106 protein-coding genes and 1 pseudogene (2 of these 107 running past the window's edge) are annotated in these 111666 nt (G+C 73.1%); 47 read left to right on the forward strand and 60 right to left on the reverse strand.

Annotation, left to right across the window (positions count from 1 at the left end; translation table 11 throughout):
* Positions 1-783: the 3' portion of an SPFH domain-containing protein gene (locus tag NI25_RS34620; RefSeq protein ID WP_030398960.1), read on the forward strand. It extends 243 nt beyond the left edge of the window; 783 of the gene's 1026 nt are visible here — the last part of the coding sequence; the start codon falls outside the window, past its left edge; it ends in the stop codon at positions 781-783.
* 4 nt (positions 784-787) lie between these two features.
* Here the strand turns inward: NI25_RS34620 and NI25_RS34625 are convergent, their stop codons facing one another.
* Complete coding sequence (locus NI25_RS34625) at positions 788-1720, reverse strand: DUF3152 domain-containing protein (RefSeq protein WP_078884926.1); 933 nt, start codon at positions 1718-1720, stop codon at positions 788-790.
* Positions 1721-1833: 113 nt separating this feature from the next.
* On the opposite strand from NI25_RS34625, the gene NI25_RS34630 reads away from it, so the two are divergent.
* The 5 genes from NI25_RS34630 to NI25_RS34650 all read left to right on the forward strand — a co-directional run bounded on the left by NI25_RS34630 (position 1834) and on the right by NI25_RS34650 (position 7050).
* On the forward strand, positions 1834-2523 hold the full coding sequence (locus tag NI25_RS34630; RefSeq protein WP_061446250.1) for a response regulator transcription factor: 690 nt from the start codon (positions 1834-1836) through the stop codon (positions 2521-2523).
* Between the two features lie 11 nt (positions 2524-2534).
* Positions 2535-4145 (forward strand): sensor histidine kinase, encoded by a 1611-nt coding sequence (locus NI25_RS34635; protein WP_233520804.1) that lies wholly within the window; start codon positions 2535-2537, stop codon positions 4143-4145.
* A complete protein-coding gene (locus NI25_RS34640; RefSeq protein WP_233520805.1) occupies positions 4142-4855 on the forward strand; it encodes a hypothetical protein in 714 nt (237 codons plus the stop codon). The genes NI25_RS34635 and NI25_RS34640 overlap by 4 nt, the downstream gene beginning before the upstream one ends.
* Positions 4856-4921: 66 nt before the next feature.
* The gene (gene ctaD / locus NI25_RS34645) at positions 4922-6643 is read left to right on the forward strand and encodes a cytochrome c oxidase subunit I (RefSeq protein WP_061446251.1); all 1722 of its coding nucleotides are present in this window, start codon (positions 4922-4924) and stop codon (positions 6641-6643) included.
* On the forward strand, positions 6640-7050 hold the full coding sequence (locus NI25_RS34650; protein WP_061446252.1) for a cytochrome c oxidase subunit 4: 411 nt from the start codon (positions 6640-6642) through the stop codon (positions 7048-7050). Before ctaD ends, NI25_RS34650 begins: the two co-directional genes overlap by 4 nt.
* On the opposite strand, the gene NI25_RS34655 is transcribed toward NI25_RS34650, so the two are convergent.
* The 4 genes from NI25_RS34655 to NI25_RS34670 are packed head-to-tail and all read right to left on the reverse strand — an operon-like array spanning position 7026 to position 9929.
* On the reverse strand, positions 7026-8696 hold the full coding sequence (locus tag NI25_RS34655; RefSeq protein WP_061447224.1) for a cytochrome b: 1671 nt from the start codon (positions 8694-8696) through the stop codon (positions 7026-7028). The two genes, NI25_RS34650 and NI25_RS34655, sit on opposite strands and share 25 nt — an antisense overlap.
* A gap of 47 nt (positions 8697-8743) precedes the next feature.
* Positions 8744-9094, reverse strand: coding sequence for a hypothetical protein (locus tag NI25_RS34660; protein WP_061446253.1), 351 nt, complete (start codon positions 9092-9094; stop codon positions 8744-8746).
* A 36-nt stretch (positions 9095-9130) separates the two neighbouring features.
* Positions 9131-9487 (reverse strand): DUF6479 family protein, encoded by a 357-nt coding sequence (locus NI25_RS34665; protein ID WP_061446254.1) that lies wholly within the window; start codon positions 9485-9487, stop codon positions 9131-9133.
* A gap of 37 nt (positions 9488-9524) precedes the next feature.
* Positions 9525-9929, reverse strand: coding sequence for a ChaB family protein (locus NI25_RS34670; protein ID WP_061446255.1), 405 nt, complete (start codon positions 9927-9929; stop codon positions 9525-9527).
* A gap of 155 nt (positions 9930-10084) precedes the next feature.
* On the opposite strand from NI25_RS34670, the gene NI25_RS34675 reads away from it, so the two are divergent.
* From NI25_RS34675 to NI25_RS34695, 5 genes are all read left to right on the forward strand, one after another.
* On the forward strand, positions 10085-10462 hold the full coding sequence (locus NI25_RS34675; RefSeq protein ID WP_061446256.1) for a four-helix bundle copper-binding protein: 378 nt from the start codon (positions 10085-10087) through the stop codon (positions 10460-10462).
* A gap of 39 nt (positions 10463-10501) precedes the next feature.
* The gene (locus NI25_RS34680) at positions 10502-11404 is read left to right on the forward strand and encodes an oxygenase MpaB family protein (protein ID WP_061446257.1); all 903 of its coding nucleotides are present in this window, start codon (positions 10502-10504) and stop codon (positions 11402-11404) included.
* A gap of 20 nt (positions 11405-11424) precedes the next feature.
* Positions 11425-13770: a serine/threonine-protein kinase gene (locus NI25_RS34685; RefSeq protein ID WP_061446258.1), complete on the forward strand. Its 2346-nt coding sequence runs from the start codon at positions 11425-11427 to the stop codon at positions 13768-13770.
* Positions 13771-13861: 91 nt separating this feature from the next.
* Positions 13862-15442 (forward strand): phytoene desaturase family protein, encoded by a 1581-nt coding sequence (locus NI25_RS34690; RefSeq protein ID WP_199561070.1) that lies wholly within the window; start codon positions 13862-13864, stop codon positions 15440-15442.
* A gap of 88 nt (positions 15443-15530) precedes the next feature.
* On the forward strand, positions 15531-15722 hold the full coding sequence (locus NI25_RS34695; RefSeq protein ID WP_061446259.1) for a DUF2795 domain-containing protein: 192 nt from the start codon (positions 15531-15533) through the stop codon (positions 15720-15722).
* Positions 15723-15752: 30 nt separating this feature from the next.
* Here the strand turns inward: NI25_RS34695 and NI25_RS34700 are convergent, their stop codons facing one another.
* A complete protein-coding gene (locus NI25_RS34700; RefSeq protein WP_061446260.1) occupies positions 15753-17528 on the reverse strand; it encodes a serine hydrolase domain-containing protein in 1776 nt (591 codons plus the stop codon).
* Between the two features lie 173 nt (positions 17529-17701).
* Between NI25_RS34700 and NI25_RS34705 the strand changes: the two genes are divergently transcribed.
* The 5 genes from NI25_RS34705 (at position 17702) to NI25_RS34725 (ending at position 21858) form a co-directional block, all read left to right on the forward strand.
* Positions 17702-19201: an acyl-CoA synthetase gene (locus tag NI25_RS34705; protein ID WP_061446261.1), complete on the forward strand. Its 1500-nt coding sequence runs from the start codon at positions 17702-17704 to the stop codon at positions 19199-19201.
* A gap of 76 nt (positions 19202-19277) precedes the next feature.
* Positions 19278-19520: a DUF397 domain-containing protein gene (locus NI25_RS34710; protein WP_061446262.1), complete on the forward strand. Its 243-nt coding sequence runs from the start codon at positions 19278-19280 to the stop codon at positions 19518-19520.
* Positions 19521-19615: 95 nt separating this feature from the next.
* A complete protein-coding gene (locus NI25_RS34715) occupies positions 19616-20518 on the forward strand; it encodes a universal stress protein (protein WP_061446263.1) in 903 nt (300 codons plus the stop codon).
* A gap of 182 nt (positions 20519-20700) precedes the next feature.
* On the forward strand, positions 20701-21303 hold the full coding sequence (locus NI25_RS34720; RefSeq protein ID WP_199561071.1) for a CGNR zinc finger domain-containing protein: 603 nt from the start codon (positions 20701-20703) through the stop codon (positions 21301-21303).
* Positions 21304-21360: 57 nt separating this feature from the next.
* Positions 21361-21858: a hypothetical protein gene (locus NI25_RS34725; RefSeq protein ID WP_007389815.1), complete on the forward strand. Its 498-nt coding sequence runs from the start codon at positions 21361-21363 to the stop codon at positions 21856-21858.
* Between the two features lie 9 nt (positions 21859-21867).
* Here NI25_RS34725 and NI25_RS34730 read toward each other — a convergent pair whose 3' ends face one another.
* Complete coding sequence (locus tag NI25_RS34730; protein WP_107071954.1) at positions 21868-23793, reverse strand: N-acetylmuramoyl-L-alanine amidase; 1926 nt, start codon at positions 23791-23793, stop codon at positions 21868-21870.
* Between the two features lie 306 nt (positions 23794-24099).
* Positions 24100-25242 (reverse strand): aminoglycoside phosphotransferase family protein, encoded by a 1143-nt coding sequence (locus NI25_RS34735; RefSeq protein ID WP_061446266.1) that lies wholly within the window; start codon positions 25240-25242, stop codon positions 24100-24102.
* Between the two features lie 292 nt (positions 25243-25534).
* Here NI25_RS34735 and NI25_RS34740 point away from each other — a divergent pair, with 292 nt between their 5' ends.
* Complete coding sequence (locus NI25_RS34740; protein ID WP_061446267.1) at positions 25535-27043, forward strand: hypothetical protein; 1509 nt, start codon at positions 25535-25537, stop codon at positions 27041-27043.
* Here NI25_RS34740 and NI25_RS34745 read toward each other — a convergent pair.
* The 4 genes from NI25_RS34745 to NI25_RS34760 form a co-directional block, all read right to left on the reverse strand.
* Positions 27040-28335 carry a PAS domain-containing protein gene (locus tag NI25_RS34745; protein WP_061446268.1) on the reverse strand — a complete coding sequence of 432 codons (1296 nt, stop codon included), beginning with the start codon at positions 28333-28335 and terminating at the stop codon, positions 27040-27042. The two genes, NI25_RS34740 and NI25_RS34745, sit on opposite strands and share 4 nt — an antisense overlap.
* A gap of 272 nt (positions 28336-28607) precedes the next feature.
* Entirely contained in the window at positions 28608-29627 is a 1020-nt protein-coding gene (locus tag NI25_RS34750; protein WP_061446269.1) for a Gfo/Idh/MocA family protein, read from the reverse strand.
* 119 nt (positions 29628-29746) lie between these two features.
* Positions 29747-30841 (reverse strand): hypothetical protein, encoded by a 1095-nt coding sequence (locus tag NI25_RS34755; RefSeq protein WP_061446270.1) that lies wholly within the window; start codon positions 30839-30841, stop codon positions 29747-29749.
* Between the two features lie 52 nt (positions 30842-30893).
* Complete coding sequence (locus NI25_RS34760) at positions 30894-32543, reverse strand: alpha/beta hydrolase (protein ID WP_061446271.1); 1650 nt, start codon at positions 32541-32543, stop codon at positions 30894-30896.
* Positions 32544-32776: 233 nt separating this feature from the next.
* Here NI25_RS34760 and NI25_RS34765 point away from each other — a divergent pair, with 233 nt between their 5' ends.
* Positions 32777-33505 carry a chaplin gene (locus NI25_RS34765; protein WP_107071955.1) on the forward strand — a complete coding sequence of 243 codons (729 nt, stop codon included), beginning with the start codon at positions 32777-32779 and terminating at the stop codon, positions 33503-33505.
* Positions 33506-33547: 42 nt separating this feature from the next.
* Here the strand turns inward: NI25_RS34765 and NI25_RS34770 are convergent, their stop codons facing one another.
* Entirely contained in the window at positions 33548-34033 is a 486-nt protein-coding gene (locus NI25_RS34770; protein ID WP_061446273.1) for a nucleoside deaminase, read from the reverse strand.
* Between the two features lie 141 nt (positions 34034-34174).
* On the opposite strand from NI25_RS34770, the gene NI25_RS34775 reads away from it, so the two are divergent.
* Complete coding sequence (locus tag NI25_RS34775; protein ID WP_061446274.1) at positions 34175-35134, forward strand: NAD-dependent epimerase/dehydratase family protein; 960 nt, start codon at positions 34175-34177, stop codon at positions 35132-35134.
* A 3-nt stretch (positions 35135-35137) separates the two neighbouring features.
* Here NI25_RS34775 and NI25_RS34780 read toward each other — a convergent pair whose 3' ends face one another.
* Positions 35138-35419, reverse strand: coding sequence for a GlsB/YeaQ/YmgE family stress response membrane protein (locus NI25_RS34780; protein WP_061447226.1), 282 nt, complete (start codon positions 35417-35419; stop codon positions 35138-35140).
* A gap of 213 nt (positions 35420-35632) precedes the next feature.
* Entirely contained in the window at positions 35633-36076 is a 444-nt protein-coding gene (locus NI25_RS34785; RefSeq protein WP_061446275.1) for an SPW repeat protein, read from the reverse strand.
* A gap of 213 nt (positions 36077-36289) precedes the next feature.
* Between NI25_RS34785 and NI25_RS40850 the strand changes: the two genes are divergently transcribed.
* The 6 genes from NI25_RS40850 (at position 36290) to NI25_RS34810 (ending at position 40896) form a co-directional block, all read left to right on the forward strand.
* The gene (locus tag NI25_RS40850; protein WP_350891961.1) at positions 36290-36373 is read left to right on the forward strand and encodes a putative leader peptide; all 84 of its coding nucleotides are present in this window, start codon (positions 36290-36292) and stop codon (positions 36371-36373) included.
* Between the two features lie 209 nt (positions 36374-36582).
* Positions 36583-37161, forward strand: a complete 579-nt coding sequence (ssuE, locus tag NI25_RS34790) for an NADPH-dependent FMN reductase (RefSeq protein WP_061446276.1) — start codon at positions 36583-36585, stop codon at positions 37159-37161.
* 216 nt (positions 37162-37377) lie between these two features.
* Positions 37378-38271 carry a glycoside hydrolase family 19 protein gene (locus tag NI25_RS34795; protein ID WP_061446277.1) on the forward strand — a complete coding sequence of 298 codons (894 nt, stop codon included), beginning with the start codon at positions 37378-37380 and terminating at the stop codon, positions 38269-38271.
* 28 nt (positions 38272-38299) lie between these two features.
* Positions 38300-39199, forward strand: coding sequence for an aldo/keto reductase (locus tag NI25_RS34800; protein WP_061446278.1), 900 nt, complete (start codon positions 38300-38302; stop codon positions 39197-39199).
* Between the two features lie 161 nt (positions 39200-39360).
* On the forward strand, positions 39361-39756 hold the full coding sequence (locus NI25_RS34805; RefSeq protein ID WP_061446279.1) for a VOC family protein: 396 nt from the start codon (positions 39361-39363) through the stop codon (positions 39754-39756).
* A 60-nt stretch (positions 39757-39816) separates the two neighbouring features.
* Entirely contained in the window at positions 39817-40896 is a 1080-nt protein-coding gene (locus NI25_RS34810; RefSeq protein ID WP_061446280.1) for an adenosine deaminase, read from the forward strand.
* On the opposite strand, the gene NI25_RS34815 is transcribed toward NI25_RS34810, so the two are convergent.
* The gene (locus NI25_RS34815; protein ID WP_061446281.1) at positions 40878-41393 is read right to left on the reverse strand and encodes a mycothiol transferase; all 516 of its coding nucleotides are present in this window, start codon (positions 41391-41393) and stop codon (positions 40878-40880) included. The genes NI25_RS34810 and NI25_RS34815 overlap by 19 nt on opposite strands.
* Before the next feature lie 40 nt (positions 41394-41433).
* A complete protein-coding gene (locus NI25_RS34820; RefSeq protein WP_061446282.1) occupies positions 41434-42318 on the reverse strand; it encodes a LysR family transcriptional regulator in 885 nt (294 codons plus the stop codon).
* A 135-nt stretch (positions 42319-42453) separates the two neighbouring features.
* Between NI25_RS34820 and mgrA the strand changes: the two genes are divergently transcribed.
* On the forward strand, positions 42454-43446 hold the full coding sequence (gene mgrA / locus NI25_RS34825; RefSeq protein WP_061446283.1) for an L-glyceraldehyde 3-phosphate reductase: 993 nt from the start codon (positions 42454-42456) through the stop codon (positions 43444-43446).
* 87 nt (positions 43447-43533) lie between these two features.
* Here mgrA and NI25_RS34830 read toward each other — a convergent pair whose 3' ends face one another.
* Complete coding sequence (locus tag NI25_RS34830) at positions 43534-43914, reverse strand: nuclear transport factor 2 family protein (protein ID WP_061446284.1); 381 nt, start codon at positions 43912-43914, stop codon at positions 43534-43536.
* A gap of 321 nt (positions 43915-44235) precedes the next feature.
* Between NI25_RS34830 and NI25_RS34835 the strand changes: the two genes are divergently transcribed.
* Positions 44236-44646 carry a hypothetical protein gene (locus NI25_RS34835; RefSeq protein WP_061446285.1) on the forward strand — a complete coding sequence of 137 codons (411 nt, stop codon included), beginning with the start codon at positions 44236-44238 and terminating at the stop codon, positions 44644-44646.
* A 26-nt stretch (positions 44647-44672) separates the two neighbouring features.
* On the opposite strand, the gene NI25_RS34840 is transcribed toward NI25_RS34835, so the two are convergent.
* The 3 genes from NI25_RS34840 to NI25_RS34850 all read right to left on the reverse strand — a co-directional run bounded on the left by NI25_RS34840 (position 44673) and on the right by NI25_RS34850 (position 47117).
* Positions 44673-45947, reverse strand: a complete 1275-nt coding sequence (locus NI25_RS34840) for a streptophobe family protein (RefSeq protein ID WP_233520806.1) — start codon at positions 45945-45947, stop codon at positions 44673-44675.
* 169 nt (positions 45948-46116) lie between these two features.
* The gene (locus tag NI25_RS34845) at positions 46117-46536 is read right to left on the reverse strand and encodes a hypothetical protein (RefSeq protein WP_061446286.1); all 420 of its coding nucleotides are present in this window, start codon (positions 46534-46536) and stop codon (positions 46117-46119) included.
* On the reverse strand, positions 46533-47117 hold the full coding sequence (locus NI25_RS34850) for a PRC-barrel domain-containing protein (RefSeq protein ID WP_061446287.1): 585 nt from the start codon (positions 47115-47117) through the stop codon (positions 46533-46535). Before NI25_RS34850 ends, NI25_RS34845 begins: the two co-directional genes overlap by 4 nt.
* A 167-nt stretch (positions 47118-47284) precedes the next feature.
* On the opposite strand from NI25_RS34850, the gene NI25_RS34855 reads away from it, so the two are divergent.
* The gene (locus tag NI25_RS34855; protein ID WP_061446288.1) at positions 47285-47740 is read left to right on the forward strand and encodes an ATP-binding protein; all 456 of its coding nucleotides are present in this window, start codon (positions 47285-47287) and stop codon (positions 47738-47740) included.
* A gap of 36 nt (positions 47741-47776) precedes the next feature.
* On the opposite strand, the gene NI25_RS34860 is transcribed toward NI25_RS34855, so the two are convergent.
* Complete coding sequence (locus NI25_RS34860) at positions 47777-48664, reverse strand: RNA polymerase sigma factor SigF (RefSeq protein WP_061446289.1); 888 nt, start codon at positions 48662-48664, stop codon at positions 47777-47779.
* 255 nt (positions 48665-48919) lie between these two features.
* Here NI25_RS34860 and NI25_RS34865 point away from each other — a divergent pair, with 255 nt between their 5' ends.
* Positions 48920-49354 carry a helix-turn-helix domain-containing protein gene (locus tag NI25_RS34865; protein WP_061446290.1) on the forward strand — a complete coding sequence of 145 codons (435 nt, stop codon included), beginning with the start codon at positions 48920-48922 and terminating at the stop codon, positions 49352-49354.
* Between the two features lie 59 nt (positions 49355-49413).
* Here NI25_RS34865 and NI25_RS34870 read toward each other — a convergent pair whose 3' ends face one another.
* Together NI25_RS34870 and NI25_RS34875 are read right to left on the reverse strand one after the other, a co-directional pair.
* Entirely contained in the window at positions 49414-50016 is a 603-nt protein-coding gene (locus tag NI25_RS34870; protein WP_061446291.1) for a ClpP family protease, read from the reverse strand.
* Between the two features lies 1 nt (position 50017).
* Positions 50018-50671 carry an ATP-dependent Clp protease proteolytic subunit gene (locus tag NI25_RS34875; RefSeq protein ID WP_061446292.1) on the reverse strand — a complete coding sequence of 218 codons (654 nt, stop codon included), beginning with the start codon at positions 50669-50671 and terminating at the stop codon, positions 50018-50020.
* A gap of 214 nt (positions 50672-50885) precedes the next feature.
* On the opposite strand from NI25_RS34875, the gene NI25_RS34880 reads away from it, so the two are divergent.
* From NI25_RS34880 to NI25_RS34900, 5 genes are all read left to right on the forward strand, one after another.
* A complete protein-coding gene (locus NI25_RS34880) occupies positions 50886-51368 on the forward strand; it encodes a VOC family protein (protein ID WP_061446293.1) in 483 nt (160 codons plus the stop codon).
* A 50-nt stretch (positions 51369-51418) separates the two neighbouring features.
* Positions 51419-52216 carry a VOC family protein gene (locus NI25_RS34885; protein WP_061446294.1) on the forward strand — a complete coding sequence of 266 codons (798 nt, stop codon included), beginning with the start codon at positions 51419-51421 and terminating at the stop codon, positions 52214-52216.
* 31 nt (positions 52217-52247) lie between these two features.
* Positions 52248-52946, forward strand: a complete 699-nt coding sequence (locus NI25_RS34890; protein ID WP_061446295.1) for a ribonuclease H family protein — start codon at positions 52248-52250, stop codon at positions 52944-52946.
* Positions 52947-53043: 97 nt separating this feature from the next.
* Complete coding sequence (locus NI25_RS34895) at positions 53044-54306, forward strand: FAD-dependent monooxygenase (protein WP_404050225.1); 1263 nt, start codon at positions 53044-53046, stop codon at positions 54304-54306.
* Positions 54307-54318: 12 nt separating this feature from the next.
* Positions 54319-55302 carry an aldo/keto reductase gene (locus NI25_RS34900; RefSeq protein ID WP_061446297.1) on the forward strand — a complete coding sequence of 328 codons (984 nt, stop codon included), beginning with the start codon at positions 54319-54321 and terminating at the stop codon, positions 55300-55302.
* Positions 55303-55329: 27 nt separating this feature from the next.
* On the opposite strand, the gene NI25_RS34905 is transcribed toward NI25_RS34900, so the two are convergent.
* A complete protein-coding gene (locus NI25_RS34905) occupies positions 55330-55674 on the reverse strand; it encodes a hypothetical protein (protein WP_061446298.1) in 345 nt (114 codons plus the stop codon).
* A gap of 237 nt (positions 55675-55911) precedes the next feature.
* On the opposite strand from NI25_RS34905, the gene NI25_RS34910 reads away from it, so the two are divergent.
* Positions 55912-56337: a DUF6328 family protein gene (locus NI25_RS34910; RefSeq protein ID WP_228953097.1), complete on the forward strand. Its 426-nt coding sequence runs from the start codon at positions 55912-55914 to the stop codon at positions 56335-56337.
* Positions 56338-56370: 33 nt separating this feature from the next.
* On the opposite strand, the gene NI25_RS34915 is transcribed toward NI25_RS34910, so the two are convergent.
* The 9 genes and pseudogenes from NI25_RS34915 to NI25_RS34955 form a co-directional block, all read right to left on the reverse strand.
* Positions 56371-56799 (reverse strand): SsgA family sporulation/cell division regulator, encoded by a 429-nt coding sequence (locus tag NI25_RS34915; RefSeq protein ID WP_061446300.1) that lies wholly within the window; start codon positions 56797-56799, stop codon positions 56371-56373.
* Between the two features lie 106 nt (positions 56800-56905).
* Entirely contained in the window at positions 56906-57883 is a 978-nt protein-coding gene (locus NI25_RS34920; RefSeq protein WP_061446301.1) for an LLM class F420-dependent oxidoreductase, read from the reverse strand.
* A gap of 58 nt (positions 57884-57941) precedes the next feature.
* Entirely contained in the window at positions 57942-59558 is a 1617-nt protein-coding gene (locus NI25_RS34925) for a serine/threonine-protein kinase (protein ID WP_061446302.1), read from the reverse strand.
* Positions 59559-59696: 138 nt separating this feature from the next.
* Complete coding sequence (locus tag NI25_RS34930) at positions 59697-60656, reverse strand: threonine/serine dehydratase (RefSeq protein WP_061446303.1); 960 nt, start codon at positions 60654-60656, stop codon at positions 59697-59699.
* A gap of 94 nt (positions 60657-60750) precedes the next feature.
* The gene (locus NI25_RS34935; RefSeq protein WP_061446304.1) at positions 60751-61428 is read right to left on the reverse strand and encodes an AIM24 family protein; all 678 of its coding nucleotides are present in this window, start codon (positions 61426-61428) and stop codon (positions 60751-60753) included.
* Between the two features lie 53 nt (positions 61429-61481).
* The gene (locus tag NI25_RS34940; protein WP_061446305.1) at positions 61482-64445 is read right to left on the reverse strand and encodes an ATP-binding protein; all 2964 of its coding nucleotides are present in this window, start codon (positions 64443-64445) and stop codon (positions 61482-61484) included.
* A gap of 53 nt (positions 64446-64498) precedes the next feature.
* A complete protein-coding gene (locus tag NI25_RS34945; RefSeq protein WP_061446306.1) occupies positions 64499-64852 on the reverse strand; it encodes a UBP-type zinc finger domain-containing protein in 354 nt (117 codons plus the stop codon).
* Positions 64849-66399 carry an ATP-binding protein gene (locus NI25_RS34950; protein WP_420710816.1) on the reverse strand — a complete coding sequence of 517 codons (1551 nt, stop codon included), beginning with the start codon at positions 66397-66399 and terminating at the stop codon, positions 64849-64851. The genes NI25_RS34945 and NI25_RS34950 overlap by 4 nt, the downstream gene beginning before the upstream one ends.
* A gap of 11 nt (positions 66400-66410) precedes the next feature.
* A pseudogene (locus NI25_RS34955) lies at positions 66411-68086 on the reverse strand (FAD-dependent oxidoreductase).
* A gap of 206 nt (positions 68087-68292) precedes the next feature.
* Here NI25_RS34955 and NI25_RS34960 point away from each other — a divergent pair.
* On the forward strand, positions 68293-69165 hold the full coding sequence (locus NI25_RS34960; RefSeq protein ID WP_061446307.1) for a universal stress protein: 873 nt from the start codon (positions 68293-68295) through the stop codon (positions 69163-69165).
* A 21-nt stretch (positions 69166-69186) separates the two neighbouring features.
* Here the strand turns inward: NI25_RS34960 and NI25_RS34965 are convergent, their stop codons facing one another.
* The 3 genes from NI25_RS34965 to NI25_RS34975 all read right to left on the reverse strand — a co-directional run bounded on the left by NI25_RS34965 (position 69187) and on the right by NI25_RS34975 (position 71881).
* A complete protein-coding gene (locus NI25_RS34965; RefSeq protein ID WP_061446308.1) occupies positions 69187-70419 on the reverse strand; it encodes a DUF4032 domain-containing protein in 1233 nt (410 codons plus the stop codon).
* Between the two features lie 9 nt (positions 70420-70428).
* Complete coding sequence (locus NI25_RS34970) at positions 70429-71175, reverse strand: MBL fold metallo-hydrolase (protein WP_061446309.1); 747 nt, start codon at positions 71173-71175, stop codon at positions 70429-70431.
* A gap of 76 nt (positions 71176-71251) precedes the next feature.
* Entirely contained in the window at positions 71252-71881 is a 630-nt protein-coding gene (locus tag NI25_RS34975) for an alpha-ketoglutarate-dependent dioxygenase AlkB (protein ID WP_061446310.1), read from the reverse strand.
* A 154-nt stretch (positions 71882-72035) separates the two neighbouring features.
* Between NI25_RS34975 and NI25_RS34980 the strand changes: the two genes are divergently transcribed.
* Both NI25_RS34980 and NI25_RS34985 read left to right on the forward strand, forming a co-directional pair.
* On the forward strand, positions 72036-72659 hold the full coding sequence (locus tag NI25_RS34980; RefSeq protein ID WP_061446311.1) for a TetR/AcrR family transcriptional regulator: 624 nt from the start codon (positions 72036-72038) through the stop codon (positions 72657-72659).
* 38 nt (positions 72660-72697) lie between these two features.
* Positions 72698-74371, forward strand: coding sequence for an FAD-binding dehydrogenase (locus tag NI25_RS34985; protein ID WP_061446312.1), 1674 nt, complete (start codon positions 72698-72700; stop codon positions 74369-74371).
* A gap of 37 nt (positions 74372-74408) precedes the next feature.
* Here the strand turns inward: NI25_RS34985 and NI25_RS34990 are convergent, their stop codons facing one another.
* The 3 genes from NI25_RS34990 to NI25_RS35000 all read right to left on the reverse strand — a co-directional run bounded on the left by NI25_RS34990 (position 74409) and on the right by NI25_RS35000 (position 76087).
* Positions 74409-74762, reverse strand: a complete 354-nt coding sequence (locus NI25_RS34990) for a DUF488 domain-containing protein (RefSeq protein WP_061446313.1) — start codon at positions 74760-74762, stop codon at positions 74409-74411.
* Between the two features lie 60 nt (positions 74763-74822).
* A complete protein-coding gene (locus tag NI25_RS34995) occupies positions 74823-75074 on the reverse strand; it encodes a WhiB family transcriptional regulator (protein ID WP_061446314.1) in 252 nt (83 codons plus the stop codon).
* Positions 75075-75187: 113 nt separating this feature from the next.
* Entirely contained in the window at positions 75188-76087 is a 900-nt protein-coding gene (locus NI25_RS35000) for a LysR family transcriptional regulator ArgP (RefSeq protein ID WP_061446315.1), read from the reverse strand.
* Between the two features lie 69 nt (positions 76088-76156).
* Between NI25_RS35000 and NI25_RS35005 the strand changes: the two genes are divergently transcribed.
* Both NI25_RS35005 and NI25_RS35010 read left to right on the forward strand, forming a co-directional pair.
* The gene (locus NI25_RS35005) at positions 76157-76771 is read left to right on the forward strand and encodes a LysE/ArgO family amino acid transporter (RefSeq protein WP_061446316.1); all 615 of its coding nucleotides are present in this window, start codon (positions 76157-76159) and stop codon (positions 76769-76771) included.
* Positions 76772-76872: 101 nt separating this feature from the next.
* The gene (locus NI25_RS35010) at positions 76873-78183 is read left to right on the forward strand and encodes an MFS transporter (RefSeq protein WP_228952674.1); all 1311 of its coding nucleotides are present in this window, start codon (positions 76873-76875) and stop codon (positions 78181-78183) included.
* A 7-nt stretch (positions 78184-78190) separates the two neighbouring features.
* Here NI25_RS35010 and NI25_RS35015 read toward each other — a convergent pair whose 3' ends face one another.
* The 3 genes from NI25_RS35015 to NI25_RS35025 form a co-directional block, all read right to left on the reverse strand.
* Positions 78191-78646: a cyclic nucleotide-binding domain-containing protein gene (locus NI25_RS35015; RefSeq protein ID WP_061446318.1), complete on the reverse strand. Its 456-nt coding sequence runs from the start codon at positions 78644-78646 to the stop codon at positions 78191-78193.
* Between the two features lie 331 nt (positions 78647-78977).
* Positions 78978-80456 carry an aminotransferase class I/II-fold pyridoxal phosphate-dependent enzyme gene (locus tag NI25_RS35020; RefSeq protein WP_061446319.1) on the reverse strand — a complete coding sequence of 493 codons (1479 nt, stop codon included), beginning with the start codon at positions 80454-80456 and terminating at the stop codon, positions 78978-78980.
* A gap of 28 nt (positions 80457-80484) precedes the next feature.
* On the reverse strand, positions 80485-80721 hold the full coding sequence (locus NI25_RS35025; RefSeq protein ID WP_061446320.1) for a hypothetical protein: 237 nt from the start codon (positions 80719-80721) through the stop codon (positions 80485-80487).
* Between the two features lie 153 nt (positions 80722-80874).
* On the opposite strand from NI25_RS35025, the gene NI25_RS35030 reads away from it, so the two are divergent.
* The 4 genes from NI25_RS35030 to NI25_RS35045 all read left to right on the forward strand — a co-directional run bounded on the left by NI25_RS35030 (position 80875) and on the right by NI25_RS35045 (position 83385).
* Positions 80875-81324: an ATP-binding protein gene (locus tag NI25_RS35030; RefSeq protein WP_061446321.1), complete on the forward strand. Its 450-nt coding sequence runs from the start codon at positions 80875-80877 to the stop codon at positions 81322-81324.
* Between the two features lie 184 nt (positions 81325-81508).
* A complete protein-coding gene (locus NI25_RS35035) occupies positions 81509-82378 on the forward strand; it encodes a SigB/SigF/SigG family RNA polymerase sigma factor (RefSeq protein ID WP_061446322.1) in 870 nt (289 codons plus the stop codon).
* Between the two features lie 52 nt (positions 82379-82430).
* Positions 82431-82676, forward strand: coding sequence for a DUF5133 domain-containing protein (locus NI25_RS35040; protein WP_061446323.1), 246 nt, complete (start codon positions 82431-82433; stop codon positions 82674-82676).
* Between the two features lie 274 nt (positions 82677-82950).
* A complete protein-coding gene (locus tag NI25_RS35045; protein WP_061446324.1) occupies positions 82951-83385 on the forward strand; it encodes a hypothetical protein in 435 nt (144 codons plus the stop codon).
* Positions 83386-83408: 23 nt separating this feature from the next.
* Here the strand turns inward: NI25_RS35045 and NI25_RS35050 are convergent, their stop codons facing one another.
* From NI25_RS35050 to NI25_RS35095, 10 genes are all read right to left on the reverse strand, one after another.
* Positions 83409-85655 (reverse strand): FUSC family protein, encoded by a 2247-nt coding sequence (locus NI25_RS35050; RefSeq protein WP_061447228.1) that lies wholly within the window; start codon positions 85653-85655, stop codon positions 83409-83411.
* 133 nt (positions 85656-85788) lie between these two features.
* Entirely contained in the window at positions 85789-87165 is a 1377-nt protein-coding gene (locus NI25_RS35055; protein WP_061446325.1) for an NAD(P)/FAD-dependent oxidoreductase, read from the reverse strand.
* A 220-nt stretch (positions 87166-87385) separates the two neighbouring features.
* A complete protein-coding gene (locus NI25_RS35060) occupies positions 87386-89119 on the reverse strand; it encodes a PP2C family protein-serine/threonine phosphatase (protein ID WP_061446326.1) in 1734 nt (577 codons plus the stop codon).
* Complete coding sequence (locus NI25_RS35065; protein ID WP_061446327.1) at positions 89116-90180, reverse strand: ATP-binding SpoIIE family protein phosphatase; 1065 nt, start codon at positions 90178-90180, stop codon at positions 89116-89118. The genes NI25_RS35060 and NI25_RS35065 overlap by 4 nt, the downstream gene beginning before the upstream one ends.
* Positions 90180-90620: an anti-sigma regulatory factor gene (locus NI25_RS35070; protein ID WP_061446328.1), complete on the reverse strand. Its 441-nt coding sequence runs from the start codon at positions 90618-90620 to the stop codon at positions 90180-90182. The genes NI25_RS35065 and NI25_RS35070 overlap by 1 nt, the downstream gene beginning before the upstream one ends.
* Positions 90620-91051 carry an STAS domain-containing protein gene (locus NI25_RS35075; protein ID WP_061446329.1) on the reverse strand — a complete coding sequence of 144 codons (432 nt, stop codon included), beginning with the start codon at positions 91049-91051 and terminating at the stop codon, positions 90620-90622. The genes NI25_RS35070 and NI25_RS35075 overlap by 1 nt, the downstream gene beginning before the upstream one ends.
* Complete coding sequence (locus NI25_RS35080) at positions 91048-91947, reverse strand: STAS domain-containing protein (RefSeq protein ID WP_061446330.1); 900 nt, start codon at positions 91945-91947, stop codon at positions 91048-91050. The genes NI25_RS35075 and NI25_RS35080 overlap by 4 nt, the downstream gene beginning before the upstream one ends.
* A gap of 157 nt (positions 91948-92104) precedes the next feature.
* The gene (locus NI25_RS35085) at positions 92105-92497 is read right to left on the reverse strand and encodes an STAS domain-containing protein (RefSeq protein ID WP_061446331.1); all 393 of its coding nucleotides are present in this window, start codon (positions 92495-92497) and stop codon (positions 92105-92107) included.
* Positions 92498-92615: 118 nt separating this feature from the next.
* Positions 92616-95081, reverse strand: a complete 2466-nt coding sequence (locus NI25_RS35090) for a SpoIIE family protein phosphatase (protein ID WP_061446332.1) — start codon at positions 95079-95081, stop codon at positions 92616-92618.
* Positions 95078-99073 carry a HAMP domain-containing protein gene (locus NI25_RS35095; RefSeq protein ID WP_061446333.1) on the reverse strand — a complete coding sequence of 1332 codons (3996 nt, stop codon included), beginning with the start codon at positions 99071-99073 and terminating at the stop codon, positions 95078-95080. Before NI25_RS35095 ends, NI25_RS35090 begins: the two co-directional genes overlap by 4 nt.
* A 398-nt stretch (positions 99074-99471) precedes the next feature.
* On the opposite strand from NI25_RS35095, the gene NI25_RS35100 reads away from it, so the two are divergent.
* Both NI25_RS35100 and NI25_RS35105 read left to right on the forward strand, forming a co-directional pair.
* Positions 99472-99843: a PRC-barrel domain-containing protein gene (locus NI25_RS35100; protein WP_061447229.1), complete on the forward strand. Its 372-nt coding sequence runs from the start codon at positions 99472-99474 to the stop codon at positions 99841-99843.
* A gap of 43 nt (positions 99844-99886) precedes the next feature.
* Positions 99887-100360 (forward strand): ATP-binding protein, encoded by a 474-nt coding sequence (locus NI25_RS35105; RefSeq protein WP_061446334.1) that lies wholly within the window; start codon positions 99887-99889, stop codon positions 100358-100360.
* Positions 100361-100369: 9 nt separating this feature from the next.
* Here the strand turns inward: NI25_RS35105 and NI25_RS35110 are convergent, their stop codons facing one another.
* Complete coding sequence (locus tag NI25_RS35110; RefSeq protein WP_030403918.1) at positions 100370-100804, reverse strand: ATP-binding protein; 435 nt, start codon at positions 100802-100804, stop codon at positions 100370-100372.
* Positions 100805-100935: 131 nt separating this feature from the next.
* The gene (locus NI25_RS35115; RefSeq protein WP_061446335.1) at positions 100936-102846 is read right to left on the reverse strand and encodes an AMP-dependent synthetase/ligase; all 1911 of its coding nucleotides are present in this window, start codon (positions 102844-102846) and stop codon (positions 100936-100938) included.
* 153 nt (positions 102847-102999) lie between these two features.
* Between NI25_RS35115 and NI25_RS35120 the strand changes: the two genes are divergently transcribed.
* Entirely contained in the window at positions 103000-103236 is a 237-nt protein-coding gene (locus NI25_RS35120) for a DUF6480 family protein (RefSeq protein ID WP_061446336.1), read from the forward strand.
* Positions 103237-103240: 4 nt separating this feature from the next.
* On the opposite strand, the gene NI25_RS35125 is transcribed toward NI25_RS35120, so the two are convergent.
* The 5 genes from NI25_RS35125 to NI25_RS35145 all read right to left on the reverse strand — a co-directional run.
* Positions 103241-104332 carry a glutamate--cysteine ligase gene (locus tag NI25_RS35125; protein ID WP_061446337.1) on the reverse strand — a complete coding sequence of 364 codons (1092 nt, stop codon included), beginning with the start codon at positions 104330-104332 and terminating at the stop codon, positions 103241-103243.
* A 73-nt stretch (positions 104333-104405) separates the two neighbouring features.
* The gene (gene glgB, locus NI25_RS35130) at positions 104406-106631 is read right to left on the reverse strand and encodes a 1,4-alpha-glucan branching enzyme (RefSeq protein ID WP_061446338.1); all 2226 of its coding nucleotides are present in this window, start codon (positions 106629-106631) and stop codon (positions 104406-104408) included.
* Between the two features lie 3 nt (positions 106632-106634).
* Positions 106635-107996 carry a maltokinase N-terminal cap-like domain-containing protein gene (locus NI25_RS35135; protein WP_061446339.1) on the reverse strand — a complete coding sequence of 454 codons (1362 nt, stop codon included), beginning with the start codon at positions 107994-107996 and terminating at the stop codon, positions 106635-106637.
* Between the two features lie 28 nt (positions 107997-108024).
* On the reverse strand, positions 108025-109743 hold the full coding sequence (treS, locus tag NI25_RS35140; RefSeq protein ID WP_061446340.1) for a maltose alpha-D-glucosyltransferase: 1719 nt from the start codon (positions 109741-109743) through the stop codon (positions 108025-108027).
* Positions 109740-111666: the 3' portion of an alpha-1,4-glucan--maltose-1-phosphate maltosyltransferase gene (locus NI25_RS35145; RefSeq protein WP_061446341.1), read on the reverse strand. The gene runs 74 nt beyond the window's last position; the window shows 1927 of its 2001 coding nt (coding positions 75-2001); the start codon falls outside the window, past its right edge; it ends in the stop codon at positions 109740-109742. The genes treS and NI25_RS35145 overlap by 4 nt, the downstream gene beginning before the upstream one ends.

Genomic DNA, 111666 nt, shown 5'->3' on the forward strand with positions numbered 1-111666 from the left:
GACAACCTCGTCGTCGAGATCGACACCGTCCTGTACTTCCAGGTCACCGACCCGCGCGCGGCCTTCTACGAGATCGCGAACTTCCTCCAGGCCGTCGAGCAGCTCACCGTCACGACCTTGCGCAACGTCGTGGGATCCATGGACCTGGAGAAGACCCTCACCTCGCGCGACACCATCAACAGCCAGCTGCGCGGTGTGCTCGACGAGGCCACCGGCAAGTGGGGACTGCGGGTGAACCGGGTGGAGATCAAGGCGATCGACCCGCCGCAGTCCATCAAGGACGCCATGCAGAAGCAGATGCGGGCCGAGCGGGACAAGCGGGCCGCGATCCTGGGCGCGGAAGGGCAGCGCCAGTCGCAGATCCTCACCGCCGAGGGCGACAAGCAGGCCGCCGTCCTGCGCGCCGAGGGCAACCGCACCGCGGAGATCCTCAAGGCGGAGGGCCAGTCCCGGGCCATCGACGAGGTCTTCCAGGCCGTCCACCGCAACGACCCCGACCCCAAGCTGCTGGCCTACCAGTACCTCCAGGTGCTGCCCCAACTGGCACAGGGCTCCGGCAGCACCTTCTGGGTCATCCCCAGCGAGGTCACCTCCGCGCTCCAGGGAGTGTCCCGCGCCTTCACCGAAGCACTGCCGCAGTCGCCGGCCACCCGCGAACACCCGTCGGACGACGGGGCCGCCCAGGCCGCCAGCGACACGGCGCAGGCCGCGGAGGCCGCCGCCCAGGCGCTCGCCGACGCGGCCAGGGCCAATGGCGTGCCCCCCGAGGGCCACGCCGCGTGAGCACTCAGCCGACGGCCGGCCCCGTGATCGGCCGGCCGTCGGCGTCGTAGGGCCAGACATTCGTCCGGCAGCCGTGCAGGCCCTTGATCTGCTGCATCATCACCGGCGCCGGACGTCCCGCCCCGGGGCACCCCTCGTGGCCGTGGCCGAGGAAGTGCCCGACCTCGTGGTTGATGATCAGCGCCCGGTACGACGTCACGTCGTCCGCGTAGTACTGCGTCGCCAGCAGCCACCGCTTGAGGTTGACCATGACGTCCTGGCCCACGTTGCAGTTGACCTCGCCGCCGGTGTCCAGGCCGTACTGGCCGCATATGTCGTCCACCGTGCCCGCCGTGGCGAGCCGCACCCGGAAGTCGGACGAGCCGCCCGACACCCGCCGGAAGCCCACCTTCCCGTCGGCCGTCCAGCCCCGTTCGTCGGCGAGGATGCGCTCGACCTCGGTGGCGACGTCCCGCGCCGGGATGCCGATGCCGTCCTCGACCTGCACCACATAGGTCAGCGTCCGCGCGCTGCCGCCGACCCGGTCGCCGCCGCCGTCGGCGGTGGCGAAGGTTCCGGGCCCGGACGACGGTATCGAGTCGGGGTCCGGCCTCTCACCCGCCCTCTTCCCACCACCCGCGTCGGCGTCCTTCTCCCCTTGCTTCTCCTTCTCGTCCTTCTCCTTCTCGGGCTCGGGCGTGGGGGAGTCCTTCCGCGCCGCTCGCGGCCCACCGGTCTCCGTCACCGAGGACGCATCGGCCGAGCCGGTGGAGTGGCCGGCGGATTCCGTGCCCCCCTTGAGCGCCAGACCGCCGGCGAGCACCAGGACGGCGCCGGCCGCGAGCCCCGGCCACAGCAGGCGGGGCCGACCGCCCCGTCGGCGGCGGGCACGGCCGCCGCGGCGTCGGCGGCCGGCGGCGGAGGACGGTGGAGGAGTCGGTCGACGGCGCTCGTTCATGATCACAAAGCGTGCCCCGGGCGTGTGATCGCGCGGGGACGCCTTTTGGACCGCTGTGTAACAGCCGTCACCCGCACGCGGACTCACGCCCGCGCACGCGCATACTGAGGTCCATGCCACGGGTCCTGATCATCGAAGACGACCGCGCCGTCCGGGACGGCCTTCTTCTGGCCCTGCGCCGGCAGGGGCACGAGGTCGCCGCCGCCGCGACGGGCGAGGACGGTCTGGAACAGCTGCGGACGTTCCGGCCCGAGGCCGTGGTCCTCGACCTGATGCTGCCGGGCATGTCCGGCCTGGAGGTGTGCCGCCGCATCCGCGCCCACGACCAGCTGCCGATCATCATGGCCACCGCCCGCGGTGACGACACCGACATCGTGGTCGGGCTGGAGTCCGGAGCCGACGACTACGTGGTCAAACCGGTGCGCGCCCGCGTACTGGACGCACGCATACGCGCCGTGCTCCGCCGCGTGGGCAGCGCCTCCGACGACCAGGGCACCCCGCGCACCGAGCACCACGGCGACCTGGTCATCGACCGCGCCGGACTGACCGTCACCCACCAGGGACGGCCGGTCGCCCTCGGTCCCTCCGAACTGCGGCTGCTGCTCACCCTGTCCGCCTCCGCCGGGCAGGTGTTCAGCCGCCAGCAGCTCCTGGAGGCCGTGTGGGAGCACAACTACCACGGGGACGCGCGGCTCGTGGACGCCTGCGTCAAGCGACTGCGGTCCAAGATCGGCGAACCCCCGGGCAGCCCGCGCTACGTCCACACCGTGCGCGGCTTCGGCTACCGGTTCGGCCCCAGGTGAGGGTTCCGCGGGTGCTGCGGGCGCTGGTGGGGCTGCGCCTGCGGCTGGTGGTGGCCTTCACCCTCGTCGCCGTCGTGGCCACGGTGACCACCGGCGCGCTGACCTTCCGTGAGGCGCGGACCGGGGTCCTGCAGCAGAGCCAGGACACGGTGATCGAGGACTTCCGGCACCGCGTCAACACCCTCGTCCCCAACTACCGGTTCCCGCCCGAGCCGGCCGACCTGCAGGCCTTCGCCGACGACGTCTCCAGGGGCGGGCGGTCCCAGCCGTGGCGGGTGCTGGTCGCCTACCGGGACACGAGCGCGACCTCCGTCCCCGGAGACTCCTTCGGCGAACTGTCCCCGGCGATGCGCGAGTCCGTGCGCTCCCGCCGGGCCACCGTGTTCCAGCGCGTGTCCCACGACGGCCACTCCTCGCTGGTGGTGGGCATGCCCGTCACCTTCGCCGGCCAGTACAGCACCGAGCGGGGCGCTTCCGGCCTGGAGGTCTACCTCACGGTGCCGCAGCAGGAAGAGCAGGGCTACGTCGACGCGCTGGTCGCCGCGATCGAACGCGCCACCGTGCCGGCGCTGGTCCTGGCCGTCCTGATCGCGCTCCTCGCCGCTCGCGGCGTCCTGCGGCCGGTGCGGGCGCTGCGCCGGGCGACCCGCAGCATCGCCGAGGGCCGCCTGGACACGCGGCTCGCCGTGCAGGGCTCCGACGAACTCGCGGATCTGTCCCGCACCTTCAACGAGACCGCGGCGGCGCTGGAGGTCTCGGTGGCGGAACTGCGGCGCATGGAGGCCGGCGCCCGGCGCTTCGCCGCGGACGTCTCCCACGAACTGCGCACGCCGCTGGCGGCGATGTCGGCGGTCACGGACGTGCTGGACGAGGACGCGGCGGGCCTGGACGACGACACCGCGACGGCCGTGCGCCTCATCAGCACGGAGACCACGAAGCTGGCCGCTCTCGTGGACGACCTGATGGAGATCTCCCGGTTCGACGCGGGGGCGGCCGCCCTGCACCTCGACGAGATCGACCTCGCCGAGTCGCTGCGACGCACGCTCGCCACCCGCGGCTGGCAGGACACCGTGGAGACCGGCCTGCCGGGCCCGGGGGAACTGCGCGGCCGGGTCGACCCGCGACGTCTCGACGTGATCGTGGCGAATCTCGTCGCCAACGCCCTGAGACACGGCGCGCCCCCGGTCCGCCTGGACCTCCGTGTCCAGGACGGTCCGGACGCCGGGAGGCAGGCGGTCGTCACGGTCCGCGACGGCGGGGACGGCATCCCCGAAAGCGTCCTGCCCCATGTCTTCGACCGCTTCTACAAGTCGGACGACGCCCGCGCCCGGAGCGAGGGCAGCGGCCTCGGGCTGGCCATCGCGGCAGAGAACGTACGCCTGCACGACGGCACCGTCCGAGCCGCCAACCACCCGGACGGCGGCGCCGTCTTCACCGTCCTCCTCCCCTTGCGCCCGGACAGCACGGACACCCCGGCCCCGGACCCGGACCTGACTCCGGCCTCGGGCCCGGCCTCGGATCCGGACCCCGTTCAGGGCCCGGACCCGCACGGGGAGTCGAACCCGAAGGCGGAGCCGGGCCCCGGCGTGCGCGTGGACTCGGTGACGGAGGTGCGGAAATGAAGGCGTCGGCTCGACCGGCTGCGACGGTCACCGCCCCGCGCACGCGGCCGCTCGGCGGCCGGGCCGGCCGAAGCACCCTGCGCGCGCTCCCCGTTCTGCTGGCCGCGCTGCTCCCGCTCTCCGCCTGCGGCATCCCGGAGACCGGAGTGGTCGAGGCGGGCGAACCCGCGACCGGAGTCCTGCAGCCGGGCGTCACGGCGGCGCCGTCGGAGAGCGCACCCGAAGCGGTGCCCCTCGTCAAGGTCCCGCTCTACTTCGTCGAGGACGGAGCCCTGACGGCGGTCTCCCGCACCGTGGCGGGCTCGACCGACCTCGGCAGCACCGTCCTCATGCTGTTCAAGGGACCGGACGCCGAGGAGCGGCAGAGAGGGCTGACGACCGAGCTGCCGCCCGCCGCCGTGGCCCCCACCATCCGCACCGACGGCACGGTGGTCAACGTCCAGCTGCTACGGACCGCCGCGAGCCTCAGCGACACGGCCGTCGACCAACTGGCCTGCACGGTCGCCGTCGCCCGGCTGCGGCAGGACCCGGCGCTGGGCAGCGCACAGGTGACCGTCGAGCAGCCCGGCGGCCGACTCGCCGGCCGTTCCAGCGACGACTGCCCGGCCGGCGCGCCCCGCGAGCCGGACGGTCCGGCCGGGACCGCCGCCGCCCCGAGAACCGCCGCGCCCCCCGGGACCGGCGGAAGCGTGGGCGGAACCGGCGGCTGACGACCCACCGAGAACCCCGCGTGCGCCGGGTGGCCCATCCGCCGGACGCCCGGCCGGGACCACGGCGTGGTCGTACGTCTGAGCCCACGACCCCTGGGTACTCTCCGCCGCATGGCGGTGGACAGAAGGACCGGGCCGCCGCGCCGGACACCGGCTCGGCAGCGGACGAACCGCACGCTCGGGCGGGTGCTGGTGCGGTGGGCGACCACGACCGATCACAAGGTGATCGGCCGGCTCTACTTGGCGACGTCGTTCGGCTTCTTCGTCTTCGCCGGCGTCCTGGCCATGCTGATGCGCAGTGAACTCGCCCGTCCAGGACTGCAGTTGTTCAGCAGTCAGCAGTACAACCAGCTGTTCACCGTGCACGGCACCATCATGATGCTGCTGTTCGCGACCCCGCTGTTCGCCGGGTTCACCAACGCCATCATGCCCCTGCAGATCGGCGCCCCCGACCTGGCCCTGCCGCGGCTGAACGCGCTGTCGTACTGGATGTACCTGTTCGGCGGCCTGATGGTGGTGGCGGGCTTCCTGACGCCCGGGGGAGCGGCCTCGTTCGGCTGGTTCGCCTACGCGCCGCTGAACAACGCGACCTTCAGCCCGGGGCCGGGCGGCGACCTGTGGACCATGGGCCTGGTGGTGAGCGGCTTGTCGACCACGCTCAGCGCCGTCAACTTCATCACCACCATCATCTGCCTGCGCGCTCCCGGCATGACCATGTTCCGGATGCCGATCTTCACCTGGAACATCCTGTTCACCTCGATCCTGGTGCTGCCCGCCTTCCCCGTGCTCACCGCCGCGCTGCTGATGCTCGAAGCCGACCGGAAGTTCGGCGCGCACGTCTTCGACGCGGCGAGCGGCGGGGCGCTGCTGTGGCAGCACCTGTTCTGGTTCTTCGGCCATCCCGAGGTGTACATCGTCGCGCTGCCGTTCTTCGGCATCGTCACCGAGATCATCCCGGTCTTCAGCCGCAAGCCCGTCTTCGGCTACGTCAGCCTGGTCGGCGCCACCATCGCCATCACCTTTCTCTCCGCGGTGGTGTGGGCCCACCACATGTTCGCCACGGGCGCCGTGCTGCTCCCCTTCTTCTCCCTCATGTCGTTCCTCATCGCCGTACCGACCGGGGTGAAGTTCTTCAACTGGATCGGCACGATGATGCACGGCTCACTGTCCTTCGAGACACCCATGCTGTGGGCCTGCGGGTTCCTGGTGACCTTTCTGCTCGGCGGCATGAGCGGCGTCCTCATCGCCTCGCCGCCCCTGGACTTCCACCTGACGGACTCGTACTTCATCGTCGCGCACCTGCACTACGTGCTGTTCGGCACCGTCGTCTTCGCGATGTTCGCCGGCTTCTACTTCTGGTGGCCCAAGTTCACCGGCAAAATGCTCGACGAACGCATCGGGAAGATTCACTTCTGGACGCTCTTCACCGGGTTCCAGACCACGTTCCTCGTCCAGCACTGGCTCGGCGAGCAGGGCATGCCGCGGCGCTACGCCGACTACCTGGCCGCGGACGGCTTCACCACGCTCAACACCATCAGCTCCATCGGCGCCTTCCTCCTCGGCCTGTCCACGCTGCCGTTCCTGTACAACGTGTGGCACACCCACCACTACGGGAAAAAGGTCGAGCAGGACGACCCCTGGGGCTACGGCCGTTCCCTCGAATGGGCCACCAGCAGCCCGCCGCCGCGCCACAACTTCACGTCGCTGCCCCGGATCCGCTCCGAGTCCCCGGCGTTCGACCTCCACCACCCCGACATCACCCGACACGACCAGAGGCATGTCCAGTGAGGACCGAATTCCGTCTGTTCACCGGTGTGGCGGTCTTCTTCGGCGGCGAAGCCGCCCTCTACGGCTGGTGGTCGCGCGAGCCCGCCGGCACGGCCGCGCTCGTCATCGCCTTCCTGATGGCCTCGCTCATCGCGTTCTTCCTGCGCGTGCAGTACCGCAAGCGGGGCCTGCGGGCGCAGGACCGCGGTGAGGGAGAGGTCGTCGACACCGTGGGCCCGCTGGACTTCTTCCCGCCGCACAGCCCCTGGCCGATCACCATCGCGCTGGCCGCCGTGGTGCTCGCGTTCGGCATCGTCTTCGGCCTGTGGCTGGCGCTGATCGGCTTCGGCCTGCTCGCCATGGGGGTCTGCGGAATGGTCTTCCAGTACGCCGACCGGGGCGTTCAGCGCTCCGACTCGCCCGAGTAGACCTCGGGCCCGGAAGCCGCCGCGTCGCGCGCGGCCTCGAGTGCCGACCCCGGCCCCCGCTCCGTTCCCTGCTCGGGCTCCTCGACGTCGACCCGGTCGTCGTAGTACCAGCCGCTGAGCGTCGCCCGCAGCCGTCCCACGTGCGGTGACTCGCCCTCCTTGGGCGACGCCGCGAGCGGCTCGGGTTCCTGACGGGCCCGCAGCACGTAGCGCTCCTCCGGGTCGAGGGGGCCGTGACGCTCGGCGTAGCCGCCGGCGAGCGTCTGGTACACCTCGCCCGTCTCCTCGCCCTCGGTCAGACGCTCGCGGTCGTGCTCCTGCAGCGCCAGGCAGATCCGCTTGGTCGCGACGAACGCGAGCGGCGGCGCCACCACGAGGGAGACCCGGAAGATCCAGGTCAGCAGGTTCAGCGAGATGTCGAACGTGTGGGCGAGGATGTCGTTGCCGCCGGCCAGGAGCAGCACTCCGTAGAACACGATGGCCGCGACGCCCAGCCCGGTCCGTACCGGCTTGTCCCGGGGCCGGTCGCACAGATGGTGCTCCTCGTGGTCGCCGGTCACCCAGCGCTCGAAGAACGGGTAGGCGTACAGCACCGCGAACAGGGCGCCCGGCAGCAGGACCGCGGGCACCAGGACGTTCCACATGACGGTGTGGCCCGCCACCGCCGTCTCGAACGGCGGCATCAGCCGCAGCGATCCCTCCAGGAACCCGACGTACCAGTCCGGCTGCGAGCCCGTGGAGATGATGTCGGGGCGGTAGGGGCCGTACGTCCAGATCGGATTGATCTGCGCCACCGCCGCCAGCACGGTCAGGACGCCGAAGACCATGAAGAACAGACCGGAGGAGTTCGTCATGAAGTGGGGGAACATCGGCTTGCCCACCGCGTTGCGGTTGGTGCGCCCGCGGCCCGCCCACTGGGTGTGCTTGAGGTAGAACACCAGGATCAGGTGGAGCGTGACCAGCGCCAGCAGCAGCCCGGGCAGCAGCAGGATGTGCAGCGAGTACAGCCGCGGCACGATGTCCTCGCCGGGATACTGGCCCCCGAACACGAACATGCTGATGTACGTCCCCACGACCGGGATGGACAGCATGATGCCCTGGGCGATGCGCAGCCCCGTCCCCGACAGCAGGTCGTCGGGGAGGGAGTATCCGGCGAAGCCCTCGACGAGGGCCAGCATGAACAGCGTGACGCCGATCAGCCAGTTGACCTCACGCGGCCGGCGGAACGCCCCCGTGAAGAAGATCCGCAGCAGATGCACCCCGATGGCGGACAGGAACACCAACGCCGCCCAGTGGTGCACCTGCCGGATCAACAGCCCGCCGCGCACGTCGAAACTGATGTCCACCGTCGAGCGGTAGGCCTCCGACATGCTCACCCCCAGCAGGGGCTCGTACGAGCCGTCGTAGACGACCTCCGTCATCGAGGGCTTGAAGAAGAGCGTCAGCCAGACCCCGGTCAGCAGCAGCACGACGAAGCTGTACAGGGCGATCTCGCCCAGCAGGAACGACCAGTGCTCGGGGAAGGCCTTGCGCAGCAGCCCCCCGCCCTCGGAGACGGGGAGCCGCCCGTCGGCCCAGTCGACGGTGCGTTCGGCCGCGTGGCGGGCCCGCGCACCGGCACGGGCCCTTCTCCTCTGCAACAACAGCACGGCGCATGGGTTCCCCGCGGCCCGTGCCGGAAACTACGCCCCGGCTAGGTTCGGTCACCCTTCGGCTTGCCCCGCTGGTCCGGGGTGCCGTGCGGGGGCGGGGAGAACGGCTGCGGAGAGGTCGCGGGCGACACCGGGGAGCCCGTCCGGCCCGCGCCCTGCTCGGGCCGGACGGCGCCCGGGTCGCCGGAGGAGGGCTCGGCGCCGGAGCGCAACTGCTCCAGACGGGTCGACAGCACCTCCGTGGCCGGGACCCGGTCGGCGTGCGACCGCTCGTAGGCCAGCAGTTTCTCCACCTCGTCCGCGCCCAGTGACCGGATCCGGCTCTCCAGTCCACCGATCGGCAGATGGTCGTAGTCGGGCAACGGCAGGTCGTTGCGAGCGGGGTCCGCCATGGTTCTCACTTCCCTGTGTACGACACCGTGCGCCGGTCAGCGTCCGCCCGGGCCACCGCTGCCGAAGGAGCCGCTGCTGCCCTCGTCCCAGCGGGGCCGTTGCTGATCGGACGCCGTACGGCTGCCCTGGTGCCCGAGTTCGTGCGGCAGTGTGCGTGCGTCGCTGAGCGGCATCTCGTTCGGTTCCCGGCGTTCCCGCGTCTCGTGGACGGCCCCCTCGTCGGGCAGACGGGGCTGCTCGTCGGCCGTCGGCGGCGGGGGCTCGCGGCGCTTTTGCCGGCTGCCGAACGCGAACGCGCCGATCAGTACACCCACCACCACGACGGCCGCGACGATCAGCCAGACGGGGAAACCGCCGGAGCCCGCGGCCAGGTCCATCCATGCGTTGGTCATGGAGCGCGGGTACCCGCAGCCCCCGGCACCAACCCGCTCACCCCGACCGCGACGCCCGCGTCCGCGAGCGGTTGGCCTTCCTGATCGCTTCGAGCAGGTCCGCCTTCGACATCTTCGACCGGCCCTCGACACCCAGGCGCCGGGCGACGCCGTACAGGTGTTCCTTCGAGGCCTTCTCGTCGACGCCCTCGCCGCTGCGCCCGCCCCGTCCGCGGGGCCGCCCCGACCGGGGGTCGGAGGGGCCCTTGCGGCCGCCCTCCTTGCGCTCCCAGTGGTCCCCGACCTTCTCGAACTTGTGCTTGAGCGCCCCGTACGCCACCCGGTGGGCCCGCTCGCCCTCGCCGTACTCCTCGACGGCGGAGCCGTGGGCCTTGATCCAGGTGCGCCGGGCCTCCTGCGGGGAGCGCTCCAGGGTCGACGGCAGTTCCTGTCGTCCCGGCATGTCCGTGCACCTCCGTGCGTCTTCGGCCGCGTCACCCCCACCGGTCGCGGGGGCGGTCCACGGGTCCCCTGCGACCCACCCGGAAAACGGCCCGGAGCCCCTGGTGCCGCGGGGCCCGGCGGTTTGGCGGCGGCGCCGGCGGCAACCCGGCCGGTGTGACATCGACGACGACTTCCCAGCAGGAACTGTTCCGCTTCCTCGAGGACCGCTTCGCGTGCGCGCAGGCGTGCACCGAGTGCGCCCGGGCCTGTGCCCTGCGGGCGAGCCTCGTGGATCCGGACGGGACCGAGAACCAGGAGCTCGTGCGGCGCAAGGGCATCATGTGCGCGGAGGTCTGCGACGCGACCTGCCGGGTCCTGTCCGAACAGAACCAGGTGGACGAGGCCGCCATCCGCGCCCAACTGGAGTGGTGCCGCCAGGTGTGCCTGGAGAGTGCCCACGTCTTCGACGGCCACCCGGGCGCCGAGGAGAGCGCGAAGGCCTGCCGCGACTGCGCCCGCGCCTGCGGAGAGTTCCTGGCCACCCTGCGCTGAGGCCTGGGAGCGGGACCCGCGCCGCGTTAGCCTGCCCGTATGGCGGCGACGCGGACCGGCGGCGATCCGGGGCTCTTCGGCCCGGACTCCGTGACCTGGCAGGCGCACGGCGATCCGATGATGTGGGTGGCCGGGATCCGCGCCCTCTACCTCCAGGCCCTGCACCCGCGCGCCGTGCGCGGCGTGATGCAGAACAGCGACTTCCGGCGCGACGCCTGGGGCCGCCTCATGCGCACCGCGGGTTTCGTCGGCACCACCACGTACGGCACCACCGAGGCCGCCGAGCGGGCCGGCGCCCGGGTACGGAAGATCCACCGCATGCTCGGTGCCACCGACCCCGACACGGGCGAGCGCTACGGCGTCGACGAACCCGCCCTGCTGCTGTGGGTGCACTGCGCCGAGATCGGCTCCTACCTGCACGTCCTCGGCCGCTCCGGCTTCCCGCTCACCGCCGCCCACGCCGACCGCTACCTCGCCGAACACCGGCACAGCGCCCGCCTCGTCGGCCTGGACCCCGGGTCCGTGCCCGCGAACCGTGCCGAACTGGCCGCCTACTTCGCGCGCGTACGGCCCGAACTGGCCGCCGGGCCGGAGGCACACGAGGTCGACGACTTCCTGTGCCGCCCGCCCACGCACCCCCTCCTGGTCCCGGCGCGCGAGCTGCTGTGGCGGCGGGTCGCCCGTCTCGCGTACGACTCCCTGCCGCCGTACGCGCACGAGCTCTACGGCCGACCGGCGCCCCCGCCCGCCACCGTCACCCGCCGGCTCCGCGCCACCGGCACCGTGCTGCGCGCGATCCCCGCCCGGCTGCGCTGGCAACTGCCGCCCAGGCACATCCTGCGGGCCATGGACCGGCTCGGCCCGGCCGCCCGCCCGGCGCCATACAAAATCGGACGACAAGCGGCCATACTGGACCCGCCAGGGGAGGGCGCGGCGGACTGAACCACGGGGGCGGCGAAGTCATGGGGGACAGCACGCTGATCCAGGGCCGGTACCGGCTGCTCGAGAGGATCGGGCGCGGCGGCATGGGCGAGGTGTGGCGGGCGCGGGACGAGTCACTGGGCCGTCGCATAGCCGTCAAGTGCCTCAAACCACTGGGCACGCAGCACGACCAGTCCTTCACCCGCGTCCTGCGGGAGCGGTTCCGGCGCGAGGCGCGGGTGGCCGCCGCGCTCCAGCACCGGGGGGTGACCGTCGTCCACGACTTCGGCGAGTGGGACGGCGTGCTCTTCCTGGTCATGGAGCTGCTGGAGGGGCACGACCTGAGCCGGCTCCTGGAGGACAACAAGGGCCATCCACTGCCGGTCCCCGACGTCGTCGACATCGCCGAGCAGGTCGCCGCCGCGCTCGCCTACACCCACGATCAGGGCATCGTCCACCGCGACCTCAAACCCGCGAACATCGTGCGGACCGCCGACGGCACCGTGAAGATCTGCGACTTCGGCATCGCCCGGCTCGGTCACGACGCGGGATTCACCGCCCGGCTCACCGGCACCGGCATCGCCATGGGCACCCCGCACTACATGTCGCCCGAACAGATCGGCGGCGACGAGGTCGACCGGCGCAGCGACCTGTACTCCCTGGGCTGCGTGCTCTACGAGATCGCCACCGGTGCCCCGCCCTTCGACCTCGACGACGCCTGGGCGATCCTCGTCGGCCACCGCGACACCGAACCCGCACCACCGCGCACCCACCGCGCCGAACTACCCGCCTACCTGGACCGGATCATCCTGGACCTGCTGGCCAAACGGCCCGAGCAGCGCCCCGACGACGCCCGTGAACTGGCCCGCCGGATCGGCGCCGGACGCGTGGGACGGGCGCCCGCGCCGGCTCCGGCGACGGCCCGGACGCCGGCGCGTGAGCAGGTCGCGGGCCGCCGCGCCGGACTGCCCTCCTGGACCCGCACCATGACCACCGGACCCAAGGCGGCCGGCACGGGCCCGCGCGCCACACCCCCGGACCCCGCGGCGGGCCTGTCCGGCGAGTGGATCCCGCGTCCCGCCGAGAGCCCGGCGGCCGGTGACCGGACCGCCGATTCCCCGGCCTGTGCGAACCGGGGCGCCGGTGACCGCGGCGCCGGAGAGCGGACCTCCGGTGACCGTGGTGCCGGAGAGCGGACCGCCGAGAACCGGCCGGCCGGACCCGTCCCGGCCGGACGGACGGCCCCGGTGCACGAGGCCGTCGTCAGGCTGGCCGGACGCCACAAGGCGGGGCTGAGCCTGGGCCGGCTCGGCCGCTGGGCGGAGGCGGGCGAGGTGCACCGGGCGGTCGCCGCCGAACGCGAGCGCCTGCTCGGCCCCGAGCACCCCGACACGCTCGCCAGCCGCTACGAGGCCGCCTTCGTCCTCGGCCGCACCGGTCGCGCCGCCGACGCGCTGCGCGCGTACAAGGGCGTCGCCGAGGCGAGGATCAGGATGCTGGGAGCCGACCACGCCGACACCCTCGCCGTCCGCCAGGAGATGGCCTACACCCTGGGCCGGCTGGGCCGGTACGCCGACGCCCACCAGGTGTACGCGTCGGTCCTGGCCGCCCGCGAACGCACGATGGGGCCCGACCATCCCGACACCCTGCGCTGCCGCCACAACCTGGCCTTCAACCTCGGGCGGCTCGGCCGTACCGAGGAAGCCCACCGGACGGCCCGCGAGGTGGCCGCGGCCCGGGCCCGCGTACTCGGCCCCGAGCATCCCGACACCCTCGTCACCCGCTACGAGATCGCCTACGAACTCGGGCGGCTGGACCGCTGGCAGGAGGCCCTGGCGACCTACCGCGAGGTGGCCGCCGCCCGCGCGAGAGCGCTCGGCCCGGACCACCCCGACACCCTCGCCGCCCGCTACGAGACCGGCATCGCCCTGGGCCGCCTCGGCCGCTGCGCCGAAGCGCTGACCGTGTACGCCGAGCTGATCGACGACCGGACGCGCTCCCAGGGCGCCGACCACCCCGAGACCCTGCGGGCCCGGCACGGCCTGGGCGTCAACCTGGGCAGGCTGGGCCGCTGGGGGGAGGCCCTCGCCGAGGCCCGCGAGGTCCGCGCGATCCGTGACCGCGTCCTCGGCCCGGACCACCCGGACACCCTGGTCAGCCGCCGCGAGGTCGCCGTCGCCCTGGGCTGGCTGGGCCGCTGGTCCGCCGCCCTCACCGAGTACCGCCTGGTCGCCGCGGCCCGCGAACGGCTCCTCGGCCCCGACCACCCCGGCACCCTCGTCGCCCGCGACGACGAGGCCCACTGCCTGGAACAACTCGGCCGCGCCGCCGAGGCCAGGGAGCTGTACGGCAGGGTCGCGGGGCTGCGCGGGGCGGCGGCGCACTGAGGCGGAACGCGGCCCAGGACGCCGGCGCCGGCTCCCGGCGGTGACCGACGGCGGGCTGGCCGCCCCCGACGGGCCCGTGTTACCAAGAGCCATGACGACCCCGCCCCGCACCGCGCGCACCTCCCGCACCTACGACGCCGTCATCGTCGGCGGCGGCCACAACGGGCTGGTCGCCGCCGCCTACGTGGCCCGGGCCGGCCGCTCGGTGCTGGTGCTCGAACGGCTGGACCACACCGGCGGAGCGGCCGTGTCCACGCGTCCGTTCGCCGGGGTCGACGCGCGGCTGTCGCGCTACTCGTACCTGGTCAGCCTGCTGCCCAGGAAGATCGTGCGGGACCTGGGCCTGGACTTCCGGGTGCGCACCCGTACCGTCTCCTCGTACACGCCCGTCGAGCGCGCCGGGCGGCCCACCGGGCTCCTCGTCGGCGGGGGCGAGCGGCGCACGCGCGAGTCCTTCGCCCGGCTCACCGGCTCCGACCGGGAGTACGCGGCCTGGCAGCGGTTCTACGCCATGACCGGCCGCGTGGCCCAGCGGGTCTTCCCGACCCTCACCGAACCGCTGCCCACCCGGGACGAACTGCGCCGCAGGGTCGACGACGACGCGGCCTGGCGGGCCTTGTTCGAGGAACCGGTCGGCGTCGTGATCGAGGAGCACTTCGCCGACGACCTGGTCCGGGGAGTCGTCCTCACCGACGCACTGATCGGCACCTTCGCCGACGCCCACGACCCTTCCCTGGTCCAGAACCGCTGCTTCCTCTACCACGTGATCGGCGGCGGCACCGGCGCCTGGGACGTGCCGGTCGGCGGCATGGGCGCCCTCACCGACGCGCTGGCCGACGCGGCCCGGGCCGCCGGCGCCGTGCTCGCCACCGGACACGAGGCGGTACGGATCGAGGCCGACGGGCGGACGGCCGAGGTCACCCACCGCTCGGCCGACGGCGAGTACGTGAGTGCCGCCCGCCACGTCCTGGTCAACGCCTCCCCGCGGGAGCTGGCCGCGCTCACCGGTCAGGCGCCGCCCCCGCCCGCCGAGGGCGCCCAGCTCAAGGTGAACATGCTGCTGACCCGGCTCCCGCGGCTGCGCGACCCCGAGGCCGACCCGCGCGAGGCCTTCGCCGGGACCTTCCACATCGCCGAGGGCTACGGGCAACTGGCCGCCGCGCACGCCCGGGCGGCCGCCGGCGAACTGCCCGACGCGCCGCCCTCCGAGATCTACTGCCACTCGCTGACCGACCCCACGATCCTCGGCCCCGGCCTGGCCGCGAAGGGCATGCACACCCTCACCCTGTTCGGCCTGCACACACCCGCCCGCCTCTTCGCCCGGGACAACGACGCCGTACGCGACGAACTGCTGAAGTCGACCCTCGCCCAGCTCGACGCCCACCTCGCCGAGCCCCTCGCGGACTGCCTGGCGACCGACGCCGACGGGCGGCCCTGCATCGAGGCCAGGTCGCCCCTCGACCTCGACCGCGACCTGCGCCTGCCCGGCGGGAACATCTTCCACCGCGAACTGTCCTGGCCCCACGCCCAGGAGGGCACCGGCCACTGGGGCGTGGAGACCGACCGGGCCAACGTCCTGCTGTGCGGCGCGGGCGCCGTGCGCGGGGGAGGGGTGAGCGGGGTGCCGGGGCACAACGCGGCGATGGCGGTGCTGGAGGGGACCGGGAGCTGACGGTCGCGCGCGCATGCCCGCGACGGGGAGGGGTACCGCGACATAGCGGACATACCGTACGCGAAACCCGCACGACAAGGAGCCCGTCATGGCGGACCTCAGCCCCATCGACCTGCAGAAGGCCCTCAACGGCATGGACTACCCGGCCGACAAGAAGTCGCTCGTCGACTGCGCCCGCAAGAACAAGGCCGACGACAAGGTCGTGAGCCGTCTCGACGGACTGAAGGAGAACAGCTTCGACGGTCCGAACGAGGTGCAGAAGGCCGTCTTCAACGGCTAGCGGCCCCGCGCGGCCCGTCGCACGCAGGTCCTAGTTCGCCGACGCCGACCAGCCCACCGCCTCGACGCGCGCCGCGTCCGCCGGGCGGGCGTCGTGGAACAGGACGTCGCCGCCCGCCTCCGCGCGCAGTCCGTCCACGTACGCCCCGCGGCCCACGTACAGCCGGTCGGTCGTGTACCGCCAGCGCAGGGTGAGGCCGCGTGCGGCCGGGAGGCCGGCGCTCAGCCGGTGCCAGACGCGCCCCGACCAGCCGGTGGCCGAGCCCGCCGGATGCTCCCGGGGCGCCTCGCCCCGCCGGGACGTCGTGAACGGCACCGGCTGCCACGAGGTCCCGTCGTCGGTCGAGGCCTCCAGGACGAGGGCGTCCGGGCCGGGCTCGGTGTCCCACCACAGCGAGCAGCGCAGCCGCGCCCGTCCGGCCGAGGTGTCCAGCGCGGGCAGCGTGAGTGTGGCCGTCGTGGAGTTCGCGGTCCCCGAGAACCAGGCGGTGCGTCCGTGCGCGGGCCGCACGGGCACCGCCCGCGCCAGGTGGGTGCCCGCCGCCACCCGGGGGGCCGAGCCGGAACGCCAGCTGCGGACCGGGTGGACGGAGTTGCCGAGGACGACGAGGAACGAGTCGGTCGTCGGGTCCAGCACCAGCGAGGTACCCGTGAAGCCGGTGTGCCCGGCCGTGCGCGGAGTCGCCATCGCGCCCATGTACCAGTGCTGGTAGAGCTCGAAGCCCAGGCCGTGCTCGTCGCCGGGGAAGTCGGTGTTGAAGTCGGTGAACATCAGCTCCACCGACTCCGGCCGCAGGATGCGCGCCCGGCCGTAGGAGCCGCCGTTGAGGAGCGTGCGGCCGAGGACCGCGAGGTCCCACGCGCAGGAGAACACCCCCGCGTGACCGGCCACGCCGCCCAGGCTGAAGGCGTTCTCGTCGTGCACCTCGCCCCACACGAGGCCGCGGTCCAGGCCGGACCAGGGCAGGCGGGCGTCCTCGGTGGCCGCGATCCGCGGCCGCCAGGAGGCGGGCGGGTTGTAACGGGTGCGGGTGAGACCGAGCGGCCGGGTGATCTCGTCGCGCAGCAGCACGTCCAGGGTGCGGCCGGTGACCTTCTCGAGCACCAGCTGGAGCGAGATCATGTTCAGGTCCGAGTACAGGTACGCCGTGCCGGGGGCGCTCACCGGCGCCTCGTCGTAGACGAGCCGGACCTTCTCCTCGTAGGTGGGCGCACTGTAGAGCGGGATCCAGGCCCGGAAGCCCGAGGTGTGGGTCAGGAGCTGACGGACCGTCACGTCCTGCTTGCCCGCCCGGCCGAAGTCCGGCAGGTACGAGGCGACCGCCGCCTCCAGCTCCAGCGCGCCCCGCTCCAGTTGCTGCACGGCGAGGATCGAGGTGAACAGCTTGGAGATCGACGCGAGGTCGAACACCGTGTCCTCGGCCATCGGGATCTGCTGCCCGGCGGGGAACTCCACACCGGTGTCGGTCGTCTCGTCGTAGGCCCGGTAGCGCACCGCCATGCCGATCGGCTCGTGCAGTGCCACCGTGCCGCCCCGGCCGGCCAGCAGCACGGCCCCCGCGTACCAGGGGTGCTGGGGCGAGGGGCCGAGGAACGTCTCGGCGTCGGTGACGAGCCGGCGCAGATGGCCCGGGAGCAGTCCGGCGCGCTCGGCGGACCCGTGCCGGAGAGTGGGACGGCGGCCCTTGTCCGGGACGGCCGCGGCCGGGCCCGCCGCGAACGGGGCGATGGCCAGGGCGCCGCCCAGGGCCAGGGCTCCGGCACCCAGTTGACGCCGCGTCCATCCGTTCGTCGCCTGACCGGCCATCGAAGAGCCTCCCGCCGCCGAAGCTGAAAGTATCTTTCCCGGATCGCCGTGCGGACTGAAACTTTCCTGTCAGTGCCGGGCTGTGTCAATGGGGCGTGCACAGCCCACGCGAGGAGCCGGCGGACCGCCGCACACGGCTTGACCCGCCCCCGCGACCGGCCGAGGATCATGTCATGACGCCCGGACACGGCAGCACGGTCGACGGGGTGCTGCGGCGCAGCGCCCGACGCACTCCGGCCCGCGTCGCGGTGGAGTACCGCGACCGCACCTGGACGTACGCGGAACTCGACACCGCGGTCTCCCGCGCGGCGAGCGTCCTGCTGGCCGAAGGGCTGTCCCGGGGCGACCGGGTCGGCGCCTACGGCCACAACTCCGACGCCTACCTGATCGCCTTCCTCGCCTGCGCCCGCGCCGGCCTGGTGCACGTCCCGGTCAACCAGAACCTCACCGGCGACGACCTCGCCTACCTCGTCACCCAGTCCGGCAGCGCACTCGTGCTCACCGACCCCGGCCTCGCCGCCCGGCTCCCCGGCGGCACCCGCACCCTGCCGCTGCGCGACGCCGGCGACTCGCTCCTCGCCCGCCTCGCGGCGGCGCCCCCGTACGACGGACCCGAACCGGCCGCCGAGGACCTGGTGCAGCTCCTGTACACCTCCGGCACCACCGCGCTGCCCAAGGGCGCGATGATGACCCACCGCGCGCTCGTGCACGAGTACCTGAGCGCCATCACCGCCCTCGACCTCCGCGCCGGCGACCGTCCCGTGCACGCGCTCCCGCTCTACCACTCGGCGCAGACCCACGTGTTCCTGCTGCCCTACCTCGCGGTCGGCGCGACGAACATCGTCCTGGACGCACCGGACGGCGACCGGCTGTTCGACCTGATCGAGGCGGGCCGCGTCGACAGCCTGTTCGCACCGCCCACGGTGTGGATCGGTCTCGCCAACCGCGCCGACTTCGCCACCCGGGACCTCGACGGCCTGCGCAAGGCCTACTACGGTGCGTCGATCATGCCGGTGCCCGTCCTGGAGCGGCTGCGCGCACGCCTCCCGCACCTCGCCTTCTACAACTGCTTCGGCCAGAGCGAGATCGGCCCTCTCGCCACCGTTCTGGGCCCCGACGAGCACGAGGGCCGGATGGACTCCTGCGGCCGCCCCGTCCTGTTCGTCGACGCGCGCGTGGTCGACGAGGACGGCAGGGACGTGCCCGACGGCACAGCCGGCGAAGTCGTCTACCGCTCACCCCAGCTGTGCGAGGGGTACTGGGACAAACCCGAGGAGACCGAGGCCGCCTTCCGCGACGGCTGGTTCCACTCCGGCGACCTCGCCGTACGGGACGCCGACGGCTACTACACGATCGTCGACCGGGTGAAGGACGTCATCAACTCCGGCGGTGTGCTGGTCGCCTCCCGTCAGGTCGAGGACGCCCTCTACACGCACGACGCCGTCGCCGAGGTGGCGGTCGTCGGCCTGCCCGACGAACGGTGGATCGAGGCCGTCACCGCCGTCGTCGTCCCGCGCGGCGAGGTCACCGAGGACGAACTGATCGCCCACGCGCGCGAGAAACTCACCGCCTTCAAGGCACCCAAACGCGTCCGGTTCGTGGACGCCCTGCCCCGCAACGCCAGCGGCAAGATCCTCAAGCGCGAGCTGCGGGACCGCTTCGCCGGTTCCTGACGCCGCGACGGCCTGTCGGCGGTCGGACCGGATCGCTAGGCTGGCCGCGCACGACGACACCGGGAGGAGCACGGACGTGGCCGAGAGCACCACCCACCAGCGCCCGCTCACGGGCTGGGACAAGCCGGAGCTGGATCTCAGCAACGCGCAGTGGCAGTCCAGCAGCCGGGGCCTGGGGGATGTCCAGATCGCCTTCGTCGAGGGGTTCATCGCCATGCGCAACAGCGGCAGCCCGGAAAGCCCCTCCCTGATCTTCACCCCGGCCGAATGGGGGGCGTTCGTGTCGGGAGCACGAGAAGGGGAGTTCGACCTCACGTAGGACGACCGCGGGAGGACCGCGGGTGCGCCGACCGGCCGAACCGGGGTGTTCGGTCCGCCGCCGGGGGGAAGTCCGTACTCCGGAGGTGAGGACCCATGAGCACCCTGCCGGTCATCGCGGCGGTCGACGGTTCGGACGACGGCCTGCGCGCCCTGGACTGGGCGCTCGACGCCGCCCACCGGCGCGAGGCACCCCTGCGGGTGGTGCACGTGCGCCAGTACGCCGCCTGGGCCCAGACCGACGTCCTGGTCGCGGGCCCGCCGGACACCGCCGAGGACCCGGCGCTCGAGCAGGCCCGCGCGCACCTCCAGGGGCGGGCCTACGCGGTGCCGACGGAGTACGTCGGCATGGAGGGCGTACCGGGCGCCCTGCTGCCGGAACTGGGCGCCGACGCCCAGCTGCTGGTCCTCGGCTCCCGGGGCCGGGGCGGCTTCACCGGCCTGCTGCTCGGCTCCAACGGCATGGCCGCCGCCCGCGACGCCGAGTGCCCCGTCGTCGTGGTGCCCCGCCCCGGGCGCGAGGTCCACGGCGAGGCCCCGGAGGAACCCGGGCCCCGGGTGGTGGTCGGGCTGCACGTGGACAGCCCCGACGACGCCACCCTGTCCTTCGCCTTCACCGAGGCCGAGCTGCGCGGAGCCCGTCTCCAGGTGGTCGCCGCCTACCCGTGGCCGGTGCAGACCTGGGCCGCCGCCGGCCAGATCGTGCCCCCGGTGATCGACGAAGTGTCCCTGGAGAGCGAGACCCGGGTCCTCGCCGACGGCTTCCTCGCCCCCTACCGCGAACGCCACCCCGACGTCCGGGCCGAGCCCTACGTCGCGCCGGGCGACGCCGCCGGACATCTGGTCGCGTCCTCCCGGGACGCCGATCTGGTGGTCGTCGGCCGCCACCGCCGGCGCCTGCTGGCCCCGGCCCGCATGATGGGCTCGGTCACCCACGCCGTCCTGCTGCACGCGGCGTCCCCGGTCGCGGTGGTACCCCCGGCGCCGCCGGAGGAGTGACGACGCGGGTTCGGCGGGCCGTCCGGAGCCTCGTGCGGCCGTCCGTATCCGTCGCTCGCGCGCCCTCGGCGGCTCGGTGCGGCACCCCTCCGCGGCCCTTCCGGGGACGCCAGCCGCTGTGCCGGTCCGCCGGGGACGCCCGCCCGTCCCCCGCCCGTGACCGGGTGCCTATCATCGGGCCCATGCAGGACTCGCCCAGCGCGGACACCAGGATCGCGCTCGACCTCGCGCTGACCGTCCGGCACGACGGACACGGCTCGGTCGCCGACGACCTGGCCGACCTGGCGGGACTCACCGCCTGGGCCGGCGACCACCCCGGGATCGTGCCGGACGGCGAGGACTTCACCGCCGACGCGTCCACCCTGGCCGCCGTACGGGACGTGCGGGCCGCCGCCCGCTCCCTCTTCGCCCGCGCCGTACGCCCCGGCGAGCCCAGCCCCGCCGACGCCGGCCGGCTGCTGCCCGTGCCGGACGCCCTGCGACGCCTGAACGAGGCAGCCGCCCGCACACCCACGGTCCCCGTGCTGGCCTGGGCCGACGCCGGCGCCCCGGTCGTACGCTCCGTACCCGCGCCGGGCGCCCGGAGCGACCTCGCCGCCGTCCTCGCACAGGCGGTGATCGGCTTCCTCGCCGGCCCCGACCGGCAGCGGCTGCGGGCCTGCCACGCCCCGCGCTGCGTGCGGTACTTCCTCAAGGAGCACCCGCGTCAGGAGTGGTGCCAGCCCTCCTGCGGCAACCGGGCGCGGGTGGCCCGCCACCAGGAGCGGCACCGGCCAAGGGCGTAGCCCGGCCGGCGTCCGCCCGCACGCCGTTCACCCCGCGCGGCCACGTACCATGGCGGCATGTCGTTCCTCCGCCGCCGCAGCGCCACGCCCGCCGGGCCCGACTTCGACGTACTGGCCATGGACCCGGGCGACTGGCCCGGAAACCTCGGGGCCGGCCTGCTGCCCGCGCCCGACGGCACCTGTCAGGGCGTCTTCCTGCGCTACGACCTGTTCGGCGGCCGCGGCCCCGCGATGATCATCGGCAATCTGCCGGACGGCTCCCCGGCCCGCGAGGTCCCCGAGGGAGAGATCCCCTTCGAGGTGGCCCAGCTGCTGCTCGCCCTGGAGAACGACGAGGAGATCACCGTCGTCGGCGCCGAGGACGTCCCCGTGATGCAGGGCGACAACCTGCTGATCGTGCGCCGCCTCAAGCTCTCCGAGAGCCGGATCTCCTGCGTGCAGTTCGACCGCAGCGACGGCGTCCTGGTGACCATCGCCGCCTGGGACCGCCCCATCACCGACGACCTGTACGCCCTGCTGAAGCCGCTCCCGGCGGAGCTTTTCCAGCAGGGCTGAGGCCGGCCGTCAGCGCACGGCCGAGACCGTCACGTCGGCGGCGCGCACGTACGCCACCCGGTGGCCGTACTGGATCTCGTAGTACTGGTCCTCGCCGGTCACCACCCGGTGGGACGCCTCGTCGAAGGTGACCGCGTAGTAGTACTCGCCCGGCACCTTCTCACCCACCACGTACTTCTGCCCCGCGGGCAGGGTGTACGGCAGCGGCGACACCGCCTGGGCGGGCACGTCCGCCGGGTAGGCGGCCTTCTCCGGGTACGCGCGCCCGTACACCGGGACACTCGCGAGGCCCTTCTTCGGGGTGATCACACGCCCCGACGCGGGCACCGCCGCCGGGCTCTTCGGCGGGTTGTGGAACCAGGCCTTCTGGCCCAGGTACCAGATGGCCGTCCAGTCGCCCCACCGGTCCGCCACCGCGTACTGCTGGCCCGTGGAGACCCGGGAGGACAGGTCGTTCACCCCGGTCGTGGGGGTGGTGCCCAGACCGACGTCCTTGATCAGCGGCGCGTTCACGTCGTGGTCGGAGTACAGCCGCACCTCGCTGGAACCGTGGGCCGCGCACGGCTCGCCCGCCGTCTCGCAGCCGGTGTACTCGGGACGGTTGGCGTCGTAGTCCGGACGGATCGTCACCAGGGAGGACTTCTTGCCGGCGGTCGGCTCGAAGGGGCGGCCGAGCAACTGGAAGTAGTGCCGCCAGTCCCAGTAGGGTCCCGGGTCGGTGTGCATGCCCGGGATCGTCGCCGTGGTGGTGCCGGGCACGTTGTCGTGGCCGAGGACGTGCTGCCGGTCCAGCGGGATGTCGTACTTCTTCGCCAGGTACTTCACCAGCCGCGCCGACGACCGGTACATCGCCTCCGTGTACCAGGCGTCCGGGTCCGCCAGGAAGCCCTCGTGCTCCAGGCCGATCGACTTGGCGTTCACGTACCAGTTGCCCGCGTGCCAGGCCACGTCCTTCGCCTTCACGTGCTGGGCGATGTGGCCGTCGGTGGAGCGCAGCGTGTAGTTCCACGACACGTAGGTCGGGTCCTGGACCATGTTGAGGACGCCGTTCCAGGCGCCCTCCGTGTCGTGCACGACGATGTACCGGATGCGCTGGGAGGCAGGCCGGTCGCCCAGGTCGTGGTTGCCGTAGTCGCCGTCGCCGAACTCCTCGTACGGCGCGGGGACCCACTCGCAGGACACCGACCTCGGGCACTCCGTGCCGGCGGCGGACGCCGCGCGCAGGCCCGCGCCGTCCAGCAGGGAGGTGTCCGGCGCCACGTCGGGGCGGGCGGCCAGGGTGACCCGCTGGCCGGCGTCCGTGGTGCGCCGCTCACCCGTGCGGATGACCTCGTACACGTCGTTGGCGTACGCCGCCGCCGTCGCGGAGTCCTCCGCGCCCGAGAAGCGGGCCACCGCCCCGTACCACTGCGCCGGGTCGGAACTGAGCGGCTCGCCCAGTTCCCGCTGGGCGGCGGCGAGCAGTGCGGCACCGCCGGCCACGTTCGCGGCCGGGTCGGTGCGTAGCGCCTCGGGGCTCAGCCCGGTCAGCTCGGCGGCCTTCGGGAGCGTGGACAGCCGGGCCGGCAGGTCGGCGGACGACGGCGCGGCCCCGTCCGCCGGGTGCAGCGGGGCGCGCGCGTCGTCGCCGCGCGGGTCCTCCGAGCCCTCGCCGTGGTGGGACCCGGGCGTCTCGGCCAGCGCCGTGCGGGCGTCGGTGAGGTGCAGCGGGCCGTAGCCGCCGGTCACGCTCGGCGCGCCGTCGTGCGCGTCCCAACGGGACTGCAGATAGGAGACGCCGAGCAGGACGCTCTGCGGCACGTGGTACTCGGCCGCCGCGGTGGCGAACGCCCGCTGGAGACGGTCCGGCGCGGGCGGCGCGTCCGGGGGCGCGGCGGCGGACGGTGCCGCACCGAGCAGCGGCAGCAGCAGCGCCGCGGTGGCCAGGGCGGGCACGACGGGGGATCCTCGCAAAGCGGCCTCCTGTGACGGTCGGGCGTGACGGGGCGTGCGGGGCCGGGCGTGGGTCAGTGGTACCCGGCGGTCCGACGATCCGTCAATCATGCCGTCGTCGTGGAGATTTCCCACGTCAGCGAGGGGCGTGGCGAGTTTCGCGGCGGCGGCCCACGGGCCTGCGCGGCGTCAGTGGCTCACACCATTGGCTCCCCGGCGGACCGGTCCGCCGGGAACACGAAAACCGCGGCGCGCCCCCACTCCCGAGGGGGCGCACCGCGGACCGTCGTCGTCCTCTCGCGGCTGCCGTCAGCGCGTACCGACCGCCGCGCGCACGGCCCGGCGGGCCAGCTGGCAGTCGTCGTGCAGCCGGCGCAGCAGCAACCGCTGCTCCTCGCCGGTCGGTGCGGCACCCGGATGGGCCGGCGCCGGCGCCGCCGCGACCGTGTCGTGCATCGAACGCTGCACGGCCGTCTCGTACGTACGGATCTCCCTGGTCAGGACGAGCATCAGGTTCACCAGGAACGCGTCGCGCGCCGCCGTGCCGTTCGCCTGGGCGATCTGGCTGATCTGACGGCGGGCCGCCGGGGCATCGCCGAGGACGGCCCACAGCGTCGCCAGGTCGTAGCCCGGCAGGTACCAGCCCGCGTGCTCCCAGTCCACCAGCACCGGACCGGCCGGGGACATGAGAACGTTGGACAGCAGCGCGTCACCGTGGCAGAACTGGCCCATGCCCTGGCGTCCGCCCGCGTGGGCGATGCCGTGCAGCAGCTTCTGCAGGTCGCCCAGGTCCCGGTCGGTGAGCAGTCCCAACTCGTGGTAGCGGGAGATCCGGGCCGCGTAGTCCAGCGGGGCGTCGAAGGTGCCGGCCGGCGGCCGCCACGCGTTCAGCCGGCAGACCGCTCCGATCGCCGCCCTGATGTCCGCCCGTGGCGGGGCTTCCAGGGGGTGGCGCTGCAGGGCCGCCACCCGCCCCGGCATCCGCTCGATCACCAGCGTGCCGTTGTCCGGATCCGCCGCGATCAGCCTCGGCACCCGCACCGGAGGGCGCTGCCGGACGAACGAGCGGTATGCCCCTATCTCGTGCCGGCTGCGCTCCGCCCACGCGGGGGAGTGGTCCACTAAACACTTGGCCACCGCCGTGCTGCGTCCGGTCGTACCGACGAGGAGCACGGACCGCCCGCTGCGCCGCAGCACCTGCACGGGGGAGAACTCCGGGCAGATCCGGTGCACGGCCGCGATCGCCGTGCGCAGTTGGGCCCCCTGAGGGCCGGACAGGTCGATTCTTCCGCTGAGCGGCTGTGAGCCGGGCCCCGCGCCGAGCCGCGCCCTGCCGGCCCCGAGCACCGGGGCCGCCGGACGCGCGGGGGCGAGATAGGGGCCGCCGCCCGCCGTCGGACGGGGGTGCAGCGAGCGCTGCGGGGCGGACACGGAGGACGATGCTGCGTACATGGGCGAGACAGATCCCTTCGTGTGCCTGCTGTGCCTGCCTGAAGAGCGGTGCCGGACCGTTCCGTTCGGTGCCGGCGCGCGCCTTCCGAAAGCCGTCGCGCCTCCCGACCGGCCGCCCGGGGCCACCCTGGGGAGTGTCCCCGCGGTGACCGGGTCGGGGTGGCGCATTCCTACCTGACACCCGGGCGCCCGTGGCACACCATCTGGCGCACCCTGGCGAACGGTGGCGAATAGTCGCCCGGCAACCCGCACGGGGCTACTGTCAACTCAGCCGAGAACCTGGGGGCTTGACGTGAGCAAAGAACCCAACACCCGTCTGTCGGACCTGTTCGGCCTGGCCGGCTGGTCCAAGGGCGAACTCGCGAGGCTGGTCAACCGGCAGGCGGCGGCCATGGGCCACCCCCAGCTGGCGACCGACACCTCGCGGGTGCGGCGGTGGATCGACATGGGAGAGATCCCGCGCGATCCGGTGCCGCGGGTGCTGGCGGTTCTGTTCACCGAGCGTCTCGGCCGTGTCGTGACCATCGAGGACCTCGGTCTGGTCCGGCACGGGCGTGCGGGGAAACGGCCACAGGACGGGAGCGAAGAGCATCCCGACGGTGTGCCGTGGGCGCCCGAGCGGACTGCGGCGGTCCTCACCGAATTCACGGGAATGGACCTCATGCTCAACCGACGCGGCTTGGTGGGCGCGGGCGCCGCGCTCGCCGCGGGCTCCGCACTCAGCAGCGCCATGCACGACTGGCTGCACACCGATCCGGTGCTGGCGGCCGACGCCCCCGACCTCCACCAACCCCTGCACGCCGACCCCGCCGGGTTCGACCGCTACGAGGCCGCCCCCATCGGGTCGCAGGAAGTGGAGGAACTGGAGCGCTCGGTCGAGGTGTTCCGGGCCTGGGACGCCGCCCGTGGCGGCGGCCTCCAGCGCAAGGCCGTGGTGGGCCAGCTCAACGAGGTGGGCGGCATGCTCGCCTACCACCACCCACCCCATCTCCAGCGGCGTCTGTGGGGCGTCGCCGCCAACCTCGCCGTCCTCGCGGGCTGGATGTCGCACGACGTCGGCCTGGAGCCCACGGCCCAGAAGTACTTCGTCATCGCCGCACACGCCGCACGCGAGGGCGGTGACCGGCCCCGGGCGGGCGAGGCCCTGTCCCGGGCGGCCCGCCAGATGGTGCACCTGGGCAAGCCCGACGAGGCCCTGGACCTCATGAAGCTCGCCCAGTCCGGCTCCGGCGAGCAGGTACTGCCGCGCACCAAGGCCATGCTCTACACCATCGAGGCATGGGCGCAGGCCTCGATGGGCAAGGGGCAGGCGATGCGCCGCACCCTGGGACGGGCCGAGGACCTCTTCGTCTCCGACAAGGCGGACGTGCCGCCCCCGGACTGGATGCAGACCTTCAAGGAGGAGGACCTGTACGGCATGCAGGCCCTGGCCTACCGGACGCTCGCCGAGTTCGAGCCGGGGGCCGCCGCGCACGCGCAGCACTACGCGGACAAGGCGCTGGCCCTCAGGATCGACGGCCGGCAGCGGTCGAAGATCTTCGACTATCTGTCGATGGCCTCCGCCTGCTTCATCGCCGACGACCCCGAGCAGGCCGACCGGTACGCCCGCCTCGCCCTGGTCTCGATGGGGTCCAACTCCTCCCAGCGCACCTGGGACCGGCTGCGCCAGATGTACCGGCTCACCGCCGAGTACGCCGGCTATCCGAAGATCCAGGAGCTGCGCGAGGAGATCAAACTGGCGCTGCCCAAGGGCAAGTCACCGAAGGGGAAGGGACCGGACGGCACCGTCGCGCCCGCCTAGGGCGTCACCCGGGCCACCAGGACGCAGGCGTCCCGACGACCCGGCGACTCACCGAGTTCACACATCACGATCCGTACGGCGTCCTGTGCCGAGTCCGCTCCGGTGAGGCGGGGGGCCAGCGAGAGGAGGTGCTCCACGGCGTCCGGCTCGAGTGCCCCGGTGTGCAGAAGCAGCAGGTCGCCCGCCTCGAGGGGTGCCTCGGCCTGCCCGGACGGCCCGTCCTGCCCGGGCAGCTCACGCCCCGTCCCGCCGCGGAACAGCAGCGGGGCGGGGCCTCGGGCGTGGGCCCACGTCAGGGTGCGGGTGAGCGGCCGGTAGCCGCAGTACACGCCGGCGCGCACCGGCGGCAGGGCGGTCGCCCCGCCCCATGCGCCGAGCCGTTCCCCGAGCCGCGCCGGCCGGGTGCCGGCCAGCGCCAGAGCGCGCAGGGCGCCGATGACCACCGCCGGCCCGTGCGCCTCGGCCCCCGGGTCCTCGAAGTCGCCCACGGTGAGGAGGGTTTCGCCGTCGGTGCCCAGTGAACAGGCGTCGTACCAGCCGCCGTACCGGGACCGGCCCGCCGTCGATGCGGACGGGAGGTGGGCGGCGGCCAGGGCCAGACCGGGCCGTCCCTCGTCCGGGAACCGCAGGAACTCGTGCCAGGGCGGCGGCGGAGGTCGCCGGAGCGAGTCACGGGTCTCGCTCACCGCCCGCTGGCTGCGGCGCAGTTCGCTGACGTCCCGCAGCACCGCCCACATCGACGCCGTGCTGCCGTCGGCGTCGAGGACGGGCTCACCCATCATGTGCACGGTGCGTACGGCCCCGTCGGGGTGCACGACGCGGAACTCGCCGTCGATGGGGCGGCCGTCGACGAGGCAGTCGGTGACCATCGCGGTCAGTTTCGGGCGGTCCTCGGCCAGGACCAGGGAAGGGAGTTCGTCCAGGCTCAGCGGGACCGACGCGGGGTCGCGGCCCAGGATGTGGAAGAGCTCCCCGGACCACTCCGCCTCGTCCGTCAGCAGGTTCCACTCCGCGCTGCCGACCCGGCTGAGCAGCGAACCGGGGCGTGGCGCGGGCGCCGGACCGTCCCGCAACTGGGCCAAGTGGGCGTCAAGGTCCGTGAGTTGGTGCAGCGCCAGGTCGTACAGCGCGCGCTGCCAGCGCCCCCGGGGGTCCGCCGCGTCCTCCTGGCTGTCCCGCCGTACCGCGTCCACGTCGCCCCGCAGCCGCCGGGCCTGCGATATGAGCGCCTCGACCGAGCCGTTCCCCGGTGGCTGGGCGGCCGGGTGGTCCGCGGAGAGATGGGACGACATGACGCACTCCGATGTGCTGACGGTACGACCAAGGCGGAACCGAGGCGGGCGGAAGGACCGTTATGACTGTTGCACAGCCCGCCACGCCCCGTAAGGGATTTGGCAACACACGATACGGTGGTGCTTCCGGCATATGCCACAGTCTTCCCGGAGTGACGTGCCTACGCATTCGGCGTGCCCGGGTCCAGGGGCAAGTCGTAGGCGTACTACGCGACTTGGGGAGGGTCCGGACCCCGGAGCGTCGTCGCCCTGGAGTTCGACGAACCCGTGTTCTATGCCGGAGTCCGGAGGGCCGGGCGGGGTGCCAGTTCGACGGGCGTGCGCGCGCCCGTCTCCAGGGATCGGACCCCGGCCTCGGCGACCGCGGCGGCGGCGTAGCCGTCCCAGGTGCCGGGCCCGGTGACCCGGCCCTGCCGGGTGGCGTCCACCCAGCTCTGCACCTCGCGGTCGTAGGCGTCCGCGAACCGCACCAGATAGTCCTGCGGCACCTCCTCCCGCGCGCCGCCGGCCGCCGTCACCACCATGGTGTGCGCCTCGCCGATCCGGGCGCTGCCGGACTCGCAGACGGCCTCGCACCGCACCTCGTAGCCGAAGCCGCAGTTGACGAAGACCTCCACGTCCACCACGGCGCCGCCCTCGGTCTCGAAGAGCACGAACTGAGGATCGAGCAGGCCTTCGGGCGCACCCGCCGACGGGCGCGGACGCAGCACCGTGACGGCACTGATCTCCTGGCCGAGCAGCCAGCGGGCCGCGTCGATCTCGTGCGACACGGAGCTGTTGACGAGCATCGCCGAGGTGAAGTGCGGCGGAGAGGAGACGTTGCGGTGCACGCAGTGCAGCATCAGCGGCCGGCCCAGCCGTCCGCCGTCCAGCAGGGACTTGAGCTGCCGGTACTCGGCGTCGTACCGCCGCATGAACCCGATCTGCGCCAGCCTCCGGCCGAGACGTGCCTCGGCCTCCACCACGCGCAGCGCGCCCGCGCTGTCCGGCACCATCGGCTTCTCGCACAGGACCGGCAGCCCCCGCGCGAAGGCGGCCCGCAGCGCCTCCTCGTGCGCCTCGCCGGGCGAGGCGATCAGGACGGCCTCGACGCCCGGCGCGTCCAGCGCGGCCTCGGCCTCCGTGTGCACGAAGACCCCGTCGATGCCGGCCACGGCCTCCTTCGCCCGCTCGGCCTCGGGATCCGCCACCGCGGCGACCCGGGCGCCGCTCACCACCCGGTCCAGGCGTCGTACGTGGTCGGCACCCATGTGGCCCGCGCCCAGGACCGCCACACCCAGAAGTTCACTCACGCCGCACCCGCTCCTTCGCCGTCCGCCGCACCCGCGAGCAGCGGGTACGTGTACGGCGAACAGGCTTTCACGCCCGTCAAGAGTCACGGGAGGGCCGGTTCCCGGGTGCGGTGCGGGCGTCAGTACCGCAGCACGCCCGCGATGCCGTCCGCGTCCCCGAGCGTGCCGTCCGGCACGAAGCGCACCTCGGCGCCCGTCTCCAGGCACTGCTCGACGATCTCGTCCACGATGTCCTCCCGGGCGTCGAGATCGCCGTCCTCCGCCGGGAGCAGGTGCTCGCCGTCGTCGCGCATCGTGACCTTGAAGTTCTCCTCGACTGCCAGCAGGCGGACGCGGCCCGTGCGGGCGCTCTCCCACAACTCGTCGACCCCGGCCGCGAAATCCTTGCGGCCGCGCGCCGCGTCCAGTTCCCTGGCCAGCGCCCGGACCGCCCCGCGCGCCTCGTCCTCGAGCACCGGCCGCACCGCCTGCCACACCGCCTCGGCGGAACCGTGCGCGAGCCCGCCGTGCGGGACGAGCACCGCCTGTGCGGCGAGTGCGCCCGCCTCGTCGAACAGGGAGAGGGCCGGTTCGGGACCGGTGACGTACAGCGGACGGGGGTGCGTGCGCAGCACCTTGCCCATCGCGGCGTCGGCGTCGCGCAGGAACCTGCGGGTGCCCTCGTCCCGGAACGTGCTCGGCGCGTCGCCGATCCGCTCCTGGCGTTCGGGGTCGAAGTCCTCCGCGGGCCGGTCCAGCGGGAAGCCTCCGAGGTGCTCCTCCACGACCCGGCCCGCACCGCCGCTCCAGAGCTTGACGCGGTCGGCGGCGACCGACAGGACCCAGAACGGCCGCTCCGCGGCCTGCGCGGCGACGAGGTTGCGGGTCAGGAAGGTGTCCGAGAGGACCACCCGCTCGGGCACGGAACGGCTCAGCGTCCAGACCTGGTGCTCGCCGGGGGCGGCGAAGATGGCCAGACCGTCCTCGGCGTACGTCAGGTCGACCTCGGCCATGGCCCGGTCGAGTTCGCGGGACACCTCCGCGCGGCGGTCGCGGCTGACCGACGGATCCTCCTCCAGTTGCTTCTTGGCGGCGGCGACCGCGTTGCGCAGCCGGACCCGGTCCTGGGCGTTGTCCGGTTCACGGCGATGCGTCGGCGTCAGAACGGACACGGCCGGGTACGGGCGGGGGCGCCGCAGCCCGGCGAGGGTGGCGGGACTCAGATCGTGCTCCATGTCAGCACGATAGGACGCATGGGCATATCGGGCATTCGGAGCGGGCGGCCGCTCAGCGCGACCCTTCGCCGGCGGACTCGGGGCCGCAGGAGCTGCCGTCGGGCGGGAGGGAGCCGTACAGCAGGAAGTCGTCGACCTTGCGGTGCACGCACTCGGAGGACGCGTAGCCGGTGTGGCCCTCGCCCCGGTTGTCCAGGACGACGGCGGAGGGGCCGAGCCGGTCGGCCGTCTCCGTCGTCCAGCGGTACGGCGTGGCCGGGTCGCCGCGGGTGCCGACCAGCAGCATCTTCGCGGTGTCGAGGTCCTTCACCTCGTCCCGGATGTAGTCCGTTCCCTTGGGCCGGCCGTAGCACATGAGCACCTGGGTGAGCCGGTAGCGGCCGAAGACCGGCGAGGCCTCCTCGTACCGCGCGCGCAGTCGTCCGAGGGACGCGGTGACCTGGGCGGCGGTGGGGCGGTCGGGGTCGTCCGCGCAGTTGATCGCCATCAGGGCGGCCGGGAGGTTGTCCATGGGGACGTCCTCCTCGGCGGTGAGTCCGGCGCCGCCCTTGTCCTCCGGGGCCGGTGCACGGACCGGCGCACGGACCGGGAAGGTGACGCCGCCGGACGAGAAACTCTCCAGGCCGCCGGTGTCACCGGCCTCCAGCAGCTGCGCGAGCGCCCGCTCCAGCGAGGGCCACAGCTCCCGGCTGTACAGCGCCTGACCGATCGCGCCGACCATGTCCTGCCCGGTGAACGGCTCGCCGAAGGCCGACGGCACAGGGTCGGAGTCGAGGGAGCCGACGAGCCGCACGACCTGGTCCCGGGCGCTGCGGGCGTCCTGGCCGAACGGGCAGGCGACGTCCTCGACGCACCAGTCGAGGAAGTTGTCCAGCGCGGTCTGCTGCCCCCGTGCGCCGGCCAGTCCCTGCTCGGTCAGCGGTTCCGTCAGCGTGTCCACGCCGTCGAGCACCATCCGGCCGACCTTGTCAGGGAACTGGGCCGCGTACACCGCACCCAGCCGCGTCCCGTAGGAGAAGCCCAGGTAGTTGAGCCGGTCGTCGCCGAGCGCCCGGCGCATCACGTCCATGTCGCGCGCGGCGTCGACCGTGCCGATGTGGGGCAGCACGGGACCGGAGTACTTGACGCATTCGGCCGCCGCGTCCCGCAGCCGCTTCAGCGCCTCGTCCGGGTCGGCCGTTCCCTCGTCGCTGTCCGTCGCCTCCATGATCTTCAGGGTGGCCGGTCCGCAGGAGACCGGCGAGGAGCGGCCGACGCCGCGCGGATCGAAGGTCACGACGTCGTAGCCGTTGGTGAGGTGCATGAACTCGTTGCCGCCGACGGCGAGTTCGTTCACACCGGAACCGCCGGGGCCCCCGAAGTTCAGCAGGACCGAGCCCCGGGAGTGGCCGGTCGCCCGGTAGCGGGCGAGGGCGATGTCGAGGGTCCTGCCCTCGGGGCGCGCATAGTCGACGGGGACGGTGACCTTGCCGCACTGCAGGTCCTTCGGCATCTCCGTGCCCTCGCACGCCGACCACTTGATCTTCTGGTCGTAGAACCCGGACAGACCGGATCCGGCATCCCGCACGGCCGCCGAGTAAGCCGTGGTCGCGGCGTTCGCGGCGTTCGCGGCGGGCAGTCCCGTACCCAGCAGGGCCAGGCCGAGCGCCCCGGTGACCGCGCAGCGCCGGACCGAGCGCCGAGTCTCCAGCTTGGCCTGCATCGATGCCTCCCGGGCGCCCCGTCGCGGACCGGTGGCCGGCGCCCTCGCTCACCATAAGCGGGCTTCGCACCCGGCGCCTCCGGGCGGCAGGGCACCGGTCGGTGCACCGCTTGTTCGATGAACCGCCCACTCGATGGGGTGAAAGACCGATAAGCCATAACTCGGATGGTGCGCCCGCGGTTTAACCGGTGCGGGCGAACGCCCGCGACCATGTCTGGAAGGCAGGGAACCTCATGAGAAGGGTTACCCGAAACGGTGTGTTCGCCGTCGCCGCGTCGGGCGCGCTCGCCGTGACGATGCCGGCGTACGCGGCGTTCGCGTCCGACGGTGCCGGCGCCGACGGATCCGCGGCCGGCTCCCCGGGGCTGGTCTCCGGCAACACCGTTCAGCTCCCGGTGGACGTGCCGGTCAACGTGTGCGGCAACACCGTGAACGTGGTGGGGCTCCTCAACCCGGCCGCGGGCAACGGCTGCGCCGACACCGGGGAGAAGCAGGCGCCGCGCCCGGGCGCGGCGGGCCGTGCGGCAGACACTTCGGACGGTACGTCCGGGAGCGCCTCCGGCGGCACGTCGGGCGGCGCGGTGGCCGAGGCACGCGCACAGGATTCGCCGGGTGTGCTCTCCGGCAACGGCGTGCAGCTGCCGGTGCACCTCCCGGTGAACGTCAGCGGCAACAGCGTTAACGTGGTCGGCGTCGGCAACCCGGCCGTCGGCAACGAGTCGGTGAACGGCTCCGGCGACCACCCGGAGCCCGTCCGGCCCCCGGCCCGGCCCGAGCCGTCCGCCCCCGAGGAGGAGCGCACCGGGCCCGAAGCGTCCCCGCACGCCGCCCCGCCGCGGGAACAGGTCTCCCTCGCCCACACCGGGGCGGACGCGACCCTGCCGGCCCTCGCCGGCGCCGCCGCGCTCGTGCTGGGCGGAGCCGCCCTCCACCGGCGCTTCCGTCCGGGCGCCGAGGGCTGAACGTGCCGATCGGGGCGCCCCGGTCCGGGCGGGCGCCCCGGGTCAGTCGCGTCCCGTGTGGAAGCGACGGTGCAGGGCGTGGATCTCCTCCGTGAGGTGCGGCACCGGCCCCTCCACGGTCACGCCGGGCGCCACCTCCCGCACCGGGAGCGGAAGCACCGGAGCCGCCGGAACGCCCAACTCCGCCAGCCATACCCCCAGTTGCTCCGAAGAGGCGACGTACACGATGCGCCCCAGGCCCACCCACGCATGGGCGGCGGCGCACATCGGGCAGTGCTCGCCGGACGTGTACACCGTGGCCGCGGCCCGTTCCTCGGGGCTCAGCCGGGCGGCGGACCAGCGCGCGAGCTCGAACTCCGGGTGACGGGTGCGGTCGCCGGAGGCCACCCGGTTGCGGTCCTCGGCCAGTACCGTGCCGTCCCCGCCCACCAGTACCGACCCGAACGGCTCGTCCCCGGCCTCCAGTGCCTCGGCCGCCAGTTCCACGCAACGGCGCAGGTGGGGCAGTTCGGCGTCCTTCACGACCATGGTGCGGTCCTCCTCGTCGCGTGATCGTTTTCCACCCAGCCTAGGTCTCCGCGCTCCGGCGTTTCTTGCTATCGCTATTCGCTCGAGTTAGAGTCTCTAACGAAAGAGAATGGCAATAGCCCGTCGAGGCAGAGGAGCGTCATGTCCACCGCAATCCCGCAGTCGCAGGCCCCGCACACCGTCCTGGGCTCCGGCCCCGCCGGCACCGCGCTCGCTCGTGAGCTGGTGCGCAGGGGGCACCCCGTCCGGCTGGTGGACCGCAGGGCCGCGGGCCCGGAGATCGAGGGCGTCCAGCGGATCGCCGCCGACGTGAGCACGGTCGACGGCGCCGTGGCCGCCGTCCGTGACGCCGCCGTCGTGTACCACTGCGTCAACGTCGCCTATCACCTCCAGGTCGAGGTGATGCCCCGGGTCCAGGAGGCCGTCCTGGCCGCCGCCGAGGCGAGCGGCGCCCGGCTGGTCGTGCTCGACACGCTCTATCCGTACGGCGAGACCGGGGGAGCGGTGATGACCGAGGAGAGTCCCTGGAAGGCGACCAGCAGGAAGGGCCGGATGCGCGCCGAGCTGGACGAGCGCTACCTCGCCGCCCACCGGTCCGGTCGGGTCCGCGTGGCTCTGGGGCGCAGCGCCGACTTCGTCGGGCCCGGCGTTCTCAACTCGTCGCTGGGGGCGGCCGTCTTCCCCGGAGCGCTCACCGGCGGGGACGTCGTGGCCATGGGTGACATCGACCTGCCGCACAGCTACACCGCCATAGCGGACGTGGCGGCCGGCCTCGCCACCCTCGGCGAGCGTCCCGACGGCGACGGCCGCGTGTGGCACCTGCCGACCGCGCCCGCCGTCGGCACGCGCGAGATCCACGCGATGGTGGAGAAGCGGGTGGGTCGCCCGCTCAACGTCGTGGTGCTCGAACGGCCCCGTCCCTTCGGCCCGTTCGACGAGCGGATGATGGCCGAGTACGAGGAGATGTTCTACCAGCACACGGAGCCGCAGATCATGGACTCCAGCGCCTTCGAGCGGTTCTTCCGGGTCGCGCCGACGCCGCTCGTGGACACCGTGGACGCGACCGTCACCTGGTACGAGGCGTGGCTCCGCAGCCGGTAGGCGTCAGGCCCGTCCGCGACGGCCCTGGCGGGGCCGGGACCGGTCCAGCGCGGCCACGCCGACCGCGGCCAGGCCGATCTGGATGAGCCACTCGACCCAGTCGACGCCGTCGGTGTCGGCCACGTCGAGGGCCGACGCGATCCACGATCCGATGAACGCGGCGACGACGCCGACGAGAATCGTCCACAGCACACCGATGCGCTGCCGCCCCGGAACGACGAGCCGGCCCAGTACGCCGATGACGACACCGATGACGATGGCGCTGATTATGCCGTCGATCTCCATCTCCACCCCTTCGGTTCAAGGCCCCGCACCGGTGCGTCTGCCCGCTGCGAGCGGATGCAGTCCGCCGTCGGCCGGACGCGCGAGGGCCGGACGGAAGGCGCGAGGGCCGGACGGAAGGGGGCGCGGGGAGCCGGAGGGGTGATTGCCGAGGCAAGGGCGACGGGCCGGTCCGCCTGTGGCGGGACCGGCCCGTGCCGTCTCCTTCCGGTGCGTCTAGTGCCTGTGGGGGGCGCTCCGCGCCGCCGTACCGGCGCAGACCATGCCCAGGATCACGGCCAGTGCGCCGATGACCACGTTGTTCCAGATGACGCCGGCGTCCGGGTGCGAGCCGACGATCCATGGCGAGATGATCATCCATACGCCGATCGCGCACATGGCCCAGCTGAGGCCGTACATGCGCTCCGGGGCGCGGGTGAATCCGAGCGCCAGCAGACCAAGGGCGATGCCCACGATCAGGTTGTGGGCCACGAGTGGCGGCTGGCTGGTGGTGAAGTGGAGTATCCACGGGGACACGGCACAGTAGAGGCCGAGCAGGAACACCGGCCCGTCCACGAGTGCCACGTCACGACCACCGAGCATGCGCGCGTAGCGCGCTTGCATCTCCGGGGCATCCGGGTGGCTGGTGATGTCACCTCGGGGGTGCGAGACGTTGGCCATAAGTCGTCTCCTTTGAATTGCAGGGCCATCCGCTTCTGGTGCGGTGTGCGGTAGCGCCGCATAAGTCCATTGTGCTCTTATTCCATCCTTATGTGTAGTGCTGGAGGCCCGGCCGGTTCGCTTTGTCACGCCCCTGTGAAATCCGGGACCGGCAGCCGAGACGGGTCCGGTTCTCCTTGACCCCTCTCGGCCGCGGCTGCCACGATCGTCGGCATGACAACGCGACCGGACCTCACGCGGCGACGCCACGTCGACCTCGCGCGCGTCTCCAGCGCCTCCTGTCGCACCGCGGCCTGATCCCGCCGATCCGCCGCCTCGGCAACCCCCGGCCGCACCGCCCCGGCACCGCTCCGCCGGCAGCTTTCCGCACCGCCTGAACCCGCCCGCGCCGCGAGCCGGTCGGGCCCGGTGCTTCCCCTGTCCCAGGCGAACCACGCCCGCCCGCTCCTCCCGCAGGAGGCTCAGCCGGGCATTCCGTCGCGCCCGCATTCCCGAAAAGAGGACCCATGGCCACCGTCCTGTCCGTCTCCGGCAGTCCGTCCGCCTCCTCCCGCACCAACCGGCTGCTGCGCCACCTCGACGACCGGCTGACCGCGCAGGGCCACGAGGTGATTCCCCTCGACGTCCGCACCGTCCCCGCCCGGGCCCTGCTCGGCGCCGACTTCCGGCATCCCGCGATCAGCGAGGCCGCCGAGCTGTTCGCCCGCGCCGACGGCGTCGTCGTCGGCACGCCCGTCTACAAGGCCTCGTACTCCGGCGTCCTGAAGGCCCTGCTCGACCTTCTCCCGCAGTACGCCCTCACCGGCAAGACGGTGCTGCCGCTCGCCACCGGTGGTTCCACCGCCCACGTCCTGGCGATCGACTACGCGCTGCGCCCCGTGCTGAACTCGATGGGCCCGGCGCACGTCGTCCAGGGCTGGTTCACCCTGGACCGGGACATCACGGCCCACGAGGACGGTACGGTCACCGTCGCCCCGGGCGCCGCGGAGGCGCTCCACCACGTGGTCGACCAGTTCTCGGCGGCCCTGGCCACCCGCCCGGCCGTCCCCGCGCCGGCGCCCTCTGTGCTCGCCGCGGCGGGCTGAGCAGCGCGCAGGTCGGCCAACCCGGCGGGCAGGCAGCCGAGTTGGACTGGTCTACACCCTTGACTGGTACAGACCAACGCGGTTGAGTGTGCCTCCACACCCCCCTCCACGGCCGCCCCCACGCCGTGGCCGGCCCGGCCGGCACGTGCGCACCAGGTTCCGCTCCGCCCTGTCCCGGTACGGGAGCGGCCGTGCTCCGAAGAAGGAGACGAACCTGTGTCGAGGCGCCGTATATCCGCCGTGGTGACCGCGCTCGCGCTCGCGGGCGCCGTGCCGTTGCTCATGCCCGCCGACGAGGCGTCGGCCGCCGCGTGTTCGAGCTACCCTGCCTGGTCGGCCGACGCGAACTACAACGCGGGCGACGTCGTCCGCTACACCGACGGCAAGGCCTACATCGCCGAGCACGCAAACCCGGGCTACGACCCGCTCATCAGCACCTGGTACTGGGACCCGTACGCCTGTGACGGCGGCGGTTCGCAGACGCCGGTCGGCGACTTCGTCGTCAGCGAGGCCCAGTTCAACCAGATGTTCCCGAACCGGAACTCCTTCTACACCTACAGCGGCCTCACCGCCGCGCTGAGCGCCTACCCCGGCTTCGCCAACACCGGCAGCGACACCACCAAGAAGCAGGAGGCCGCGGCCTTCCTCGCCAACGTCAGCCACGAGACCGGCGGACTCGTGCACATCGTCGAGCAGAACACCGCCAACTACCCCCACTACTGCGACTGGAACCAGCCCTACGGCTGCCCGGCCGGCCAGGCCGCCTACTACGGGCGCGGTCCGATCCAGCTCAGCTGGAACTTCAACTACAAGGCCGCGGGCGACGCCCTCGGCATCGACCTGCTGGGCAACCCCTGGCTGGTGCAGAACGACGCGGCCGTGGCCTGGAAGACCGGCCTGTGGTACTGGAACACCCAGTCCGGACCCGGCACCATGACCCCGCACAACGCGATGGTCAACGGCGCGGGCTTCGGCCAGACCATCCGCTCCATCAACGGCTCGCTGGAGTGCGACGGCAAGAACCCCGCCCAGGTCCAGAGCCGGGTCACCAAGTACCAGCAGTTCAGCCAGATCCTCGGCGTCTCCCCGGGCGGGAACCTGTACTGCTGACTCACCACGGGTGTGCGACACTCCGCCGATGACCTCGGAAACGATCACCGCGGAGTCCGCGGGCACCTTCCGCCTCGGTGACCTGCCCGTCCGCCGCATCGGCTTCGGCGCGATGCGGCTGACGGGCAGCGCCGCCTTCCACCTCGGCACCCCGAGCGACCGCGAGCGCTCCCTCGCCGTCCTGCGCCGGGCGGTCGAACTCGGCGTCAACCACATCGACACCGCCGCCTTCTACTTCTCCTCCCTGCGGTCCGCCAACGAACTGATCAACACCGCGCTCGCCCCCTACGCCGACGACCTGGTCGTCGCCGCCAAGGTCGGCCCGTACCGCGACTGGTCGGGGGAGTGGGGCACCTCCGCCCGCCCCGAGGACCTGCGCGCCCACGTCGAGGAGAACCTGCGCCAGCTCGGCCGCGACCACCTCGACGTCGTCTACCTTCGCCGCATGCGGCAGGAGTCGATCGCCGAGCACTTCGGCGCCCTGGCCGAGCTGCGCGAGGCCGGTATGATCCGCCACCTCGGCCTCTCCGACGTGGAGCCCCGGCACCTCGCCGAGGCGCAGGCCGTCGCGCCGGTGGTGAGTGTCCAGAACCGGTACGGACTGGGCTTCCACGACCCCGGCACCGACGAGCTGCTCGCCCTCTGCCGCGAGCAGGGCATCGCCTTCGTCCCCTTCTACGCCATCGCGGGCGAGGCCGGCCCGCGGGGCGCGGGCACGGCGCACGAGGAGGAGGTCCGCGCGGTCGCCGACGCCCACGGCGCGACCCCCGCCCAGGTGAGGATCGCCTGGACCCTGCACCAGGGCCCCCACGTCCTCGCCATCCCCGGCACCGGCAACCCCGAGCACCTCGCCGAGAACGTCGCCGCGGGCGCCCTCCGCCTCACCGGCGAGGAACTGGCGCGACTCGACGGCGCCCGCACGGGGTGACCCGCACCGCCGCGGCGCCGAGCTTCGCAGCCGGGAGCTGATGGGATCTGAAGGGATCTGAAGGGATCTGAAGGGATCTGGCGCATGTGGTGCCGGGACTTGGCGTCCGGGGAGTTTTACGTATAACCTCTCCCGTCAATCGCCCGTCCCGGAAGGTGCCGATGAGTCGCATCGCCCTGGTCGCCCTCGTCGTCGACGACTACGACGAGGCGATCCGCTACTACACCGAGGCCCTCGGTTTCCGCCTCGCCGAGGACACGCCCCGGCCCGACGGCTCCCGCTGGGTCGTCGTCGAGCCCGGCGTCCCGGGCGCGGGCACCGGCCTGCTGCTGGCCCGCGCCAAGGGGGAGGACCAGCGTGCCCGCATCGGCGACCAGACGGGCGGGCGCGTCGGGTTCTTCCTGCACACCGACGACTTCGCCCGTGACCACGCCCGCATGACCGCGGCCGGTGTGACCTTCCTGGAGGAACCCCGCCGCGAGTCCTACGGCTCGGTCGCCGTCTTCCAGGACCTGTACGGCAACCGCTGGGACCTGCTCCAGCCCGCCGCCCCCTGACCGTCCCCGCCCGAACCAGTCCCCGCCTTCACGCACAGAACCGCCGAGGAACCACCGCACATGTCATCTACGCGCATAGACGCCGAGACCCTCCGCCGCCTCCCCAAGGCGGTCCTCCACGACCACCTCGACGGCGGTCTGCGTCCCGCCACCGTCGTCGAGCTGGCGGAGAGCGTCGGCCACACCCTGCCCACCACCGACCCCGACGAGCTGGCCGCCTGGTACTACGAGGCCGCCAACTCCGGTGACCTGGTGCGCTACATCGCCACCTTCGAGCACACCCTCGCCGTGATGCAGAATCGCGAGGGCCTGCTGCGCACCGCCGAGGAGTACGTCCTCGACCTCGCCGCCGACGGCGTCGTTTACGGCGAGGTCCGCTACGCCCCCGAGCTGAACACCAGGGGCGGGCTGTCGATGGCGGAGGTCGTGGAGACCGTCCAGGAAGGGCTCGCCACCGGCATGGCCAAGGCGGCCGCCGCCGGGACGCCCGTCCGGGTCGGCACCCTGCTCTGCGGCATGCGCATGTTCGACCGGGTCCGGGAGGCCGCCGACCTCGCCGTCGCCTTCCGGGACGCCGGTGTCGTCGGCTTCGACATCGCCGGCGCCGAGGACGGCTTCCCGCCCGCCGACCACCTCGACGCCTTCGAGCACCTGCGCCGCGAGAACGTGCCCTTCACCATCCACGCCGGTGAGGCGCACGGGCTGCCCAGCATCCACCAGGCCCTCCAGGTGTGCGGCGCCCAGCGCATCGGCCACGGCGTGCGCATCACCGACGACATCCCCGACCCGGCGGCCGGCAAGCTCGGCCGGCTCGCCGCCTGGGTGCGCGACCGCCGGATCGCCCTGGAGATGTGCCCGACCTCCAACCTCCAGACCGGTGCCGCGACCTCGATCGCCGAGCACCCGATCACCGTGCTGAAGGACCTCGGCTTCCGCGTCACCCTCAACACCGACAACCGCCTGGTCTCGGGGACGACGATGACGCGGGAGATGTCCCTGCTGGTCGAGCAGGCCGGCTGGAGCGTCGAGGACCTGCGCACGGTGACCGTGAACGCGCTCAAGAGCGCCTTCGTCCCGTTCGACGAGCGCAAGGCCCTCATCGAGGACGTGGTCCTCCCGGGTTACGCGTCCGCGCTCTGAACGAGCCCGCGCGCATAGGCGGCCTGTCCGACGTGCTGGAGGTCGTCGGACAGGACGCTGACCAGCCGCACCGCCAGGGTGACCGGCGGATCCCACCTGTCGTCGACGACCCGTTCCAGGTCCTTCGCGGTCAGGGAGCGCAGGGCCGTGAGCGTCTGCTCGTGCACGGCGTCGTAGTAGCCGGTCAGCAGGTCCCCGGAGTCGACCCGGACCTTCCCGACCTCGGCGGAGCTGTGACCGTACCCGGTGTCCCGGCGGGGCAGGCCCAGGCCGAAGCGTTTCTCCCACCCCCCGGTGAGCCAGACCTGGTCGAGCCCGAAGGCGTCGGCGACGTGGTCGTCCTGGACGCGGGTGAGATGCCAGACCAGCCAGGCGACCGAGTTGGCACCGGCGGCGGGGCGGGCGTTCAGGCCGTCGGGTTCCAGACCCTCGACGGCGGCGTGGACTTCTTCCTGGATACGGCCGTAGCCCTCGATGAGGATGTCCTTCGCATGCATACGTCCACCATGGCGCAGCCGGCCCGTCCGCGCGCCCCGTTCACAGGCTCCCCGCGTCCAGCAGCCCCATCAGAGCCCGCGCCGCCGGACTGGTGGCCTGCGCGGGCGGCAGCAGCGCGATGGTCTCGTACTCCGTCCCGTCCGCGTCCTTGAGGGGCAGCGAGGTCAGCGCGGCGCGCTTGTGCCGGAAATGACGCGGGACCACCGCGATGCCGAGGTTCTCGTCGATCAGGTCGAGCAGCCCGTGCACGTCGTTCACCTCCAGCGGCACGGTCCTGCGTACGCCCGCCGCGGCGAAGACGGCGTCCGTGACGCGGCGCGGACCCCAGTCCGGGTGGAAGTCGACGAACACCTCGTCGGCCAGGTCGTGCGGGGTCAGCACCGCGCCGTCGGCGACGAGCCGGTGGTCCGGATGGCACAGCACCGTCATCGGCTCGCCGGCCAGCGAGACCGACCGCAGCTGGTCCGTGTCCGCCTGGGTGCGGTAGGCGAAGGCCAGGTCGAGCCGCCCCGCCGCGACCTCCTCCGCCAGCTCGCCGGAGCCCGCCTGCCGCAGCCGGATCTCCACGTCGGGATGGCGTCGCCGGAAGCCGGCCAGCAGCCCGGCCACCGGCACCCCGGCGATGCACTGCTCGGCCCCCAGGGACAGCGTCCCGCGCAGCACCCCCTGCACCGCGGCGACCGCCTCGTGCGCCGACCGCACCTGGGCCAGGATGCGCTGTGCCTCGCCCAGCAGCGCCCGCCCCGCCTCCGTCAGCGTCACCCGGCGGGTCGTCCGCACGAACAGCGGCGCCCGCAGTTCCCGCTCCAGGGCCCGGATCGACGCCGAAAGACCGGACTGGGACACCAGCAGCCGTTCCGCCGCCCGGGTGAAGTGCTGGTCCTCGGCGACCGCCACGAAGTGCTGGAGATGACGCAGTTCCATGATTGAGAAGCATAACCGCGCAATCCCATCGGATTCTTCTGTTGGACCACTGCCCGCAGGTCACGGGAGAGTGGGGGACGGTTCCGCCCAAGCCTCGAGCCCCGTACCTCGGGGGCCAACCCCTCTGGAGTCGCGTTGTACACCGCACACCCCGACCGCTACGCGGAGATGCCCTACCGGCGCACCGGACGCAGCGGCCTGAAGCTCCCCGCGCTCTCGCTCGGCCTGTGGCACAACTTCGGCCCGGACCGCCCCGTCGAGACTCAGCGCGCCATCCTGCGCCGCGCCTTCGACCTCGGCGTCACCCACTTCGACCTCGCCAACAACTACGGCCCGCCCCCCGGCTCGGCCGAGTCCGCGCTCGGCGAGGCGCTGAAGGCCGACTTCGCGGCGTACCGCGACGAGCTGGTGATCTCGACCAAGGCCGGCTACCTGATGTGGCCCGGTCCGTACGGCGAGTGGGGCTCGCGCAAGTACCTGCTGTCGTCCCTGGACCAGAGCCTGTCCCGGATGGGCCTGGACTACGTCGACATCTTCTACTCGCACCGCCCCGACCCGGACACTCCCCTGGAGGAGACGATGGGCGCCCTGCACACGGCGGTGCAGCAGGGCAAGGCGCTGTACGTCGGCGTCTCCAACTACTCGCCCGAGCAGACCCGCGAGGCCGCCCGCATCCTCGCGGAACTGGGCACCCCGCTGCTGATCCACCAGCCGCGGTACTCCATGCTCGACCGCCGCCCCGAGACCAGCGGCCTGCTCGACACCCTGGACGAGCTGAGGGTCGGCTCCATCGCCTACTCCCCGCTGGAGCAGGGCCTGCTGACCGGCCGGTACCTCGACGGCATCCCCGAGGACTCCCGCGCCGCGAGCGACAGCCCCTTCCTCAACTCCGACGCGGTCACCGAGGAACTGGTCGGCAAGCTGCGCACCCTGCACGAGATCGCCGGCTCCCGCGGACAGTCGCTGGCCCAGATGGCCCTGGCCTGGGTGCTGCGGCAGGGCAGGGTGACCTCCGCCCTGGTCGGCGCGAGCAGCCCGCGGCAGCTGGAGGACAGCGTCGCGGCCATCGGGAACCTCGACTTCGACGCCGACGAACTGGCCCGTATCGACAAGATCGTCAAGGGCTGAAGGACCGCTCGTGCGGATGCGAGCCGGGTCCCAAGGCGGTGCCGCCGCCTTGGGACCCGGCTCGCGGGCGTGCGCGCCCCGGCCTCCTCACGCCCCCTCGGGCACCCGGTCGAGGAAGCCGAACACCGATCGGATCCGGTCCTCGCCGTCCAGCGTGATCACGTCGAAGCCGGCGACCGGCGCCGAACCGTCGGCCTCGCTCACCAGCTCCCAGGAGAACCGCGCCGTGTCGTGGTGCCCGTCCACGGCGCCCGACAGCCGGAAGGAGAAACCGGGGAACTGCTCGTGTGCCGCCGCCACCACGGCCGCGATCTGCTCGTGGCCGCGCACGTCGGCCAGGGGGTCGGTGTAGCCCCCGTCCTCCGTCCAGGCCGCGGCGACCGCCTTGGTCACCGCGTCCGGGGCCGCGTTCCAGGCCTCGAAGTAGCGGGCGACGGCGTCCTCGTAACGACGGGTGGGTGCGGACATGGCGATCAGCCTCCGATGAGGTGGGTGTGCCGGCCGGGGCCGGACCCGGTCTCTGCGACCCGGTGCGGCCACCATGCCCGCCCCCGCGGGGCGGCGTCGATTACCTCCGAAGTCATGGCGGCGACGCGGCGTTTCGGCCAATCAGTGCCGTGAATATGCCAGGAGACTGGCCGGAAATTCATGGTGACAGTGGTTCAGTCGTGAACATACTCACCACTAGGGCCTCTCACACCACGCGACAGAGCCCTCACGCACAGCACACGAGCCGCACGGACGTCATGCCGGACCGGCAGGCGCGCTGGGTGACGGGGGAGGGCAGCAGTGCACGACGAGTTCCTGTGCCATGTCACGGCCTACGGTGTCTGCGACGGCCGCCGCATCGGTGTCCCCCTGGGCACCTACCGGGCGCCCACCCTCGCCCTGGCCCTGTGGTGGCTGCGGGACCGGGCGTCGTGGATCGCCGAGCGGCTGGACCCGCAGCCCGACACCCCCCACTTACCGCGCGGCGCCCTGACTCCCGTCGCCGACGACGCGCCCGACGTGCCGCGCATGCTGCGCACCTGGTGCGCCGACGACGTACAACAGGAGCTGGTCGCCGACGAGTTGGCCGCAGGGCATCTGGTGCGCGTCGCGACCAGCGACGAGACCACCGAGTACGAGCTGATGGCAGAGTCCGTGGACGCGCTGCGCATGCAGCGGGCCGCCCCGCCCCTGGTCGTCCCCGTCGCCTGACCTCCGCGACGCCGCATCGTCACGCTTCAGGACCGGACCCGGCCGGACCGTCCCCGCACCCACCGTGCGAGCAGCGCGCCCAGGAACCCGGCGACCAGCCCCCACAGCAGCCCGAGACCGACGGTGCCCCACAGACGCGGCCGCAGGAACAGCTTCCCGGCCAGCCCGCCGCCCAGGTCACCGATGCCGATCACCGAGAGCCCGTAATGGGCGGAGATCCGGCCGGTCAGGCCGATCATGAGCACCGTGAGCGCCAACGCGATCGCCATGTGCACGGCGAGCAGCCAGGCCGGCATTCCGGCCGGGGAGCGGGACGCCGTGAGGAAACCGGCCGCCAGGACCAGGACCGCCGCGGCGACCAGGAGCCACCACATCCGCCCGTCCTGCTCGGCCAGCGTGCCCACGTTCACGGTCGAGACGTCGGGCGTGCGCAGCACCTCGTCGAGCACGTGCGGCATCGGGAGTCCGAACGGTCCCTCGACCCGCCCGTTCCAGGTCGCTCCGAGGCCGATCGTGAGCGCGGGCCAGGCCAGGTTCGGCAGCCCGAGCAGCAGGACGGCGAAGGTGTCCGCGGGGTGGCCCCGCGTCCCGGCGGTCACCAGGGCGACCACGACGCCGACGGCCACGTATGCGAGCAGCAGCGCGACCATCGCGTAGGCGGCCGGCCGCACCGACGTCCGCAGCCGCAGCAGCCTTTCGGGCAGCGGCGCCCCGGGGGAGACCAGCAGGGCCAGGAGGAGCACTCCCGCCAGCCACAGCAGCCCGAAGAGGACGGTCAGCGGCACGTCGGTGGTGAAGCCGACCGTCGGGGTGATGCCGAACAGGTCGCCGAGGTCGCTCAGCAGGCCCTCCCCGAGGGAGACCTCGAAGGTCTGCCGCGCGGCGAACGCCGTCCCGAGGAGGGCGAGCAGCCACAGGACGGCGATCCGCGCGGCCCAGCCGGCCAGTTCCGGGACGCCGGTCACGGCCCGGTGGCGCAGCGGCCGCAGGAAGCCCCGGGCGATCACCAGCGCCCCGGTCAGGGTGACGGACAGCGGCATCACGGTCAGCCCCGCGTCGGTGGCCGCCAGCTCGCCTGCGTCGCCGGACAGTTCCAGGGCGCCGCCCACGGCGGTGACGACGGTCGCCACGACGACCCGGGGGAAGGCGTTGTCGGGCAGGTCCGCGGCACCGGCCGCCCACAGCCCGAGCGCGGCCACGACCCCCATGGCGACCAGCCCGGCCAGCACCGTGCCCAGGGCCTGCACCCAGCCGTGACGGGCGAGCGTCCGGCCGGACGGTCCGGGAGACGCGGGAGGCACGGGAGGTACGGGAGGTACGGACGGGGGGCGCTGACTCACGCTGCCACGCTAAGCAGCGGCCGCCGGGCACGCCCGCCGACAGGGCCGTCCGCGCCGAGAGACGGCCCCTGTCGGCGGCGTACGGACCGGTAATGGACCGGCGGGCCGTCGTCGTGGACCGGCCGAGGGCTCAGCCCTCCCGTACGACCAGGGCGTAGTCGCCGAGGCCCAGCAGGCGGCCGGCCGGCAGTTCGCCGCGGGTGGTGAAGAGCGCGAGGAGGCGGGCCGTCCGGGTGTCGAAGGCGACGTCCAGCACCGTGCCGTGCTCGGTGCCCGTGTCGACGAGGACCCGGCGGCCCAGCAACTCGTGGTGGGACGACGGCGCCGGCTCGGGCGCGGTGGCCGAGCGGAGGCGGACGGCACCCGGCCCGACGGTCTCCACCGTGTCCCAGGACACCTCCTTCTCCCGGCCGAACCTGCCGGCACGGAACCGGACGTGACTCACCGATCCGGACAGGGCGTCCACGGTCAGGGACGTCACGGTGCCGAGCGGTCCGCCGCCGTCCGGCACCAGCACCGGCAGCCCGCGCACCTCGGTGAACAGCATCACGGCAGCGAGCCCTTCCAGGGGCCGGGCACACCGCCGACCAGGGCGGTGAAGCCGGGCAGGTCGTCCGCGACGTGCCGGACGGCGTCCTCGGGCAGGACCAGGGCGCGGCCGGTGACCGTGAGCGACTCGCCGCGCGGCACGTACACCCGGCGCCGGTGCCGGGTGGGGCCCGGCACGAACCGCCGGCTGGCCGCCACCCGGAAGCCGACGACCCGTCCACCGGTGCCGCCCTCCACGACGACGTCGAGCACCGTGCCGATCTCCGTCCCCGCCTCGGTCAGCACCCTGGCCCCCAGCAACCGGGCCCGCAGGCTCTGCCGGTGCGCCGTCATCGCCGCCGCGTTCACCAGGCCGCGCCGGTCCCGGATCATCACCGCGTCGTGGCCCAGCGCGTGCACCGCCTGCCAGGGCAGGCCCTCCTTCAGCGGTCCGGACAGCAGGCCCCGTCCGGTCAGGGTGAAACCGGTGATCCGGCCGGCGGCGGCGTCGCATACGGTGTCCTTGACATGGGCGACGGCATCGCCGCCGAGGGTGACCACCGGCCGGGTGGTGAGGCTTCGTGCGGCCATCAGTTCGTTCATCGCACACCCTTCCCCACCCGCTCGCACACCCTTCTCGCACCCACGGGTTCCCCGCACGACTGTGACGATGCCCGCACTGCGAAGAGACGGGGACTGCGATGCGCGGCTCGGGGTACGAGGACAGGTGCAGCAGAGTCCGGCCAGTCCGGCGTCCGAGAGAGAAACGCATGACCGAGTACCTGGACGGGGCAGTGATACCGACTGGTTTCGACGTACCCGTTGAACCGCTGAGGCGGGCGGCGCACTACTCCGGTGAGCCGGGATGCATAGCGCAGGCACGTTCCTTCGCCTCGCTCTTCCTCGACCAGCTGAGGACCGAGTGGTGCGCCACGATCGGTCCCCGCGCCGACGGCGCGGTGCTCCTCGTGGTGAGCGAGCTGGTCACCAACGCCGACCGGCACAGCAAGGGGCCGTACATCCTGGAGCTGGAGGGCACGGGTACCTCGGTGACGGTGACCGTCTACGACAGCAGCGGAGCGGTGCCGGAGCGCTTCCCCCGGGACCCCGAGCGCGTGGGACGGCATGGACTGGAGATCGTGCACGCCCTGGTGGAGACGGTCGTCGTCGAACGCGTCCCGGTCGGCAAGCGCGTGCGCGCCGTGGTGCCCCTCACCGAAGGGTGAAGGGCACCGTCGTCACCGCCCCCGTGGGGCCGGGTCTCAGGCGCAGCCGAGCTCGCCCAGCATTCCTTCGCGCAGCCGGGTGATGATCCGCTTGATCAGCCGGGACACGTGCATCTGCGAGCAGCCGAGCCGTTCGCCGATCTCCGCCTGCGTGGCCTCCTCCACGAACCGCAGGTGGATGATCTGCCGGTCGCGCTCGCTCAGCTCCGCCATCAGCGGGGCCAGCGAGTGGAAGTCCTCCACGAGTCGCAGCCCGTCCTCCTCCACGCCGATGAAGTCGGCCAGGACCGACTCGCCGTTCTCGGGGCCGTCACCGGTCAGCGCGGCGTCCAGCGAGGAGGAGTTGTAGCCGTTGGACGCGATCTGGCCCTCGATCACCTCGTTCTCGCTGATGTTCATCAGCGTGGCGAGTTCGGCCACGGTGGGCTCGCGGTCCAGGCGGGAGGAAAGCTCCTCGCGGGCCCTGGCCAGCTCCACGCGCAGCTCCTGAAGACGCCGCGGCACGTGCACGGCCCAGGTCGTGTCACGGAAGAAGCGCTTGATCTCGCCGACGATGTACGGCAGCGCGAAGGACGTGAACTCGACCTCGCGCGACAGCTCGAAGCGGTCGATCGCCTTGATCAGGCCGATCATCCCGGTCTGGACGATGTCCTCCATGTCGTCCCCGCGACCGCGGAAGCGGCCCGCGGCGAACCGCACGAGCGACATGTTCATCTCGATGAGCGTGTTGCGCGCGTACTGGTATTCGTGCGTGCCCTCTTCGAGTTCCGTCAGGCGCCGGAAGAACTGGCGGGACAGCTGCCGTGCGTCACGCGGGGCCACGGCGCGGGGGTCCACGACGCCCCGCGGTGTTCCCTCACCCGTCCAGCTCCCGGCGGTCTTCTCGACGGCCTGCGCTTCCGGCCGGACCACGGCGGTCTCCATTGCCTCTCCCACGAAAGTCACGGTTGGACGTCTCCCTAGGCTTTTCCCGCTTGCGGGTACCCGGGTCGCGGCGGCACATGCCTCCCGTTTTCACGGGGGGCGCGATGCCCGCGCCGCGGCGTCTTCGCGGGGTACTTCGTACCTTCTCAGCGTAGTCCCGCCCGCGTCGCCCGGCACTCCGGTTCCCGCCGGGATTTCCCTGAGGGCAGAACGTCGCCCCCTTCCGTGATCCGCCCGGAACCCTAGGCTGAGGAGGTGACCAGCCACGTGCCGAACGAAGCCCGCGTCATTCCGCTGCGCCCGCAGGCCGCGCGCCCGGGGGCCCGTCCCGCCGCCCCACAGGTCCCCCCGGAGCGAAGGCCGCCCACCGTGCGCGAGCCCCTGTGGCGGGACCTGGTCGGGGACGTCCTGCGGAGGGAACGCCTCGAGCAGGAGCGCACCCTGAAAGAGGTCGCGGAGGCCGCCCGGATCTCCATGCCCTATCTGTCGGAAGTGGAACGTGGCCGCAAGGAGGCCTCCTCGGAGGTGCTTGCGGCCGCCGCCGGCGCCCTCGGCCTGAGCCTCGGCGACCTGCTGGCCCGCGCTCAGGGCGAACTCGTCCGCCTCACCTCCCGGCACACCGGCGCGGGAGCGCGACGGGGCACGCCGACGTCGGGCGCACGGTTCGACGGGATGTGCCTGGCCGCCTGAGAGCGCGCGGACGCGCACGGGCCGGAGCCCCGTCCGGAGCGGAGCGCCGGCCCGTGCGCTCACACCCGCGCCAGGCGCCGGACGAGCACCTCGTCGGCCAGTCCGTACGCCACCGCGTCCTCGGCGGTGAACACCTTGTCGCGGTCCATGTCCGCGCGCAGCGTCGCCACGTCGTGCCGCGTGTGGCGGGCCAGCACCTCCTCCACCTGGGAGCGGATGCGCACCATCTCCTTGGCCTGGAGCGCCAGGTCGGAGACCGTGCCCTGCCGGCCGCCGCTGGCCGGCTGCCCCAGCAGGACCCGGGCGTGCTCCAGGACGAACCGCCGCCCGGGGTCCCCGCCCGCCAGCAGCACCGCCGCCGTGGACGCCGCCTGCCCGACGCAGAACGTCGAGATCGGCGCCTGCACGAAGGTCATCGTGTCGTAGATCGCCATCAGCGACGTGAACGAGCCGCCGGGGGAGTTGATGTAGATCGCGATCTCGCTCTCCGGGGCCGACGACTCCAGATGCAGGAGCTGCGCGATCACGACGTTGGCCACGCCGTCGTCGATCTCGGTCCCCAGGAAGATGATCCGCTCCGACAGCAGCCGGCTGAACACGTCGTAGGACCGCTCGCCCTGCGGGGTCCGCTCGACGACGTTCGGAATCGTGTAGCTGCCCATGTCACAGCCCCATCCGCCGGCGGGTGGCGGCCGGGCGCACGTCCGCGAGGGACTGCACGACCCGGTCCACCATTCCGTACTCCCTGGCCTCCTCGGCCGTGAACCAGCGGTCGCGGTCGCCGTCCCGGGAGATCGTCTCCGGGGTCTGCCCCGTGTGCTCGGCGGTGATCCGCTCGATGGTCCGCTTGGTGAACTCCAGGTTGTCCGCCTGGATCTCGATGTCGGCGGTGGTGCCGCCGATGCCCGCCGACGGCTGGTGCATCATGATCCGCGCGTTCGGCAGCGCGTACCGCTTGCCCGCCGTGCCGACACTCAGCAGGAACTGCCCCATGCTGGCGGCGAACCCCATGGCGAGCGTCGAGACGTCGTTGGGGATCAGCCGCATGGTGTCGTAGATGGCGAGCCCCGCGTGCACGGAGCCGCCGGGGCTGTTGACGTACAGGCTGATGTCGGTGCGCGGGTCCTGCGCGGACAGGATCAGCAGCTGGGCGCAGACCCGGTTCGCGGAGACCTCGTCGACCTGGGTGCCCAGCAGCACGATCCGCTGGTCGAGCAACTGCTCGGCGAGCCGGTCGTCGAACCGGGTCGCGGGGGTGTCGCCGTCCTCGGCCCTGGGCGGTGCGGCGGGGGCGGGGCCTGCGATGAGTGGAGACATCGGCACTCCTTGTCGAGTCGTAGCGAGTCGTGAGGGGTGGTAGTGGTGGGAGTGGTGCGCGGCCGACGGCACCGCGGTTCCTCCACTGTCGGCCCGCCGCGGTCCCCGCCGGGCATTTCTCTGCCCGCGGCAGATTCGCCACGGGCAGAGCGATGAGTTCGGCGGCCCGCACCGGTCGGTACTGGTGACCGTGTTCCGCCCCCAGGAGGTAGTCATGAGCACCGACGGGTTCACCACGTGCCTGTGGTTCGACGGCGACGCCGAGGACGCCGCGCACTTCTACGTCTCCGTCTTCAAGAACTCCGGCATCGGCGCCGTCACCCGCTATCCCGAGGGAGCGCCGCAGCCCGCCGGCTCGGTGCTCACCGTCGAGTTCACCGCCAACGGCCAGAAGTTCGTGGGCCTCAACGGCGGCCCGCAGTTCCGGTTCAACGAGGCGATCTCCTTCCAGATCACCTGCGAGGACCAGGACGAGGTCGACCACTACTGGAGCGCGCTCACCGAGGGCGGCGGCGAGGACGGCCCCTGCGGCTGGCTCAAGGACCGGTTCGGCGTGTCCTGGCAGGTGGTCCCGCGCCGGCTCGAGGAGATGTTCCGCGACCCCGACCCCGCCAGGGTGGCGCGCGCCAGCAAGGCCATGATGTCGATGCGCAAGCTGGACATCGCCGCGCTGGAACACGCGTACGCCGGGGAGTGACCACCCGCCCGCACCGACCCACACCCACGTTCGCCAAGGAGGCGGCAGACATGGCCGTATCACCGGAAGGGGCCCCTTGCTGGGCCGACGCGATGTTCACCGACGTCGAGGGAGCCAAGAGGTTCTACGGCGACGTCCTCGGCTGGACCTTCGGCGAGTCGTCGTCCGAGTTCGGCGACTACACCCAGTGCTACGCCGACGGCAAGGCGGTGGCCGCCGTGGTCCCGCCTCCGCCCGGTCACGAGGACCAGTCCCAGTGGTGCCTCTACTTCGCCTCCCCGGACGCGGCGGCGACCGCCGGCCGGATCCGCGAGGCCGGCGGAGAACTGCTCCTGGAGCCGATGCGGGTCGGCGACTTCGGCACCATGTGCCTGGCCCGCGACCCGGGCGGCGTCGTCTTCGGCGTCTGGCAGGGCGAGAGGCACGAGGGCTTCGAGGCGACGGCCGTGCCCGGCGCGTACTGCTGGGCCGAGGTCTTCACCCGCGAGCCCGCGAAGTCGGACGCCTTCTTCCCCGCGGTCTTCTCCTACGGGGCCAAGCAGATGCGGGACGACCAGATGGACTTCCGCCTCTTCGACCTCGGCGGCGACCCCGTCCTCGGCCGCATGGCCATGACGGAGGACTTCCCGCCCGAGGTCCCGCCGTACATCAACGTCTACTTCACCGTCGCCGACTGCGACGACGCCGTGGCCCGCGCCACGAAGCTCGGCGGAATCCTGCGGTTCGGCCCGATGACCACCCCGTTCGGCCGGTTCGCAGCGCTGAGCGACCCGCAGGGCGCCTCCTTCTCGGTGATCGACGTCACGACGACCGAGGGGGAGATGCCGGAGGTCGCGGAGGTCTCCTGAACCACGTCCCGAGGCCCCGCCGGACCATGGCATGATCGAGCGCATGCGTGAACGTGCAGTGGCCGCGTGCGACGGGGCTTCGAAGGGAAACCCGGGCCCGGCCGGCTGGGCCTGGGTGGTGGCCGACGAGTCGGAGACCCCGGTCCGCTGGGAGGCCGGCCCGCTCGGCAGGGCCACCAACAACATCGCCGAACTGACCGCGCTGGAGCGGCTGCTGGCGTCGACCGACCCCGACGTGCCGCTCGAGGTCCGGATGGACTCGCAGTACGCCATGAAGGCCGTGACGACCTGGTTGCCGGGCTGGAAGCGCAACGGCTGGAAGACGGCCGCCGGCAAGCCGGTCGCCAACCAGGAGCTGGTCGTGCGCATCGACGAGCTGCTCGACGGCCGCTCGGTCGAGTTCCGCTACGTCCCCGCCCACCAGGTCGACGGCGACCGGCTCAACGACTTCGCCGACCGCGCCGCCAGCCAGGCGGCCGTCGTCCAGGAAGCCGCGGGCAGCGCTCTCGGCTCGCCCGAGCCGCCGCCCGCCCCGGACGTCCCGGCGACCCGCAAGGCGCCGCGCCGCGGCTCGGGCGCGGCACGCAAGAGCGGCTCCTCGTCCCGCACCATCAAGGCGAAGTTCCCCGGACGCTGCCTGTGCGGCCGCTCGTACGCGGCCGGCGAGTCCATCGCCAAGAACGACCAGGGCTGGGGCCACCCGGAGTGCCGCACGGCGGCCGCCGGGTAATCCGCGCCGGCCACGGCCGCGTAGCGGCGGCCCACCCCTCTCCCCTTGTTACTCTGCGGTCCCGAATGACCGTTATGAGTGCATACCAGGGGTGTGTGTGAAGGTCGCCTGCGTCGGCGGTGGGCCCGCCGGACTCTATCTGTCGATCCTGCTGAAGCGGCAGGACCCGACCCACGACGTCACCGTGTACGAACGCGACCCGGAGGGCTCCACCTACGGCTGGGGCGTCACCTACTGGCGCGGACTGCTCGACCGGCTCCAGGAACACGACCCGGAGTCGGCGCGCGCCGTCGAGGAGCACTCCGTGCGCTGGCGGGACGGCGTCGCCCACGTCGGCGACCTGACCACCCGGCACCACGGCGACGAGGGCTTCGGCATCGGCCGCCACCGGCTCCTCGCGCTCCTCGCCGCACGCGCCCGCGACCTCGGCGTACGCCTGGAGTTCGAGCACCCCGTGACCGGCGCGAACCCGCCCGCCGCCGACCTCGTCGTGGCGGCCGACGGCGCCGGCAGCGCCCTGCGCGGCCGGCACGCCGGCCACTTCGGCACCGAGATCACCGGCGGCCGCAACCACTACGTGTGGCTCGGCACCCCCAAGGTCTTCGACGCCTTCACCTTCGCCTTCGCCGAGACCGAGCACGGCTGGATCTGGGCGTACGGCTACGGCTACGGCCCCGAGGGCAGCACCTGCGTCGTCGAGTGCGCGCCCGAGACCTGGACCGGCCTCGGCCTGGACCGCGCGGACGAGGCCGAGGGACTGATCCTGCTGGAGAAGCTGTTCGCCGACGTGCTGGACGGACACCCGCTCACGGCGCGGTCCTCCGGCCGGGCGAGCGCCCCCTGGCCCGTCTTCCGCACCCTCACCAACCGCACCTGGTCCCGCGGCAACCTGGTCCTGCTCGGCGACGCGGCCCACACCACGCACTACTCCGTCGGCGCCGGCACCACGCTCGCGCTCGAGGACGCCATGGCGCTGGCCACGGCACTGCGCGAGCCGGACACCCCCCTCCCGGACGCCCTCGCCCGCTACGAACGCGAACGCCGGGCGGCCCTGCTGCCGGTGCAGAGCGCGGCCCGGCTCAGCGCACAGTGGTACGAGAACCTGCCCCGCTACATCCGCCTGCCCCCGGAGCAGATGTTCGCCCTGCTCGGCCAGCGGCACTCGCCGCTGCTGCCGTACCTCCCGCCGCGCCTGTACTACCGGATGGACCGGGCGGCCGGCCGAGTGGAGACGCTGCGCCGGCTCAAGCGCCGGCTGGGGCCCGTGCTCGCGCGCACGGTCCAGGCGCGCAGACTCGCCGCCGGCGACGGAGCGGGCCGTGCGGGGCGTCCCGGCGCGGTGCCCGCGCACCGGGGATGACAGACTGACGCCATGGACGAGCGCACTTTCGGCAGGTCGGATCAGCACGCGTCGGTGATCGGCCTCGGCACCTGGCAACTGGGCGCCGACTGGGGAGACGTGGACGACAAGGAAGCCCTCGCGGTACTGGAGGCGGCGGCCGAGTCGGGGGTGACCTTCTTCGACACGGCGGACGTCTACGGCGACGGCCGCAGCGAGCAGACCATCGCGACCTTCCTCGCGAGCAGGCCCGACCTGCACGTGCTGGTCGCCACCAAGATGGGCCGCCGGGTCGACCAGATCCCGCAGAACTACGTCCTGGACAACTTCCGGCAGTGGAACGACCGCTCCCGCCGCAACCTCGGCGTCGACCGCCTCGACCTGGTGCAGCTGCACTGCCCGCCGACGCCCGTCTACTCCAGCGACGAGGTGTTCGACGCCCTGGACACCCTCGTCGAGGAGGAGCGCGTCGCCGCGTACGGCGTCAGTGTGGAGACGTGCGAGGAGGCACTCACCGCGATCGCCCGGCCGAACGTGGCCAGCGTCCAGATCATCCTCAACCCGTTCCGCATGAAGCCCCTGCGCGAGGTCCTGCCCGCGGCCCGCGAGGCAGGCGTGGGCATCATCGCCCGGGTGCCGCTGGCGTCCGGCCTGCTGTCCGGCAAGTACACCAAGGACACGGTCTTCGCGGCCAACGACCACCGCAACTTCAACCGGCACGGCGAGGCCTTCGACCAGGGCGAGACCTTCTCCGGCGTCGACTTCGCCACGGGCGTGGAGGCCGCCGCCGAGTTCGCCGCGCTCGCCCCCGAGGGGTACACCCCGGCCCAGCTTGCGCTGCGCTGGATCGTCCAGCAGCCCGGCGTGACGAGCGTGATCCCCGGCGCCCGTTCGCCCGAACAGGCCCGCGCCAACACGGACGCCGCCAGGCTGCCGGAGCTGTCCGAGGACACCCTCGCCGCCATCCGCGACCTCTACGACCGCCGTATCAAGGACCAGGTCGAGAGCCGCTGGTAGAGGGCCGGCGGGCGGCGGCCCGCGGCCTCACGGCTCCAGGAGCAACTGCCGTTCCCGCTCCTGGTCGCCGGAGGCCGCCCCCTCGTTCCGCGCGCCGAAGGCGCGGGCCAGGGTCCGGCTCGCCGCCTCCACGGCCTGCGGTGTGCCCTGCACGGTGACCGTCACCGGCGCCGACAGCGACCCGCCCGTCGCCGGGGCGGCGTCCGCGCGAGGTGCGTCCGGGGCGTCGAAGGTCGCGGTACGCACCGTCGCCCCCTCGTCCGCGGGCAGGTCGCCGGGGGCCCCGAAAACGCCCTCCAGCGCGCGGACGATCGCCCGCGCGTCGTCGATGCCGCCGCCGTCGAACGTCACGGTGAGCTGAGTGTCGGACATCTTGGCCTTCCTTGCCGAGCCGGGGTCGTTCCCGGCCCGTGTAACCGTCCCCCGATCACCCAAACCGGGCGTCGCCCGCACGGACCGGCGCCTGAGTACGGGGATCCCGGGAACAGGGAAGGAGACGCAGACGGCGGTCGACGGGAGGAAGACGTGACGCACTCGGACTCGGGATCGGCTGAGGGACAGGCTCGGCGCAGGGGGCGCAACGAGACCGAGGAGGAGCGGGCCGACCGGATGTGGACGGAGCTGATCCAGGAGGTCCGCGTCGCGCAGATGGGCGTGCAGATCCTGTTCGGCTTCCTGCTCACCGTCGTGTTCCAGCCCAAGTACCAGACCCTCTCGGACACCGACCAGACGATCTACCTGGTCACGGTGGTCCTCGGGGCCGTGACGACCGGCGCCCTGATCGGGCCGGTGTCCCTGCACCGCCTCGTCTCCGGGCGGCGGGTGAAACCCCACGCGGTGCGGTGGGCGTCCCGGCTGACGCTGCTCGGCCTCGTGCTGCTGCTCGCCACGACGGCCTGCTCGCTCCTGCTGATCCTGCGCGTCGCGACCCACGACGGCTTCGTGCCCTACCTCGTCACCGGCGTGGTGCTCTGGTACCTGCTGTGCTGGTTCGGGATCCCGCTGTGGACCCGGCACCGCCACACGGCCCGCTGAGGCGCCGTCCCCCGGCGGCCCGGGCGGGGGCCCTCAGCCCTCGGCGGTCAGCGTGGCGAGGAAGTCGTCGACGCAGACCTCTTCCTCCCCGGGCCGGACCACCGTGTGCGTCTCGCGCAGGAACGCCTCGACGGCCGCGGCCCAGACGAACACCACGGCGCGGTGGCGCTCCCCGTCGGCCCGGTCGTCGCCGAGCAGTTCGATGCGCAGTTCGTCCCACATGCCCCGCGACTCGGGCCGCATCCGCACGTCGCCCACGCCGACCGGGCGGACGAGGCCCTCAGCGACCATCTCCCGGTCCAGCGTCCACTCGGCGAGCACCCGTCCGTCGTGGCTGAAGACCACGGTGAGGGCGAACGGGTCCGCCGCGTCGTATCCGAGGTGCGCGAGGACGGGAAACCGGTCGGCGGCGTCGCCCGCCTGGAGCTGCACGACCATGGTCCTGTGCACGACGGTGTTCACGAGAGCCTCCAGGGGGACGGACGTAAAGCCCTCTAGTACCCGGTTCACGGGCAAGATGCTCAGTCGTTCGAGTGATTCGCCCGTCCGCCGGTTTCGGCCGCCGGTCTCAGTCGCGGCCGAACTCCTCGCGCAGCGCGGGCAGCAGGGTGCTCTCCGACCAGTCCAGGAAGGCCGGTTGGGACTCCCCGCCGATCTGCACCAGGGCGATCTCGGTGAACCCGGCCTCGACGTACGGGCGTACGGCCGCCACGAAGGCGTCGGGGTCGTCACCGCAGGGAATGGACTCGGCGACGTCGTCGGGCGTCACGAACTGGGTGGCCTGCTCGAAGGAGTCGGGGTGCGGCAGTTCGGAGTTGACCTTCCAGCCGCTGCCGAACCAGCGGAACTGGGAGTGGGCCCGCTTGATCGCCGTGTCCCGGTCGGGGTCGTAGGAGACGGGCAGTTGACCCACGCGCGGCTTGCCCTCGCCGCCGTGCCGGCCGAAGGCCTCCAGCAGCCCCGCCTTCGGCTCGGTGGCGATCACCAGGTCGGCGAACTCGCCCGCCAGCTTGGCGGAGCGCTCCCCGGAGACGGCGATGCCGATGGGCGGCGGGCTGTCCGGCAGGTCCCACAGCCGGGCGGACTCCACGTCGAAGTGCGCGCCGCGGTGGTTCACGTGGCCGCCTCCGAACAGCGCGCGGATGATCTCCACGGCCTCCTGGAGCATCTCGTGCCGTACGTCGACCGACGGCCAGCCGCCGCCCACCACGTGCTCGTTGAGGTTCTCGCCGGAGCCGAGACCCAGCCGGAACCGGCCCTCGGAGAGCAGTTGCAGCGTCGCCGCCTTCTGCGCCACCACCGCCGGGTGGTAGCGGAACGTCGGACACGTCACGTAGGTCATCAGCGGGATGCGGGACGTGGCCTGCGCCGCGGCGCCCAGCACGCTCCAGGCGTACGGCGCGTGGCCCTGCGAGCGCAGCCAGGGGAAGTAGTGGTCCGACGTCACCGAGAAGTCGAACCCCACCTCCTCGGCGCGCACCAGATGGCCGACGAGTTCTCGCGGGCCGGCCTGCTCGGTCATCATCGTGTATCCGATGTGTGCCATGGCGGCCGAGTCCCCCGCGGGGCCCGAGGGAAAACCGGGGGAAACGGGGCGGACGGGGTCAGCTCCCGTCCTCCCGGAAGGTGCCGAGGACGGCGGCCAGCGCCCGCTCGTTCTCGGTGTCGCCCCAGTCACCGGCCGGGGTCGTCCAGCGCAGCGAGAAGCTGCGTCCCCCGCCGAGCAGGAAGCCGCGGCCGAAGGTGCGGACCCGGGCGCCGTCGTCCCGGGCCAGCCACTCCATGTCCGCCGCCTCGCGTCCCCGGTAGGTCGTGGCGCGGATGCCGCCGATCCGCCGGTAGCCGCCGGAGCGGGCGAGGCCCGGCTCCACGTCGTCGCGCCAGACGGCCACCGGGTCGTCGCCCGCGCGCCTGCTGTAGGTGACGGCGAGGGTGCGCGGGTCGCCGGACGCGCCGAAGACGATCCGGTACGCGCCGTCCGGCACCCGTGCGGTGTCCAGCCGCCGCCAGCCTGTGGGAAGGGCGACGGAGAAGCCCTCCGGCGCGTCGTAGCGGCGGAACCCGGCCGGTGGCGGGGAGCCGGTCGGCGAGGACGAGGCGCTCGCGCGCGGCGGACCGGCGGGGGAGGAGGGGGCGGAACCGGTGGGCGGTGCGGCGGGCGCGGAGGGGCGCTGCCCGGCGCCGGCGGCGGGGGAGGAGGGGCGCTGCCCGGCGCCGGCGTCGTCGTCGCCCGTGCCCGGGAGCCGGCCGGTGACGGCGAGGACGGTGACCGCGACCGTGACGAGGGCCAGGGCGATCCCGGCGACGACGGTCCCCCGCGGCCGGTCGCCGCCCGTGCTCCGGGCGAGGGCGTACCCGCCGCGCAGCCTGGGCCGGATCGCCTCGCCGGCAGCCGCGTCGGGATCCTCCGCCAGCGCCCGGGCGAGGGCCGCGCGCACCACCGGACGGGGCAGCCGCTCCCGGGAGTTCTTGCGCAACAGCCCCTGCACGGCTTGGGTGAGCGGACCCGCGCGCACCGGCGTGCGCAGCGGCAGCCGGTCCACCCCCCTCAGCGTCGCCTCGGGCCTGCCCCGGTCACGGAACGGCGGACGGCCCTCGACCATGGTGTAGAGGATCGCGCCCAGCGTCCACAGATCGGCCGCCGGCCCGATCCGCTCGTCGCGGGCCTGCTCGGGCGGGGCGTACGCGGGCGCCGTCAGCCGGGGGGCGAGGGTGGCGCCGGCCAGCCCGAAGCCGGTGACGACGACGGAGCCCTCCTCGCGCACGAACACCTGCCCCGGGCTCAGCTCGCCGTGCGTCACGCCGTGCGCGTGCGCCGCCTCCAGCACGGCGAGCAGCTCCAGGCCGACGCGTGCGGCCCGGGCGTAGCTGAACGCGCCCCGGCGGTCGAGGAGGTCGCCGAGCGGAACGCCGCCGACCCACTCGGCCACCGTCCACAGCGTGCCGTCCACGACCACCGCGTCCGAAACCGCGGCGATCCGCCCGGGGCACAGCGACGCCATGGTCTCACCGGTGCGGATCACCCGGCCCGGAGCCCGGCGGCCGGCCTCGCCGGCCTGATCCTCGGGCAGCGCGATCTGCGTGACCAGGCACGGACGGCCCGTCGTGGCGTCCTCGCCGGACCAGCAGACGCGATTCGTCTCGCGCTGGACGACCTCGAACAGGCGGTAGCGCCCGGCGACCAGCCCGTGTGGGGAGACGTGCGCCCTGACCATGGCCATCCCTCGTTCGCACCGTCGTTTCTCGGCTCGACCAGGGGTACGTCGAGGGGACCGGGGTGCGTTCAGCGAACGCGCCTTCCGGCGCCGTTTCTGACCCTTCTTCAAAAAAGGACGCGTCGTCGCGGGTCCGGCCCGGCGTCAGCGCAGTCCGAAGCGGTCCGCCCACCCCGCCATGTCCGTCACCGTGGCGTTGCCGCCGCACACCACGAGCCCGATCCGGGCGCCCTCGCCCACCCGCTCCACCACCCGCCGGGCCGCCGGCAGCAGGCAGCCGGCGGCCGGCTCGGTCCACACCTTGGCGTGCTCGGCGAGCGCGAGCGAACCCCGGACCGCCTCCCGGTCCGGCACCACGAGCACCTCGGTGACCAGCTCCGCCACATGGTCGTACGTCAGCCGCGAGACGGACGGCGCGCTGAGCGTCGTGACGACCGACGACAGCGGCACCGCCAGCGGCCCGCCCGCCGCCAGAGCCCGGGACATGGCCTCGGCGCCCTCGGTCTCCACGCCCCAGACCCGCACCCCCGGCCGCAGCGCCCGCAGCGCCGCCGCCACTCCCGCGATCAGCCCGCCGCCGCCGATGCTCACCAGCACGTCGGTGAGGTCGGAGGCGTCCTCGGCGAACTCCAGTCCCACGGTGCCCTGCCCCGCGATCACCACCGGGTCGTCGAAGGGGTGCACCAGGGTCAGCCCCTCCTCGCGGAGCCGGGTGACGAGTGCGAAGGCGCTGTCCATGCCGTCGGTGAGGCGCACGACGGCGCCCGCCTCCTCGGCGATCTCCACGGAACGGGCCGGCGCCGTACGCGGCATGACCACCGTGGCCTTCACGTGCAGGGCCGCGGCCATCACCGCCACCGCGATGCCGTGGTTGCCGCCGCTGACCGCGACGACACCGGCGGCCCGCTCGGCCTCGGTCAGCGACAGCAGTTTCGCCGTCGCGCCGCGCGCCTTGAACGAACCGGTCCGCTGGAGCAGCTCCAGCTTCGCGCTGACCGGGACGCCGAGCAGAGCGGACAGCCCCGGGCTGGGCACGGTCGGGGTGCGTACGACATGTCCGGCGATCCGCTCGGCCGCGGCTTCGATCTCCGTGATCGCGATCAAGGCAGTCTTCCTTCCGGCGCGGGCGGTGATCCGCGCCCGTTCGCAGCCTTTCGCGCGAGGCCCCCAAGGTCAACAAGTTCCCGGGGCGGAGGGTTCAGTGCTGCTGCGTCTTCTGCGGTGTCGCCTCGCTCGGCCGTACGACGACGAAGCCCTCCCCCTGGAGCACCAGCTGGACCGCCTCGCCCGAACCGCCGCGCAGCATCGAACCGATGGACTGCGAACGGTGCAGGGAGGTCGCCAGCCCCGCGGACCAGCCGACGATCGCGTCCGTGTCCACGTAGACCGGGTACTGGTGCGAGACCGGGATGACCAGCGGGTTGCCCTCGCACACCAGGCCCAGCCTGCCGTGGCCGGTGAACACGCTGTTGAACAGTCCGCCGCCGGCGATGCCCGATCCCTTCACGGTGGCGATGCGGTACGACAGCGACGCGTCGAAGCACAGGACGTTGCGGCCGTTGACCGTGAACTCGTCGCCCGGCTCGACCTCGACGATGAAGCAGTTCTGGGCCTCGTTGGCGAACCAGGCCTCGCCCTGCCCGCGCACCGCCATCAGCGGCAACCCCTCCCCGGTGACCGCGCGCTTGAGCATGCCGCCCACGCCCTGGCCCTTGCGCTCGAACTGGAGACTGCCCCGGTAGGCGATCATCGCGCCCTGCCGGGCGAGCATCTCGCCGTTCACCGCGTACCTGATGCACTTGGAGTTCTCGACGGTCATGCCCGGCGCCGTGGCGGGCTGCACCATGTGCTCGCTGGAAAAGAGGTCACCCTTCATGACGGCATCCTGGCCCGGAGCGTTCCGTTCCGCCAAGATCGGGCGGGACCGGGCTACGACGACGTGGCCTCCGGGGCGACGAGTCCTCGCCGGTGGGCGACCGCGACCGCCTCCGTGCGGCTCGCCGCCTCCAGCTTGGCGAGGATGTTCGACACGTGGACGCTCGCCGTCTTGGCGCTGATGAACAGCTCCTCGCCGATCCGGCGGTTGCTGTGGCCCAGGGCGAGCAGCCGCAGCACGTCCCGCTCGCGGGCGGTCAGCACCGCGGCGCCCTCCCCGGCCGGTGCCGGGTCCGTGAGGCGGCCGCGGCGGGCGAGGTCGTCGAGCCGCTCCCGCAGCACCGTCGCGCCGAGCCGGTCGGCCTCCCGGCGCACGGCGTCCGCCTCGGCGGCCGCCTCCTCGCGGCGGTCGGCCGCCAGCAGGGCCTCGGCCAGCCGCAGCCGGCACCGCGCGCGTTCGTAGGCGTCGCCGTACGTGAAGGCGGCCACCGCCCTCTCCCACGCCGCCGGATCCGGTACGTCGGCACGGACCCGGGACCACTCGGCCTCCGCCCGCGCCAGCCACGCCCGGCCCTCCGGGCCCTGGGGGGCGTCGTCGTAGCCGTGCGCGGCGGACCAACGGGCGTCGGCCAGCAGTTCGGCAGCCGTGTCCGTCCAGCGGGCCACCCCGGCCGCGTCCCCGGCACGGCGCAGCTCGCACACGGTGTCGGCGACCGCGGCCAGCGCGAGGGTGGCGAGCCGGAGGGTCACGGCGGGCCGCGTGCCCGCCTCGGTGAGCGCCTCGACGCTGGACCGCATCCACCGCACGGCGTCCTCGGCGTCCCCGCGCAGTGCCGCCGCGTCGGTCAGCACGACGGCCGCGACCATCCGCGCCATCCAGTCGAACGGCCCCTTCAGCAGGCTCCTGGCCCGGTCGGCCGCCCCGGCGTCGCCGCGCGCCAGCGCCACGTAGAGCCCGGGCCCGAGGGCGTGGCCGTCCACGGCCCGGCCCTCCCCAGCGTCCTCGGCGGACTCGCGCAGCACCTCGTCCCAGTGGCCCAGCGTGTACCGCACCAGCAGCCGCAGATACCGCATCTCCCGCGGGTACGGCGAGGACAGCAGCCCGGCGCGGCGGGCCCGGTCCAGTCCCTCCGACGCCCAGGGCAGGCACTCCTCCAGGTCGCCGGACTCGAAGCAGCCGATGGCCAGGTTGAACAGCGCCCGCAGCTCCACCGGCGCGTTGCCGGCCCGCCGCGCCAGCTCCCGTGCCTCCAGCAGCCGCTCCCGGCCCTCGGGGGTGGCGCGGTTGTGGCCCTCCAGGCTCGTCAGGGAGATCAGCAGATCGGCGCGGGCGTCGGTGACCCCCAGCTCCTCGGCGGCCCGCAGCGCCCGTCGGGCCACCCGCCGCGCCGTCTCGTTCTCCCCGACCTGGCGGGCCGTCGACACGTGGGTGGCCGCCGCCCACACCCACGTCGCGGAGGGCGGATCGGCGGGGATCAGCCCCAGCGCCTCGCTGCTGTAGGCGTACGCCGCCTCCAGGTTGTCGACGTCCAGGAGATTGCCGGCGAGGGTGTAGCGGACCCGGGCGGCCAGCTCCAGGTCCGCGTCCTGGCCGAGGCCGGCCAGCGCGGACCGGGTGAGGGAGACCGCGCGGTGCAGCTCACCGGCGTGCACGGCGGCCGCCGAGGCGCGCAGCGTGAGCGTCACCGCGTCCGGTCCGGCCGGCCGCGCGGTCGAGTCCACCGCCGTCCACAGGTCGAGGGCCGCCTCGACGTGCCGCAGCTCCTCGGCGGGCGCGCCGATCCGCTGGGCGTGGTCGGCGGCCTCCAGGGAGGCGGCGAGCGCCTCGGGCAGGTCGTGGCTCTCGCGGTAGTGGTGGGCGCGCTCGGCCGCGCTGTCCGGGCGCCGGCCCGGACCGGCGAGCAGCCGGGCGAACGCGCCGTGCAGCCGGGCCCGTTCGCCGGGCAGCAGATCGGCGTAGACCGCCTCCCGGGCGAGCGCGTGCCGGAACGAGTACGTGCCCCCGTCGCCGGAGACCAGCAACTGCCGCTCCACCGCCTCCCGCAGGGCCGACTCCAGCTCCTCCTCGGGCAGTCCGACGGCGTCCCGCAGCAGGTCGTGTCCCACCCGGCGACCGGCGACGGCTGCGGTGCGCAGCACCTGCTGGGCGGTCTCGGACAGCTGCTCGAACCGGATGAGCAGCACGTCGGCCAGCCCGCTGGGCACACCCGAGGCGGGCGTGTCCGTGGCGGCGACCAGCTCCTCGGCGTAGAAGGCGTTGCCCTCGGCCCGCTCCACGATCCGGCGCACGGTGGTGTCCGGCAGCCGTTGCTCCCGCAGCGAGCGCACCAGCCGCGCCACGTCTGCGTCGGGGAGCGGACGCAGCTCCAGCCGCTCCACAGCGGGCAGGCGCACCAGCTCCGCCAGCAGCGGGCGCAGCGGATGGCGGCGGTGCAGGTCGTCCGCGCGGTACGAGGCGAACAGCGCGAGGCGGTGGCCGGGCACCCCGCCCGCAGGCCGCTGGAGCACTCCCCGGCTGAGCAGGAACCTCAGCAGGTCCCGGGAGGACTGGTCGGCCCAGTGCAGGTCCTCGAGGACCAGCAGCAGGGGGGCGGCGTCCGCCAGCTCGGCCAGCAGGGCGGCCACACCCTCGAAGAGCCGCAGCCGCGAGGGCGCGGCGTCCGTTCCGTCGCCCGGGCCGCCGCCGAGCAGCCGCTCGGCCACCGGATGCCCGGCCAGCACCGGGGCGAACCGCTCGTCGGCCGCCAGCGCGCCGAGCATCTCGGTGAACGGCAGATACGGCAGGCCCACGTCGCCCAGGTCCACGCAGTGACCGGTGAGGACCGTCGTCCCGGCCGCGGCGGCGCGTCCCGCGACCTCGTCCAGGATCCGCGTCTTGCCGACCCCGGCGTCCCCGGCGACGAGCACCGCGCGGGCCTCGCCGGCGCGGACGCGGTCCAGTACGCCGGTGAGACGCGCGAGTTCGTCCTCGCGGCCGACGAGCGGGCTGGTGAGAGAGGTCAGCGGCACACCGCCCATCCTGACACGCGGGCCGGACAGCGGGCCTCCCCGTTTGCCGGCCCGCGGCCGGGTCAGCGGTGGAGGGCGCTCGCCCAGTCGGCCGGGACCCGGCCCGCCGGACCGGGTGACGGCTGGTCGTCCGGGTGGCTGGCGGGCGGGGCGAGGTCCGGGCCCGACGCGCGTACCTCGTCGGTGGCGTAGTCCCAGTACCAGTCCTCGCCCGGTTCGAAGCTCTGCACCACCGGGTGCCCCGTGGACCGGTAGTGGCCGGTCGCGTGCTGCCCGGGGGAGCTGTCGCAGCAGCCGACGTGGCCGCAGCTCGCGCAGCGCCGCAGGTGGAACCACCAGCCGCCGGCCGCGTCGCACTCGGCGCAGCCCGTACCGCTCGGCGGGACGGTGGGGTCGATTCCGGTGTCACTGGTCATACCGGCTCCTCGGTGGCGTCGACTGGATCGGTGGGATCGGTCGGATCGGTCGGATCGGTCGGATCGGCGGGATCGGCGGGATCGGCGGGATCGGCGGGATCGGCGGGATCGGCGGGATCGGCCGGATCCGATTCCGCGGCGGTGAGCGGCAGGAGCACCTGGAAACGGGTGTCGCCCGGCTCGGACTCGACGTGGAGGTCGCCGTGGTGCTTGTCGACCACGATCCGCCAGGAGATGTCCAGGCCGAGCCCGGTGCCCTCGCCCACCGGCTTGGTGGTGAAGAACGGGTCGAAGATCCGCTCCCGGACCTCCGGCGCGATCCCGGTGCCGGTGTCGCGGAACTCCACCAGCAGCCGGTCGTGGTGGAGCGCGGTCCGCACGGTCAGCGTCCCCTCGCCGCCCGCGTCGTTCACCGCGGCGACCGCGTTGTCGATCAGGTTGGTCCACACCTGGTTCAGCTCCGCCGGGTACGCCGGGATCCGCGGCACCGTACGGTCGTACTCCTTGACGACGTCGATCCGCGGGCCGATCTTGCCGGAGAGCATCAGCAGGGTGGTGTCGAGCAGTTCGTGCACGTCGACCGTCCGGTAGGGCGCCCGGTCGAGCTGCGTGTACTGCTTGGCCGCGTCCACCAGGTGCGAGATGCGGGCGGTGGAGTCCGCGATCTCGTTCATCAACAGCTCGGTCTCGACCGTGTAGTTGAGCCAGCCGACCGCTCCGGGCAGGATCTCCGGGTCCACGGCCGCCGCGACCTGCTCCAGCCACTCGGTGTCCAGACCGGCCTGCACGAAGGTCGGCGCCAGTTGCCAGCCCTGCTCGATCCCGTGGTCGTCCAGCCAGTCGCCGAGGGCGTCCTCCCGGTCGGACGCCTCCAGCGGACTGAGCGAGGGCGCCTTGGCGACCCGCTCCGCCGTACGCTCCTGGATCTCGATGAGCCCCGCCAGCGCGTCCCGGGAGAACGGGCCCTCGGCGATCACGGCGAGCTTGTGCCGCATCTTCGCCACTCGTTCCCGCAGCGTCGAGGTGGCCCGCACGGCGGCCGCCGCCGGGTTGTTCAGCTCGTGGGTGAGCCCGGCGGACAGGGAGCCCAGCGCCAGCAGCCGCTCGCGCTGCCCGATCGTGCGCTGGGTGTTCTTGGAGCCGAAGAACAGCCCCTCCAGCAGGTGCACCGCCATCGGGAACCACTCGCGCATGACGGCCGCGAACGTGTCCGCCGGCAGTACGAAGAACCGCGTCGGCTCGGTGACCCGCATCGAGTTGTTGTAGACCTGCGGGACCCGGTCACCGACGTACGCCTGCATCGCGCCCGCGTACACCCCGCGCTGCGAGGTCCGGTTGGTCTCCACGTCGTCCACGCCGACCCGGCGGGACAGGACGACCGTCCCCTCCAGCATGACGTAGAAGCACGTGGCGTCCTCGCCCTCGGTGTACACCGGACCCGGCTCGAACAACTCCACCCGGCCCTCGGCGCACAGCCGGCCCAGCTGCTCGGGCGTCAGCTTCTCGAACAGGAAGAGCTTCCCGATCTCCGCGGGGCTGCACGGCATCGGCCGGCCGCTCACGACTGCTCCAGGTAACGGTGGACGAGCATCACGGCCATGGCTCCCTCTCCGACGGCGGACGCGACCCGCTTGGCGGACTCCGCGCGGGCGTCGCCCGCCACGAACACGCCGGGGACGCTGGTTTCCAGGTGGTACGGCGGCCGGTCCAGCTCCCAGCCGGCCGGCGGCCGCCCGTCGGGCGTCAGATCGGGCCCGGCGAGGATGAAACCGCGCTCGTCCCGCAGCACCGTGCCGTCCAGCCAGTCGGTCAGCGGGGCCGCGCCGATGAACACGAACAGCCACTGCGCGTCGACGAGTTCGGTGGCGCCGCTGACCGCGTCGCGCAGCGTGAGCCGCTCCAGGTGGCCGTCGCCGTGCGCGCTCTCGACGACGGTGCCGCAGCGCACCCGGATGTTGGGCGTCTCCTCGATCTGCTGGATCAGGTAGTACGACATCGACGCCTCCAGGGAGCCGCCGCGCACCAGCAGCGTCACCGACTTGGCGCCCCGGGCCAGGTACATCGCCGCCTGCCCGGCCGAGTTGGCCCCGCCGACGATGTACACGTCGTGGCCCTGGCAGGAGGCCGCCTCGGTCAGGGCCGAGCCGTAGAACACCCCGCAGCCGGCCAGGTCCTCGGTGCCGGGCGCGGTCAGCTGCCGGTAGGAGACGCCGGTGGCCAGGATGACGCTGTGGGCGGCGATCGCCGAGCCGTCGGAGAACCGGACGACGCGCGCCGCGCCGTTCGCCTCCAGCCCGGTCACCTCGCGTGCGGTGAGGATCTCGGCGCCGAACTTCGCCGCCTGCCGCCGGGCCCGCTCGGTGAGCTGGCCGCCGGAGACGCCGTCGGGGAAGCCCAGGTAGTTCTCGATGCGGGAGCTCTGCCCGGCCTGCCCACCGGTCGCCGACCGCTCCACCAGCACCGTGCGCAGCCCCTCCGAGGCCCCGTACACGGCCGCGCCGAGCCCGGCAGGGCCGCCGCCGATCACCACCAGGTCGTAGAAGTCGGCCGTCGGCGTGGTCGCCAGGCCCACCCGGGCGGCCAGCTCGGGTGCCTCCGGCTCCACCAGCGGGGTCCCGTCCGGCGTGACCACCACCGGCAGCCGCTGCCCGTCCTGCCCGGCCGCGGACAGCAGCCGCCGCCCCTCCGGCTCGTCCGAGGAGTACCAGCGGTACGGCACCTGGTTGCGGGCCAGGAACTCGCGGACCTCCGACGACCGTGCCGACCAGCGGTGCCCGACGACCTTGGTGCTGGGCACCGGGCGGTGGTCGCCCGAGCGCCAGGCCAGGAGCAGGTCGTCCAGGACCGGATAGAGCTTCTCCTCGGGCGGGTCCAGGGCTTGAGCAGGTAGTGGTCCAGATCGACGACGTTGATCGCGTCGATCGCCGCGTTGGTGTCCGCGTACGCCGTCAGCAGCACCCGCCGGGCGCCCGGGTACACGTCGAGGGCCTGTTCCAGGAACTCGATGCCGTTCATCTGCGGCATCCGGTAGTCGGCGAGGATCACGGCCACCAGGTCGCCGCGCAGCTTCAGTTCCCGCAGCGCCTCCAGCGCCGACTCGCCGGACTCCGCGCGCACGATCCGGTACGTCGCGCCGTAGCGCCGCCGCAGGTCGCGCGCGACGGCGCGGGACACCCCCGGATCGTCGTCCACGGTCATGATGACGGTCCGTGTCTCCCCGTCGGCCTGTGCCATACGTCCCCCACGTCGAGCGGCCGGGTTCACGGCACGGCGTCCCCGTCACCGCACCGGCCTGAGCCCATCGTATGTTCGATCGCCGCGCCTCGCTCAGGCAGCGGAGGGGCGCCGGTGCCGACCGGCTCCCCTGCGCGGTGAGGGGGACGGCTTGGGGAAGACTGGGCGTCATGAACGACGCGACCGCGACACAGGGAGGGACCCGCATGACGCGCCCGATCACGGCCGGCCTGGACGGTTCGGAGGAGAGTCTGGCCGCACTGGCCTGGGCGGCGAGGGAGGCGGTCCGCCGCGGTGTCCCGCTCCACGCCGTGCACGCCTGGCGGTTCCAGGACCGGGGCGTGAGCGGCACGGTGACCCGCGAGACCCAGGAGGGGTGGGCGCGGGACGCCCTCGCCGCAGCGGTCGGCACCGTCACCGAGCGCCACCCCGGCCTCACGGTCACCACGGACCTGCGCGAGGGCGACGCCGTCGCGGCCCTGCTCGCCGCCGCGGCCGAGGCCGGGACGCTGGTCCTCGGCTCGCGCGGCCACGGCCCGGTCGTCGGCTTCCTGCTCGGCTCGGTCGGCCGGCAGGTGATCGCCGAAGCGCCCGGGCCGGTCGTCCTCGTCCGGGCCGGGGACGAGGCGAGCGCCGAGGCGGCCGGCCGCGAGGTCGTCGTGGGCCAGCAGGGCGAGCCCGAGGACAGCGCCGACGTCATCGGGTTCGCGTTCGAGGCCGCCGCCGCGCGGGGCGCCACCGTGCGCGCCGTGCGGGCCTGGGCGCTGCCGACCGTCTTCACCTACAGCCCGGGCTCCATGGCCCTCGCCGACGAGGCCGGCGGCCTGGAGCAGTACGAGCGCAAGGCGCTCGGCGAGGCGCTCGCTCCGTGGCGCGAGCGCTTCCCCGACGTCCCGGTGGTCGAGCACGTGGAGATGGGCAGCGCCGGCCAGGTGCTGCTGTCGGTGGCCGGGGGCGCCCAGCTGATGGTCGTCGGCCGCCGCGCCCGGCGCGGCGCCGTCGGGGCCCGGATCGGCTCGGTGGCGCACGGCGTGCTCCACCACGCCGAGTGCCCGGTTGCGGTGGTCCCGCACCGGTGAGCATCCGGCGGGGGAGGCCGTTCAGTCCGCCGTGGGCTGCAGCGTCTCCCGCGCCCTGGGCAGGATGTTGACGATGTAGTCCTCGACCGCCGTGTCCAGGCCGATGTCGTGCTGGGCCCGCTCGGAGAGGTACCAGCGGTGCTCCAGCAGCTCGTGGTAGATCTCCGCCGGGTCCATCGCGCCGCGCAGCTCCACCGGAACGGCGCGCACGGTGGGCCGGAAGACCTCGCGCACCCAGCGGTGGGCGAGGACCTCGGGGCGGGCGCCGAGGGGGTCGCCCGGGGCGTAGTCGTCCTGGGTGGCCATCCAGCTCTCCAGGTCGTTCAGCAGCCGCCTGGCCTGGTTCTCCTCGGCGTCCAGGCCGGTCAGGCGCAGCAGCTGGCGCTGGTGGTGACCGGCGTCGACGACCTTGGGCACGAAGGTGACGGTGTCGCCGTTGGAGGCGTGCTCGATCTGCATCTCGGCCACGTCGAAGCCGAGTTCGTTCAGGCGCCGGATCCGGCGTTCGATGTAGTGGTACTTGCCCGCCGGATAGACGGAGGTGCGGGTCAGCTCCTCCCACAGGCTCCGGTAGCGGGCGCATATCTCCGTGCCGAAGTCCACCGGGTCGACGGAGGGGTGCAGCGCCCCGGACGCCTCCAGGTCGAGCAGTTCGCCGCTGATGTTGACCCGGGCCAGGTCGAGGTCGTAGTCGCGCTGCCCGGGGCTCAGCCGGGGGTGCAGCTCCCCGGTCTCGGCGTCGACCAGGTAGGCGGCGTAGGCGCCCGCGTCCCGCCGGAAGAGCGTGTTGGACAGCGAGCAGTCCCCCCAGGCGAACCCGGCCAGGTGCAGCCGCACGAGCAGCACCGCGAGGGCGTCCATCAGCCGGTGCATGGTCGCCGGGCGCAGCGTGGTCTCGAACATCGACCGGTACGGCTGCGAGCCGCCCAGGTGCCGGGTGACCAGCACCGGCTCCAGCGCACCGCCGGCGGCGTCCGTGCGGCCCGTGATCACGGCCAGCGCGTCCACCGCCGGGATGGCGAGCCGGTCCAGGTCCCGCAGCAGCTGGTACTCGCGCAGCGCGGGCCGTTCGGCCAGCTCCTTGACCGCGATCACCTCGTCCCCGGCGCGCGCGTAGCGCACCACGTGCCGGGAGATGCCGCGGGGCAGCGGCACGAGGTACTCCTCGGGCCACTGCTCCAGCGGCAACTGCCAGGGCAGTTCGAGCAGGAGTGCGGGGTGCTCCGGATTGGTGGCGCTGATCTGCAAGGCCATGCTCCGACTCTAGAGCGCCCGCTCCCGGGCCAGGTCCGCGGCGTCCTTCACCGGCCCCCGGTGGAGCGGGCCGTGGCCGGGGAGCAGCAGGTCGCCCTCCAGGCCGGCGACGACGTCGAGCGAGGCGACCGCGCGCGTGCGGTCGTGGTGGAACAGGTCGGGCAGCAGCTGCGGTCCCTCGATCCGTGAGATGGCGTGCCCGCTGACCAGCGCGTCCCCGGAGATCACCACCCCGGCGTCCGGGAGGTGGTAGACGCAGTGGCCGTCGGTGTGCCCGGGGGTGTGCACCGGTACGGGACGGCCGGGCAGGTCCAGGGCACCGTCCGCCGGGAAGGCCGCGGGCGCGGTCACCGGATGCTGCTCGGTGCCGCCGGTGCGCAGCACGTGCCGCATCCACGGCAGTACGCCGGGCCGCCAGGCGTTGCGCAGCACGGTGGCGACCGACACCTGCTGGAGGAAGTCCCGCCGGGCGTGCGGGACCTCGGCCTCGTGCAGGAGGACCGGGGTGCCGTGGGCGGCCCGCAGGTACTCGGCCGAGCCCAGATGGTCGTTGTGGGCGTGGGTGATCAGCACCGCCGCCACCGCCTCGGGCGAACTCCCCACGGCGGCCAGGGAGTCGAGCAGCGCCCGGCGGTCGCCGGGGTAGCCGGTGTCGACGAGCGTCACCGCGTCGCCGTCGGTGAGGATGACCCAGTTGGTGTTGCCGCCGTGCACCAGGTAGGTGCCGTCGGCCACTTGCCGTACGTCCGCGCTCATGGTCTCCCGCGTCTCTGATCGGCTGCGCCAGCGAGGGACAGCCAATCAGAGACGGGGCGTGTACGGCTGCCCGGCCTCAGCGCACGCCGTGCGGGCGGAACTGGACGCTGATGCGGGGCCCGGCGGCGCGGGTGCTCTTGGGCACGCAGTGCTCCCAGGTGCGCTGGCAGGAGCCGCCCATCACGATCAGGTCGCCGTGGCCCAGCGGGCGGCGCACGGTCTCGCCGCCCCCGCGCGCCGGGCGCAGCAGCAGGTCGCGGGGTGCGCCGACGGAGAGGATCGCGACCATCGTGTCCTGGCGCGCGCCGCGTCCGATCCGGTCGCCGTGCCAGGCGACGCTGTCCCGGCCGTCGCGGTAGTGGCACAGACCGGCGGTGGTGAAGGGCTCGCCCAGCTCCTCGGCGTAGTGCGCGGACAGGGCCTCGCGCGCCTCGGTCAGCAGCGGGTGCGGGAGCGGATCGCCCGCGCCGTAGAACGCCAGCAGCCGGGGCACGTCGACGACGCGCTCATACATCTCGCGCCGCTCGGCGCGCCAGGGGACCTCGGCGGCCAGCCGCTCGAACAGCGCGTCGGCTCCGCTCAGCCACCCGGGGAGCAGGTCGATCCAGGCCCCGGAGCCGAGATGGGTGCGGCGCAGCCCGTCGAGCGGCGCCAGCCGGACCTCGTCGGTCTGGTCGAAGAGCGAGGCCTGGAGATGCGTGGTCATGGGACCAGCGTACTCCTGTCTCGAAACTGTGTTCTATTCGCGCTCGCGGAGGATCGCGGAGGGCCGGGAGTCCTGCGGTCTCCCGTCGCCACCCCTTTCGATACACCGGTGTATCCGATACATTCATGCATCGAACTGAGCGAGGAGGCCCGGCATGACGGCGAAGGCGACCGGCGGGCGGGTGACCAGGCGGCGCGCGCGCACCCGTGCCGACCTCCTGGACGCCGCGTTCGCGGTGTTCGCCGCCAAGGGGTTCGGGCGGGTGTCGATCGAGGAGGTCTGCGAGGCGGCCGGGTACAGCCGAGGCGCCTTCTACTCGAACTTCGACAGCCTCGACGAGCTGTTCTTCGCCCTCTACGAGCAACGGGCCGGCCTGATCGCGGAGCAGGTGGCCGCCGCCCTCGCCTCCGACGGCCCCGGCCTGGACGTGCCGGCCGCCGTGGACCGGGTGACCGAGGCGCTGCTCCTGGACCGGGACTGGCTCCTGGTGAAGACGGACTTCCTGGTGCACGCCGCCCGCGACCCAAAGGTCGCCCGGACCCTGCTGGAGCACCGGGCCCGCCTCAGGCGGGCGATCGCCGACCGGCTCGCCCGGGCCCGCGGGCACACCGCCCTGCCCGCCGTGCTGGGCGACGTCGAGGGGGCCGCGCACGCCGTGGTGGCCGCGTACGACGGGGTCACCGTCCAGTTGCTCCTCGACCGGGACGTCGTCCGCGCCAGGGCCTGGCTGGGACAGTTGCTCACCGCGCTGCTCACCGACGGCAGCACGCGTCACTGACCACAGGGTCACCGACACAACAGGAAGGGACGGTCGCCATGGATGCCGACGTCATCGTGGTCGGAGCGGGTCTCGCGGGCCTGGTCGCGGCCCACGAGCTGACCAGCCGGGGCCGGAGGGTCGCCCTGGTCGACCAGGAGAACGCGGCCAACCTCGGCGGGCAGGCCTTCTGGTCCTTCGGCGGCCTCTTCCTGGTCGACTCCCCGGAGCAGCGCCGGCTCGGCGTCAAGGACTCCTTCGACCTGGCCTGGAACGACTGGCAGGGCAGCGCCGCCTTCGACCGCACCGACGACGAGGACTCCTGGGCCGTGCGCTGGGCGCGGGCGTACGTCGAGTGGGCGGCGGGGGAGAAGCGGTCCTGGCTCGCCGGGCACGGCATCACCTTCCTGCCCACCGTCGGCTGGGCCGAGCGCGGCGACCTCCGCGCCGGCGGCCACGGCAACTCCGTGCCCCGGTTCCACATCGCCTGGGGCACCGGCACGGGAGTCGTCGAGCCGTTCGTGCGGTACGCGAAGCAGGCCGTGGGCGACGGGCTGCTCACCTTCCACCACCGCCACCGCGTCGACCACCTGGTCGTCGAGGGCGGCGTCGCGCGCGGGGTGCGCGGCACCGTCCTCGCCCCGGACGACTCACCGCGCGGCGTCGCCTCCAACCGCGACCCGGCCGGGGAGTTCGAACTCACCGCACAGGCCGTGATCGTCACCTCCGGCGGCATCGGCGCCGACCACGACATCGTCCGCCGGCACTGGCCCGCGCGCCTGGGCACCCCGCCCGCCGAGATGGTCACCGGCGTCCCCGCCTACGTCGACGGACGGATGCTCGACATCACCGCCGAGGCGGGCGCCCGCCTGGTCAACCGGGACCGCATGTGGCACTACACCGAGGGCGTGCGCAACTGGGACCCGATCTGGCCCGGCCACGGCATCCGCATCCTGCCCGGACCGTCCTCCATGTGGTTCGACGCGCTGGGCCGCCGGCTGCCCGAGCCGTACCTGCCCGGCTACGACACCCTGGGCACCCTGCGTCACCTGCGCACGGCCGAGGGCCTCGCGGAACACGACCACTCCTGGTTCGTGCTCACCCAGAAGATCGTCGAGAAGGAGTTCGCCCTCTCCGGCTCCGAGCAGAACCCCGACATCACCGCCAAGGACCGCGCCGGCTTCCTGCGCGAACGCGTCCTCGGCAAGGGAGCCCCGGCCCCGGTGGACGCCTTCCTGCGCCACGGCGCCGACTTCGTGACCGCGCCGGACCTGGAGCAACTGGTGGACAGGATGAACGCGTTGACCGACAAGCCCCTCCTGGACGCCGCCGCGCTCCGGCGCCAGATCGAGGCGCGGGACCTGCAGATGGCCAACCCGTACGCCAAGGACGCCCAGGTGCAGGGCATCCGCAACGCCCGCCGCTACATCGGCGACCGCCTCGGCCGCGTCGCCACCCCGCACCGCCTCCTCGACCCGGCGGCCGGCCCGCTGATCGGCGTCAAGCTGCACATCCTCACCCGCAAGACCCTCGGCGGCATCCAGACCGACCTCGACTCCCGCGCCCTGGGCGCCGACGGCACCCCGGTCGAGGGCCTCTACGCGGCCGGCGAGGTGGCCGGCTTCGGCGGGGGAGGGGTGCACGGGTACAACGCGCTGGAGGGCACCTTCCTCGGCGGCTGCCTGTTCTCCGGACGGGCGGCGGGCCGGGCCGCGGCACGGCAGACCGCCTGAGCGACGACGCGGGCCCGCGCCGGCCGCTCCGCGCCTCTCATTGGCGGCCGAGGAGGCGGAGCAGCACGGCGGCGTGGCTCCGGTCCGGGGACTTGGACGCGGTCAGCAGTGTCACGTCCCCCTCACCCGCCAGCTGCCGTACGCGGTCGAGGAGTTCGGCCGCCGCCGGGGCGGCCAGCTCCGCCTCGTACCGCCGTGCGAAGTCCTCGTAGGAGCCCTCGCCCGCGTGGTACCAGCGGCGCAGCTCGCTCGACGGGGTGAGCCCCTTGGGCCACTCGTCCACGTGCGCCGCGTCCTTGGCCACGCCCCGGGGCCACAGCCGGTCCACGAGGACGCGCACGCCGTCGTCCGGGTCGGGCGGCTCGTAGATGCGGCGCACTCGCACGTTCATGACGGTCCTCCCGCGGCCGACGACGCTCTCGTGAGCCTACGCCCGGCGCGGGTGCCCGGGTCAGCCGGACCTGCGGCGCGCTGCCTCGCGCCGCTTGAGCGCCCGGCGTTCCAGCTCGCTGGTCCCGCCCCACACACCGATGGTCTGCCCGGTGTCCAACGCCCAGCGCAGACACTGCTCCTGTACCGGACAGGTCCGGCAGACCGCCTTCGCCTGCTCGGTCTGGAGTGCGGCCGGTCCGGTCGTGCCGATCGGGAAGAACAGGTCGGGGTCCTCCGTCCGGCATGCGGCGTGCTCTCGCCAGTTGTCCATCAAAGTCACCTGCGATCGGTATCGTTCGCGCCCTCGTGCACGGCTTACTCCATTGCGGGTGACCTGTCGACCGCGGGACGAAACCGGTGCGGACCCGCCGGCGGGCCACGGGCCTACCGCCGCAGCGCCGCCGCGGCGGCCGTCACCACCGCGTCCGCCACCGCGGCCAGCGCGGGGGAGTCGAGCTTCCACTGCTGCCAGTACAGCGGGACGTCCACCGCCAGGTCCGGGGCGAAGCCGACGAGCCGGCCGCCGTGCAGCAGCGGTTCCGCCTGCGGCTGCGGGACCATGCCCCAGCCCAGTCCGGCGGCGACCGCCTCGACGAAGCCCTCCGAGGTCGGCACGTAGTGCCGGGCGGCACTCGCGCCGCCGTGACCGAGCCGGCGGGCGAAGGCGTCCTGGAAGTCGTCCCGCCGGTCGAAGACGACCACGGGAGCGTCGGCGACGGCCTCCTGCGGCGGCCCCGCCAGATGCCGGGCGGCGAAGTCCGGCGCGGCACAGGGGAGGTAGCGCATCCGGCCCAGCGCCCGCACCGTGCAGCCCGGCACCGGTTCGGGCGACGACGTCACCGCCGCCATCACCACGCCCTCGCGCAGCAGCGTCGCCGTGTGGCCCTCGTCCTCGCGGCGCAGTTCGAAGCAGAGGCCGGGTTCCCGGGGCAGGCGGGTCAGGGCGGGCAGGAACCACGTCGCCAGCGAGTCCGCGTTCACCGCCACCGACACCCGGGTCGGCTCGCCCTCGCCCCGCAGGCCCAGCTCGGCCGAGGCGTCCCGCTCCAGCCGGGCCACCTGGCGGGCCAGCCGGACCAGCACGGCACCGGAGTCGGTCGCCCGCACCGGCTTGGTGCGCAGCAGCAGCACCCGGCCGGTGCGCTGCTCCAGCGCCTTCACCCGCTGGCTGACCGCGGACGGCGTCACGTGGAGGGCGGCGGCCGCCGCGTCGAACGTGCCCTCGTCCACGACGGCCAGCAGGGTGCGCACATGGTCCAGCGGGAGCTCCGCGAAGGTCGTCATCACATTTCCTCATGTTACGTAAGAATCTTTAGCTGTACGTCCTGTGATCGTCCGCTTAGCGTCGAGGGCATGAACAACGCCCTCACGGCAGCCGCCGCCGGCTTCGGCACCGGACTCTCGCTCATCGTCGCCATCGGCGCCCAGAACGCCTTCGTCCTGCGTCAGGGGGCCCGCCGCGACGCGGTGCTCGCCGTGGTCGGCATCTGCGCGCTGTCCGACGCCGTGCTCATCGCCCTCGGTGTCGGCGGCGTCGGCGCCGTGGTGGTGGCCTGGCCGGGAGCCCTGACCGCCGTCGGCTGGATCGGCGGTGCCTTCCTGCTCTGCTACGGCGCCCTGGCCGCCCGGCGGGTGCTGCGTCCGTCGGGCGCGCTGCGGGCGGACGGCGACGCCGCGGGCTCACGGCGCCGGGCCGTGCTCACCTGCCTGGCGCTGACCTGGCTCAACCCGCACGTCTACCTGGACACCGTCTTCCTGCTGGGCTCCGTCGCCGCCGACCGGGGCCCGCTGCGCTGGACCTTCGGCCTCGGTGCCGCTCTCGCCAGCCTGGTCTGGTTCGCCGCGCTCGGCTTCGGCGCCCGCTTCCTCGGCCGCTTCCTGGCCCGGCCCTCGGCCTGGCGCGTCCTCGACGGCCTGGTGGCCGCCACCATGATCGTCCTCGGCGTCTCCCTGGTCGCCGGAGCCTGACGGCGGTCGGGAGATCCGGCCACACACGTCCACGCGAACTCGAACGCACCTGCGATAGTGATCCCCGCAATCGAAAGATGTATCGAGCATGTGGGAAGCGCGTGGACACCAGCGAGAGCAGCAGTGGGAGCGGCACCGAGTCACCGGCGAAGGACCCGGCGCCGGACGGGACACGCCGGCGGGGGTGGCGCCGCTGGGCCATGGACACCCGCCCGCTGCGCCGCCCCGCCTACCGCAGGCTGTGGTCCTCGACCATCGTCACCGCGGTCGGCAGCCAGCTCACCGCGGTCGCCGTGCCCAAGCAGATCTACGACATCACCGGCTCCTCCGCCTGGGTGGGCGCCGCGAGCCTCGCCGGCCTGCTGCCGCTCATCGTGTTCGCGCTGTGGGGCGGCGCGGTCGCCGACACCATGGACCGCCGCAGGCTGCTGCTGATCACCAACACCGGCATCGCGGTGACCTCGCTGCTCTTCTGGATACAGGCGGTCACCGGCATGGAGTCGGTCGCCGCCCTGATGCTGCTCCTCGCCCTGCAGCAGGCCTTCTGGGGCCTCAACGCCCCGGCCCGCAACGCCTCCATCGCCCGCCTGGTGCCCGAGGACGAGCTGCCCGCGGCCAACGCGCTCGGCTCGACCGTCATGCAGACCGGGCAGGTGGTCGGCCCGCTGCTCGCCGGTGCGCTGATCCCGCTGATCGGACTGCCCGAGCTGTACCTGATCGACGCCCTGGCCCTGTGCGTCACCGTGTGGGCGGTCTACAAGCTGCCCGCCCTGCCGCCCCTGACCGGCACGGCGGTGCGACGCGCGGGCGTGCGCGAGGTCGTGGCCGGCTTCCGCTACATCGCCGGGCACAAGGTGCTGCTGCTGTCCTTCCTGGCCGACATCGTCGCCATGGTCCTCGGCATGCCCCGCGCCCTGTTCCCGCAGCTCGCCGCCGAGACGTACTCGTCCTACGGCGAAGGGCTCGCGCTGGGCCTGCTGTTCGCGGCGATCCCCATCGGCGCGGTGGCCGGCGGGCTGTTCTCCGGCACCTTCTCACGGGCCCGGCGGCACGGCTGGATGGTGATCGGCGCGGTCGTCGTGTGGGGCGCCGCCATCACCGGCTTCGGGCTGAGCGGCAGCCTGTGGCTCGCGGTGGCGTTCCTGGCCGTGGCCGGAGTCGCCGACATGGTCTCCATGGTGTTCCGCGGGGCGATCCTGCTGTCCGCGGCCACCGACGAGATGCGGGGGCGGATGCAGGGCGTGTTCACCGTCGTCGTGGCGGGCGGCCCGCGGCTGGCCGACGTCCTGCACGGCGGGGCGGGCTCCGCCCTCGGCGCCCGGGAGGCCGTGGCCGGGGGCGGTCTGCTCGTCGTGGCGGTGATGCTGGCCCTGGCCGCCGCGATGCCGGCGCTGCGCCGCTACCGGGTCTGACGGCACCTCACAGGGCGCCGCGTCCGTGCAGCGCGTAGTGCTCCATGAGCCGGCCCCTGGTGCTCTCCAGCCGGTGCGCGAGGATCTCCGCGACCGAGCGCACCAGCACGATGCCCAGCTGCGGGTCCCGCTCGCACAGGTCGAGGACCGCGGCCGCCTCGAACTCGTAGGCGCGCACCGGACTGAACGCCTCGGCGCCGAAGTCCCACTCGTAGGGCGGGAACAGCCAGGACCAGCCGAGCAGGTCACCCACGCCGAGGCTGGCCACGGTGACCCGCTGCAGGGACGTCACCCGCTGGGTCAGGGAAACCGCGCCGGAGCGGACGACCCAGAAGCGGTCCGCCCTGCCTCCCGCCTCGAAGATCCGGTGGTCCTCCGGGAAGACGACCTCCTGGGCCAGCTCCATCAGCCGCGCGCGCTGGGGGAGGGGGAGGGCGGTCAGGAGTTTGATCGCTTTGGTCATGGCACGGATCTCCTCGCCGGCGATTCGGATCCGGGGCTTTCCCTATGCCCATTTCAGTCGCTGCCGGCGCCCTGAGCACCTCGGCGGACGACGGATCCCGTACGGATTCCGTGCGGGAACCGGGGACGGAGGCGCGAAGACCGGAGAAGGGCGTGAAAAAGCCCTGGCCGGACGGGGGAGGCCGGCCAGGGCCGTAAGCGGTGACTGCGGAGGACGTTTCCGTCGACCCCGTCGCCACGTATGGATGAACGCTAAACCATCTCCGGGTGTTCCGCGAAATCCGGTACCGGGGCGAGTGACCTGTTTCACTCGCCCTCCCGGGGTCCGCGCCTCAGCCGTCACGCTCCGCGACGACCCTGATCGTCTCCAGTGCCGGATCGGTCGGATCGGGCAGGTACATCCCGGCCTCCAGACCGCTGCGCAGATAGCGCAGGACCGGCTCGGCCAGCCGCTCACCCGGCAGGACGGCGGGAATGCCCGGCGGATACGGTGTGATCATCTCCGCCGCGATCCGGCCGGCGGCCCGGTCGACGGGCACGTCCTCGGTGGGGCCGAAGAACGCGTCCCGGGGCAGGCACACCTGCGGCATCCGCAGCTCGGCCGGAGACGGCACCTCGACGCGCGGAGCGGGGGACAGTCCGGGGGCGGCGCGGGCGAGGTCCTTGAGGGCGGTGAGCAGTTCGTCCGCGGTCTCCCGGTCGTCGCCGTGGGTGATCTGCGCGCCGATGCGCCGGTGGTCGGTGATGTGGGCGATCACGCCGCGGTGCTCGCGCAGCCAGTCCGCCGCCCGGAAGCCCGACACGCCGAGCCCGTCGAGGTCGATGACGACCGGCAGCGGATCGAAGCCGTGGGCCTTCCCGGGGCCGCAGAAGTCGTCGCGGTCGTTCACGTGCATGCCGTCGATCTTCTCGATCGCCGCGCGTACCTCGGCCGCGAGTTCCAGCGCGCCGCCCATCAGTTCCTGCCCGCCGAGCGCCATCTGGCGCCGCCAGCCGTCGAGACCGGCGAAGATCAGGACCGAGGGGCTCGTGGTGCTCAGCAGGTCGGCGCGCATACCGAGGAGCTTCGGCTGCACCAGGTCGCCGCGCAGATGGAACACCGAGCCCTGCTCCAGACCGCTGCCCATCTTGTGAATGCTGGTCACGCAGATGTCGGCGCCCGCGTCCATGGCCCAGGACGGCAGGTCGGGGTGGAACGGCAGGTGCGCGCCCCACGCCTCGTCGACGATCAGCGGTCTCGAACGCCGGTGGCAGACCTCGGCGACGGCCCGCAGATCGGCGCTCGCACCGTACGGCGTCGGGCTGGTGACCAGGGCGCCCTTCGCGTCGGGATGGGCGGCGAACGCCTCCTCGAACGCCTCCGCGGCCGGCGGGTGGGCCAGATGCCGACCGGCGTCCCAGCGCGGTTCGACCCAGACCGGTTCGATGCCGGACAGGATCAGCCCCGAGACCACGGACTTGTGGGCGTCCCGGCCGATCAGCAGCTTCTCGTGCGGCCCCGCGACCGCCAGCATCGCCGCCTTCACCGACAGGGAACTCCCGCATGTCGAGAAGAACGTGTGATCGGCGTGCACGGCGTCCGCCATCAGCTCCTGGGCGCGCTGCAGCACCCGGCCCCGGGTGAGCCGGTCGTCCAGCCCCGCCGTCGCCAGCACGTCACCGTGGAACACGGCGTCGCCCAGCACCTCGCGCACCGCCGGATCCGCACCGCGAGCCTGTTTGTGTCCGGGCGGCGTGAACGACAGCCGCCCCTCACGGCGGTATTCGACGAGGGCTTCCAGGACCGGTGCGCGGCGGTGGTCGGCTGTCATGCCGCCCGGTTTCCCTGCCGACGGCGCGTCAATCCGTCCCGCCGTCCCTCACCCGCGTCCTCCGGCCCGGGGTCAGCACCTCGTCGAGCACCCGCAGGACGGCCTCGTAGGCCATCGTCCTCACCGCGGCCTCCCGCGAACCCTCCGGGTCGGTCGGCCGCAGCGCCTCGCTGCGCGCCCGCCAGCTCCGTCCCTCCTCCAGGGCACAGGCCCTCGCGCGGTGCATGCGACGCAGCAGTTCGTCCGAGTCCACAACATCCGTCATGCACTCCGCGTACCCCCGCACGGCGGCCGGATGGCCCTTGGGCCGCGAGGAGGACCGGAGGTTTGCCGGTACCGGCACAGGTGAGCCGAGAGTGACAGGCCGCACGGCGCGCACGGCCAGACCGAACCGTCCACCGACCAAGGGAGCCGACGGATGAGCGAGAGGGACACGACCCGGACCGTCGAAGAGCGCGGCACGCACCCGCACTGCCGGCCGTGCCGGCCCGCCGACGCGCGCAGAGCGGTCGAGCACGCCGTCACCGCGTGCACCGGCCTCCACGATGCCGCGTCGTGCGGCGTGGGCGCCCTGGCGGACGCCGTGCTCGTGGCCTCGGAGCTGACCACCAACGCCATCCTCCACGGCGGCGGCATCACCGACTTCCAGGTCGACGTCGTGGGACCCGGCATGCGGCCCGGAGTGCGGCTGTCGGTGTGCGACCGCAGCCACGACCTCCCGGTGGCCGTGCCGCCCACCGACGACCGCGGCCGCCGGCGTCTCGGCGGGCGGGGCTGGCCGATCGTGTGCCGGCTGTCCCGGGAGGTACGGGTGGCAGATCTTCCCTCGGGAGGCAAGTGCATCACCGTGGTCGTTCCGCTGTCCTGATGACTTTTGGAAAAGCGGAGTTTGTTCCACCGGGGCAGGGGCAGTCGCAGATTCGTGCTTCGGACCGGAGGCGCAGCAGCGGGAGCGGTACGGCTGTTTCGGTACTCCGGCTGTGCCGGGGCGACCCGGACAGCGCCGTTCCCGCGGAAAGTCCCCTGAGACCACCGTTCAGGAGCGGATCCGCATGCTCATAGAAACGCCCACCATCCGTCCCGGTACCACCCCCCAGGCCGCCGACCCCTCGGCCACGCCGGCCCGCCGCCGGCACGACGACGCCCCCGACACCATGGCACTCTTCGGCCGGCTGGCCGGACTGCCGGACGGGCCCGAACGCGATGCCGTCCGCGACGAACTGGTCACGGCCTGGCTGCCCATGGCCCACCGGATCGCCGGGCGCTTCCGGGACCGCGGCGAGTCCCTCGAGGACCTCCGCCAGGTGGCGGCGCTCGGCCTGGTCAAGGCCATCGACCGCTTCGACCCGGAGCGGGGAGCCTTCGAGAGTTACGCCGTGCCCACCATCACCGGCGAGGTCAAGCGCCACTTCCGCGACCGGATGTGGGCCCTGAGGGTGCCCCGCCGGGTCCAGGAACTGCGCAACAAGGTGCGCGTCGCCCGCCGGGAACTCGCCCAGAGCCCGGGCAGCCCCGAGCCCTCGGTGGCCGCCCTCGCCGCCCACACCGGGCTGACCGAGGAGGAGGTCGGCGCCGGGATGGAGGCGCTGGAGAGCTTCAGCACCCTGTCGCTGGACGCCGAACTGTCGGCCGGCGACGACGGCTACAGCCTCGCCGACACCCTCGGCGCCGCCGACGCCTCGTACGACACCGTGATCGACCGCGAGTCCGCCAAAGAGGGCCTGCGCCGGCTGCCCGAGCGTGAGCGCGCCATTCTCTACATGCGCTTCTTCGAGGACATGACGCAGAGCCGGATCGCCGACTGCCTGGGGATCTCGCAGATGCACGTCTCGCGGCTCATCAGCCGCAGCTGCGCCCGAGTGCGCGACGAGGCGATGGGGGAGCGGACCGCCCGCCCGGGCCACGCGGTGCGCACCCGATGACGCGGACGGACGGCACTCGGGACGGACTGGGGACCAGGGAGGGAGGAGACGGATGCTGATGCCGCACCCCGAGGTACTGCGCAGGCTCCTGGCGGAGTACGAGGCCGCCGCGGTGGACGAGCCCGCCGGAGCGACGGGCGAACCGGGCCCGCGGACCCGGGACCTGGCCTACACGCTGTGCGTGTCGACCGGCACCCGTGACGTGCGGCGGGCCCTGGAGGCGGCCCGGCGCCAGCTGGCGGACGCGCTGGAGCCGGCGCCCGTGCCCGGCGGCGCGCACGCGGGCGTGGCGGACTGACGCGGGAGAGGCAGGCCGGGGGACGGAAGGACCGGGGACGCGCGGACCGACCGGGGACGCACGGACAAGAGAACGAACAGGGGCACGACGCCACGGCTGCCCGTACCCGTCTGACGGGGGTGCGGGCAGCCGTGCGCCGACGACCGCACCGGGCCTCGCCCGGGGAGAACGCCGGGACGCCGGCCGACGGGGGCAGCCGGGGCCGGACTCGCCGCCGGCGTGCTCGCCCGCCCGCGGAGGGTCTGAGCGGCCCGCCACGGGGAACACGGGGCGAATGAACGAACACGAGATTCCTCCGCCGGACGGACGTCCCGTGGACGTCTACCTCGACCTCCTGCGCGTTCGCATGCCGAACGACGCCTACCAGCTGCTGCTCAGCGTGGTGGAACCGGTCCTCCGGGCGATCGACGAGCAGCAGATGCCGACCATCGACTTCTCCCTGGACGGGGACAGCGCCGAGGCGCTGCCCCAGGAGATCAGGGACGAGGCCGCACTCGTCATCGCCACCGCCGTCACCGGACGTCTCGACAACGAGGTCGTCGAGATCGACACCGACGAGACCGGCCCCGTCCGGGTCGTCACCGACGCGGCCACCGCCTCCGACCCCGAGCGTCTCGGCGAGATCGCCGACTACCTCAAGGAACGCCACCAGCAGAACGAGGAACTGCGCGGCATCGCCGAGGCCAGCGGTCTGCCCAGCGACTTCTGACCCTCACCGCGCCGGTGGGACCGTCACCGCTGCGGCGCCTTGACGGGAACACCCAGCGGCCGGGCGAGGCCGACCACCGCCTCGTCCAGCCGCTCCAGGTGCCGCAGCACGCGGCCCGTGATGCGGCCGTACCGCGGCACCCCGGCGGCGTCCGGCTCCAGCAGCGAGGCGATGCTCGGACCGGTCTCCACCTCGGTGCCGGCGTCGTCGTCGGCGACACGGGCGGCGATCGCCTCGATGTTGCGCACCGTGCGCCGCACTGCGCCGCGCAGCCGCGGGTCGGCCGCGATCGACGGATGGGTGGGCAGCAGCTCGGCCGTCGCCGCGAGCGAGCGCGCGTGATAGGCGCAGGTCTCCAGCAGCGCCACCACGTACTGGGCCGTGTCGCGCCGGGCCCGCAGCGGCGTGATCGGATGGGTCAGCGGCTGGGTGGCGCCGCGCAGATCGCCGAGCGCCTGGTCCAGCTCCCGCGCCGTGTCCAGCAGGTCGGCCGCGGGACCGCCGCTGAGCTGGTCGACGGCACCCTCCGTGACGTCGGTGAGCCGCTCCAGCACCGTGCCGAGCAGTTCGTTCGTACGCCGGTCGGTGCGGATCGGCAGCACCAGCGCCGCCGCCACGATCCCGCAGGCCGCGCCGAGGGCCGTCTCCTCCACCCGCAGCAGCAGCACCGACATGCTGTAGGTGTGCAGCAGCGTGTACAGCAGTCCGAGCATCGCGGTGACGAAGAACGACATCAGCGTGTAGGACAGCGGCGCGGTGTAGAACATGGCGAAGATCAGCACCAGCACGAGCCCGAACGCGGTCCAGGTGTGGTTGCCGACCAGGCCGGCCAGCACGATCCCCGCCACCACGCCCAGTACGGTGCCCAGCAGGCGCCGGTAGCCCTTGACGAGGATCTCGCCGGTGGAGGCGGTGTTGATGAAGACGATCCAGCAGGTGAGCACCGCCCAGTACCAGCGCTGCGTGGACAGGAACTCCCCGCCGACGATGGCCAGCGAGGACCCGACGGCCACCTGCACCGCGGCACGCGTGGTGGGCCGCCGCAGCCCGGTCTGCTCCTCCTCGGGCGCCGCCTCCTCACCGGCGTCGATGGCCGCGTCCTCGGCGTCCAGCTCCTCCCGGGAACGGGCCGTGGCCGGTGAGTCGTCGGACTCGTCCTGCGGTCCGTCCAGCGCGATCCTCAGCCCCATGACCGCCCGCGCCGTCTCACCGATGCCGCGGAAGACGTCCTGGACGGCGGCGGTCGCCTCGGGCAGGTTCTCCTCGTCGCGGTAGCCGAGCAGCCGGTTGCGCAGATGGGACAGCGCGGTGCCGCGCGCCTCCGCGGGCGGCCGCAGTACCAGCGTGCGCAGGGCCATGAGATCGCGGCGCAGGGTCTCCGTGGCCTCGCCCGGCGCCGGCGAACGGCCCACCGCGGGAGCGGGCGCGCCCGGCAGATGCAGGGTGAGCGTGTCCGCCCGCTCGGCGCTGCGCGCGGTCAGCAGCAGCAGGCCGAGGCGCTCGGCGGCGATCTCGGCGTCCGCGATGCGCCGCTGCACCAGGCGCGCCGTGGACGCGTCGGGCGTGCCCTCGTCCAGCCGGGACTGGATCAGAAGAGCCGTCTCGTGCAGGCGCGCGGTGCCGTCGCGCAGGCGCTCCAGCGTCTTGTCCATGGCGTCGGGACCGGCGTCCAGCAACTCGATCTGCGCGGCGATCAGCTGGGCCAGCCGGGCCCGGAAGGCCTGCCGCAGCAGGCGCAGGATGCGCGCGGGCGTCGCCGGGACCACCGCGAAGCGCACCACCGCGCTGGACGCGAACGCCACGGCGACGGCGGCCCACAGCCCCGGCAGCCCCGAGACCTTCGCGCCGACGAACAGCGACACGAAGTAGACCTGGAAACCGATCAGCCCGAGCGCCGTGCCCCGGTCGCCGAACCGGCGGACGAAGACCGCACAGAAGATCAGGACGACGAAGAAGGCGTCGCCGACGACGACCCGCGAGGCGAGGAGTGTGCTCAGCGAGACCGACGCCAGGGTGACCGGCAGCCCCAGCGCCAGTGTGACCGCCTGCGGGCCCGGCTCCTTCTCCCGGATGGCGAAGGTCGCGACCATCGCCGTCATGGCGCCCGCCACCAGGTGCTTGACGTCCACGCCGAACGCGGCGAGCACGCCCAGCGTCAGCGCGATGGCGCCGACCGTCCGCAAGCCCGCCGTCAGCCGCAACAGCCCCGGGTCGGACGCGGCGACGCGGTCCCGCAGCCGTGTCCGACCCGAGCGTCCCGCTGCCTTCACGCCGCCGTACACTCTCCCGATTCACAGCCGGCCCTCACGGCCGGTTCCAGCCATGTCCCGGCCGGTTCACGCCGAGATCCACTTCTCAGCATGTCATGCCCCGGTCCGGTACGGGCCGCGGGGGCGGCCGGGATCACAACTCGGCCCGGTGCGCCCCCTTCACCTGCTCCCGCACCTGTTCCGGAGTCAGGTAGGCGTCCGTGTACTCGAAGTCCTTCAGCTTGGCCGGCTTGCGGGCCTGGAAGCCGGTGCGGACGAAATCGTCCCCGGCGACCGCGTTGAGCGCCCAGTTGGCCGCCACCCGGGCCTTGGCCACGCCCGTGCGCAGCGCCGACCAGTGGTAGCCCCGGGCCACCGCCTGCGCGGGCAGACCCTTCAGCTCGACGCCCAGCGGCTTGGAGACCGCGTCGGTGCCGCCGAGGTCGACGACGAGACCGAGGTCCTTGTGCACGTACGGCCGCATCGGCTGGTTGCGCAGGGTGGCGATGAGGTTCTCGGCGACATGCCGGCCCTGCCGCATCGCGTGCTGGGCGGTGGGCGGGCAGACCGCACCCTCCTGGCCCTTGGCGAGGTCGGGCACGGCCGCGGAGTCGCCCAGCGCGAACACCCCGTCGTGGTCCGGCAGGCACATCTCCGCGGTGACCGCGAGCCGCCCCTTGACCGTCTCCGCGCCGAGCGTGGCGATCAGCGGGCTCGCGACCACGCCCGCCGTCCAGATCAGCGTGCGGGTGGGCACCACCCGGCCGTCCGTGAACGTGACCTCCTCCTCGCCGGCCTTGGCGATGGAGACGCCCAGGGAGATCTCGATGCCGCGCCGCGTCAGGATCCGCTGCGCGTCCCGGCCGAGCTGCTCGCCCAGCTCCGGCATCAGCTTCGGCGCGATGTCGATCAGATGCCACTTGATCAGGGCCGGGTCCAGCCGCGTGTAGCGCTTGACCGCCGCGTGCGTCAGCCGTTGCAGGCAGGCCGCGGTCTCGGTGCCCGCGTAGCCGCCGCCCACCACCACGAACTGCAGCCGCGACGCACGCTCCACGGGGTCCTCGCTCGCGTCGGCGAGGTCCAGCTGCGAGATGACGTGGTCGCGGATGTACGCGGCCTCCGCCAGCGTCTTCATGCCGAACGCGTGGTCGGTGAGCCCCGGGATGTCGAAGGTGCGGGTGATGCTGCCGGGCGCCAGCACGATGTAGTCGTAGGGCTCGTTGACGATCCGGTCGGTGATGGTGCGCACCACGCAGACCTTCGCCTTGAGGTCCACCCCGATGGCGCCGCCCGGGATGATGCGGGTCCGGTACTTGCTGCTGCGGCGCAGGGAGAGCGCGATCGACTGGGGGGTGAGGACCCCGGCGGCGACGTGCGGCAGCAGCGGCAGATAGAGCTGGTAGGAGAACGGTGTCACCAAAGTGATCTCGGCCTCGTTCGGCGAGAGCCTGCGTTCCAGACGACGGACGCACTCCACGCCGGCGAAACCTGCGCCGACCACCAGGATCCTGGGTCGTGTCACGGTGTTCATCCCTTTCTGCGGCTCAGGGGCGGCGGTCCGCCGCGAACGCCATTCGCCTGCCCGGGGATCGCCGCTTCGCACCTCGCCCATCCCACCGCGCCCACCCCGGCTCGGCCAGCCGGACGCGGCAGGCAGGCGACGGGTCCCGATCACCACCATGCCCCGCCCGGGCCCGCGGCGCACCGGGCGGGAGCGAACCGCGTGGACTTTCTCCCGCGGATTTTGTGGATCAGCCCGTACCGCTCAGGTGACACAGCAGCAGGCACACGTCGTCGTCGCGTTCGGAGTCGCTCAGCATCGGACGCAGGATGCCGTCCGCCGAACCCTCCAGGTCCGCGTCCAGTGCGGCCGGGCCGAACGAGCCGAGTGCGTCCGCCAGCCGCGCGATGCCCGGGTCTATGCCCCGGGCGCGACGCTCCACCAGACCGTCCGTGTACAGCGCGAGGGTCGATCCGCGCGCCATGGGCACCGTGTGGTCCGCGATCTCCTGCCGCAGCGGGATGCCGAGCATCGCACCGGGCTTGGCGTCCAGGGTACGGACCCGTCCGTCCGGGGAGCGCAGCACCGGCGGCGGGTGACCGGCCGCCGCCCACGTCATGGTCGGGTCGTCGGGGTGGAAGCGCGCGATGACGGCGGTGGCGAACAGGTCGGGCTGGAGGTGGTGCAGGAAGGTGTGCAGCCGGGTCAGCAACTGCCCGGGGCTGCCGCCGTCGACCGCGTACGCGCGCAGGGCGGTGCGCAGCTGACTCATCATCACGGCCGCGCGCAGCCCGTGGCCGGTGACGTCACCGACCACGGCGATGACACCGCCGTCCGGCTGACGGAACGCGTCGTACCAGTCGCCGCCGATGTTCAGCCCGTGGGTGGCCGGCAGATAGCGCGCGGCCAGCGTGAGGCCGGGCGGGGCCGGCAACTCCGTCAGCAGCGCCCGTTGCAGCGTCTCGGCGATGTCCCGGTTGTGCTGGTAGCGCTGGGCGTGGTCGATCGCGATGCTGGCCCGCCGGGTCAGCTCGACCAGCATCACGGCGTCGTCCGGGTCCCAGCGCTCCCCGGGCGGGGACAGGGTCACCACACCCAGGGGTGCCTGCCGGGTCGGCAGCGGGATGCACAGCAGCGGCCGGTCCGGGGCCAGCGCCGAGGGCGGCTGGTCCTCCACGCCGGGCAGGCCGCCGGGGTGCGCGGCGGCGTACTGCGGCCGTCCGGTGCGCGCGGCGACCACCGCGGCGGCCGCGTGGGCGGGGCCCGGCCGGTCGCCGTCCTGGTCGAACAGCCAGACGTCCACACTCGCCGCGTACTCCGGCACCAGCAGTTCCGGCAGCCGGCGCACGATCTCGTGGTGGTCCAGCGACGCCGTCAGCACCGCGCTCGCGTCCGCCAGGAAGGTCAGCCTGCGCCGGGCGTTCTCCGCCTCCGTGCGCGCCTTGCGTTCGGCCGCGAACGCCTCGCGCTGGGCCCGGCCGGCGGCGTCGAGTTCGGCGTGCAGCGCCACCACGCCCTGGTTCGTCTGCTGGAGTTCCTCCCGGTGGAAGTCGACCAGGCGCTCCTGCTCGGTCAGCCTCTCCAGGACCAGCGCCGTGTCCTCGTCGGCGCCCAGCAGCGCCTGGGCCAGCTCCGCCGGGTCGTCCGCCACGGCACCGACGCCGACGTCCGCCACCGCCTCGGGGCACGGCACCGTGACCCGCCACGGCGGCTGCCCGGCCGCAGCGGCCTCGGGCGACGGCGTCACCACGGCGTGCAGCACCTCCTCGCCGGTCCCCGCGGGGGTGCCGGAGACGGTGCCCGTCTCCAGGGTGAGCCGCCAGGTGCCGCCCTTGGTCAGACACGACCGCAGCTGTGCACCGAGCGAGGCCGTCAGCCGCGCGCGGTCCACCGGCGGCACACCGTAGGCCGCCGCCAGCCGCGCGGTGGCGATGCGCGCCCGGGCCGCTTCGGTGAAGTCGCTGATCTGCCAGGTTCGGGTCATGGGCCATCCGGCGGGGTCGGGACCAGCACGGCGACGGCGGTGTCGTCCCGCACGGGCCGGGCCGGGCTGCTGGCGTCACGGATCGTCACGGCGGCGGTCACCGCCGGGTCGGTCGCGGGGCGGCACGTGTCGGACGTCGGCGACCACCGGCTCGGCAGACCGTCGCTGTGCAGCACCAGGACCCGGTCGTCCGCCCAGGCCGTCTTCTCCTCGCGCAGCGTGGTGGGCCGGTGGGTGCCGACGATGCCGGGGCGCGACACCAGATGCCGCCAGGCGCCGCCCTCGCACAGCCGTGCCCCGATGTTGCCCACACCGGCGAAGCGGAGCACCCCGGCCCGCGCGTCGACCTGGGCCACCGCGACGGCCGCGCCGCGGGTGCCGGACAACGCCCGGTCGAGCCGCCGCACCGCCTCCGCCGGCGGCAGGTGGGCCGAGGTGCGCAGCGTCTCCACGGCGGCCGTCGAGGCACGCGCCGCCTCCGGGCCGTGGCCGAGACCGTCGGCCAGCATCAGCGTGACGAGGTCTCCGTCCCGGACCCAGGCCCAGGCGTCGCCCGAGTACTCCGCACCGCCGAACGGCACGTTCACCGCGCCGGCCCGCAGCCGGCCCGCCGGCCCGGTGTCGGCGGCGCGGACCTCGGGTACGGCGCCCACCCGGGCGACGACCACCGTGCCCCGGCCGGGGACGCTGTGCAGGTCGAAGTCGTCGGCCAGGCGCGCACAGGTGCCGAGCCCCGCACCGAGGGAGCCCGTGGTGGTGAAACCGTCGCGCAGCGCGGCGGACACGTCGGTGATCCCGGGACCGTGGTCGACCGTGACGATCTGCACGCGCCACGTCGCCTCCCGGCCGGCCGCGAGGACGGGAGGCGCGACCACGTCGATCAGGACCTGGCCGCCCCCGGCGTGCTTGAGCAGGTTGGTGGCCAGCTCGGTCGCCACCAGCGCCGTCGTCGAGGTCCGCTGCTCGTCGAGACCGGCCAGGGCCGCCGCGTGCTCGGCGGCCACCCTGGCGTCCCGCACCCGGGTCGAGTCGTGCACCGGGACGTCCCACACGCGCGGCATCAGGACTCCTCACGCGGGCGCGGCGGCCGGCCCACCCAGGACGTCACCCGCACGGTCGTTCCGGCGCCCGGGGCGCTCTCGATCCCGAACTCGTGCACCAGGCGCCGTGCGCCGCCCAGCCCCATGCCGAGACCGTCGCCGGAGGTGAAACCGTCGCTGAGCGCCTGCTCCAGGTCCGGGATGCCGGGCCCCTCGTCGCTGAAGGTCAGCCGGAGCCCGTGCGTGGTGCCCTCGACCAGCGGCTCCGTCTCCATCGTGCCGCCACCGCCGTACACGAGCGTGTTGCGGGCCAGCTCACTGGCCGCGGTGACCAGCTTGGTCTGGTCGACCAGACCGAAGCCGAGCTGGGCGGCGGCCTGCCGCACATGCTGTCGTACCCACACCAGATCCATGTCCGAGCGGATCGGCAGGCGGGCCTGGGAGCCCGCGGCAGTGTGCATCACTGACTCTCCTGGCGCAGGCCGCCGAAGCGGGACGACGGGGCCTGCTGCCTGAGGAGCTCCAGGGCCACCTCGGTGCTGAGCGCGGTGTGCACGCCCGGCAGCGTCAGACCGAGCTCCACCAGCGTGATGGCGACCGCCGGCCGCATGCCGACCAGCACGGTCCGCGCGGCCAGCAGGCCGGTCTGCCCCGCGATCTCGGCCAGGATCCGGCCGAGGAAGGAGTCGACGATCTCCACGCCGGAGACGTCGATGACCACACCGGTGGCACCGCTGCGCACGATGGTCTCGGCGAGGTCCTCCTGGAGCTGCTGTGCCGTGCTGTCGTGCAGGTCTCCCTGAAGGGTGACCAGGAGGACCTCGCCGAGCCGGAGCACCGGAACATGCCCTGACACCGGAGCCCCGTGGGGTCCGGGAAACGCCTGGCTCACCGTACGACCGCACCGTTCTCGCCGGGCGTCACGATGCCGACCCCGAGCTGGTGCAGCACGTACCCCAGCGCGTCGGCGAGGCTCGCCCGGGTGACCACCGTGCCCAGGTCCAGTCCCAGGTGCACCATGGTCTGCGCGATCGCGGGCCGGATGCCGGAGACGATGCACTCGGCGCCCATGAGCCGGGCCGCCGCGACCGTCTTCATCAGGTGCTGGGCCACCAGCGAGTCGACGGTCGGAACGCCGGTGATGTCCAGGATCGCGTAGCGCGCCTGCTGCTCGACGATGGACTCCAGCAGGGTCTCCATCACCACCTGGCTGCGCGCGCTGTCCAGCGTGCCGATCAGCGGCACCGCCACGATGCCGTCCCACAGCTTGATGACCGGCGTGGCCACCTCGAGCAGCTGGAGCCGCTGGCGGTCGATGAGCGCCTGTCCCTCGCTGAGCGCCGTCTGCATGACCACGACCCGCAGGGTCCCCATCAGCACGCTCAGTGTGGTGACACAGGCCCGGACGTGCTCCGCGGAGGCATCCTCCGGCAGGTCGGACACGAGCAGGTTCTCCACGGGAGGACGCAGCGCGGCCAGCTCGCTGGACACCTGTGCCGTGCTCAGTCCGGCCCGCGAGCGGGCCGCGCCCATCCGCGCCAACTGCTCGCGGACCGTGGTGAATCCGGCGGCGTCCGGGTCCTCCACCCGCGCCGCGTCCGCCACTTGCGCCAGCGCGTCCACGACGGCCTTGCCCGCCTCGACCGCCTCGTCGCGCGAGACGGTGAACACGGTCCGGAACACGGGCTCGTCCGCCCACCGCTGGGCGATCTGCTCACGACGGCGCCGCAGAAACTCCCTGATCTCGTGCGTCGGCGCTGCCGCCGTTCCCTCCGCCTGGTCCGGCACTTGTCCCACTCCTCATCCGCGTTGCGCCGCACCTCGCCCCCACGGGGCGACGTGCCGGCGACGTGACTCTGCCGGGCGACAACTGTATCCACCCGCCGACCTGGCACGGCACCCGCTTCCGCACGACCGGTCGGGACGAGACGCGGGGCGGGAGGGCTCAGGCGTCGGGCACCCGCGGACCCTCCGGGTGCGCGTCGACCCGGGAGAGCGCCTCGTCGACGCTCGCGGAGACCGGCACCGTGATGCTCACCCCCGTCAGATCCAGGACCCGCAGCACCGCCGGGGCCGGCGAGATGATGTGCACGCTGCCCGGCAGGTCCCGGGCCTCCTGGTAGACGCGCAGGATGATGTTCATGCCGGACGAGTCCATGAACGGCACCTCCGACAGGTCCAGCAGGAAGTGCCGTCGGCCGTGGTGGAGCTGGTTGGCCAGATGGTGCTGGAACTCGGTCGCGGTGTCGACGTCCAGGTAGCCCTCCACCTTGAGCAGCGCGACGTCCTCCCGGGGCAGGGTCACCTCGACGGACAGCGGGTTCTGGGCTATGGGCACGTGTACCTCCAACAATGCGGCGGCGCGGCGGACCGTCGTGTGGCCCACCGCGCCGGGCGGTTACCCCCGAATCCCGGCCCCACACCTGCCGACCGGGACCCGGTTCGTACGGGCGTCGTCATCCGACCCGGATGCCCACCAGACACGTGTCGTCGTCCGTGTCCGACCTGCTGTAGGTGAGCAGCCGGTCCAGGTGCTGGTCCAGGGTGTTCGGCGTCGGACGCACCGTGCTCAGCAGCTGGGTCAGCGCCTCCTCCACCGGGCGGTCGCGGCGCTCGATGAGACCGTCGGTGTACATCAGCAGGGTGTCCCCGGCGGCCAGCTCCGCCTCGGCCTCCTCGTACGCCGCCTCCGCCACCGCGCCCAGCAGCATGCCCTTGACCAGCGGCAGCGGCGCGGCCCCGGGGCCCCGCACGAGCACCGGCGGCAGATGGCCCGCCCTGGCCCAGCGCAGCGTGCGCCGGGCCGGGTCGTACAGGCCGCACACCGCCGTGGCGGTGACTCCGCCCGTCAGATGGTGCGCCACGATGTTGAGCCAGGACAGCAGCTGCCCCGGGCCGGCCCCGGTCACCGCGAGACCGCGCAGTGCGTTGCGCAGCACCACCATGCTGGTCGCCGCCTCTATCCCGTGCCCGGCGACGTCCCCGACGCACAGCAGCACACGGCCGCTCGGCAGCATCACCGCGTCGTACCAGTCGCCGCCCACCAGCTGCTCCGTCTCCGCCGGCCGGTACCGGACGGCCACCTGGAGGTCCGGCACCTGCAGGGGCGTCTGGGCGGGCGGCATGATGGCGTGCTGCAGCTGCAGGGTCAGCCGGGCGCGCTCCACGGCCTGCTGCTCGGTCTGGGCGAGCTGGTCGCGCGTCGCGGCGAGCGCCACCTCCGTCCAGTGCTGGGCGGAGATGTCCTGACAGGCGCCCCGCACCAGGAGCAGCCGGTCGTCGGTGTCCAGGACCGGCTCGGCCACCACCCGCACGTGCCGGGTCACCCCGTCGGGCCGCCGCAGCCGGAACGCCGCCGACGCCGGCCGCCGGTGGTGCAGCAGGGTGCGCAGGAACCGTCCGATGGCGACGGCGTCGTCCGGATGGGCGTGGGCGGCCAGCTCCTCCAGCGGCACCGGCGTGCTCGTGTGCGGGCGCCCGTAGAGGTCGAACAGCTGCCCGTTCCAGGTGATCTCGCCGGTCAGCAGGTTCTCCTCGAAGCCGCCGATGCGGCCGAGCCGCTGGGCGTGCTGGAGAAGGCTGGCCAGCCGGGCCGTCTCGTCCTCGATGCGCCAGATGAGCAGCACCGCGTTGCCGTGCCGGCTGACGCTGATGTCCGCGACCGCCGACAGCGGCACCTGGTCCACCAGGGCGGTCAGGTTCATGTGCCGGGCCCGGAACGGCTCGCCCGTGGCGTAGACCCGCTCGACGTTCTGGAACAGCTCGCTGTCCCCGGCGGCCATCGGGTACGCCTCGAGGAGCAGCGCGCCGCCCACGACGGCACGGGGCCGCCCGGCCGGGTCCATGAAGCGGTTGTTCACGTGCTGGATGCGGAAGTCCGCCAGGTGCCCCGCCGCGTCCAGGTGGGGCACCAGGACCAGGGCGGGGTCGTGCAGCCCGTCGGCCAGGTCCATCAGCTCCACCGCGTCCGGGACCACCCGCGGGCCCTGCCCGGGTTCGCGCGGCGGCGTGTACGACTCCAGCGTGTGCGCGCACAGCTCCGCCAGGGCCTCCACCTGGCGGACGACCTGGGGCGGCTGCGGGGCCAGCGGCGCCGGCCACGCGATCTCCAGCACTCCGTGGATGCGCCCCCCGGTCCCGGCGGGCACGGCGACCCTCCCGCCGTCCGGGTACTGGTGCCGGCCCACACTGGGCAGCCCCGTCCGCGCGAGGGACGTGAACCACTGCCCCGCACGCTCGGTCAGACCGCACCGGGCCACCGTCGCCACGTCCGGCGGCACATAGCGCCAGCGGGCCGCCTCGGCCGGCGGGAACCCCGCGCTGCCCACCAGGGTGAGCGACCCGTCGTGCCCGGCCGCCCAGATGGCCACCGCGACCGCGCCGAGCGGGCGCAGCGCCTGCTCCAGCAGCGCGTCGGCGACGGCCTGGGTGTCGTCCGCGGCCAGCGCGCCGCTCTCGGCGGCCCGCAGGCGTACGGCGGCCGACTCGGCCGCCGCCTCCCCGGCGTCCGAGGCGCCCGCCCCCCGAGCATCCTCCGTGCCGTCTTCGGGTGCCGTGGTCCGCACGGCGGCGGTGGCCGCGAGGAACGCCGCCGTCACCTCCGACATGCGGTCGCGGGCGGCCTGGTTGATGACGTCCACCGCGAACTCCAGCGGCGTCGCCCGGGACTGCTCGGCCAGCTCCGCGAGCTGCCGGGCGGCCTCGGCCGGACCGCAGCCGAGCCGTGCGACCAGGATGCCCTTGGCCAGCTCGACCAGCGCCCGGCCCTCGGCCTCGGCCTGCGCGGCCCGCACCTCGCGGCTGAGCCGGTCGACCGTGGCCGCCAGCCTGCCCACGGGGGACAGCGGGGTCATGCCGACCTGATCGGACGCGGCCCGCCGGACGTCACCGCCGGGATCGCCGGGACGCTCGGACCCGCTCATGCCGGCAGCCACCGTCGGACGCAGGCGATGAGGTCCTGGGTGTCGACGGGCTTGGTGACGTAGTCGCTGGCGCCCGAGGCGAGGCTCTTCTCCCGGTCGCCGGGCATGGCCTTCGCCGTGACCGCGATGATGGGCAGCTCGGCGTACCGCGGCATCCGGCGGATCTCGGCCGTCGCCGTGTACCCGTCCATCTCCGGCATCATCACGTCCATCAGGACCAGCGCCACGTCCGGGTGGTTCACGAGCGTCTCGATGCCCCGGCGGCCGTTCTCCGCGTGCAGCACCCGGAACCCGTGCAGCTCCAGGATCCCGCTGAGCGCGAAGAGGTTGCGCGCGTCGTCGTCGACGACGAGGACGGTGCGCCCCGCGGGCGGATCCTCACCCGCCTGCGGGGCCGGGCGCGGCGGTTCCTCCGGCCGGACCAGGGTCAGCACGTCCCCGGGTTCCTCGGCGGCCAGGTGCAGGGCGATGCGCTCGCGCAGCTCGTCCAGGCCGGCCAGGAACTCCAGCGTCCGGCCGGCCGACCCCGAGCGCAGCTCCTCCTCCACGGCGGCGTCCGCGCGGTGGCCGCTGTGCACGAGCACCGGCACGCTCGCCAGCGCCGAGTCGCCCCGGAGCGCCTGCAGGAAGCGGGACGCCTCGCCGTCCGGCATGCCCAGCTCCAGTACGACGCAGTGGCACGGCTCGGCCGCCAGCGCGCCGGCGGCCTCCTCGGCTCCCACGGCCGTGATCACGTCGAGCGGGGGCCGGTCGCCCGCGTCGTCCCGCCCGTGCGTCAGATCGGCGACCACGCTCTCCGCGACGAGGGTGAGCAGCCCGCGCGGACGCTCCTCCACGACGAGCAGGCGCCGCGGCCGCTGCCGGTGCCCGCCGGTCAGCTCGGCCACCGGCACCGGACGGTCCAGGACGTCGGCGGACACGTCGGCCGGGAGGTGCCCGGGGCCGCGCGCCAGCAGGTCCTCGAAGTCGGGCCGGGCCACGGGCAGGTACAGCGTGAAGGTGCTGCCCCGGTCGGGCGTGCTGTCCACCGTGACCGCGCCGCCCAGCAACTGGGCGATCTCCCGCGTGATGGACAGGCCGAGCCCGGTGCCGCCGTACTTGCGGCTGGTCGTGCCGTCCGCCTGCTGGAAGGCCCCGAAGATCGACTCCAGGTTCTGCTCGGGGATGCCGATGCCCGTGTCCTTCACCCGGAAGGCCACCACGGCCCCGCCCCGGACCACACCGGCGGGCACCTCGTCGTCGGGAGCCGGCTCGACGGACAGCTCCACGCCGCCCCGCTCGGTGAACTTCACCGCGTTGGACAGCAGGTTGCGCAGCACCTGACGCAGCCGGGAGTCGTCGGTCAGCAGGTCCGCCGGGGCCCCGGGGGCCGTCGTGACCGTGAACTCCAGGCCCTTCTGGCCGGTCATGGGCCGGAAGGTGGCCTCGACGTACTCGATGAGCTGGCGCAGTGTCACGCGCTCGGGGGAGACGTCCATCTTCCCCGCCTCGACCTTCGACAGGTCCAGGATGTCGTTGATCAGCTGAAGCAGGTCCGAGCCCGCCGAGTGGATGATGCCCGCGTACTCGACCTGTTTCGGGGTGAGGTTGCGCGAGGGGTTCTGGGCGAGCAGCTGGGCCAGGATGAGCAGACTGTTGAGCGGGGTGCGCAGCTCGTGGCTCATGTTGGCCAGGAACTCCGACTTGTACTTCGAGGCGAGGGACAGCTGCTGGGCGCGTGCCTCCAGCTCCTGGCGGGCCTGCTCGATCTGCAGGTTCTTCGCCTCGATGTCGCGGTTCTGCGCCGCGAGCAGGGACGCCTTGTCCTCCAGCTCGGCGTTGGAGTGCTGCAGTTCCTCCTGCTGGGCCTGCAGTTCCGCGGAGCGGGCCTGGAGCTCGGCGGTCAGCCGCTGCGACTCGGCGAGCAGCTCGTCGGTACGGGCGTTGGCCACGATCGTGTTGACGTTCACGCCGATGGTTTCCATCAGCAGTTCCAGGAAGTCCCGGTTGATCTGCGTGAACTGCGTGACGGAGGCGAGCTCGATGACTCCGAGGACCTGCCCCTCGACCACGATGGGCAGCAGCACCAGCGCGGTCGGCACCACCTCGCCGAGCCCCGAGGAGATGGTCAGGTAGCCCGGCGGCAGTTCGTTCACCGTGATGGTGCGCCGGCTGCGCGCGGCCTGGCCGACCAGGGTGCGGCCGAAGGCGATACGGGCGGGCCTGTGCGTGTCCTCCGGGTAGCCGTAGGAGCCGACGAGTCGCAGCTCGGGCCCGTCCTCGCCGTCCTCGGCCAGGTAGAAGGCGCCGTACTGGGCCGACACCAGCGGCACCAGCTCGTCCATGATCAGCTCGGCGACGACGGGCAGGTCCCGGTGGCCCTGCATCAGGCCGGAGATGCGGGCGAGGTTGGTCTTGAGCCAGTCCTGCTCCTGGTTGGCCCGCGTGGTCTCGCGCAGCGACTCCACCATGGCGTTGATGTTGTCCCCCAGCTCGGCGACCTCGCCGGACGCCTCCACGTTGACCGAGCGGGTCAGGTCGCCCTCGGCGACGGCGGAGGTCACCTCGGCGATCGCGCGGACCTGGCGGGTGAGGTTGCCGGCCAGCTCGTTGACGTTCTCCGTGAGCCGCTTCCAGGTGCCCGAGACGCCCTCCACCTCGGCCTGGCCGCCGAGCCGGCCCTCCGTGCCCACCTCGCGGGCCACCCGGGTGACCTCGTCGGCGAAGGCGGAGAGCTGGTCGACCATCGTGTTGATCGTCGTCTTGAGTTCCAGGATCTCGCCGCGCGCGTCGACGTCGATCTTCTTCGACAGGTCGCCCCGGGCCACCGCGGTCGTCACCAGCGCGATGTTGCGCACCTGGTTGGTGAGGTTGTTGGCCATCGAGTTGACGTTGTCGGTGAGGTCCTTCCAGGTGCCGGCGACGTTCGGCACGTGCGCCTGGCCGCCGAGCCGCCCGTCGGTGCCGACCTCGCGGGCGACGCGGGTGACCTCGTCGGCGAACGCGGAGAGCGTGTCCACCATCGTGTTGATCACGTCGGCCAGCGCCGCGACCTCGCCCTCGGCGTCCACGGTGATCCGCTGCGACAGGTCGCCCCGGGCCACCGCGGTGGCCACCTGGGCGATGGAGCGGACCTGGCCGGTCAGGTTGGACGCCATCACGTTGACGTTGTCGGTGAGGTCCTTCCAGGTGCCCGACACGCCGCGCACGCGGGCCTGGCCGCCCAGGTTGCCGGCCGTGCCGACCTCGCGGGCGACGCGGGTGACCTCGTCGGCGAAGGCGGAGAGCTGGTCGACCATGGTGTTGATGGTGTTCTTCAGTTCCAGGATCTCGCCTCGGGCGTCCACGGTGATCTTCTGCGAGAGGTCGCCCTTGGCCACGGCGGTGGCCACCTGGGCGACGTTGCGGACCTGGTTGGTCAGATTCCCCGCCATGAAGTTCACCGAGTCGGTGAGGTCGCGCCAGGTGCCCCTCACGCCCTGGACGTCGGCCTGGCCGCCGAGTCGTCCGTCGGTGCCGACCTCGCGGGCGACGCGGGTGACCTCGTCGGCGAAGGCGGAGAGCTGGTCGACCATGGTGTTGATGGTGTTCTTCAGCTCGAGGATCTCGCCGCGGGCGTCCACGTCGATCTTCTGCGAGAGGTCTCCCCGGGCGACCGCGGTGGCCACCTGGGCGATGTCACGGACCTGGGTGGTGAGGTTGCCGGCCATGGCGTTGACCGAGTCCGTCAGGTCGGCCCAGGTGCCCGAGACCCCCGGCACCCGCGCCTGGCCGCCGAGCCGTCCGTCGGTGCCGACCTCGCGGGAGACCCGCGTGACCTCGGAGGTGAACACGGACAACTGGTCCACCATGCCGTTGAAGACCTTGGCGATGTCGCCCATCAGCCCGTCCGCGTCGTCCGGCAGACGGGTGCCGAAGTCGCCGTCCCGCACGGCCGTCAGGCCCGCCAGGAGACGGCGCAGCTCCTGATCGCCCGGAACCGCGTCGACGGATCCGGTGCTGTCGCTGGTCATGCGTACCCTCGTTCCGCTCCCCGGGAGTCCTCGCGGCGAGGACTCACCACCCCCTCCGGACCGCGCGGGCGCGATCCGGCTTCCGTGCCCGCGTCTGCGCAGTTCACGGATTCCCCCAGCAGAAAAATACGTCAGAGGCTAACCCAGGTTCCGGGCGCGGACAAAGCGATGCGTCACCCGGTCGGAGGCGACCCCCCGTACGGGGCACGCCGAACGGGCGGCGCCCGGCGCGACCGGCCCGAGCCCGCCGCCGTACGGCTCACGGAAAGCGCCACCGCACGGCTCCGCCGGGCCCGAATGCGGCGGCCCCGGCCGGGTATCCGCTGCTGTGGAGCCGGTCCGGCCCGTTGCGTCCGCCCGGCCCCGAGGTCGTCACCGAAACGGGAGGGAAGGGCAGCGTGCCGATGGAGAACATCTGGTCGTACACGGCGGGCAGCGGGCTGGAGGCCGGAGCGGACCTGACGGGCTGCACCGTCGTCGCCGACGACGGGACCATCGGACACGTGGACCGGCAGGCCGAGCACTTCGGCATGCGCCATCTCGTCGTCGACACCGGCGTCTGGGTGTTCGGCCGCAGCGTCCTCGTGCCGGTCGGACTGGTGAGCGGCATCGACGCCGAGGCCCGTACGGTCACGCTGAACTGCACCAGGGCCCAGGTCAAGGCCGCGCCCCGGTTCCGGACCGACAGCGAGACGATGGACCGCGACTACCTGGCGTCCGTCGGCGACTACTATCACCGGCTGCCGCCGCCGGAGCGCCCCGCGACCTGACCGGACCGAACGACAGCACGCGGAGACCGGGGAAACCACTGACATGCGACCGACCGACCGGATCACCACGCCCGTCACGGCCGTCACGGCACCGCCCGACGTCGCGCCCGCCGGCACACCGGCGCCGGGCGCCGGGGCGGGCGCGGCGGCCGCGAGGGCGTACGCGGAGTCGGTGGCGCGGACGCGGTGGGGCGGCCCGGGCCGCGTGGCGCGCGAGGAGGACGTCGCCGACCTGCTGCTCGTGGTGTCGGAACTGGTCACCAACGCGATCCGGCACGGCGACGGGCTGGCCGGCTTCGAGGTCCGGCCCACGGACGAGGGACTGTGGATCGCCGTCCACGACAACAACACGGTGGTGCCCGAATACGTCTACGCGTTCCCCACCGCCCATCCCGGCGGCGGATACGGCTGGCCGATCGTCGCCCGCCTCGCCCGGGACATCGCCGTCGAACCCCGGCCGGGGGGCGGGAAGACGATCAGCGCGCTGGTGCCCCTGCGCGCCGCGGACGCCCCGTGACGGCCGAGGTCACCAGGGCAGGAAGACGTGGATGTCCTTGCCCTGCTCCCCGGTGACGACGCTCACCTGGTCGGACAGCGTGTGGATCAAGTGCCATCCGATGCCGCCGCCCCCCTTGCTGGGGTGGAAGGGCCGCGGCGCGGGCTCCGTCGTGCTGGTGTCGTGCATCACCACGTGCACGCCGTCGAAGGTGCGGCGCAACCGGAGCTGGAACGGTCCCGGAGCGTACTGCACGGCGTTCGCCGCCAGCTCCGTGACGACGAGGAGTATGTCGTCCCAGTACTCGGGCGCCGCGGGCGGCGCCGCTCGGGCCAGGTCGTAGAGGAACTCCTCCGCGACCAGCCGCGCACCGGTCACATTGTGCAGCTCCCCGGTGAAGCTGGCGGTGCGGTTCGTGATCTCCTCGGAAGCCAGTGTCCTGTCCCAACGCGACTCGGCTGCCATTGCGCCTTCCCGGCCCGGCACCGGCCGGGCGCCGTACCTTCTCCTTCGCCTTCCCTCCGTTGTAAGTGCCCGTGCCGACCGAACCTAGTCGCGTCCGGGACCACCTGGCCAGGAGCGGGACGGACACCGGATCAGCGCAGGAAGACGTTGTCCGCGTCGTCCCAGGCGGCCGGCTCCCCGGGCGCCGTCCCGGCCGGCCGGCGGTGCGACCGGGCCTCGTACATCGCGTCGATCTCCAGGGCGTAGGTCCGTACGATCTCGTCCCGCCGGAGCTTCATCGACGGGGTGAGCAGTCCGCCGGCCACGTCGAAGGGATCGGGCAGGACCCGGAAGACCCTGATGGACTCCGAGCGCGACACGGCGCTGTTCGCCGCGGCCACGGCCCGCGCGATCTCCTCCCGCAGCGCGTTCTCCTCGCGTGCCTCCCGGGCCGGGGCGTCGCCCGGCAGGGCCAGGGACACTCGCCAGTGCGTCAGGAACTCCGGGTCGAGGGTGATCAGCGCACCGACGCAGGGACGGTTGTCGCCGACCAGCACCGCCTGGTGGACCAGCGGGTGCATCCGCAGCCGCTGCTCCAGTGCGGCCGGGGCCACGCTCTTGCCGCCGCTGGTGATGATGACGTCCTTCTTGCGCCCGGTGATCGCCAGGTAGTTCTCGTCGTCCAGGTGTCCGAGGTCGCCGGTGGCCAGCCAGCCGCCGCGCATCACCTCGCGGGTGGCGGACTCGTCACCGACGTAGCCCTGGAACAGCGACGGTCCGCGTACCAGGATCTCCCCGTCGTCGGCCACCCGGATCTCCATGCCGGGCAGCACCTGCCCGACGGTGCCCGACTTCTCCCGGCCCCACGGCTGCATGGTCAGCCCGCCGCTGGTCTCCGTCAGACCGTAGCCGTCGTGCACGTAGACGCCGATGCCCTCGTAGAAGAGGGAGAGCTCGCGGCTGAGCGGCGAACCGCCCGACGTCGCCCGGCCCACCCTGCCGCCGAGCGCGTCGCGCAGCCGCCGGTACACCGTCCGCTCGTACAGGGCGTGCTGCAGACGCAGGTCGAAGCCGGGCCCGGAGCCGCGGCCGAGGCGCTGGCGCTCCAGCGCGGCGGCGAAGTCCCGCGCCGTGCCCGCGGCCCGCTCGAACAGGGCGCCCCGCCCCGCCTGCTGAGCCGTGCGCAGGAAATTCTTGTAGATCTTCTCCAGGACCGACGGAACCGCGTACAGGTACGTCGGCCGGAAGGAACGCAGGGCCGAGGAGAGGGCCTCGCCGGTCATCTCGGGCTCGTGCGCCATGAGGAACCCGCCCCGGACGCACAGGTTCTGGATCATCAGCCCGTACACGTGCGAGAAGGGCAGGTAGGCGAGGACCGCTCCCTGCTCGCCCGGCGGCGCCACCGTGTGACCCCAGCCCGCGAGCAGTGTGTCGCACGGGCCGGCCAGACCCCGGTGGCTCAGCGCACAGCCCAGGGCGCGTCCGGAGGTGCCCGAGGTGTAGGCGACCACGGCGGTGGAGTCCGGCAGCACGATGCGGCGCATGGAGTCGACCGTGGCGGACGGCAGGAACGCGCCGCGCTCCACCAGCGTGTCCAGCGCGCCCGCGTCCAGCTGCCAGACGTGGCGCAGGGCGGGCAATGACGCGCACACCGATCCGACGGTCATCACGCTCTGCTCGTCCTCGACGAGCACGCCGACGCAGCCCGCTTCCCGCAGGATCCACTCGACCTGGTCGCGGGAGGACGTCGGATAGATCGGCACGACCTCGGCGCCCACCGTCCACAGAGCGTAGCTGAAGATGGTCCACTCGTACCGGGTGCGGGCCAGGATCGCCACCCGGTCGCCGGGCGAGACACCGCTCGCGATCAGGCCCTTCGCCACGTCGACCACCTCGTCGCGGAACTCCACGGCCGTCACGTCGTCCCAGGCCGCGGAGCCGGGGCCGCGGCGACGGGCGAGCATCGGCAGGGCCGGCGTGCGGGCGGCGGTCTCGAAGAGGCTGTCGGCGAGCCCGCCGGTCAGCGGCGGGACGGCCCGGGGAGCGAGTGCGGTCTCGCGCATGCGCCGGCTCCTGACGTGTACGGACGGTGACGCCGTCGACGAGTACCGTGGCCGACGGTGCTCGGAGGCTAGCCCAGCCGCAGGCGGCGGGGGGCCGGGACGGCAGAAGTGTTCCCACCCGGTGATTCGGCCCGATCGGGGGACCCGGGGGACATGAGCTACGTGAACCCCGATCCCGAACCCCGACTCAGCACCGGTCTGGAGCCCGGCGGCGGCGTGCCGCCCGGGGAGACCCCGCCGGCGGAGAGCAGCATGCCGGAGGCCGGCCCCCAGGACCTGCGCATCAATCCGGCCAAGGGCTGGTCGAAGGGGCCGATGGTCCTGATCCTCGCGGTCGTGCTGATCTTCGCCGTCGGTCTCCTGGGCTACGCCCTCGCCCTGATCTTCTGACGCCTCAGACCGCCTGAGTGCGGCGTACACACGCGGAGACGACCTCGCGCAGACTGCCCGTGCGTTCCAGCAGCTCCCGCTGCACCTGAGCGCCGTTGCCGTGCCGCAGCAGCGTCTCGACGCCCTCGCTCACCCGGTCGAGGTCGCCCGCGGCCTCGAGGGCGTCCCCGGTGTGCTCCAGCAGGGCCCGTACGACCCTCTCCGCGGGCATCCGCCGCATCGTCGCGGGGTGCAGCAGCTCGCTCGTCAGCCCGGACCGGGCGGCCCGCCAGGCCGCGAGGCGGAGCAGGCTCACGCTGTGGTCGGCCGGTTCCGCGCCCCGGCGCCACTCCCCGGCGGCCGTGTCGACCAGCGCGCGGGCCAGCGCGGCCAGCACGACGGCCGTCGACGCGTCCAGGCACACGTCCGCGACCCGGAACTCGACGGTCGGGTACCGCTGCGAGAGCCGGACGTCGAAGTAGACCATCCCGTCGTCCAGGATCGTCCCGGTGGCGAGCATGTCCGCGACCCGCCGGTGGTAGCGCTCCGCCGAGCCGAACAGCTCCGTGGGACCGGCCGACGGCCAGCGCTGCCAGACCCGGCTGCGATAGCTGCTGTAGGAGGAGTCCCGGCCCTGCCAGAACGGCGAGTTCGCGCTGAGCGCGGCCAGCACCGGCAGCCAGGGCCGCACCCGGTCGATCACCGCGACGCCCTCCTCGTCGGACTCCACCGAGACGTGCACGTGGCAGCCCAGGACCAGCTGTTCGTGCACCACGACGCCGTACTGCTCGGCCATCCACTCGTAGCGCCGGTTCACGCCGATGGAGGGCGTCACCGGCAGCGGTGACGTGGCGAGCGCGGCGACGGCGCACCCGATCCCCCCGGCGTGCCGTCCGGCCTCCTCACGGCAGCGGACGATCTCCGCGTGCAGCCGCTCCATGTCCGCCTGCGGATGCGTGGCGAACTCGAGCATCTGCTCGTGCAGCTCCTTCTCGAACACGTCCTGCTCGGCGTCGTCCAGCGAGGCCCGGGCGAGCACGGGGGCGGACAGCGCCCGCGGCTCACCGGTCGCGGGATCGACCAGGAGGAGTTCCTCCTCCACTCCGACGGTGCGCAAGGTGATGCCGCCTTTCCGAGGGCCGGTGCCACCGACCGACTGCCCCGTGCAGCCGGTCGGACACCTGGTCGCCTCACCCGGCGTACGGCATCAGCCACACCGTCGCCAGCGGAGGCAGCGTGATCCGGATGCTCCCGTCCTCCGGCTTGACCGGGTCCGGGTTGGCCACGCCGCTGCCGCCGTACTCCTCGGCGTCGGTGTTCAGCACCTCCTGCCAGGCGACGGCCTCGTCGCCGACGGCGAGTCCGTACTCGTGCCGGACGACGGGGGAGAAGTTCGACACCGCCAGCAGCGGGGCGCCGTCCGCGCCGTACCGCAGGAACGCGAAGACGTTGTCCTCGGCCGCGTCCACCGACACCCACCGGAAACCGGCCGGGTCGGTGTCGCGCTGCCACAGCGCGGGCGTGCGCGCGTAGCGGGTGTTGAGCTCGCGGACCAGGTCCCGCACCCCGCGGTGGTCGCCCGCCGAGTGGTATCCCTCGTCCAGGAGCCACCACTCGGGCCCCTGCTTCTCCGACCACTCGGCGCCCTGCGCGAACTCCTGGCCCATGAACAGCAACTGCTTGCCCGGGTGCGCCCACATGAAGCCCAGGTACGCGCGCACGTTCGCGCGCCGCTGCCACCAGTCGCCGGGCATCTTGCTCACCAGCGCCTGCTTGCCGTGCACCACCTCGTCGTGCGAGATGGGCAGCACGTAGTTCTCGCTGTAGGCGTACACCATCGAGAACGTCATCTCGTGGTGGTGGTACTTGCGGTGCACCGGCTCGTGGGCGACGTACTCCAGCGAGTCGTGCATCCACCCCATGTTCCACTTCAGGCCGAAGCCCAGCCCGCCCGTGTCGGTGGGCCGGGTCACCCCGCCCCACGCCGTCGACTCCTCGGCGATGGTCACCACGCCGGGGCAGCGCCGGTACACGGTCGCGTTCATCTCCTGGAGGAACGCCATCGCCGCCAGGTCCTCCCGGCCGCCGTACTGGTTGGGCTCCCACTGGCCGGAGTCGCGGGAGTAATCCAGGTAGAGCATCGAGGCGACCGCGTCCACGCGCAGCCCGTCGATGTGGAACTCCTCGCACCAGTACACGGCGTTCGCCACGAGGAAGTTGCGCACCTCCGTCCGCGCGAAGTCGAAGGTGTACGTCCCCCAGTCCGGGTGGGTCGCGCGCCGGTCGTCCCCGGGCTCGTACAGCGGGTCCCCGTCGAAACGGGCCAGCGCCCAGTCGTCCTTCGGGAAGTGCGCCGGCACCCAGTCCATGATCACGCCGAGTCCGGCCCGGTGCAGCGCGTCGACCAGGAAGCGGAAGTCGTCCGGGGAGCCGAGGCGTGCGGTCGGCGCGTAGAAGCCGGTGACCTGGTAGCCCCAGGACGGCCCGTAGGGGTGTTCGGCGACCGGCATCAGCTCGACGTGGGTGAAGCCCAGGTCCTTGACGTACGCGGGCAGCTCCTCGGCCAGCTCGCGGTAGGTCAGCCCCGGCCGCCAGGACGGCAGGTGCACCTCGTAGACGGAGAACGGGGCCTCGTGCACGGGCGTGTCGGCGCGGGTCCGCATCCACTGCGCGTCGCCCCACTCGTAGCGCGAGGCGGTCACCACGGACGCGGTGTTCGGCGGTTCCTCGGTGGCACGGGCCATCGGGTCGGCCTTGAGGAACCGGTGCCCGTAGCGGGAGTGGATCTCGAACTTGTACCGGGTGCCCTCGCCGACGCCCGGCAGGAACAGCTCCCACACCCCGGACGAACCCAGCGAGCGCATCGGGAACGCCGTGCCGTCCCAGTGCGTGAAGTCGGCGGCGACCCGTACGCCCTGGGCGTTGGGAGCCCACACCGTGAACCGGGTGCCGGTGACGCCCTCGTGGGTCATCGGCTCCGCACCCAGTGCCCGCCACAACTGCTCGTGCCGGCCCTCACTGATCAGGTGCAGGTCCAGCTCGCCGAGGGCGGGCAGGAAGCGGTACGGGTCGTGCGTCTCCTGCGGCTCACCGTCCTCGTACGCCACCACCAGCGTGTACGCCGGAACGGCGGCCAGCGGCAGGACGGCCGAGAACAGGCCGTCCCCCTCCGACACGAGGGCGTGGCGCTCGCCGTCGACCACCACGCCCACCTCGCGGGCGAAGGGGCGCAGCGCCCGGAAGGCGATGCCGCCGGGCACCGGGTGGGCGCCGAGCAGGGCGTGCGGGTCGTGGTGGGCGCCCGCCAGCAGGCGCCCGCGGTCGGCGGGGTCCAGCGGCGGCGCGGTCGCGCACGCACCGGGTGCGTGCGGGGCCGGGGCGGACGGCTCGGGGATCGAGGTGTCGCGGAGGGCCACGGGTCAGTCTCCTCTCACGGCGAGTCGTTCGATCGCCGCCATGGGTACGGGAAGCCAGTCGGGACGGTGCCGGGCCTCGTACAGCACCTCGTACACGGCGCGGTCGGTCTCGTAGGCGCGCAGCAGGCCGTGCTTCTTGCGGGGGTCCCATCCGGCGCGGGCGGCGTAGCCCGCGCAGAACGCCTCCCGGCAGCGGCGCGCCCACTCCGGGCGCCACGGGCGGCGCTGCCGGGCGGCGTAGTCGAAGGAGCGCAGCATGCCCGCGATGTCGCGGACGGGGGAGTGGGCGCTGCGCCGTTCGGCCAGCGGACGGGAGGGTTCGCCCTCGAAGTCGATGACGAACCAGTCCCGGCCGGCCCGCAGCACCTGCCCCAGGTGCAGGTCGCCGTGGATGCGCTGGGCGGGCGGGCCCCAGTCGCAGGTGGACAGCGCCGCGAAGGCCGCCCGCAGCCCCGGGACGAAGGGCTGGAGCGCGGGCACGCAGTGCGCGGCCGCGTTCAGGCGCTCGGTCATCGCCGCCGCCGTGCGGCCGTTCTCGCCGGGGGCACCGACCGGGAAGGCGGAGGCGAGCGCGAGGTGGACGTCGCCCATCGCCCGCCCCAGCTCGTGGGCCTGCACGGTGAACTCGTCCCCGGCGGCGAGGGCGTTCAGGGCGAGGGTCCAGCCGTCGGAGGCGCCCGGCAGGAACGGCTGCAGCACGCCGAGCGTCGCTCCGTACGGATGGGTCGTGCGCATCCACGCCACCGGCGCGGGGACCCGGCCGCAGCCCTGGCGGGCCAGCGCGCCCGGCACCTCCAGGTCGGGGTTGACGCCGGGCTGGACGCGCCGGAACAGCTTCAGGATGAACTCGTCGCCGTAGACCAGCGAGGAGTTGGACTGCTCGGCGTCCAGCAGCCGCGGCGCCAGCCCGCCGGGCACCGGACGGGCGGGGTCGGCCTCGAAGCGCAGCGGGCCCGCCTTGCCGGGATGCCGGAGCCGTTCCAGGAGCAGTTGCGCGGTGCGCGGGTCGTGCAGCGCGTCGTAGACCGTCCGCCCGGCCAGCGGACCGTCCTGCACCTGCCCGATGATCGCCCGGCCCAGCCGCGGCGAGGGCTGCTCGCGCACGCCGAGCAGCAGTTGGTAGCAGTCCCCGGCCGGGGGAGTGCCGCCGGGGGAGGGCACGGAACCCTGGCCGGTGTGCACCAGGAGATGCAGACAGCCGGGGAACAGCTCGGTCATCGACAGCAGACCCAGCTCGGCCACGGGCCGGTCCTTGCCCGCGAACCAGCGCTGGCGCGGCAGCCACTGGCGCAGCAACTCGCCGAGCGACGCCATCGGCTCGGCGAGCTGCCCGCGTCTGGGGCGCAGGGGTGCGGTCTTCGGCATGGTGACGCGTCCTTTCCTCGGCCCACGCTCAAGCGCGGCGGCCGATGCGGGATGCGACTCGGGTGAGCCGGAACCAGTAGAAGCCGTGGCCCCCGAGGGTCAGCAGGTACGGCAGTTCACCGATGGCGGGGAAGCGGACCCCGCCGAACAGCTCGACCGGATGGCGTCCGGCGAACTCGCGCAGGTCGAGTTCGGTGGGCTGGGCGAACCGCGCGAAGTTGTTCACGCACAGCACCAGGTCGTCCTCGTACTCGCGCAGGAAGGCCAGGACCGCCGGGTTGGAGGAGGGCAGCTCGGTGTAGGTGCCGAGGCCGAAGGCGGGGTTCTGCTTGCGGATCTCGATCATGCGCCGGGTCCAGTGCAGCAGGGACGAGGGCGAGGCCATGGACGCCTCGACGTTGGTCACCTGGTAGCCGTAGACCGGGTCCATGATCGTGGGCAGGTAGAGGCGCCCCGGGTCGCAGGTCGAGAAGCCGGCGTTGCGGTCCGGGGTCCACTGCATCGGCGTGCGCACGGCGTCGCGGTCGCCGAGCCAGATGTTGTCGCCCATGCCGATCTCGTCGCCGTAGTAGAGGATCGGTGATCCCGGCAGGGCGAGGAGCAGCGCGGTGAACAGCTCGATCTGGTCGCGGTCGTTGTCCAGCAGGGTGGCGAGCCGGCGGCGGATGCCGATGTTGGCGCGCATGCGCGGGTCCTTGGCGTACTCCGCGTACATGTAGTCGCGCTCTTCGTCGGTGACCATTTCCAGGGTCAGCTCGTCGTGGTTGCGCAGGAAGATGCCCCACTGGCAGCCGGACGGGATCGCGGGGGTCTTGGCGAGGATTTCCGAGACGGGGTAGCGCGACTCCCTTCTGACCGCCATGAAGATGCGGGGCATGACCGGGAAGTGGAAGGCCATGTGGCACTCGTCGCCGCCGGTGGCGTAGTCGCCGAAGTAGTCGACGACGTCCTCCGGCCACTGGTTGGCCTCCGCCAGCAGCACGGTGTCCGGGTACAGCGCGTCGATCTCCCGGCGGACCCGCTTGAGGAACGCGTGACTGGCGGGCAGGTTCTCGCAGTTGGTGCCCTCTTCGGCGTACAGGTAGGGCACGGCGTCGAGACGGTAGCCGTCCACCCCCAGGTCCAGCCAGAACTTCAGGGCGGCCAGCATCTCCTCCTGGACGGCCGGGTTCTCGTAGTTGAGGTCCGGCTGGTGGGAGAAGAAGCGGTGCCAGAAGTACTGGCCGCGGACCGGGTCGTAGGTCCAGTTGGACGCCTCGGTGTCGACGAAGATGATCCGTGCGTCGGCGTACCGGGTGTCGTCGTCGGCCCAGACGTAGTAGTCGCCGTAGGGGCCGTCCGGGTTCTTGCGGGACTCCTGGAACCACGGGTGCTGGTCGCTGGTGTGGTTCATGACGAAGTCGATGATCACGCGCATGCCGCGCTGGTGCGCCGCGTCCACGAACTCCACGAAGTCGGCGAGGTCGCCGAACTCGGGCAGGACGGCGGTGTAGTCGGAGACGTCGTAGCCGCCGTCGCGCAGCGGCGACTTGAAGAAGGGCGGGAGCCACAGGCAGTCCACGCCCAGCCATTGCAGGTAGTCCAGCTTGGCGGTGAGGCCCTTGAGGTCGCCGACGCCGTCGCCGTTGCTGTCGTGGAAGGAGCGGACGAGGACCTCGTAGAAGACGGCTCGTTTGAACCAGTCCGGGTGCCGTTCCCCCGCAGGGGTGTCCTCGAAGGTGTCCGGCACGGGCTCGTTGACGGTCATGAGGCTCCTGCCCCTCCGTTCTGCGGCGCGCCGGCGGACGGCCGCCGGACGTGGAAGACGTGCGCGGGAGCCCGGCCGGGCTCGAGCCGCACGTAGTTCGTCCGGCCCCAGTGGTAGGTCCGTCCCGTGAGTTCGTCGTGCACCGGCACGGACTCGTGCCAGTCCAGGCCGAGCTGCGGCATGTCGAGCGAGATCGTGGCCTCCTGGGTGCGGTGCGGATCGAGGTTGGCGACCACCAGGACGACGTCGGACCCGGCGCGCTTGCTGTACGCGATGAGCGCGTCGTTGTCGGTGTGGTGGAAGCGGAGGTTCCTCAGCCGGTGCAGCGCGGGGTGGGCGCGCCGGATGGTGTTGAGGCGGGTGATGAGGGGGGCGATGGTGGTGCCCTCGCGGTCGGCGCGGGCCCAGTCGCGGGGTTTGAGCTGGTACTTCTCGCTGTCGAGGTATTCCTCGCCACCCTCGTGCAGGGGGGTGTTCTCGCAGAGTTCGTAGCCGCTGTAGATGCCCCAGGCGGGGGAGAGGGTGGCGGCGAGGACGGCGCGGACCTCGAAGGCGGGGCGGTGGCCGTGCTGGAGGTAGGCGTGGAGGATGTCGGGGGTGTTGGCGAAGAAGTTCGGCCGCATGTAGGAGGCGGCGTCCCCCGTCAGTTCGGTGAGGTACTCCGTCAGTTCCTGTTTGGTGTTGCGCCAGGTGAAGTAGGTGTAGGACTGCTGGAAGCCGATCTGGGCGAGGGTGTGCATCATCGCGGGGCGGGTGAAGGCCTCGGCCAGGAAGACGACGTCGGGGTCGGCGGCGTTGATGTCGGCGATGACGCGTTCCCAGAAGGCGACGGGTTTGGTGTGGGGGTTGTCGACGCGGAAGATCCGCACGCCGTGGTCCATCCAGTGCCGCAGGACGCGCACCGTTTCCGCGTGGAGGCCGTCGGGATCGGTGTCGAAGGCGATCGGGTAGATGTCCTGGTACTTCTTGGGCGGGTTCTCGGCGTGGGCGATCGAACCGTCGGGGCGGTGGTGGAACCACTCGGGGTGTTTGTGGACCCAGGGGTGGTCGGGGGAGCACTGGAGGGCGAAGTCGAGGGCGATCTCCAGGCCCAGGCGGGCGGCTTCGGCGACGAAGTGGTCGAAGTCGTCGAGGGTGCCGAGGGCGGGGTGGACGCTGTCGTGGCCGCCTTCGGGGGAGCCGATGGCCCAGGGGACGCCGACGTCGTCGGCGGTGGCGGTCAGGGTGTTGTTGCGGCCTTTGCGGTGGGTGGTGCCGATGGGGTGGATCGGGGGGAGGTAGACGACGTCGAAGCCCATGGCGGCGATGGCGGGCAGGCGTCGGGCGGCGGTGCGGAAGGTGCCGTGGGGCCGGTCGGGGGTGCCTTCGGAGCGGGGGAAGAACTCGTACCAGGCGCCGTAGAGGGCGCGTTCCCGCTCGACCAGCAGCGGGAGGGGCTCGGAGGAGGTGACCAGGTCCCGCAGCGGATACCGGGCCAGGACCGCGTCCACCTCCGGCGTCAACGCCGCCGCCAGACGGGTGGCCACCGGCAGCGTGTCGTCGAGCAGGGTGTGTGCCGCGGCCAGCACGACCGCCCGCCCGGAGTCGGCCGGCACGCCCGCGGCGGCCCGCCGGAAGAGCTCGGCCCCCTCCTCGAGCACGAGACCGGTGTCGATGCCGGCCGGAACCTTGATCCGCGCGGTGTTCCGCCAGGTCGCGACGGGGTCGCTCCAGGCCTCCACCCGGTACGTCCACTCGCCCGGTGCCCCCGGCGTGACCTCCGCGCCCCAGCGGTCGCTGCCCGGGGCCAGTTCCCGCATCGGCGTCCAGGGACCCGGCCGGCCCTCGGGGTCCTTCAGGACGACGTTTGCGGCCACCGCGTCGTGCCCCTCCCGGAACACGGTCGCGGTGACCTCGAACGTCTCTCCCGTCACCGCCTTCGCC

Origin of the sequence: Streptomyces sp. CCM_MD2014 (genome assembly GCF_000772045.1) — a bacterium.
Classification (GTDB): domain Bacteria; phylum Actinomycetota; class Actinomycetes; order Streptomycetales; family Streptomycetaceae; genus Streptomyces; species Streptomyces salinarius.

Bases quoted from the DNA above. Each gene is read 5' to 3' on its own strand.
- NI25_RS34625 (WP_078884926.1), bottom strand. From the start codon at position 1,720: ATGAACGAGCGCCGTCGACCGACTCCTCCACCGTCCTCCGCCGCCGGC.
- NI25_RS34630 (WP_061446250.1), top strand. From the start codon at position 1,834: ATGCCACGGGTCCTGATCATCGAAGACGACCGCGCCGTCCGGGACGGC.
- NI25_RS34640 (WP_233520805.1), top strand. From the start codon at position 4,142: ATGAAGGCGTCGGCTCGACCGGCTGCGACGGTCACCGCCCCGCGCACG.
- NI25_RS34660 (WP_061446253.1), bottom strand. From the start codon at position 9,094: ATGGCGGACCCCGCTCGCAACGACCTGCCGTTGCCCGACTACGACCAT.
- NI25_RS34665 (WP_061446254.1), bottom strand. From the start codon at position 9,487: ATGACCAACGCATGGATGGACCTGGCCGCGGGCTCCGGCGGTTTCCCC.
- NI25_RS34670 (WP_061446255.1), bottom strand. From the start codon at position 9,929: ATGCCGGGACGACAGGAACTGCCGTCGACCCTGGAGCGCTCCCCGCAG.
- NI25_RS34680 (WP_061446257.1), top strand. From the start codon at position 10,502: ATGGCGGCGACGCGGACCGGCGGCGATCCGGGGCTCTTCGGCCCGGAC.
- NI25_RS34685 (WP_061446258.1), top strand. From the start codon at position 11,425: ATGGGGGACAGCACGCTGATCCAGGGCCGGTACCGGCTGCTCGAGAGG.
- NI25_RS34690 (WP_199561070.1), top strand. From the start codon at position 13,862: ATGACGACCCCGCCCCGCACCGCGCGCACCTCCCGCACCTACGACGCC.
- NI25_RS34695 (WP_061446259.1), top strand. From the start codon at position 15,531: ATGGCGGACCTCAGCCCCATCGACCTGCAGAAGGCCCTCAACGGCATG.
- NI25_RS34700 (WP_061446260.1), bottom strand. From the start codon at position 17,528: ATGGCCGGTCAGGCGACGAACGGATGGACGCGGCGTCAACTGGGTGCC.
- NI25_RS34705 (WP_061446261.1), top strand. From the start codon at position 17,702: ATGACGCCCGGACACGGCAGCACGGTCGACGGGGTGCTGCGGCGCAGC.
- NI25_RS34715 (WP_061446263.1), top strand. From the start codon at position 19,616: ATGAGCACCCTGCCGGTCATCGCGGCGGTCGACGGTTCGGACGACGGC.
- NI25_RS34720 (WP_199561071.1), top strand. From the start codon at position 20,701: ATGCAGGACTCGCCCAGCGCGGACACCAGGATCGCGCTCGACCTCGCG.
- NI25_RS34725 (WP_007389815.1), top strand. From the start codon at position 21,361: ATGTCGTTCCTCCGCCGCCGCAGCGCCACGCCCGCCGGGCCCGACTTC.
- NI25_RS34735 (WP_061446266.1), bottom strand. From the start codon at position 25,242: ATGTACGCAGCATCGTCCTCCGTGTCCGCCCCGCAGCGCTCGCTGCAC.
- NI25_RS34745 (WP_061446268.1), bottom strand. From the start codon at position 28,335: ATGTCGTCCCATCTCTCCGCGGACCACCCGGCCGCCCAGCCACCGGGG.
- NI25_RS34755 (WP_061446270.1), bottom strand. From the start codon at position 30,841: ATGGAGCACGATCTGAGTCCCGCCACCCTCGCCGGGCTGCGGCGCCCC.
- NI25_RS34760 (WP_061446271.1), bottom strand. From the start codon at position 32,543: ATGCAGGCCAAGCTGGAGACTCGGCGCTCGGTCCGGCGCTGCGCGGTC.
- NI25_RS34765 (WP_107071955.1), top strand. From the start codon at position 32,777: ATGAGAAGGGTTACCCGAAACGGTGTGTTCGCCGTCGCCGCGTCGGGC.
- NI25_RS34770 (WP_061446273.1), bottom strand. From the start codon at position 34,033: ATGGTCGTGAAGGACGCCGAACTGCCCCACCTGCGCCGTTGCGTGGAA.
- NI25_RS34775 (WP_061446274.1), top strand. From the start codon at position 34,175: ATGTCCACCGCAATCCCGCAGTCGCAGGCCCCGCACACCGTCCTGGGC.
- NI25_RS34780 (WP_061447226.1), bottom strand. From the start codon at position 35,419: ATGGAGATCGACGGCATAATCAGCGCCATCGTCATCGGTGTCGTCATC.
- NI25_RS34785 (WP_061446275.1), bottom strand. From the start codon at position 36,076: ATGGCCAACGTCTCGCACCCCCGAGGTGACATCACCAGCCACCCGGAT.
- NI25_RS40850 (WP_350891961.1), top strand. From the start codon at position 36,290: ATGACAACGCGACCGGACCTCACGCGGCGACGCCACGTCGACCTCGCG.
- ssuE (WP_061446276.1), top strand. From the start codon at position 36,583: ATGGCCACCGTCCTGTCCGTCTCCGGCAGTCCGTCCGCCTCCTCCCGC.
- NI25_RS34800 (WP_061446278.1), top strand. From the start codon at position 38,300: ATGACCTCGGAAACGATCACCGCGGAGTCCGCGGGCACCTTCCGCCTC.
- NI25_RS34805 (WP_061446279.1), top strand. From the start codon at position 39,361: ATGAGTCGCATCGCCCTGGTCGCCCTCGTCGTCGACGACTACGACGAG.
- NI25_RS34810 (WP_061446280.1), top strand. From the start codon at position 39,817: ATGTCATCTACGCGCATAGACGCCGAGACCCTCCGCCGCCTCCCCAAG.
- NI25_RS34815 (WP_061446281.1), bottom strand. From the start codon at position 41,393: ATGCATGCGAAGGACATCCTCATCGAGGGCTACGGCCGTATCCAGGAA.
- NI25_RS34820 (WP_061446282.1), bottom strand. From the start codon at position 42,318: ATGGAACTGCGTCATCTCCAGCACTTCGTGGCGGTCGCCGAGGACCAG.
- NI25_RS34830 (WP_061446284.1), bottom strand. From the start codon at position 43,914: ATGTCCGCACCCACCCGTCGTTACGAGGACGCCGTCGCCCGCTACTTC.
- NI25_RS34850 (WP_061446287.1), bottom strand. From the start codon at position 47,117: ATGAACGAACTGATGGCCGCACGAAGCCTCACCACCCGGCCGGTGGTC.
- NI25_RS34855 (WP_061446288.1), top strand. From the start codon at position 47,285: ATGACCGAGTACCTGGACGGGGCAGTGATACCGACTGGTTTCGACGTA.
- NI25_RS34860 (WP_061446289.1), bottom strand. From the start codon at position 48,664: ATGGAGACCGCCGTGGTCCGGCCGGAAGCGCAGGCCGTCGAGAAGACC.
- NI25_RS34870 (WP_061446291.1), bottom strand. From the start codon at position 50,016: ATGGGCAGCTACACGATTCCGAACGTCGTCGAGCGGACCCCGCAGGGC.
- NI25_RS34875 (WP_061446292.1), bottom strand. From the start codon at position 50,671: ATGTCTCCACTCATCGCAGGCCCCGCCCCCGCCGCACCGCCCAGGGCC.
- NI25_RS34880 (WP_061446293.1), top strand. From the start codon at position 50,886: ATGAGCACCGACGGGTTCACCACGTGCCTGTGGTTCGACGGCGACGCC.
- NI25_RS34885 (WP_061446294.1), top strand. From the start codon at position 51,419: ATGGCCGTATCACCGGAAGGGGCCCCTTGCTGGGCCGACGCGATGTTC.
- NI25_RS34890 (WP_061446295.1), top strand. From the start codon at position 52,248: ATGATCGAGCGCATGCGTGAACGTGCAGTGGCCGCGTGCGACGGGGCT.
- NI25_RS34900 (WP_061446297.1), top strand. From the start codon at position 54,319: ATGGACGAGCGCACTTTCGGCAGGTCGGATCAGCACGCGTCGGTGATC.
- NI25_RS34905 (WP_061446298.1), bottom strand. From the start codon at position 55,674: ATGTCCGACACTCAGCTCACCGTGACGTTCGACGGCGGCGGCATCGAC.
- NI25_RS34910 (WP_228953097.1), top strand. From the start codon at position 55,912: ATGTGGACGGAGCTGATCCAGGAGGTCCGCGTCGCGCAGATGGGCGTG.
- NI25_RS34920 (WP_061446301.1), bottom strand. From the start codon at position 57,883: ATGGCACACATCGGATACACGATGATGACCGAGCAGGCCGGCCCGCGA.
- NI25_RS34925 (WP_061446302.1), bottom strand. From the start codon at position 59,558: ATGGCCATGGTCAGGGCGCACGTCTCCCCACACGGGCTGGTCGCCGGG.
- NI25_RS34935 (WP_061446304.1), bottom strand. From the start codon at position 61,428: ATGAAGGGTGACCTCTTTTCCAGCGAGCACATGGTGCAGCCCGCCACG.
- NI25_RS34940 (WP_061446305.1), bottom strand. From the start codon at position 64,445: ATGGGCGGTGTGCCGCTGACCTCTCTCACCAGCCCGCTCGTCGGCCGC.
- NI25_RS34945 (WP_061446306.1), bottom strand. From the start codon at position 64,852: ATGACCAGTGACACCGGAATCGACCCCACCGTCCCGCCGAGCGGTACG.
- NI25_RS34950 (WP_420710816.1), bottom strand. From the start codon at position 66,399: ATGCCGTGCAGCCCCGCGGAGATCGGGAAGCTCTTCCTGTTCGAGAAG.
- NI25_RS34960 (WP_061446307.1), top strand. From the start codon at position 68,293: ATGACGCGCCCGATCACGGCCGGCCTGGACGGTTCGGAGGAGAGTCTG.
- NI25_RS34965 (WP_061446308.1), bottom strand. From the start codon at position 70,419: ATGGCCTTGCAGATCAGCGCCACCAATCCGGAGCACCCCGCACTCCTG.
- NI25_RS34970 (WP_061446309.1), bottom strand. From the start codon at position 71,175: ATGAGCGCGGACGTACGGCAAGTGGCCGACGGCACCTACCTGGTGCAC.
- NI25_RS34975 (WP_061446310.1), bottom strand. From the start codon at position 71,881: ATGACCACGCATCTCCAGGCCTCGCTCTTCGACCAGACCGACGAGGTC.
- NI25_RS34980 (WP_061446311.1), top strand. From the start codon at position 72,036: ATGACGGCGAAGGCGACCGGCGGGCGGGTGACCAGGCGGCGCGCGCGC.
- NI25_RS34985 (WP_061446312.1), top strand. From the start codon at position 72,698: ATGGATGCCGACGTCATCGTGGTCGGAGCGGGTCTCGCGGGCCTGGTC.
- NI25_RS34990 (WP_061446313.1), bottom strand. From the start codon at position 74,762: ATGAACGTGCGAGTGCGCCGCATCTACGAGCCGCCCGACCCGGACGAC.
- NI25_RS34995 (WP_061446314.1), bottom strand. From the start codon at position 75,074: ATGGACAACTGGCGAGAGCACGCCGCATGCCGGACGGAGGACCCCGAC.
- NI25_RS35000 (WP_061446315.1), bottom strand. From the start codon at position 76,087: ATGACGACCTTCGCGGAGCTCCCGCTGGACCATGTGCGCACCCTGCTG.
- NI25_RS35005 (WP_061446316.1), top strand. From the start codon at position 76,157: ATGAACAACGCCCTCACGGCAGCCGCCGCCGGCTTCGGCACCGGACTC.
- NI25_RS35015 (WP_061446318.1), bottom strand. From the start codon at position 78,646: ATGACCAAAGCGATCAAACTCCTGACCGCCCTCCCCCTCCCCCAGCGC.
- NI25_RS35020 (WP_061446319.1), bottom strand. From the start codon at position 80,456: ATGACAGCCGACCACCGCCGCGCACCGGTCCTGGAAGCCCTCGTCGAA.
- NI25_RS35025 (WP_061446320.1), bottom strand. From the start codon at position 80,721: ATGACGGATGTTGTGGACTCGGACGAACTGCTGCGTCGCATGCACCGC.
- NI25_RS35030 (WP_061446321.1), top strand. From the start codon at position 80,875: ATGAGCGAGAGGGACACGACCCGGACCGTCGAAGAGCGCGGCACGCAC.
- NI25_RS35035 (WP_061446322.1), top strand. From the start codon at position 81,509: ATGCTCATAGAAACGCCCACCATCCGTCCCGGTACCACCCCCCAGGCC.
- NI25_RS35040 (WP_061446323.1), top strand. From the start codon at position 82,431: ATGCTGATGCCGCACCCCGAGGTACTGCGCAGGCTCCTGGCGGAGTAC.
- NI25_RS35045 (WP_061446324.1), top strand. From the start codon at position 82,951: ATGAACGAACACGAGATTCCTCCGCCGGACGGACGTCCCGTGGACGTC.
- NI25_RS35055 (WP_061446325.1), bottom strand. From the start codon at position 87,165: ATGAACACCGTGACACGACCCAGGATCCTGGTGGTCGGCGCAGGTTTC.
- NI25_RS35060 (WP_061446326.1), bottom strand. From the start codon at position 89,119: ATGACCCGAACCTGGCAGATCAGCGACTTCACCGAAGCGGCCCGGGCG.
- NI25_RS35065 (WP_061446327.1), bottom strand. From the start codon at position 90,180: ATGCCGCGCGTGTGGGACGTCCCGGTGCACGACTCGACCCGGGTGCGG.
- NI25_RS35070 (WP_061446328.1), bottom strand. From the start codon at position 90,620: ATGCACACTGCCGCGGGCTCCCAGGCCCGCCTGCCGATCCGCTCGGAC.
- NI25_RS35090 (WP_061446332.1), bottom strand. From the start codon at position 95,081: ATGAGCGGGTCCGAGCGTCCCGGCGATCCCGGCGGTGACGTCCGGCGG.
- NI25_RS35095 (WP_061446333.1), bottom strand. From the start codon at position 99,073: ATGACCAGCGACAGCACCGGATCCGTCGACGCGGTTCCGGGCGATCAG.
- NI25_RS35105 (WP_061446334.1), top strand. From the start codon at position 99,887: ATGCGACCGACCGACCGGATCACCACGCCCGTCACGGCCGTCACGGCA.
- NI25_RS35110 (WP_030403918.1), bottom strand. From the start codon at position 100,804: ATGGCAGCCGAGTCGCGTTGGGACAGGACACTGGCTTCCGAGGAGATC.
- NI25_RS35115 (WP_061446335.1), bottom strand. From the start codon at position 102,846: ATGCGCGAGACCGCACTCGCTCCCCGGGCCGTCCCGCCGCTGACCGGC.
- NI25_RS35120 (WP_061446336.1), top strand. From the start codon at position 103,000: ATGAGCTACGTGAACCCCGATCCCGAACCCCGACTCAGCACCGGTCTG.
- NI25_RS35135 (WP_061446339.1), bottom strand. From the start codon at position 107,996: ATGCCGAAGACCGCACCCCTGCGCCCCAGACGCGGGCAGCTCGCCGAG.
- treS (WP_061446340.1), bottom strand. From the start codon at position 109,743: ATGACCGTCAACGAGCCCGTGCCGGACACCTTCGAGGACACCCCTGCG.